This is a genomic window from Aeromonas sp. 603757 (assembly GCF_049171255.1).
GTDB classification, from domain to species: domain Bacteria; phylum Pseudomonadota; class Gammaproteobacteria; order Enterobacterales; family Aeromonadaceae; genus Aeromonas; species Aeromonas veronii_A.
In genome coordinates, this window is sequence record NZ_JAAKOE010000015.1 from 1 (window position 1) to 114992 (window position 114992).

Here is a 114992-nt window from a genome sequence, read left to right on the forward strand (position 1 = left end):
TCTTGTACCACCATCACCGGGATGTAATCTGGCCCGGTTCCACGAGTTCGACCTTTACCACCGCGATGACGTGGTGGACGCGGCAGTCCCCGCTGCCCCTTGAACGATTCAAGGAAGAAGGTCTCATCAACCTCAACGATGCCCTCTTCCCGGGTGGCCTGATGGGTTGCCATCGCGCGCAAGAAGCGGTGACGCCAGAGGAACGCGGTGTTCTTGCTGACCCCACAGCGCCGCGCAGCCTGGCGGACAGTCAGTCCTTCGATGAGGGCTTGCGCGTAGTCTTCCCAGCACTGTGCTTTACGCAATCTGGCCAAGGGCGTCTTGGTCAGACCGGTGCTGGTGCGCAGACACAGTTTGCAACGGTAGCGGCGCAGTCCCCGACTCCATCCCCAAGGCGCCAGCTGGGTAACATCGGCCTGACAATGGGGGCAGCCACTGCATGCCGGTAACTGAGTATTGAGCGAGGTAATGGTGTGGGGTGCAGTGAGCTCCTGCTGAGCAACACGGCGCTGGCGCAGGGTTAACTGGGGAAAAAGGGACAACAGGTGTTGAAAGGCTGGGGTATCCATGATGGTAGACCTCAAGGTGATGGCCTACTTCAAGATTAGCCTTTCAACACGTAATTGGGACAGAGCCAAAGAAAAGGCCTTGTCGTTTGACAAGGCCTTTACCGGGGAATTTGGTCGGTGTGAGAGGATTCGAACCTCCGACCCTCTACACCCCATGCAGATGCGCTACCTGGCTGCGCTACACACCGACGGAGTCAGCTCGGCTGACGGGGGCAGAGTTTATGGAGATGACCCCGCCCTGTCAACAGGGAAACGCCGCCAATTCCTAAGCAACGGTGCGTTCGCCTGCTTTGCGAACAATCAGCGGTTAAAGGTCAGCCGCTTGCCCAGGAGCTGGTCAGTAACCTGCCCGTTTTGCCAGGCGATCTGGCCATTCACCAACGTCATCTCGACCGTGCTGTGGAAGCGGTAGCCGTTGAAGGGCGACCAACCACAGTGGTAGAGGATGTTGTCATCGTTGACCACATAGGGCTTGCCCAGATCCAGCAACACCAGATCGGCGAAATACCCCTCGCGGATATAACCGCGATCCTGCACCTGGAAGCGCTCGGCTACCGCGTGGGAGGTCTTCTTGACGATAGTCTCCAGGGTAAACACGCCGTTGTGGTAGAGCTCCAGCAGCGCCTGCAAAGAGTGCTGCACCAGCGGTACGCCGGACGGTGCCTTGAAGTAGCTGTTCTGCTTCTCTTCCCAGGTGTGGGGCGCGTGGTCGGTGGCGATGATGTCGAGCACGTCGTTGCGTACCGCATCCAGCAGTGCCTGCTGGTCGGCGGCACTCTTCACCGCAGGGTTGCACTTGATCAGGCTGCCCTGGGTCTCGTAATCGGCTTCATTGAAGAAGAGGTGGTGAACGCACACCTCGGCGGTGATGTTCTTGTCCTTCAGCTCGCTCAGGTCGTGGCTGGCGGTAAACAGCGACAGCTCCTTGGCCGAGGTCAGATGCAGCACATGCAGCTTGGCACCGTACTGCTTGGCCAACGCCACCGCCATGCTGGAGGATTTGTAGCACGCCTCGTCACTGCGAATGCGGCCGTGCTCGCCCATCGGCACATTCTCGCCCCACTTGGCTCGCGCCGCCTCTTCGGCCTTGGCGATGGTCGGGGTGTCTTCGCAGTGGGTGACGATCATCACCGGACTTTCGCGGAAGATGGCCGCCAGGGTCTCCTGATTGTCCACCAGCATGTTGCCGGTCGAAGAGCCCATAAACACCTTGACCCCGCAGGACTGCTTGGGGTCGAGACGCTTGATCTCTTCGAGGTTGTCGTTGGTGGCGCCGAGATAGAAGCTGTAGTTGGCGACGGAGGAGTTGGCGGCGATCTGGTATTTGGCTTCGAGGGCGTCGAGGGTGGTGGTCTGGGGATTGACGTTGGGCATTTCCATGAAACTGGTGGTGCCACCGGCGACGGCGGCACGGGATTCGCTGGCAATAGTCCCCTTGTGGGTCAATCCCGGCTCCCGGAAGTGGACCTGATCATCGATCATTCCGGGGATGAGATGACGACCTGCGGCATCGATAACCAGCGCATCGGGCGCCTCGATATCCGGGGCAATGCGGGCAATCCGTTCCCCCTCGATCAACACATCGGAGGCATAGATGCGGCCTTCGTTGACCAGGGTGGCATTTTTGATAAGCAGTTTGTTCATGGGGGGTTCCAGTTCCTTTGCCGATAATCGCGGGTCATAATAGCGCAAAACTGCCCTTTCTCTGTAGCAAGGCCTGACTGATGAAGTTATTTGTAAGAGATTTGACCGTGATCGACTCCAGCTACCTGTGCGAACGCCGCGGCATGGTGGGCGAGAGCTGGCTGGTAGATATCGAAATGAGCGGTGAGCTGAACGAAATGAGCATGCTGCTGGACTTTGGCCGGGTAAAGAAGCTGATCAAGTCGATCATCGATGAAGAGGTGGACCACAAGCTGCTGGTGCCGACAGAGTGCCCGCTGATCCACGTCGAGACACTGGATGGCGACGAAAGCACAGTGGATCTGCTGCGCCAGGGGCGCTCCATCCATCTGCGCTGCCCATCCCAGGGCTTCGCCTTTATCCCGGCACCGCAAGTTGATAAAGAGTCGGTGACCCGCTACCTGCTGGCGGTACTGGCCAAACGGCTGCCGGGCAATATCAAGGATCTCTCCCTGACCCTGCGTCAGGAGGCGATCACCGGTGCCTTCTACCACTACAGCCACGGCCTGAAAAAGCACGATGGCAACTGCCAGCGCATCGCCCACGGCCACCGCTCCCCCATCGAGATCCACGTCGATGGTGAGCGCGACCAGGAGCTTGAGTTCAACTGGGCCGAACGCTGGGGCGATATCTACCTCGGCACCGAAGAGGACAAGGTGGCACTGACCGAGCTCACCTTGAGCCCCCGCGCCAATGCCCAGCTTGGCGAGCATCACACCGGCTTCAAATATATGGCGCCCCAGGGGCTGTTCCAGCTGGCCATCCCCACCGCCGAGGTAGAGATGATCGACACCGACACCACGGTCGAGCTGCTGGCCTGCTACATCGCCCGCGAAGTGAAGAAGATGGTGGGCGACAAGTTCGTCAAGATTGTCGCTTATGAAGGGGTCGGCAAGGGCGCCATCGCCTACGCGTAATTCCTGCGTTGACTACCGCAATAACAAGGCCCCGCATCTGCGGGGCCTTGTTGTTTCAACTCTCGACCATCAGGCGCTGAGGCGGAAGCGCTTGACCAGGCTCTCCTGCTGCTCGGCAAGGGAGTCCAGCTGCTGGCTGGTCTCGGCTACCCGCTCAATCCCCTGATAGTTGAGATCCGAGATATCGGAGATGCGGTTGAGGTTGGTGGCAATGTCGGCGCTGGTGGCCTGCTGCTGCTCAGCGGCAGAGGCGATCTGGCTCGACATGTCGCTGATCAGCACCACAATCCCCTGCACCTCCTCCATGGCGTTGTTGGCGTGGGAGCTCTGTTCGACGCAACTGTCCATCTCGCGGGAGCACTCCTGCATCACGGTTACCGCCTTGGCGACCCCCTGCTGCAGGTTCTCGATCATGGTCTGGATCTCGCTTGTGGACTGGGCGGTGCGGCCCGCCAGACTGCGCACCTCATCCGCCACCACCGCAAATCCGCGCCCCTGCTCGCCGGCCCGCGCCGCCTCAATGGCCGCGTTGAGAGCCAACAGGTTGGTCTGCTCGGCAATGCCGCGAATGACATCGAGGATGTTGCCTATCTGGCTGCTCATGGCGCTCACATCACCAATCACCTTGCCGGTCTGTTGCAGCTTGCCCGCCAGCTGATGGGTGGTGGTGATATTGCCCGCCATCACCTTGCGTCCCATCTCGGAGGCCTTCTCCACATCCATCACTCGCTCCAGAGTCTGGTTGGCGGCCTGCGCCACTTCCCGCACCGATGCCTCCATCTGGGTCATGGCGGCGGCGACCGAGGCGGTCTCCTGCCGCTGTTTCTCCAGATCCGCCCGCACCGATTCGGTGGTGCGACGGTTGCCGTGGGCGGCATCGTTAAGCTGGGCAGACGCTTGTGAAAGCTGTGCCAGCACCTCCCCCATCTGGGCAATCAGCAGGTTGATCTGGCTGCCCAGCTGACCAAATTCATTCTTGCTCTGAAAACCGATGCGCTGGGTCATGTCGCCCTGGGTTACTTCGGTCAGCACCCGCAGCAACTCCCTGAGCGGACGGCGAATGGCCTTGCCCAGGGTATAAGCCACCAGCATGGCAATCAGGATGGCGACCGCTATGCTGGCTCCCTGAGTCAGGGTGCTCTGGCTCTGTGCGGCTTTGGCATGCTGAATGCTCTGGTTCATCAGTTGCTGGCTCTGATCGGTGATCCGCTCAAGCCGATCCTGAATTGCCACGATGAGCGCACTCGCCTGCTTGCTCTTCTCCCGCATCTGCTCCTGCTGTTGCATCAGCGCCAGATACTGGGCCAGGACACCTTCATTACCGGTCGTATCGCGCACGAAACCGTGGACGTAGTGACCCATGTTGTTGTCGAAATCCTTGAGCTCACCCTGCAGATCCTTGATGGTGCTGTTGAACCCCTCGATCTGCATCCTGTTGCGCTTGAGCGCAGCTTCAATGGGGGCCGGAATGCTCTGGTTGAGGGCATCCATGGTGGAGAGTTCGATAGCGGAAAGCTTGGTGGTCAGGGTCTCGGAGAGCATCTTGATGAAGCTGTCGTCGATGGTGATCATCATGTCCCCCAGACTCTTCTTGAACTGGGGCAAGCTGACCTGAAACTGCCCCTTGGCCAGATTGACCTTGTGCAATCGGGTGAGCAGCGCCTCGTGTTCGCCCGGCAGGGTATCGGTCAGTTGCAGGTAGCTGTCGACCTGCTGGCTCAGAGTGCCCATCTCCCCTTGCAGTTCGGGGTGGTGGGCGACCTGCTGGCGCAAGGCATCGAGGCTCTTGCCCACCGCGGCCTTGGCCTGTTTCAGTTCGGCCACTTCGGCAGGCAGCAGTTTGGGGTCCTGCTCGGTGAGCACATCCCCCAGCCACTTGTTGGCACTAAGCAGGGTGATCTGGGTCTGGCTGCTGGCAATCACCAGCGGCATAGACTGCCGGGTCACCTGTTCCAGCGCTCCCCCCAGGGTATTCTGACTACGAAATGTGAGTAGTGAACTGGCCACCATCACGGCCACCAGGATCGCGAAGCCAAGGTAGACTCGCTGCAAGATGGAGAGATCCGACATTGTTTGTTTCATTATTGTCCCGCTGTATATGCAAAAGTCCCTTGCCTGAGTACCCCGTCCTTTTGATACCCTGCAGACCCCTGAACAGGCGCTGCAGATGACGTCCCTCTGGCTATCGGTATTCTTAACAATAACTGAAGGGAATGGGACATCAGCTGTGTCAAATCTCGGCTTGTGTCACACTTGACGCGCTGCTCGCCTTCTTTCGGGAGCCGCTTGGGATGCAAGTTCAATTTTCTTTTTCATATAAGGGAGTTAGCCATGGCGCAAGAAACCATTTTCAGCAAAATCATCCGTAAAGAGATCCCTGCCGACATCCTTTATCAAGACGATCTGGTCACCGCATTCCGGGATATCCAGCCCAAGGCCAAGACCCATATCCTGATCATCCCGAATGTGCTGATCCCCACTGTCAATGACGTGGAAGCCGAACATGAACTGGCCCTTGGCCGGATGTTCACCGTGGCCCGCAAGCTGGCAAGCGATGCGGGCATCGCCGAAGATGGCTACCGCCTCATCATGAACTGCAACCGCCACGGTGGGCAGGAGGTCTACCACATCCACCTGCATCTGGTCGGCGGCGAGCCGTTGGGCCCCCTGCTCAGCCTGTGATACTCCCGAGCATTCGACTGGCCGGCCTGATGCTGGCCAGTTTCCTGCTGGGAGGCTGCGCCTCCCACTGGCAGGATATGTTTGTCTCCTACTCCGACCAGATGGTGCCCTTGCGCAACCAGCTGCTGCTGGGCCATGCCGCCGAGGCGCTGCCCGAAGTGCGCGACTCCACCCTCGGCGATGACACCTTTGTCCTCGATCGCCTTGAACAGGGGCGTATCGCCTGGCTGGCGGGGCAAGATGCGGACAGCAAGCAGGCGTTCACCGCCGCCGACAGCCGCCTTCAGTGGGAAGACAATCAGGCCGAATACCGGCTCAGTCACGGGCTCGATCAGGTGGGCAGCCTGCTTACCAACGACCAGTCGATGGCCTATCTCACCCCCGATTACGAACGCACCATGCTGCACCACTATCTGGCCCTCAACTACCTGCAACGGGGAGATGCCGATGGCGCCTTGGTGGAGGTACGCCGGGCCAATCAGGTGCAGGAGCAGGCCCTGAAACGGCGAGCCGATGAGGTGCGCAAAGCGAAGGATGAGAGCGAAGAGGCCGAAGCAGAAGGCGAGATACGCCAGCTGATGTCGCGCGGCGCACCGGATCTCGACCGGTTGATCGGCAAGGTCAAGAACGGTTTTCAGAACGCCTACACCTTCTACTTTTCCGCCGTGCTCTATGAGGCGGCCGGGGATCTCAACGATGCCTGGGTCGACTATCAGCGCGGCTACCAGATAGCGCCAGACAACCGCAGCCTGCAAGATGCCTTGTTGCGTCTGGCGCGGCTGCGTGGCTCACCGGACGAGATCCGCGAGACCGAGAAAAAGATAGGCCGCAAAGCGCCGCCGCTTGCAAAAGATCAAGGCCAACTGGTGGTGCTGTTTGAAGATGGTTTGATCCCGGCACGGCGAGAACTGTTCCTGCCGCTCCCCATTTCCACCTCCCGCGGCGATTTTCGCACCTTTACCGTCGCCATCCCCTATTACGATAATCGGGCCAGCGACACCGGCCCGCTGACGGTGGAAGTCGGCAAGCGGGCCTGGCAGACCAGCGAGCTGGTCAGGCTGGAAGCGCTGGCCGCCAAAGATCTGCAAGAGCGGCTGCCCGGCATGCTGACCCGCCAGGCGCTGCGACTGGTGGCCAAGGAGCAGATGCGCCGCACCGCCGCCAAAGAGGGAGGGGATGTGGGCAATATTCTGGTGGGGATCTTCAACACCCTCTCCGAGCGGGCCGATACCCGCAGCTGGCTGACGCTGCCAGCTCAGGCATCGAGCTGGCAGGGAATGGTGCCAGCAAGTGACATCAACCTCACCCTGAGCGCGGGGGCGGCGCAGCGGCAATTGCCGCTCACCATCCACAAGGGACGCACCACCCTGGTCTGGGTACAGCGCCTCGGCGCCGGCCTGACCACCCGGGTGATGCCGCTCTGAGCAAGCGGCAAAGAGAGATGAGCAAGACGATTAACCGGGCAGCCCCAGTGCTACCCCACTCACTCCAATTAAGGAGAGCAAGATGAAAGCATACGGGTTGGCCCTCGGGCTCGCGCTGCTGCTGACCGGCTGCGCCACCAACACCTCCGGCGTGGCGCTCTATGGCCCGGCGGGCGGTGCACCCACGCTGGAGCAGCATCAAAACGTCAACGTTACCCTGACCGAGCTGAGCCGCCGCCAGCAAAATGGCCTGCTGCAGGTCAATGTGGCCGCCGCCAGCACCCAGCGCGGCGATAACAAGCTGCAATATATCTTCTATTGGTATGATGAGGCTGGTCAGGAGGTCGCCAGCGATGGCCGCGGCTGGACCCCCATCAAGCTGCATGGCTATCAGACCCGCACCCTCTCGGCCCTGGCGCCCAGCCCGGCGGCGCAGGGTTACCGGATTTACGTACGCGAAGTGATTGAGGAATCCTACTGATGAAAATGAATCATGCCCTGCTGATCCTGACCGGCGCGCTGCTGCTGGGCGGCTGCTCCAGCACCACCGTCAGCTATGGCGATCCCACTGAAACCGAAACCGTCACCGTCGATTACGGCTCAAGCGATCTGCAGGCCATCGCCGACAAGATGGCGGACTCCATGCTCGCCTCCCCTGCCACCAGCGAGATCACCGCAGGCGGTCGTCCGGTGATGTTTATGGACTCCATCCGCAACAAGACCTCCGAGCACATCGATACCGAAGCCATCACCGATACCATCCGCACCAAGCTGCTGCGGGCCGGCAAGTTCCGCTTCGTCGACATGAGCAAGGTGGCCGCCGTCAAGCAGCAGCTCGAATACCAGCAGAGCAGCGGCATGGTGGATCCTGCCTCCATGGTGCGGCTTGGCAAACAGACCGGTGCCCGCTACATGGTCTATGGCAACCTCGCCAGCATCGTCAAGGACAATGGCAAGGTGAAGGATGTCTACTACCAGATGACCATGAACCTGATGGATCTGCAAAACGGCGAACTGCTGTGGGCCGATCAGAAAGAGATCCGCAAACAGGCGAAGAAATCCACCTTTGGCTGGTAACAGGCTCCCGGTGACAGGCAACTGTGATCCGCTACTGGCCAGCCTGCCCGCCCCCTGGCGGGAGGGGCAGCTGGAACCACTCGGGTTAGGCCTGACCAACTGCAACTATCGACTGCGCCTCCCCTCGGGGCGCAGTTACTTTTTGCGTCAGGGCCACTCCGACCCGGTGCGCCTTGGTATCGACCGTCCCACCGAGTGGCAGCTTTATCAGGGGGCGATAGCCGAAGGACTAGCGCTGCCTTGCCACTATGGCGATCCCGCCAGCGGTCTGATGCTGCTCGAATGGTGCGATGAGCCAAACTGGGTGCACGCGGCGCCACCGGCAGTCGATCAGCCCCGTCTGCTAGCTGAGGTGCTGCGCAAGCTCCATCGCCTGCCGCTACCTGCGGTGGTGATGGCGGTGCGAGCCCACGCGGCGGGCTATCGCGCCCGACTGGCACACATCCCCTCCTGGCTGCCCGCCCTGGAGCGGAGCTTGCTCGTCAGCAGTGAGCCAAATGATTGCTGGCGCCCTTGCCACCATGATCTCAATCCGGCTAACTTGTTGGGAAGCAAACCCTGGGTCATCGACTGGGAGTATGGCGCGGCAGGTCACCCCGGCTTTGAGCTCGCCAGCATCCAGCGCACCCATGAGTGGCCCGCCGAGCGGCGCGACGAGCTGGAAGCGCACTATCTGCAGGCCGTGCCGCGCCACCAGTGGCCCGATTTTCAGAGCGAGGCATTTTTACCCTGGGTCGACTATATCGGCCTGCTCTGGGCCCTGCTGATGGCAGAGCAACAGCCCTCACTCGACTATGACACCCTGATCGCCATCAACCGGCAACGACTGGAGTAACAGATGATAAACAAGGTGCGCTGGCACAAGCCGAAAACCTGGGGTCTGCTGCTGATCGGCCTGCTGCTGACCGGCTGCTCCACCCGAGTGATCTACTACTGGCTCGATACCGCCATCATCTGGCAGCTGGATGACTACTTTGCCCTCTCCTATTCGCAGAAGGATCTGCTCAGCCGTGAAGTGAAGGGGCTGATGGCCTGGCATCGCCAGCACGAGCTGCCGCGCTACGCCAAGGATCTCGACGCGCTGGCCAAGGCAGTGGCCAGCCCCATGACGCCGGAGCAGATCTCGACCAATCTCGATGCGGTGCAGCAGAGCCTGACCCGCACGCTGGAAAACACTATCCCCCGCGCGGTCAGGCTGGCGCGCACCCTGACCGACGAGCAGGTGGCCCGCTTCATGACCGATCGGGTCAAGCGGCAACAGGAGCGGCAAAAGGACTTTGCCACTGAGCCCAGAGAGCAGATGCTGGCAGAGTTTCGCGACAAGATGAACAAGCGGCTCGAGTTCTGGATTGGCGAGGTGAAACCGGCACAGGCGCCACTGGTGGCCCAGTGGGCCGAATGGCAATACGAGCTGATGCCCCCCTGGCTCGAGTTTCAGGAGTCCTGGACCCAGGAGCTGGACAGGCTGATGAAGCAGCGCCAGAGTCCCGACTTTACCCGCGAGCTGACCAACCTGCTGGCCGAGGGGGATGGGCTGATGGATGGCCGCTTTACCGGCTATACCGAACAGTCGCGCCAGCGTACCGTCAACTGGCTGAGCGCCATGAGCCAGTCGCTGGATATCTCTCAGCGGGCCCATCTCTACTCCCTGCTTAAGGGTTATGCCCGCGACTTCAAGCAGATGAGCGGCAGCTGACAGCCAGCACCGAATGGTGCCATGTGCCCGGGGCAACCTTGTTCAAACCGGGCGCTTATGGTAGTTTGCCCTTCCTATTTATCGGGAATTAACTTTTTGCGCCTTATCGACAAAGTAAAACTGGTGCTGGTAACTCTGGTTATCGCCCTCACCCTGCTTTGTTCCATCGCCCGAATGGAAGGCCCGCTGCTACCCGCATCTCCCCAGAGTGAACAGCAGCAGACTCAGGTGTTCAATCAGCTTAGCGACAGCGATGATGGCATCATCAAGTTTGTCGGCAGCCATCAGAATCACCTGCTGCGTCTCGAACAATCCCTGCGCAGTGACAACCAGCCCAAGAGTGTGGTCTACGAGCTGATCCAGAGCTGGTCGGCCCAGGCCATCCTGCTGTTACTGCTCGGCTGGCTGATGCTGGCCCCCGAGCTCTATCACAAACAGAGTTTTCGCGATCGCTTCGGTGCGATCCATCGGCGCCATCTACAGCGCCAACATCTGCAATACCGCTTCACCCAGAGCTATCTGAACGCCTGACCCCGGAGGGGCTGGCACATCCACTGTTTGCTCATCTCCTCTTCCTGACGGATCCGGCGACTGCCTGATCCGCATCTGATGCATCCCATTTTTTGCGCCTTGCCGAGCCTTGTTGCTATCGGCCCGGGCACCATTCTCCTGACAGAGGCTTGTTTGCCATGAGAAAGAGCAATCGCACCGTTCTCAACCGCATGAGCAAGTGGCAGTACGCACTGCTGCTGTTGATGCTGTTGACCTTTACCTTTTACTCCCTGCCCACCTTTTTTGGTGAGCAGCCCTCCCTCGGCCTGCACGGACAGCAGCGCCTGACCCCCCAGCAACAGATGTTGCTGAGCGACAAGCACCTGACCCCGATCAAGGTCATTGAGCAACCTGAGCGGGTCGAGCTGGTCTTTGCCAGCCAGGGCGAGCAGCAGCGCGCAAAGCAGTTGCTGGAGCAGCAAGGGGTCGACAGTGCCGCCCTGACCCTAGAGTTTCACTCCAACGCGCCGACCTGGATCACCCGCCTCGGCGCCGATCCCATCAAGCTGGGACTGGACCTGCGTGGCGGCTCCCAGCTGCTTATCGGGGTGGACGTGGACTTTGTCATCGACAATCAGACCAAGAATCTGGTGGATACCCTGCGCCCCCGCTTCCGTGAAGCCAATCTGCGCGGCGCCAGCGTCACGCGCAGCGCACAGGGCGCGGTAGCCGTCACCCTGCCGGAGGTCGCCGAACAGGAGAGCTGGCTCGCCATCATCAAGGAGAGTGCCGGTACCCGACAGGATCAGTGGAAGCTGACCCGCTCCGGCAATGATCTGAAACTGGTGCTGAGCGATGCTGAGCGCACCCTGCTGGTCAACAACGCCGTGACCCAGAACCTGTCGATCCTGAAAAAACGGATCAACGAACTCGGCATCGTCGAGGCCTCGGTGGTTCGTCAGGGGCAGGATGGTATCCGTATCGAACTGCCCGGGGTGCACAACCCCAAGCAGGCGAAAGAGGTGATCGGGGCCACCGCCTCGCTGGCCTTCTACGAGGCCAAAGCCGATAGCCATTTCTATATCGCCGATCGCAACGGTCAGGCCGTCGGCATGGCACGCAAGCCGGTGCTGACCGGCGAGCACATCGTCGATGCCCGCGCCAATATGGGCGAGATGGGTCAACCCCAGGTCAACATCGTGCTCGACACCCTGGGTGGCAGCAAGATGAACCAGTTCAGCCGCCAGCATGTGGGCAAGCCGATGGCGACCGTCTTCACCGAGTACAAGACCAACGCCCAGGGCAAACTGCGCGCCCAGAGCGAGGTGATCAACGTCGCCACCATCCAGACCGCCCTTGGCAACCAGTTCCGCATCACCGGTATTGGCAGTCTGCCGGAAGCGCAAGAGCTGGCCATGCTGCTGCGTGCCGGCGCCCTCACCGCCCCTCTCAAGATCCTGGAAGAACGCAGTATTGGCCCGACGCTGGGGATGCAGAATATCGAGGCGGGCTTCACCGCACTGGCCTTCGGTATGGCAGGCATGATGCTGTTTATGATGGCCTGGTACCGCAAATTCGGCTGGGTTGCCATCACGGCGCTGGTCGCCAACCTGTTGATGCAGGTCGGCATGCTGGCAGTGCTGCCGGGCGCCGTGCTGACCCTGCCGGGGATCGCCGGTCTGGTGCTGACGGTGGGCATGGCGGTGGATACCCATGTGCTGATCTTCGAGCGGATCAGGGACCGTCTGCGAGAAGGGGGCTCATTGGCCAACGCCATCGACTTTGGCTATCGCTCGGCCTTCCACACCATTTTCGATGCCAACATCACCACCCTCATCTGCGCCGTGGTGCTCTACTCCATCGGCTCCGGGCCGCTGCAGGGCTTCTCCATCACCCTCATTCTGGGTCTGCTCTCCAGCATGATCACTGGGATCTGGGGAACGCGCGCCATCATCAATCCCCTGTGGGGACGCAGCAACGAGCGCACGCTGAAGGTGTAACGGGACAGCAATCCCTCTGATGAGCGGCTTTGGTTGCGCCATCGGCCATGGATATGGCCGGAGCGGCCAAAGCAGAACACTATTTCCCGGCGTGTCGCGACACGTCGTGATGGGCCAACAGCCTGATGCTGGCTGGCCAAGGAGAGAATTATGTTGAGAATGATCGTTGCCATGGGGCTGACCCGTTGGCGTTATATCGGCCTGTGGGCTTCCATCCTGCTGACCGTGGCCAGCGTCGCCATCTTGCTGGTGAACGGCCTGACACTGGGGCTCGATTTTACCGGCGGGATCCTGCTGGAGTTTCATATCCAGACCCTGAAAGAGGCCCATGAGCTCAATGCCATGCTGGTTTCCCCGCTGGCGGGAGCCGTTGAGCTGAGCTCGGCCGGAATTCCCGGCGAGTGGCTGATCAAGCTGCCCCCCCACGAACTGCCCTGGCCCGCGGCGGATCTCGCCACCATGCTGACCCAGCAGTTGGGGATGCCGGTCGAGTTGCTGCGCACCACCATCGTCGGTCCTCAGGTGGGTGCCGAGCTGTTCCAGCAGGGGATGCTAGCGGTGTTGGTGGCTTCGCTGGCGATGTCGGCCTATCTGGCGTTTCGCTTCGAGTGGCGTCAGGCCATCGGCATCCTGCTCTCGGTGGTCCATGACGCCATCGTAGCGCTGGGGCTGCTGTCACTCTTTCAGATCGAATTCGATCTGAACATCATCGCCGGTTTGATGGCGGTGATCGGCTACTCCCTCAACGACAGCATCGTCATCTCGGACAGGTTGCGGGATCTGCTGAGCTCGCGTACCCAGATGGGGATCCACGAGTGCTCCGATGTGGCCATCAAGGCGACCTTCAGTCGCACCATGATCACTTCGGGCACCACCCTGTTTACCGTGGGCGCTCTGTTGCTGTTTGGCGGTGACGCCCTCTACGGCTTCTCCTTCACCCTGTTTGCCGGGATCCTGGTGGGCACCGTCTCCTCCATCACCGTCGCCTCGACCGTACAGGAGCTGCTGGGCCTCACCCCGCAGGCCTACCAGAAGAAGAGCGAGGAGCCACTGGCCAACGCAGCCTGAACCTTGTTAACCAGGCCCGGCTCACCGGGCCTCAACAAACCGGGCTCCTGCCAACCATTGGCAGGGGCTTTTTCCCATTCCTCCTCTCGGTCTCTCACCGCCCCTTTTGTTGCTCGGCTCGCCTCAATTGACAACTGACCATATTGAAAGCAATGACGGATCAACCCGTCATTTTTAATAACAAAAAGGTCATTTTATTACGTCGGAAACCATAAAATGTGACTGAAAGCACTTTCTTGAGGGCTCAAAGGAGGCAACATTGTAGTGATTTATCTACAAAGGGATATGAGATGTTGTTACAACCTGCCAATACAGCAAAATCCAGACAGTTGCTGAACGAGACCATGGCTTTGGTACTCGCAGGAGGGCGGGGTAGTCGCCTCAAACAGTTAACCGACAACCGTGCAAAACCTGCCGTTCATTTCGGCGGCAAATTCCGCATCATCGATTTCGTGCTCTCCAACTGCATCAACTCCGGCATCCGTCGGGTCGGTGTCGTGACCCAGTACAAATCCCACAGCCTGTTGCGCCATCTCCAATCGGGCTGGTCTTTCCTGCGCTACCAGATGAACGAGTTTATCGATCTGCTCCCTGCCCAGCAGCGGGTGGATGAGGTGAACTGGTATCGGGGTACCGCCGATGCGGTCTACCAGAATCTGGATATCATCCGCGATCACGCCCCCAAATATGTGGTGGTGCTGGCAGGCGATCACATCTACAAGATGGATTACGCCGCCATGCTGCTCGACCACGTCAATATGGGCGCCAAGGTGACCGTTGCCTGCATCGAGGTGCCACGCAGTGAAGCAAGCGCCTTCGGGGTAATGGCGGTGGATGATGATCGCAAGATCAATGCCTTCGTCGAAAAGCCTGCTAACCCGCCCGCCATGCCGGGCAAGGCCGACACCGCGCTGGCCTCAATGGGCGTCTATATCTTCGATGCCGAGTATCTCTATCAGTTGCTGGAAGAGGACATTGCCAACGAGCAGTCCCATCACGATTTCGGCATGGACGTGATCCCCCGCGTGGTGAAAGAGGGCACCGCATTCGCTCACCCGTTTGGCATGTCCTGTGTCGGCTGCTGTCCGGATCGCCGCCCCTACTGGCGCGATGTGGGCACCGTGGACTCCTTCTGGGAGGCCAATATGGATCTCGCTTCCGTCACGCCTGAGCTGGATATCTACGATCAGGACTGGCCCATCTGGACCAGTCAGAACATGACTCCTCCCGCCAAGTTCGTGCAGGACCGAAACGGCCAGCACGGCATGACCATCAACTCCATGTTTGCCGGGGGCACCATCGTCAGTGGCTCTTTCATCCTGAGTTCGGTGCTCTTTACCAATGTGCGGGTCGACTCCTTCTGCACTCTGGATCAGGCCGTTATCTTCCCGGGTGTGGAGATTGGTGCCGGTTGCCGACTGCGCCGGGTGGTGATCGACAAGGGGTGCAAACTGCCGGAAGGCACAGTGATAGGTGAAAACGCCGATGAAGATGCACGTCGCTTCCACCGCTCCGAGCAGGGCATAGTGCTGGTCACCCAGGGGATGCTCACTCGCCTGAACAAAGAGCTGCAGGGAAAACAAAAGCGCTGATCCGCAGCCAGACGGGATCCCCCTTCCTACCGCAAAGGGAGCCATTATGGCTCCCTCTTTCTATGGCTGACCAGATAGCCACCTCACACCATCACTGCCATCGCGTTGCAGTCTCCCAGAGATACCATTTACTGTGGGTTAACAGCTGCGCAACGCAGCCTTCACGCCCTCAAATCGTAAAAATTAAATTACACAAAAACCATTAACCCTCCGAAAAACCCTCTGTATTATTCCTGTTCGCGCTATATAGCAGCTCCTTTATCTGACTTTTTAGTGGTAAACCCACTAGTTTCACTTGATTGTTTGTTTTTCCTTGGTAAGGTGAGGGCGGTTGCGTAACAAAGCAGGTACCAGTGTAAATATATGGGTACAATCGCTTTTGGCTTAATACAGTAGAGAGAATGAAATCATGCAAAGAGACCCCCTGAACAACATCCATATCCAGTCCGAACAAGTGATGATCACGCCTGCCCAGCTCAAGGAGAAGTTACCCATCTCCGACAAGGCGCTGGCATTCGTGCAAGGGGCCCGCAATACCATCGCCGACATCATTCACCGCCGCGATCACCGGCTGTTGGTGATCTGTGGTCCCTGCTCCATCCACGATATGGACGCCGCCAAAGAGTACGCAACCAGACTCAAAGCGCTGCATGATGCCTACCAGGACTCTCTCTACATTGTCATGCGGGTCTACTTTGAGAAACCGCGCACCACGGTCGGCTGGAAAGGCTTTATCAACGACCCCAATCTGGATGGCACCTTCGATGTGGAGCTGGGGCTGCACCGTGCCCGCGAGCTGCTCTGCTGGCTGGCGGAGCTGGAGTTGCCGCTGGCCACCGAAGCGCTCGACCCCATCAGCCCGCAATACCTGGCGGAGCTCTTCTCCTGGTCAGCCATCGGCGCCCGCACCACCGAATCCCAGACCCACAGGGAGATGGCGTCCGGCCTCTCCATGCCGGTCGGCTTCAAGAACGGCACCGACGGCAACCTGGGGACTGCCATCAATGCGCTGCAGGCGGCCTCCTCCCCTCACGCCTTTATGGGGATCAACCAGCAGGGCCAGGTTGCGCTGCTGCAGACCCAGGGCAACCCGGATGGCCACGTGATCCTGCGCGGCGGCAAACATCCCAACTATGACTCGGTCAACGTGTCGCTGGCGGAAGAGGCGCTGGAGAAAGCGGGCCTGCTGCCGAGCCTTGTGGTGGATTGCAGCCACGGCAACTCCAGCAAGGATCACCGTTTGCAGCCCAAGGTGGCCGACAACGTCATCCACCAGATCCAGGAGGGCAACCGCTCCATCATCGGGGTGATGCTCGAATCCAACCTGTTCGAGGGAAACCAGTCCAGCGAGCAGCCCAAGGAGCAGATGCGCTACGGGGTCTCCATCACAGATGCCTGCATCGACTGGGACACCACCGCTACCCTGCTCGCCCGCTGCCACAACCAGCTGGCTGACCCCCTCAAGGGCAGAACTGCACGGTAAGCCGTGGTATCTTGTCGTAACCTATTGAACAATCTGGGTATCACCGCAGGTGGCATCTGGCCGCTCATGCCGTGATACCTTGTTGCATCTTGATTTTCAGGGCGCCGCTCGCGGCGCCAGCAGGGACTGGATATGGCTGAAGAGTTGAATGTACTCAGGGACAAGATAGATGCGGTGGACAAGCAGCTGATCGATCTGCTGGCCGCCCGTCTGGCCCTGGTGGGAGAAGTGGGTGAGGTAAAGAGCCGCCACGGCCTGCCCATCTATGCACCGGATCGGGAAGCGAGCATGCTGGCCCGCCGCCGCGCCGAGGCTGAGCAGTTGGGGGTGCCCGGCGATCTCATCGAAGACGTGCTGCGCCGGGTGATGCGTGAATCTTATGCCAGCGAGAAAGATACCGGCTTCAAATGCATAAAGCCGGATCTTGGCAAGGTGGTCATCATCGGCGGTCAGGGCCAGCTTGGCCGCTTGTTCGGCCATATGTTCAGCCTCTCAGGCTATCGGGTCGAGACGCTGGAACAAGCCGACTGGCCGCGCGCTGACGAAATCCTCGCCGGAGCCGGTCTGGTGATGGTGGCGGTGCCCATCGATATCACCTGCCAGATCATCGACCGCCTCGGCAACCTGCCCGCCCACTGCCTGCTGGTCGATGTCACCAGCGTGAAAGCGGCGCCGCTCGAACATATGCTGGCGGTGCACCAAGGGCCGGTACTGGGACTGCACCCCATGTTCGGGCCGGATGTGGCGAGTCTCGCCAAGCAGGTGATCGTCTGCTGCCAGGGTCGTGACCCCGCCGCCAGCCAATGGCTGCTGGATCAGATGACCATCTGGGGCGCCCGCTTGCAACAGGTAGAAGCCAAGGCCCACGATGAGGCGATGACCCTCATTCAGGCACTGCGTCACTTCGCCACCTTTGCCTATGGCTGGCACCTCTCCCGGGAGCAGGCCAATCTGGATCGCCTGCTGAGTTTGAGCTCCCCCATCTACCGGCTGGAGCTCGCCATGGTGGGGCGGCTGTTCGCTCAGGATCCCCACCTCTATGCCGACATCATTTTGTCGTCACCGCAGAATCTGGCGATGATCCGTCGCTACTACCAAAACTTCGGCGAAGCGCTGGGGCTGCTGGAACGAGGGGACAGAGACGGTTTCATCGATGCCTTCTCGCAAGTCTCCGGTTTCTTCGGCGAGCATGCCGACCAGTTCCTGCGTGAAAGCCGCATGCTACTGGCCCAGGCCAACGACCGCCGCCAACACGGCTGATCCTGCAAAAGCAGCTACCTCATATCGCCAGAATGGGAAGATGCCTGGGCATCTTCCCATTTTATTTGTTACCGATTTAAACACTGACGTCAGTCACGCTCGGCCCTACGTCGAGCCCCCACAGCTGACTGGCCTCAATACCCTCCCCTGGCGCTGCCTCACATCCAGCAAGTATGCCCCCTCAATATCCACGCAATCCGCGCAAATAGCACCGCCCCTTGCAAGGGCTGCCAGACTCTAACGGTCAAACCAAACTGCTGCGAGCAAGGCTGTACGACGCAAAGGAGAACGGTGTACTCCCCATCAAAGAGATAAACAGGAAGCAGGAAGCAGGAAGCAGGAAGCAGGAAGCAGGAAGCAGGAAGCAGGAAGCAGGAGAGATTAACCGAGACAAATGGTTTGCCAAAGATCACTTAACACAGCAATCCGGCGATTTATCATGGCGCCAATCCGCTGTCGCCAAAAAAGAAAATGGCCGAGAAATTATCTCGGCCATTTGTAGCCTGGTCAAAGACTCAAGCCTGGATATTACTCTTGTTCAACTTATTAGAAGTTGTACTGCAGAGCAACAGTCCACTCGTCGTCATGCTTCTCGATACCCTGGATCTTGTACTCGGTGTAAGCTTTCAGCTTCGGAGTGAAAGCGTACTGAACACCCAGCAGGGTCTCGTCAACCAGATCCTTGTAAGTAGAACCGGCAGCTTGAGCGTTGGCCTTGCCTTCTTTGAAGTTGTAACCAGCCAGGAAGGTCCAAGCATCTACGTTGTAAGAAGCAGCCAGCTCGTAACCACGGCCGTCATCTTTCAGACCCAGGCTCTTGTTCTTCACTTCGCCTTCAGTGTAAACACCGGCAAAATAGAAGCCATTGATAGCGTAGTGCGCGCCAATAGCCCACTCGTCTTTCTTACCAGTCTGACCGTTAACTTTGTTTTGCAGGTCGGAGTAGGCATAACCGGCGTTGAAGCCCAGGCCGAAGTCAAAATCGTAACCGGCGGCAACGGCATAAGCTTTCTTACGCTTAACGTCGGAACCAAAGATGGCATCTTCTTTGACCTTCTGACCAACGTCAGTGATCTTGACCGCTACGTCGTCATTGGTTTGGTAGGAAACTTTACCTTTGAAACCACCGAAGGTGTTGGAGTAGATAACCTGGCCTTCCTGACGACCGTCATAGAAGTTACCCGCATCGCCCCACTCGTTGAAAATATCGGTCGGCTCGAGTACGTCGTAGAAAGCAGTGTCGGTCTGACCGAAGATGATTTTACCGTACTGGGTGCCGTCAAAGCCTGCATAGATATGACGAGCATCGAACTTGCTAGACTTACCGTCACTGCCCTTGTCGGAGTTTTCAGCAGCAACTTGCCACTCGGTCTTGGCGATACCGGACCAGGTGTTGTTCAGAGCAACTTTACCGGACCAGCCCAGACGGGAAGAACCAATCAGCTCGCCATCGGTATCATCGTGCTCACCGTAGTAGTTAGCCTGTACACGGCCGTATACGTCGAAAGTGGTACCGTCTTTGTCATAGATCACCGCGGCGTTAGCGGCGGATGCAAACAGAGCCGGAATGGCAATAGCCAGAATTGTCTTTTTCATAGTTTCCAATGCCTACTGTAATTAAACACTAAGTTGTTGTTATTCCCTGTGTTAGCGATGTTCTTTGCATCACTATGCCGCCGAGACTAGCACCGGATTTTTTGAACCGCAATGAAAAAACTTGGAACTTTTTACGGAAACCATAGTCATGGAGGCAAAAATGTGAGCCAAGTCTCACCTGACGGCAAGGTAAAAGGAAAACGTTTACAATGAATCCTGCTGATTATTTGGACTCAAATAGTCTATTTTGCATGCAAATGACGCTAACTACCTGATAAACAACCAAAGTGGTCTGATCAGCGTAAAACTCCGTGATAATGGCTGTTGCCTCGACCTCACCGAGGGGTTGCGGGTATCCTTGTCCTTCGATTAACCCCTAACTGGCCTTCTCTTCATGCTCTCTACTCGCCTCAAAGCAACCATTCGTCAAACCTATCGCCAGATTTCGGATGGATTACCCGGTTTTGTGCCGCGCAAAGAGCAGAACTTTCTGGTGGCCGAGATAGCCAAAACCCTGACCGGCGAGTACGACAAACAACGCCGTATTCTGGTTGCCGAAGCGGGTACCGGTATCGGCAAATCCCTCTCCTATGCGCAGGGCGCCATTCCGGTGGCGCGACTCACCCAGAAGAAGCTGGTGATCTCCACCGCCACAGTGGCCCTGCAAGAGCAGCTGATCCACAAAGACCTTCCTTTTTACCACCGCCACAGCGAGCTTCCGTTTCGCTTTATGCTGGTCAAGGGGCGTCAACGCTACTGTTGCGAGCATCTGCTGGAGCAGGCAGCCAGTGGCGCCGAGATGGCCAACTTCGAGCTCGACTTTGGCAGTTTGAGCAAATCCAAACCATCGGACAGCGACAAGGATCGCTACCAGGCGCTGTGGCAGGCCTACACCAATGGCAAGTGGGACGGGGATCGGGACAACTGGCCGGAGCCCATTCCCGACACTTGCTGGGATCGCATCGCCGCAGACCGCCACACCTGCAACAAGGCGCTGAGCCATCACCAGCACTGCCCCTTTCATCGCGCCCGCAACGACATGGAGAGCGCCGATGTGCTGGTCGTCAACCATGCGCTACTGCTCTCCGATCTCACCATGGGCGGCGGCATCATTCTGCCGCCCCCTGATGAGTGCATCTATGTGCTGGATGAGGCCCATCACCTGCCCACCATCGCCCGGGATCACGGCGCAGCGTCGGCCAGCGTCAAAGGCTCGCGTCGCTGGCTGGAGAAGCTGGTACAAAGTGCAGGCAAGCTGGCGCGGACTCTTAATAAGGAGAGCCTGCTCGACCCCCAACTCAAACTGCAGGATGCACTGGCCACCATCCAGCCTGATCTGAAGGCGGTCGAGCAGTGGCTCAGCGCCAACGATCGGCTGTTTGGCACGGAACCCCACTACCGCTTCGTCGAAGGGGTATTGCCGGATCCCCTGCCCATGCTGGCGGAGAATCTCAAGGAGTCGAGCAAGAAGGCGCTGCGAGCGCTGGATCGGATGCAAGGGGCCATAGGTGAAGCGCTGAAAGATGGCGAGATCCGCCGCAAGGAGGCCGAACCCCTGTTGGCAGAGAGCGGTTTTCATCTGCAGCGGCTGGAGAGTTTCTGCGCCCTCTGGGAGATGCTGGGGCGCCATGTGCCGACCGGCAAAACCCCGCTCGCCCGCTGGATGGCCAAGAGCGATGACGGCGATATCTGGCTGCACGCTTCACCGATAGAGGTGGGCTATCTGCTGGAGGAGTGGCTCTGGTCGAAATGTCTGGGAGCCGTACTGGTCTCCGCGACCCTCACAGCACTCTCTTCCTTTAGTTATTTTCGCCATCAGGTGGGGCTCAAGGAGCACGACGGTACCCGCTATCTGCGCCTGCGCTCCCCCTTTGACTACCAGAAAGCCGAGCTCTATCTGCCCAAGATGGAGCACGAACCCAACTCACCAGCCTTTACCAATGAACTCATCAGCGTGCTGCCACGTATTCTGGCGGGCAAGGAGGCGAGTCTGGTGCTCTTCTCCTCCTACCGCCAGATGAATGAGGTGGCCGTTGGCTTGCGAGCCAAGGGACTGTCACTGCTGGTGCAGGGGGAAGCCTCCCGCAATGCCCTGCTCACCCTGCACAAGCAGAAATGCGATGGCGGTCAAGCCAGCATCCTGTTTGGTACCGGCAGCTTCTCGGAGGGGCTGGATCTGCCGGGTCACTACCTCACCAATCTGGTGATCACCAAACTCCCCTTTGCGGTGCCCAACTCGCCGGTCGAGGAGGCTACCGCCGAGTGGGTGGAGCAGCGAGGAGGCAACCCCTTTCTGCAACTGACGGTGCCGGAGGCATCGCGCAAACTGATCCAGGCCTGTGGCCGCCTCATCCGCAAAGAGGCCGATCGGGGGCGAGTCACCATTCTTGACCGGCGTCTGCTGACCAAACGTTATGGCAAGGGGTTACTTGATGCCCTCCCCCCGTTTACACGGCGGATCGAATAAATAAGCATGCCGTTATTGATAAATGAACTGACAACTGCACGAACATACACCTCCAGAAAGAGCCATTGCCGCAGTAGACCAAACCTGTAAAAATGAGCCCCTGTTTTCAGTGGGCAATCGCCTGACTGTTCAAGGAGATGAAATGAAACTGACTGTTCTGGTACCGGCGCTGGCTGGTCTGTTGTGGGCCGGTAGCGCCTTGGCTGATGCCAAACTGGAAGTATCCACCCCTTACATCGTGCAGTTGATTGATGGCCAATCCATCAACCCCCAGCTGCTCGACAAAACCAGCACCTTCCCCCTCTCTGCCGGCAAGCACCAGTTGGTCGTCGCCTTTGAAGGCAACTACTCCAGCCGTAACGAAATCAAGCTGGTGACCGCCGAGCCGCTGGTGCTGAACTTCACTGCAGCCGACAATCAGCAGCTGGTGCTGGACTATAAAAAGCCCCGCAATGAAGCAGAAGCCAAACAGTTCCTGAAAGATCAGAAAGTGGCGCTGAAAGACAAGGTCACAGGACAGCAAGTGAGCAGTGAACAGTTCGTAATGCCGAAAGTAGAGGGCTTCCAGCTGACCCGTGACTATCAGCAAGAGCTGATCAACATGGGCAAAGCTTTCAACCAGCCCAAAACCGTTGCCGTCTCCTCTGCTGCCGTGATGGCTGCCGCCAGCGCACCGGCCCAAGCCGCGCCCAGCAAGGCGCAAAGCAATCCGGAAGCCCTGACCCAACTGCAAAACTGGTACAACAAGGCCGATGCGGAAACCCGCAAAGCCTTCCAGATCTGGGTTATCCAGCAGCAGTAATCCGGAAACATCATCCTGACCCGTCGGGAATGACAAGGGGAGCTTGGCTCCCCTTTTTCATATCCAGGTTCATCTCTGCATCGATGGAACAATGCCCTGATGTCACTGCATATTTTCTATCACCCCCTCTACTCCTCCCTGGCCCTGCCCGAACGCCATCGCTTCCCGCTGGCCAAGTATCAGGGGCTGTTTGAGCGCTTGCAGGTGCAGGGTTACCCCCTTGGCGAAGCGCCGTCGGCCACCCGGGAGCAAATCTGTCGCATTCACGATGCTGATTATGTCGCGGCGGCCCTGAGCGGCCAGCTGGAAGATCGCGCCATCCGCAAGATCGGTTTTCCCTGGTCACCCATTCTGATAGAGCGCACCTTGCGCTCGGTGGGTGCCACCGTTGCCGCCAGCCGCCATGCTCTTGAGCAGGGATGCGGCTTGCAGATCTCCGGCGGCTATCACCACGCCCATCGCGATCACGGCAGCGGTTTTTGCCTGTTCAACGATCTGGTGATTGCGGCGCAGGCTTGCCTCGACGAGGGGCGCTGCGAACAGGTGCTGATCGTCGATCTCGATGTGCATCAAGGAGATGGCAGTGCAGCCCTGTGCGCCGGACGGCGCGATATCATCACCCTATCCCTTCATGGGGAGCACAACTTTCCCCATCACAAAGCCGCCTCTCACCTCGACTTTCCGCTGCCAAGCGGCATGACGGACGATGCCTATCTCACCACACTGCAACAGGCACTCTCGCTGGCACTGCGGCTCTATTCGCCGGATCTCATCCTCTATCAGGCGGGCGTCGATGTGCATCATGCCGACGAGCTTGGTTATCTCTCCTTGAGCGATGCAGGGGTTCGCCTGCGCGATGCCATGGTATTTGGCTGTGCAATCAAGCATGGGTTGCCCATCGCGGCGGTGCCCGGTGGCGGCTATCGCCGCGACTGGCGACAGCTGATCCCGCTTCATATGTCGCTGTTTGAGACGGCGCGCCATCGTTTTGGCTGATGGCATGGCTTTATATGGCGCGGACACGCCATCAGAGTGGGAGGAGATTTCTCTAGATAAAACAGAAGAGGCGACCCCTGGGGTCGCCTCTTCGTGTTCCGTCATCTCGGTCACACAAGCTCGCTCGTTGTCAGGCAAGCTCGGGACGCCTGAGGATAACTATTTCTGACGCTTGCGGGCGTACTTGCGGCGGGCGCGGGCCTGACGCTCCTCTTCCCGCTCGGCCTTCTCTTTGGCTTTTTGCTCGGCTTCTGCGGCGGCTTCGACAATCTCGACGCTCACCATCTCCGGCGTCTCCAACGAGATGCGGCCAAGCAAGCCGGAGCGGAACTCGTTGATCAGGATCTCGGACGCCTTGTGCAGGTCGGCCAGCCCCCCTTTGCGCATAAACGCCCGCTGGCGGGCGATCATCTCCAGCAGCTCGATCTCGGTCTCGGGCAACTCGTCAATCTGGTAGCGCGCCTTGATCCGCTCCGGATAGGCCTTGATGAAGTAATCGGCGGCAAACATGGCGATATCGGCATAGTCGAAAACCGTGTCCTTGATGGCCGCAGTGATGGCCAGACGATAACCGCAGGAGGGCGGGTTGAGCTTGGGCCAGAGGAAACCCGGGGTATCGGTCAGGATAACGTTGTTATCCAGCTTGATCCGCTGCTGGGACTTGGTCACCCCCGCCTCGTTGCCGGTACGGGCGATGATGCGCCCCGCCAGGGTATTGATCAGAGTGGACTTGCCCACGTTGGGGATCCCCATGATCATCGCCCGCACGCCGCGCAGCTCAAAATTGCGCTCCGGCAGCATCTCGTGGCAGAGAGTCAGCAGTTGCTTGATCTTCTCCGGCTCTTGTTGCGTCAGCGGCAGCGCCTTGATCCCCTTCTCTTTTTCCATGTGCGCCACCCACAGATCGGTGATCGCCGGATCGGCCAGGTCCGCCTTGTTCAGCACCTTGATCACAGGGGTATCACCACGCAGCTCGGGCACCAGCGGGTTTTCGCTGGAGAAGGGGATGCGGGCATCGAGCATCTCGATGATCACATCGACCTGGGGCATGACCTCGGCAATCTCTTTGCGGGCCTTGTGCATGTGACCGGGGAACCAGTTGATGGACATATCCGTTACTCTCTGTGGGGGCTGCGGGCGGGCGCATGGAACAACAGGCGCTCTGCCGCGGGCATCGAACGAAGGGGGCGCATTTTACCTGCTGCGGGCCTCTTTTGACAGGTCATTCTAACCATCACCTCATCAAATCAGCAAACCGCCGAGGCGGAGCGACCTTGCCGGAAGCGACCGGACCAACTGGCTCAATTGACAGATAACACATTGATATAATGTAACATTCTTATCATTTGTTCACACAACCGTCACCGATAGTCAGTAAAAGTGTCATCTGCCCCCTCTAGGCTGCGCTCAGGTTTTACAAGGAGCGAACCCCAATGAGAAAAATGGCAGGACTTGCAGTGATGATCGGCGCCGCCCTGGCTGCCGGCTGCAAATCAGACAATGACACGGTGGCGACCAAGCCCGCAGCCCAACCCACCAACGTCATCTTCTTCCTCGGTGACGGCATGGGCCTCAACACCCTGACGGCGGCCCGCATCTACGGTGTCGGCGAAGAGGGTGATCTCACCATCGATACCCTGCCAGAGACGGCCTTTATCAAGACCTTCTCCCACGATGCCCAGGTCACTGACTCGGCCCCCTCCATGGCGGCCTACATGACCGGGGTCAAGAGCAACAACGGCGTCATCAGCATGGACGGCGACGCCACCTATGAGAGCGACTGCAGCAAGAGCGCCGGCAAGCCGGTGACTACCCTGCTGGAGCTGGCCAAAGCCGATGGCCGCGGTACCGGCGTGGTAACCAGCACCCGGGTGACCCACGCCACCCCGGCAGCTACCTATGCCCATATCTGCAACCGGGATCTGGAAGCGGATATCGCCGTCCAGCTGGTACCGGGCGGCAAAGGCTACAACAGCGCCCTCAAGGAGGGGCTGGATGTGGTGCTCGGTGGCGGCAGCAGTTTCTTCCTGCCCAAAGCTGACAAGGGCAAGCGGGAGGATGGCCGCAACCTCATCAGCGAAATGCAGGCCAAGGGCTACCAGTTTGCCAGCAATCTGGATGAGCTGAACAAGGCCGATGCGGGTAAGCCGCTGCTGGGCCTGTTTGGTTCGAGCCACATGAAATATGACCTAGACCGCCCCGCCAGCGAGCCGTCACTGGCCCAGATGACCCTGGCCGCTATCAAGCAGCTCAAGGGTAAGGAGAAGGGTTACTTCCTGATGGTGGAAGGGGGTCGCATCGACCACGCCCTGCACGACACCAACGCCAAGCGGGCGCTGCAGGACACCATCGCCTTCGACAACGCCATCAAGGCCGCCATCGACGAGGTGAAAAAGAGCGACCCCGAGCTGAAAAACACCCTGATCGTGGTTACCGCCGACCACGACCATACGCTCGTGCTCAACGGCTATGCCAAGCGCACCGGCAAGACCACCGCCGACAACCCCGGCGTACTCGGGCTGGTGAAGAACTACGAGACTGGCGAGCCAAGCAAGGATAGCGAGGGCATGCCCTACACCATCATAGGTTTTGGCAACGGCTACAACCGGGTGGATGGCCCGCGCAGCAGCGTCGCCCCGCTCGACGATGCCACCGTCTCCGCCAATGACTACCACCAGGAAGTGGTGGTCAAGGTGGGCGAGATCGGCAACGAGACCCACGGCGGCACAGATGTCTTCCTCGGCGCCATCGGCAAGGGGGCTGACAGCTTCCATGGCTCACTCGACAACACCGCCGTGTTCGGCAAGATCAAGGCTGCGGCCAAGCTGTAAGGAGCACTTTCATGAGCAAACAGATGAACACATCCATCAAGCACACGCTGGTCTGCGCCGCCCTGTTCAGTGCACTGGGCGCAACCTCCCAGGCACAGGCCGGTGATGCCAAAAACGTCATTCTCTTTATCGGTGATGGCATGGGGCCTACCGTGCTCACCGCCACCCGCCTGTTCAAGGTGGGAGAAGAGGGCAATCTGGAGATGATGAAACTGCCGCGCAGTGCCCGCATCAAGACCTTCTCCAACGATGCCCAGACCACCGACTCGGCCCCCTCCATGGCGGCCTACACCACCGGGGTCAAGATGAACAACGAGGTGATCGCCATGAGCAGCGACACCAAAGCCGTCGCCCCCGGCAAAGACGTCAATGGCAACAAAACCGTCAACAATTGCAGCAGCGATAATGGCAAGCCGGTGCCCACCATCCTGGAGCTGGCCAAGGCGGCAGGCAAATCGGTCGGGGCCGTCACCACTACTGAGCTGACCCACGCGACCCCGGCGGCTACCTACGCCCACATCTGCCATCGGGATGCCGCTTATGACATCGCCGCACAGGCCGTCCCGGGGGGCGCTGGTTTCAACCAGGCGCTGGGGGATGGGGTCGATGTGCTGATGGGCGGTGGTGCCAACCACTGGACCCCCTACAGCGCCAGCAACAAGGGCGGTCGCAATGACAACCGCGACCTGACCGCCGAGATGAAGGCGCAGGGATACAGCTATGTCACCACCCAAAGTGAACTGGCCAAGGTCACCAGCGGCAAGGTGCTCGGTCTGTTCAGCAGCAAATCCCACCTCGACTACGAGCTGGATCGGGTCGCCAAGGGGGCTGCCAATACCCAGCCGTCCCTCTCCGAAATGACCGCCAAGGCGATCGACCTGCTGAGCAAGAACAGTCATGGTTACTTCCTGATGGTAGAGGGTGGCCGTATCGATCACGCCCTGCACGGCACCAATGCCAAGCGCTCGCTCACCGACGCAGTGGCACTGGATGAGGCGGTCAAGACGGCGCTGGGTAAAGTGGATCTCAGCAATACCCTGATCGTGGTCACCGCCGACCATGACCACACCATGACCATTAACGGCTACTCCGCCAAGGGCAATCCGGTGCTGGATCTGGTGAAAAATGGCGATGGCTCGACCCAGAACGACGTAGATGGCAAACCCTTCACCACTCTGGTGTTCGGTAACGGCCCCAACCGTCCCGATGTACGCCCCGTCCTCACCAGCGATCAGGTGATGGCCAATGATTACCTGCAGGAGACCGGCGTCAAACTGACATCGGAAACCCATGGCGGCGGCGATGTGATGCTGTTTGCCGATGGCGCCGGCAGCAACCGCTTCAAAGGCACACTGGATAACACCAAGGTGTTTGGCAAACTGCGGGAGGCGCTCGGCCTGTAAGCAGCAGGGGCCCGGGTGCATCTGAGCAATTGACTCAGCGGCCCGGGCCCCGGCTCTTTCGAGCGACAGATGATGATGCGACTTTTGCTTTCGTTATGGCTGCTTGGCAGCACCCTCGCCTTCCCCCTGCATGCTGACGACACGCCCCCGGATCTCGCCGCCCGGATCAGCTATCACGACCGGAACACCGGCAGCGATGGCATCGCCAGAGAGAGTGTCTGGCAAGAGAAGTGGCTGCGGGTGGGCAATCAGGTGTGGAGCCAGCGGCTCATTCCCCTCCCCCTTGCCCGAGCCTATCACGCCACTCACGACGCCACCCCCGGCCACAAGCACTTTACCCACCAGATGGCGGCCCGCTGGGTCAGCCGCAGTGATGAGGGTGAGCTGCAGCTACGCTATGCCGACAGCTGGCACAACCAGCTGGTTGAGGTGCCGGTGGAAGAGTATGGCCAGGTGGCCTTCAAGCCCGACTGGCTGCGGATCCGCCATCTCGTCAACCCCGCGCTGATCGAGGGGATGACACCGCTGGATGAGGCCGCCCCCGAGCAGGCCCGCTGGTATGAAAAGCGAGAAGGGCAGCAACGAACCCGCATTCTCTGGTCGAGTCAGTGGCAGATCCCGCTGGTGGTCGAATCGGCCAGTCTCGATGGCTATCGCAGCTACCGGATGGAGGTGACCCTGCGCAAGCTGCCTGCTCAGCTCCCCTGGCAGCAACTCGCTGATTACGAAGTGCGCGATCTGCGGGATTTCTTCGACTGAGATCCCAACCCCTCAGCGGGCACAACGACAACGCAGGCAGGAATGTTACACTCTGCATATTCGACTCTGGCTCACGACCTTGATGCGCGCTCTCTGCCTGCCCTTTTTAACCCTGCTGTTGTTGCTGGTGAACACCGGTGCCCAGGCTATTGTGCTGGTGGCGGCCGAGCTGCCCCCTTACGTCATTCGCTCCTCTCACGGCAAACCAAGCGGTGTCGCCATCGAGATCATGGAGGAGGCCGCCCGGCGCCTCAAAGAGCCGCTCACCATCGAGCTGATGCCGCTGGCCCGAGCCCTCACCCAAACCGCCCATCGCAAGGATGTACTGCTGATACCGCCAGTACGCAGCTCTCAACGGGAGCATCTCTACTACTGGGTTTCCCCCATCCTTGATGAAGAGTTCCTCATTGTCAGCAATCGCCACAAGCATCCTACCCCGCTCATGATAAACGCGCTTCCTTCACTCAAGGTGGGCACCTTGCGTCACTCCTTCGGCCAGTATCTGCTCAAGCAGAGGCTGAATCTCGCCAGCCAAACCGTCGCCACCGAAGACCTCAATGCTCTCAAACTGCAACGAGGACGCATCGATGCCTGGGTCGCAGCCTGGAACGTCATCCTCTACAACCAGCAGACGGGCGGATTTTCCATCGATGAGATAGTAAAAGGCGAATCCTTGATGCGTACCCAGTTATTTATCGCGGCCAGCAAGGATTTTCCCTTCACCGAAGGGCGTCGCTGGCAAGCCGTGATTGACGAGATGCGCCGTGATGGCTCGCTCACGCGGATCATCCGTCAGTACAACTATCACTCTCCTGAGTAGTCACTCAATCACGGTTGCCAAGGCCGGCCAGAATGGTTATGGTAGCCCCATGAAAATACTCGCTATTTCCTCGCATTTGCTCACACCCTGCTGAGCCCCCGCCTCGCTCCTTCGGCCGCGAGTCGCTTGGGGGCATGGCATTTTCAATCGATTGAACCTGTTGAATCCATTTTTGTAACACTTTGCGTGATGGCCAACCTGCACCCGCCGGTATGGGCCTATCCGCTATTGATAAGGAATATCTTATGAAACAACCTCATCTGGTTATCTCCAGCCTTGATCTGGACCGTATCGAACAACTGCTCGGCAACCACCCGCAGCATCTCGCCCTGCAAGAGGAGCTGGACCGCGCCGAGATCCGCGAACCGGCCGACATGCCGCCGGACGTGGTCACCATGAACAGCAAGGTACGCTTCAAGATGCAGAGCAGCGGCAACGAGTTCTGCCTCACCCTGGTCTACCCGCGCGATGCCAAGGGCGACGAGAGCAATATCTCGGTACTGGCGCCGGTGGGCAGCGCCCTGCTCGGTCTGAAAGTGGGCGACAGCATCGCCTGGCCGGGCCCGGCCGGTCGCACCATCGAGGTCGAAATTCTGGAAGTGGTCTATCAGCCGGAGCGCGCCGGCGAGCTGCACCGCTGAGTCCCACGGGCTGGTCATCCCCTGTTGATCAGCCCGCTTGCTCGCCCTTGCCAGCTGATCCCGATCAAGCTTTGTTCACCTTGCTCCCCGGTTTTTAGCCCCTTTTCCTGCTGCTGCTTGAGCCTGACTCGAGGGGCAGGTATCTTGTTGGCCGCGTCATGGTCATGACGCACCGAATTTCAGGCTGACATCATGATAAAAATTGCCCTTATCGACGATCACCAGATCGTCCGATCCGGTTTTGCCCAACTGCTCAATCTGGAGCCCGACCTGCAGGTGGTCGCCGAATTCGGCTCCGCCAGCGATGCCCTTGCCGGCCTGCCCGGCAGCGGGGCGCGCGTCTGCGTCTGCGACATCTCGATGCCCGACCAATCGGGGCTGGATCTGCTCAAGCAGCTCCCCTCCGGCCTTGCGGTGGTGATGCTCTCGGTGCACGACAGCCCCGCCCTCATCGAGCAGGCGCTGCAAACCGGTGCCAAGGGATTTCTCTCCAAGCGCTGCAGTCCGGACGAGCTGATCGCCGCTGTGCGTACCGCCGCCCAGGGGGGGTGTTATCTGACGCCGGACATCGCCCAGAAACTGGCCAGCAGCAGCCGGGATCCCCTCACCAATCGGGAGCGGGAGATTGCCCAGTTGCTGGCACAGGGGCTAGAGGTGAAGGCCATCGCCGAGCAGCTTGGCCTCTCCCCCAAGACGGTTCACGTCCATCGCGCCAACCTGATGGACAAGCTCAAGGTCAGCAACAACGTCGAGCTGGCCCACCGCATGCTGGATAGCTGGTGATCTCCCGTTTTGCCAGCTATGTCGCCATCGCGCTGGCGGCCTGCTTCATCTTTGCCGCCGGCTGGTTTTGCCTGTGGAGCATCAGCCTGCATCTGGCGGGCGGCCCGGCACTGGCGGTGCTGCTGTTCCCCTTCGGCCTGCGTCTCGGCCTGCTGTTGCAAAGTCCCGGTCGCTACTGGCTGCCGCTGCTGCTCTGTGAAGGGGGGCTGCTCTACTGGATCAATCTGGAGGTTGGGCTGCCCCACTGGCAGTGGTTGCTGACCGGCAGCCTGCTCACCCTGCTCCCCCTGCTGATTGCCCGCCGCCAGCCGGTGCGCAACGACTGGCAGCAACTGCTGTTGCTGCTCGCCACCGTCTCGGTGGCAGCCCTGCTGCAATCCCTGCTCTGGCATCTGGCGGGAGAAGATGGCCTCTCGGCCCTGCTGCTCACCCTCACCGGCGGGCTCACCCTCACCTCCACCTGCATGCTGATCTGGCACTACCTTACCCGCGCCACCTGGGTGCCGCTCGGTCCTGCACTGGTGGATCAGCCGGTAGACTGGCGCTTTCGCCATCTGGTCTGGTATCTGCTGTTATTCGTGCTGAGCCTCTGGCTTCAGCTGGGACTGCCCAACTCGCTGGTGCGATTTACCCCGTTTTGTCTGGCCATCCCTATCATCGCCATGGCGTGGCGCTACGGCTGGCAGGGGGCGCTGCTCGCAACCCTGATGAACACCATCGCCCTGCTGGCGAGCCAGGCCTGGCACGATCACCCCCTCGATCTGCTGCTCTCCCTGCTGGCCCAGAGTCTCACCGGCCTGCTGCTGGGCGCCGGGATCCAGCGCCAGCGCGAGCTCAATCAGGCGCTGACCCGCCAGCTTGCCCACAATCGCCAACTCACCGAGCGGCTGCTGGAGACCGAGGAGAGCATCCGCAAGGAGGTGGCGCGCGAGCTGCACGACGACATCGGCCAGACCATCACAGCCATTCGTACCCAGGCCGGTATTGTTCGCCGCCTCGCCCCCGACAATGCGGGTGTGGGCCAGAGCAGCGCCCTGATCGATACCCTCTCCCTTGGCATCTACGACGCGGTGCGCGGTCTGCTCGGTCGCCTGCGCCCGCGCCAGCTCGACGACATGACCCTGGAGCAAGCGGTACGGGCACTGCTCAGAGAGCTGGAGCTGGAGCGCCACGGCATCGTCACCCGGCTGGAGTGGCAGCTGGCGGACAGCGATCTCTCTGATGCCCAGCGGGTCACCCTGTTTCGGGTCTGTCAGGAGGGGCTCAACAACGTGGTCAAGCATGCCAACGCCCACTCGGTGACAATCCGGACGCGGCACGGTGAAGAACAGCTGCAGCTGGTGCTGGAGGATGATGGTCGCGGCTTGCCGCAAAGCCGCGCGGCGCAGGGCTATGGTCTGCTCGGTATTCGCGAGCGGGTGCAGGCGCTGGGAGGCACCTTGCAGCTCTCCTGCGTCCACGGCACCCAGTTGACGGTCAATCTCCCCTGCCGCAAGCGGGAGGAGAGCCATGAGTAACCTCGCCCTTCATCAGGGAGGAGCCCCATGCTGAGCTTTATGAGAAGCGCACCGGCGCAACCGCCGATCCGCGAGCAGGCCGAGATCGACGCCACCTATCGTCACTGGCGGCTGCATCTGCTGCTGACCATGTATCTGGGCTATGCGGTCTTCTACTTCACCCGCAAGAGTTTCAACTTCGCCATGCCGGACATGCTGGCGAGCGACATGCTGGACAAGTCAGACATCGGCATGCTCTGGACCCTGTTCTACATCACCTACGGCTGCTCCAAGTTCTTCTCCGGCATCATCAGCGACCGCGCCAACCCGCGCTACTTCATGGGGATCGGGCTGATGGCCACCGGCGTCATCAATATCCTGTTCGGCCTCTCGTCCGCTCTCTGGATGTTTGCCGCCCTCTGGGTGGCCAACGCCTTCTTTCAGGGCTGGGGTTGGCCACCCTGCTCCAAACTGCTCACCAGCTGGTATTCGCGCAGCGAGCGGGGCGTCTGGTGGTCGGCCTGGAACACAGCCCACAACGCCGGCGGGGCGCTCATCCCCCTTATCGTCAGCACCCTGGCCCTGCAGCATGGCTGGCGCTACGGCATGATAGTGCCCGGCCTTATCGCCATTGCAGCCGGTCTGCTGCTCTGCTGGCGGCTGCGGGATACCCCGGCGGCCATGGGACTGCCGTCGGTGGGCGAGTGGCGCAAGGATGCCATGGAGCTGGCCCAGCAGACTCAGGATGCGGGGCTCTCCCATCGCCAGATCCTGCGCAAATATGTGCTCGGCAACCCCTATATCTGGCTGCTGGCCTGCTGTTACGTGCTGGTCTATGTGGTGCGCACCGCCATCAACGACTGGGGCAACCTCTACATGACCGAGCAGCGCGGCTTCAATCTGATGAGCGCCAACTCGGCCATCTCCATGTTCGAGGTAGGGGGTTTTATCGGCGCCCTGGTGGCGGGCTGGGGATCGGACAAGCTGTTCAACGGCAACCGTGGCCCGATGAACCTCATCTTTGCGGTGGGGATCCTGCTGGCGGTGGGATCGCTCTGGCTAATGCCCTTCTTCAGCTACGTGATGCAGGCGGCCTGCTTCTTCACCATCGGCTTTTTCGTGTTCGGCCCCCAGATGCTGATCGGCATGGCGGCAGCGGAGTGCTCCCACAAAAACTCGGCGGGGGCCGCCACCGGCTTTGTCGGCCTGTTTGCCTACATGGGGGCGGCGCTGTCAGGCTATCCGCTGGCCAAGGTGATGGAGATCTGGCACTGGAACGGCTTCTTCGTGGTGATCTCGGTGGCAGCGGGCGTCTCGGCCCTGTTGCTGCTCCCCTTCCTCAAGGCGCAGGCACCGAGAACAGCTCAAGCTGCGTCAGAGTAATGGACGGCATCTGACGAGCTATATCCGGCAAACAGAAACAATCAGGGCGCGGATCACCGCGCCCTGATTTTATTCCTGAACCTATTCCTGCATCAGGCAGCCTGACAGACCCGGTTCTTTCCTTCCCGCTTGGCCCGATAGAGAGCGTCATCCGCACGGCTGAACAGGCTGTCAAAGTGCCACTCCCCCTGCCAGTAAGCAATACCCATGCTGACGGTGATATGAATCCCCTCCACCTCGCTGGCCGCAAGCTGAACCAGCAGTGACTGGCAACGGGCGATGGCCTCGTCTGCGGCGACATGGCGAAACAGCAGCACAAACTCCTCACCCCCAAAGCGGCCCGCCAATACCCCCTCCAGCTCGCGCAGTGCCAACCCGACCCGCTCCAGCACCCGATCACCCACCTCATGACCATGCCGATCGTTGATCTGCTTGAAGTCATCCAGATCGAGCACCACCAACGCCCCCTGTTGTGCAGGGCGTCCCCGGGCCAGACGCTCCATAAAACCACGGCGATTGAACAAGCCGGTCAGCGGGTCATGACTGGCCTGATAGCGCAGCTCCAGCGCCCGGTGCTGGTTGCAGAGCAGCAGCACCCCGAAGGTAAGCATGGAGCTACCCACCAGCATGGAGACATAGGGCAACACGTTGAACAACTGACGCTGGAACGGGCTTTCGATCACCTCGCCCCACACGGTAAACATCCGCATTAATGTCATGGCAATCAGCACCAGATTGAGGCCAATCAGCACCCAGACCGCCACCTGATAATCGGGTCGGCCGTGACGCCAGAGCTGCCAGATGATGAGCGTACTGAGCATGAGGAAGGTGGCGCTGCTGATCATCACCCGCACAGCAATCCGGCCATCGATGGCGACCGACCAGGTCATGATGGCGGCAAACAGCAGGATGAATCCCCAGCAGGCAGGCCAGCCTGGCGATTGCCGGAAGAAACAGCGCTGGGCAACCAGCAGCAGCGACACATGAAAAATCAGGAAGACATTGCCAACCCAGGAGCCATAAGGGGTGGGGGTCAGCAGCAAGCTGGCAAATCCAGCCTGACCCAGCATGGCAAACAGACTGGACCACCACCAGACCCCGACACCGGGAATATCGTTGTGGGTAACACGAATGATGGTAAGAGTCAGGAAACCGAGACAATAGCCACACAAGGCCATGATCATCAAGGTAAAAATATCCAGCTTAAGCAGTAGTGAGGCGTCCATACCAAAGCCATGCAGAGAGGGTAACTGAGTATATGAGAAGCGTTTGCCAAGACCCAGTGGGACTTGATGGTTTTCATAATAAAGCCCGTTCGTTTGCTGACAAACAGCGCAATGAGCGTGATATCCCACCAATGCGTATTCGTATCAGCCCCATAAAAAGCCTCTTACGGAGCCCGATAGCACAATAAGAGCCGCAAGCGGCGCCCTGGCTTTGTAACAAAATGTCTTGGGGATAATTTGGGCTTGAACCCACTCAATTAGATAGATATGTTGTTTTCGTGTGATTTTATGAATGAAGCCATGAGCAATAAATGTCTCTAACCTGTTGAGTCTTCTGACACAATCTGTTTTTGGTACATTTTTCACTCAACCACTATTCATAGCATCTCATATGGGGCTTTTGTCCCGCTCAAGACATTCATCCTGTCTTGCCTGTTGCCGGATGCAGCAGTCTCTTGTGCCACGGAGTCGCACGGGATCAGGTTCAAGGCCGAACACACCACCGACAGAGACGTCACTTATGATCAAAAAACTGATTCTTTCTACCCTGCTGTTTTGCGGGATCGCCACGGCGGCCCCGACACCTGCCCCCACGTCCACCCTGGATGCCGTGCTCGAACGCGGCGTGCTGCGAGTCGGCTTCGACGCCGGCTATCAACCCTTCGAGATGACCAACAAGCAGGGCCAATACATCGGCTTTGATGTGGATCTCGCCAAGATGGTCGCCAAAGAGATGGGCGTGAAGGTCGAGTTCGTCAACACCGCCTGGGATGGCATCATTCCGGCACTCCTGACCAACAAGTTCGACGTCATCATGGGCGGCATGACCGTCACTCCCCAGCGCAACCTGCGGGTCAACTTTGCCGATCCTTACATCGTGGTCGGCCAGACCATCGTCCTGCGCAAAGAGAAGGCGGGCGAAATCAAATCCTTCACCGACCTCAACGACCCGAAATACAAGATCGCGGTCAAGCTCGGCACCACCGGCGAGCAGGCAGTCAAGCGCCTGATCCCCAAAGCCACCCTGCTGCAGTTTGAAACCCAGGATGACGCCAAGCTGGAAGTGATCAACGGCAAGGTCGATGCGTTCGTCTATGACCTGCCCTACAACGCTATTTTCGCCTCCCAGAATCAGGGCGCCGTGGTGCACCTCGACAAGCCGTTCACCTTCGAGCCGCTGGCTTGGGCCATCCGCAAAGGGGATCAGGACACCCTCAACTGGTTCAACAACTACCTGCGCCAGATCAAGGGCGATGGCAGCTACGACCGTCTCTACAAGAAGTGGTTCGAATCCAACGCCTGGCTGAATCAGCTCAAATAACCTCCGGGGGGCGGCACATGCCGCCCCTGCACCACGCAGCTCCCCACACAATAACGAGAAGAGGTTGTGACTGTGCACACACCCAAACCGACAAGACAGATGGAAAAACAACCCAATCAGCTGCTCTGGCATGGGGTTTTCCTGCTGATGCTGCTGGTTGCCGTATTCGGCATCTACAAGGCTGTCCAGTCAGTGGATTACACCTGGCGCTGGGAACGCATTCCCCAATACATCGCCTATCAGGCGGAGCAGAAGAATCTCGCCGAATTTGACGGCACCGTGATGGCGGGCACCAGCGAGGCCGAGAAGGGCAAGCTGTTCCTGCAAGACGATCTCGACCCCAATGTGCGGCAAGCCATTGCCAGTACCGGCGTACAAGTCGCCGAAGGGGATACCGTCTTTCGTGGCGATACCCTCGACACCCAACTGAGCTGGACTGCAGGCCCCATTGCCTGGGGCGTCTGGGTCACCGTCAAACTCTCGCTGGTGGCGGGCATCTTCGCCATCCTGCTCGGCACCCTGGCCGGGCTGGCGCGTCTCTCCCCCAATCCGGCCCTGCGCAATCTGGCGGTCACCTACGTTGAGCTCATCCGCGGCACGCCGCTGCTGGTGCAGATCTTCATCGTCTACTTCTTTATCGGCACCGTGCTGAACCTCGACCGCTTCACCGCCGGGGTCGCCGCGCTGGCGGTCTTTACCGGTGCCTATGTGGCGGAGATCGTCCGCGCCGGTATCAGCTCCATCCACAAGGGGCAGATGGAGGCGGGTCGCAGCCTGGGTATGACCTCGGCCCAGACCATGCGCTATGTCATCCTGCCGCAGGCGTTCAAGCGGGTACTGCCACCGCTGGCAGGCCAATTCATCAACCTGATCAAGGACTCCTCGCTGGTCTCGGTCATCTCCATCACCGATCTGACCAAGGCCGGTCGCGAGGTAGTCAGCTCCACCTTCAGTCCGTTCGAGGTATGGTTTACCGTCGCCTTGCTCTATCTGGTGCTGACCGGCACCCTCTCTTTCTTGGTACGCCGTCTCGAGGTGAAATATGCACGCAGCAACTGATCCCATCATCAAGGTGCCACAGGCATCGAGAAGTGCAGCCATCACCGCCCCCCTCTTCGCCTTCCCGATTCGTTTTCTGGAGGTGAAATATGCACGCAGTAACTGATCCCATCATCAAGGTGCAACGGGCGTCGAGAAGTGCAGCCATCACCGGCACCCCCTTCGCCTTCCCGGTTCGTTTTCTGGAGGCGAAATATGCGCGCAGCAACTGATCCCATCATCAAAGCGACCGGTGTCGAGAAGTTTTACGGCAGCGAAGTGCATGCCCTGAAAAATGTCAGCACCCAGGTCGCCGAAGGGGAAGTGGTGGTGATCGTCGGCCCCAGTGGCTCGGGCAAGTCCACCTTCCTGCGCACCCTCAACCAGCTGGAGACCATCAACGACGGCAACATAGTAGTCGACGGCATCAGCCTGACCGAGCCGGGCGATGTCAACAAGCTGCGGGAAGAGGTGGGCATGGTGTTCCAGTCCTTCAACCTCTTTCCCCACCTGACGGTGCTGGACAACATCTGCCTCGCCCCTCAGAAGGTGCGGGGGCTATCGCGCAAAGAGGCCGAAGATCGCGCCAAAGCCCTGCTGTTGAAAGTAGGGCTATCCAACAAGGCCAAGAGCTACCCCTCCCAGCTCTCCGGCGGCCAGCAACAGCGGGTGGCCATTGCCCGGGCGCTCGCCATGCAGCCACGCATCATGCTGTTTGACGAGCCCACCAGTGCGCTGGACCCCGAAATGGTGGGGGAAGTGCTGGATGTGATGAAGGGGCTGGCTCGCGAGGGGATGACCATGGTGGTGGTGACCCACGAGATGGGCTTTGCCCGCGAAGTAGCGGATCGGGTGCTCTTTATGGAAAGTGGCGAACTGCTGGTGGATGAAAAACCGGCCGATTTCTTCGACAATCCTCCCTCCCCGCGTCTGCGCCAGTTCCTGAGTCAGGTGCTGTAGCCAACACGCTCTGCTGGATAAACGAAGAGGGACCGCAGGGTCCCTCTTTTTGTACTTGACGCTGGAGCAGACTCAAACCAGCTGAACCCGAGTGCCCCTCTCATCGGCTCAGCGCGGGGACTTTCCCAGATAGCGCTCCACGATCACTTTCACCCCGTCACGTTTCTTGAGCTGATAGAGCTCCTTGTCAAACTGTTCGATAAAGGCCTGTTTGTAGGGATACTCCCCCTTGCGGCTATAGCCGAGGAACCCCTGCTCCTTGCTGAGCACCGGCCCCTGTATGAGCAAGGACATATCGGCCACCGCCAGCTGATCGGCCTTTATCATGTTGAGCAACTCATAGAGCAGGGAGAGGCGATCATTGATGGTGCAATCGACCCGGCCGCGGACAATCTTGAGCAAGTTCTCCCGATTGCTTTTCACCTCCTCCACGTCGATCTGCTTCTCTTTTACCGCCTGCCAAAAGGCATCACCGCCGACGGCAAAACCGGCGTTCATGCCAAAGCGCAAACCATGATAGTCGAGCGGAAACCTGGCCTGCGGAGTATTGGCCGCCACACTGGCGCCGCACATCACCACCAGCTCTTCATCCAGCATCGGCTGGGAGTAGGGCCACATCCAGGGGCGACTGTCGGGCTGGTAGTAAGGCGGAAAGATGGCGAAGGCGCTGCCCTGCTCCACCATGCTCAGACCGCGCCGCCACGGCATCGGCTTGAGCACCACCTCATAGTCAGGCATGGCAGAGGTCACCTCGCGGATAATATCGGCATAGATCCCCCTGACCTCCTCCCCCTCCTGCCAGGAGTAGGGGGGATAGTTGGCATCGGCCAAAATTTCAACACGGGTTTTGGCCTGGGCCATCATGCACAACCCCAGCAACAAGCAACACCAGACGCGCATAAGCCAGCACCTCCTGAAAAAGCCTGCATCAAGCATAGCCATCCGCCGCACCTTCCTCTGCTGCCGCGCCATATTTCATGCCATCTCTTCGTTGGCAGAAAAATGTTAATGAAATATTAAAGCCATCCTTTATGCTGGAGAGCAATTGCTCTGAATGGATGGCCGCATATGGATGTGCAACTGCTTCTGCTCTACCTCTCCCCGGTTTTTCTGGCCTTTATCGGCTGGGAGATGCTCTACCTGCGCAAACATGGCGCGGCCTTTCCCACCGCCACCTACCAGTGGCGGGATCTGTTCGCCAACGCCGCCCTGGCCCTGATGCATCAGGGTGGCGATGCGCTGGCGGCCATCGCCATTGCTTATCTGTATGACACCCTCTGGGGCTGGCGACTGTTCGATATCGAGCTGAATCTCTGGAGTGTGCTACTGCTGTTCCTGTTGCAGGATCTCTGTTACTGGCTGTTCCACTTCACCAGCCACCATGTTCGCTGGCTGTGGGCCTCCCACGTGGTGCACCACAGCTCGGAGCGGCTCAACCTCTCCACCGCTTTTCGCCAGAGCCTGATGTACCCGATCTCCGGCATGTGGCTGTTCTGGATCCCGATGATTGTCATCGGCTTCCCGCCTGAGGCGGTGGTCGCCACCGTGCTGCTGAGTCTGGGCTTCCAGTTCTTCGTCCACACCCAGGTGGTGGGCAAACTCGGCTGGCTTGAGTGGGTCTTCAACACCCCCTCCCACCACAGGGTGCATCACGCCAGCAACGCCAAGTACATAGACCGCAACTTCGCCGGGATGCTGATCATCTGGGATAGGCTGTTCGGCACCTTTGTCGAGGAGGATCCTGCCGAGCCATGCCGCTTCGGCATCACCAAGCCGATCCACAGCTTTAACCCCCTCACCCTCACCTTCCACGAGTGGCGCGACATGCTGCGCGACGCCCGTGGCCTACCCTGGCGACAAAAACTCGCGGTGCTGTTTGGCAAACCGGCCGGACCTGCCAGCCGCTGAGCCTTCGTCCCGGATAGCAAGTCCCTGATAACAAGAGAGCGCCACGGTGGCGATCTCTTTTATGGTCAGTCACATCTTCGATATCAGAGATGGGCGAACGACCAGACGGCGGGGATCAGGCTCAGCAAGGTCACTCCGGCCAATAGCCGCTCGCGGCCACTCAGGCAAAGATCTGTGCCCAGCTGACGGCGGCTGTAGAGAAACAGCAGCAGACCCGGCCCGTAGAGCAACAACGACAGCAGCAGATACTCCACCCCGGCGGCATAGAGCAGCCAGAAGCCGTAACCGCTCGCCACCAGCGCCACCGCCCGCATCAGACCGCGGCCCTGCCCGCTCTCCCCCTTCCTGCTGAACGAGAGCTTGAGCAGAAACAGGCCGATCAGCAGGTAGGGCACCAAAATCATCGAGGTAGAGATAAGCAGCAGGCTGGTGTAGCCCTTGCCGAGCAACCACACCAGCAGCAGGCAAGTCTGCACCGTCAGGCTGGTGAGCCAGAGCGAGGCGATAGGCGTCCCATTGCGGTTCTGGCGCCGGAAGATGGCGGGAAACGCACCGTGGCGGGCTGCGCTGAACGGCACCTCGGCCGAGAAGAGGGTCCAGCTCACGTAGGAGGCAAGCACCGAGACGATCAGGCCGACGCTGATGAGCAGCTTGCCCCAGGAGCCGGTCATCTGGGCCATCAGCCCTGCCATGGAGGGGTTGGGCAGCGCTGCGAGCTCGGGCCGACTCAATATTCCGAGCGCCAGCACCGAGATAAGCACATAGAGCAGCAGCGCCAATAGCACCCCAAGCACGGTGGCCGTGCCCACATCCCGCCGGTTTCTGGCGCGGGCCGACAACACCGCCGCCCCCTCGATGCCGGTAAAGACCCAGAGAGTGATGAGCATGGTGTTGCGTACCTGCTCGGAGACCGGCACAGCCAGGGTGCTGCCCTGCTGATCCGCCGCGAAGGTAACAGGGTCGAACCAGTAGCAAGCAAACAGAATAAACAGCAGCAGTGGCAGGCTCTTGGCCAGGGTCGCCACCAGATTGAACAGCGCCGCCTGCTGCACACCACGGGCCACCAGCAGATGCACCGCCCAGAGGATGCAGGACTCGCCGACAAACGCCGCCAGAGTGTTGCCGTCACCAAACCAGATCTGCTCCGGGGTATCGACGAAGCTGCCCAGCGCCGCAAAGGCGATCACCAGATAACCCACCACGCCGATGGTGGCGCAGAGCCAGTAGCCCCAGGCGGAGAAAAAGCCCACCAGATCGCCAAAACCGGCGCGGGCGTAGCTGTAGATGCCGCCGTCGAGATCCGGCCTTAACCGCGACAGATAGAGAAAACTCATGGCGAGCGCAAGGATGCCCACCCCCGTCACACCCCAGCCGATCAGTACAGCGCGCGCTCCCGCCACCTCGGCCATGTTCTGGGGCAGGCTAAAAATTCCCGCCCCCACCATGGAGCTGAACACCAGCGCGGTGAGTGACCAGAGCCCAATCTTGCTCTCTTTCATGGAAGTTCCTTAGCGCAACCGGCGGCTCAGCGCCTGAATATGCTCGGGGCCGATACCGCAGCAACCGCCGATCAAGTTCGCCCCGGCTGCGCGCCAGCGCTCAGCCCAGCCAAGGTAATCCAGCGGCCCCAGATCGGCACGGATCTCGTCCAGTCCGTCGTTGGCGGTGGCCTCTTTGGGCTGCGGCGGGAAGGCGTTGGCATAGGCACCGAGCCGGATGTCGATGCGACCCAGCGCCTGCAATCGGGCGCGAGCAACCTCGAGGGCCCCCTCGATCACCTCGGGCTGACAGCAGTTGAACAGGATGGCATCGACTCCAGCCGCCACCAGCGAGGTCACCGCATCGGCCACCCGTTCGCCGGAACGTAGTCGCGGCTCGTTGCTCGGCGCCTCATCTTCCAGCGTGAAGGAGACCCAGAACGGCTTGCCATCGTCAGGCAACAGCGCTTTCAGGGCCAGTGGCTCGGCAATCAGGCTCATGGTCTCGGCCAGCCAGATATCCACATGAGGGGATAGCGCCCGGATAAGCGGCGTGGCCAGCTCGTTCACCCGGTCCGCCTTGAACAGGTCGGCACGATAGGAGCCAAAGAGCGGCGGCAGAGAGCCCGCCACCTGCACGGCACCCTTCTGCTCGTCAGCCACTTCGCGGGCCAGTTGACCAGCAAGCGCTGCCAGCCCCTCCCCTTCGGCAAAGAAACGCTCATCGCCGATATGAAACGGCACCAGCGCATAGCTGTTGGTGGTTATGACCCTGGCCCCGCTCGCCACATAGGCCTGATGCACGTCGCGCACCGTCTCTGGCGCCTCCATCAAGGCCAGCGCCGACCACTCTGGTTGACGAAACGGTGCCCCCCGCCGTGCCAACTCGCGCCCCATGCCCCCATCCAGCACCCACAATTCCCTGGTTTCCATCTGTCGTGTCTCTTTGTTATGTGCGTTGTTTATTTGCGTATTTATCTGTTTGTTTTGTTGATCTGCGGTTTCGCATCGAATCGCTGCAGATCGTCCTGCTTCATCCTGGGAAGCCCTTTTATTATGCAGCCATAAAAACATATAGATGTTTAGATGGCCAAAATAAGATAAAACAAAGTGCCACGGGCGGCAATCAGTATCAGCAGAAATCAGCGTGCAAACGGCGAGGCAAACGCAGAAATGCAAGAGGCCACCCGAAGGTGGCCTCATCACAATCTTGATCCGCTGGCGACTTAACGCCCGGCCAGCACTCGCTTAATCTGTTTGACCCAGTCGGAGACCCGACCCTGCTGCGGCAAACCGCGCCAGATCTGCTCCCACTGGGCAGGGCTGAGCGGACGACCGAGGCGACGCTGTACGCCTGCATAGAGGTAGTCATGGGCCGTGGTGGCCGCATGCTCGGAGGTGAGGAATTTGGAGACCGGATCGGTCAACCGCACATCCCGCATGCCGAGCAGCGGATAGTCGTTGTGCACCGCCGCCAGCATGGTCTCGCGCATAGCCGACTCGATGTAGCCACGGGCAAACAGGGCGGTCACCGACTCCAGCGACCCCTGATCCGGGCCATGGTACTGCTCATCAAAGACCGGGCTCGGCTCGGCCATGCCGCTTTGCACCACCGCATCGGGATCCGGCTGCGGCACGACCACCGCGGGCTTGGGGGCAACCGGCTTGGCTGCCACTGTGGCTTTGCGCGGCGCGCTCTGGCTACAGGCACCCAGTGCCAGGGCGAGCGCGACACAGGCCAGCGCACGGGAATGAGACTGCATCTTCATGACTTTTATGTCGCTCCTTTTACGATTCCTGAGCTGGCTTCTCGGCCACCACCGGCTCGACCCGGGTAACCAGCAGCTGATCGATCTTGTAACTGTCGATATCCACCACTTCGAACTTGTAACCGGCGTATTTGACCGAGTCAGTGCGCTTGGGGATCTTGCGCAGCATATACATGATGAAACCGGCGATGGTCTCGTAGTTCTGATCGTCCGGAAACTCTTCTATATCGAAGGCGCGCATCACGTCGGAGATGGGGGTGACCCCGTCCACCAGCCAGGAGTTCTCGTCGCGCTGGACGATCTGCTCTTCCACCACGTGGGTCGCCCACTCGCCCATGACGGTGCTCATCAGGTCGTTCATGGTGACGATCCCCACCACCAGCGCGTACTCGTTCATCACCACGGCAAAGTCGCCACGATGATTTTTGAAGTACTCCATCGCCTCATAGAGGTTCAGGGTATCGGGAATGATGATGACGTTTTGTACCAGCGAGCCGCTGTTGAGATCGATGCTCTGGCCGCTGATGACGCGGATCAGCAGCTCCTTGGCATCGACAAAGCCCTTGATGCTGTCGAGGTTGTGGTCACAGACCAGAAACTTGTTGTGGGGGTGTTCGGCGATCTTCGCCTTGATGTCCTCTTCATCCTCTTGCAGGGTGAAGTAGATGAGGCTCTCGCGAGCCGTCATGGCGGAGGTGACGCAGAGTGACTGCAGTTCGAACACGTTCTCGATGAGTTGATGCTCCTCGCGCTGGATAACTCCAGCCTCGGCACCGGCATCCATTACCGCATAGATATCATCGGAGGTGATCTCGTCGTTGCGCTCTGTAGAAATGCGCATCAGGCGAAACAGGGTATTGGCCAGACCATTGAAAATCCATACCAGCGGCATCAGCAGGGTGACGAAGAAGAGCATGGGGCGCACCACCACCACGGCAATCTGCTCGGGCATGATCATGGCCAGACGCTTGGGCATCAGATCGGCGATCAGGATAAACATACCGGTGACGAACACGAAGGAGGCACCGGAGCTGATCTCGCCAAGCCAGGGTCCCTGGTAGAACTGGGAGACAATCCCCTTGATGGCGGGGTTGAGGGCAGACTCACCCAGGATACCGCCCAGAATGGCGACGGTATTGAGGCCAATCTGCACCACGGTGAAAAAGTTGCCCGGCTGGGCCTGCAGGGCCAGCACCTTTTCGGCCTGGCGATTACCTTCATCCGCCATCACCTGCAATTTGATTTTGCGAGACGCGGCGAGAGAGATCTCGGAGAGGGAGAAGAACACACTGCCGCCAACCAGCAGCATTAAAAAGAACAAACTATCGGCAAAACTCATGATTAACCTATTGCTACACCCGCCTTAGCACAAGACGGCAAACTGGGCCCGGGAGACCGGACCGTGAGCCCATCCGGGACTCACACAGGGGGAGTATTCTATCAGAAAACAGCCAGTTGGGGGCTTTATCTTACTCCGACCAGTTATGCAACAAAAAAGGCGCTTCACGCGCCTTTTTATTCACTTCCGGTTAGCCCTTGCCCAGCAAGGTGCCCAGATCGTCCGCCTTGGTGTGGCGTACATCCTTGCCTTTCACGTAGTAGACGATGTACTCGCAGATGTGCTGGCAGCGATCGCCGACCCGCTCGATGGCCCGCGCCGCCCACAGGACATTGAGCACCTGGGGGATGGTGCGGGGATCTTCCATCATATAGGTCATCAGCTCGCGGATGATGGACTCGTACTCGCGGTCTACCTTGTCATCTTCCTTGTAGACCGCCAGCGCCGCATCCAGATCCATGCGGGCGAAAGCGTCGAGCACATCGTGCAGCATCTTGATGGTACGACGGCCCATGTTCTCCAGCGACACCAGCGGCGGCTGCGGCTTGTTGGCGTTGTCGGTCAGCATGCGGGCGATCTTGTCGGCCACGTCGCCAATGCGCTCCAGATCGGTGATGGTCTTGATGATGGCCATCACCAGTCGCAGGTCGGAGGCGGTCGGCTGACGCTTGGCGATGATGCGGGTGCACTCCTCGTCGATCGCCACTTCCATCGCGTTGACCTTGTGGTCGTTGGCCACGATCTTGCGCGCCGCATCGAGATCCTGATCGTGGATCGCCGCAATGGCGTCGGTGAGCTGCTGCTCTACCAGACCGCCCATCACCAGCACCTGATTGCGCACGCTCTCTAGCTCGGCATTGAATTGACCGGAGATGTGTTTATTGAGGTTCATATTGTCCATACAAATAATCCTTGATGCTCCGAGTATGCCTTAGCCGTTGAACTGACCGGTAATCTGTTTATTGATGCTCATCATGTTCATATCCATAACCCTTGTTCAACCACGCCTTAGCCATAGCGACCTGTGATGTAATCCTCGGTCTTCTTCTTGGCCGGTGTAGTGAAGATGGTGTTGGTATCCGAGTACTCGATAAGCTCGCCCATGTACATGAAGGCGGTCTGATCCGACACCCGCGCGGCCTGTTGCATGTTGTGGGTCACAATCACCACGGTGAACTGGCTCTTGAGCTCGTTGATCAACTCCTCGATGGTGAGGGTGGAGATGGGGTCGAGCGCCGAGGTCGGTTCATCGAGCAGCAACACTTCCGGCTCGATGGCGATGGCGCGGGCGATCACCAGACGCTGCTGCTGACCCCCGGAGAGACCGAAGGCGTTGTCGTGCAGACGATCCTTCACCTCGTCCCACAGGGCCGCACCGCGCAGGGAGCGCTCGGCGGCCTCATCCAGGGTGCGGCGATCGTTGATCCCCTGCAGGCGCAGACCATAGACCACGTTCTCGTAAATAGACTTGGGGAACGGGTTCGGGCGCTGGAACACCATGCCCACCTGACGGCGCAGGGCGGATACATCCACGCTCTTGTCATAGATGTTGTGGCCGTGCAGCAGGATCTCCCCGTCGATGCGGCAGATCTCCACCAGATCGTTCATCCGGTTGATGCAGCGCAGCAGGGTCGATTTGCCACAGCCTGACGGGCCGATGAAGGCGGTCACCTGCCCTTTGGGGATCTTCATGTTGACGTTGAACAACGCCTGCTTGCTGCCGTAGTACAGGTTGAGATCCTTCACCTCCAGCGCGGTCTGCTCCGGGCTCAGGTTAAGCAGGTCCAGCGCGGTGTGCTGGGTAGACGTAGTCGTTACGTTGATCATCTGTTACCTCAAAATCTGTCGGTGGCGGCGGGCAATCTCATCGCCCGCGGCCGGAACGCTTGGCTGGCAGGGAACCCTGTCCCCTGCCCGTCTCTGTGGTGGCTGGCCTATCAATGTTCCAGCGACCGGAATTTCTCGCGCAAGTGGTTACGAATACCGATAGCGGTCAGGTTCAGACCCACGATCACCGTCACCAGCAGGAAGGAGGTGGCATAGACCAGCGGGCGGGCCGCCTCGACGTTGGGGCTCTGGAAGCCGACGTCATAGATGTGGAAGCCCAGGTGCATGAACTTGCGCTCCACATGCAGATACGGGAAGTTGCCATCCATCGGCAGGGTCGGAGCCAGTTTCACCACCCCCACCAGCATCAGTGGCGCCACTTCACCGGCTGCACGGGCAATCGCCAGAATAAGGCCGGTCATGATGGCCGGGCTCGCCATCGGCAGCACGATGCGCCACAGGGTCTCGGCCTGGGTGGCGCCCAGTGCCAACGAGCCCTGACGGATGGTGCTCGGGATCCGCGCCAGCCCCTCTTCGGTGGAGACGATCACCACCGGCAGGGTCAGGATGGCCAGGGTCAGCGCCGACCAGATCACGCCAGGTGAACCAAAGGTCGGGCTCGGCAGCGCTTCCGGGTAGAACAGCTGATCCAGCGAGCCACCGAGCGTGTAGACGAAGAAGCCCAGACCAAACACGCCGTAGACGATGGAGGGCACGCCCGCCAGATTGATCACCGCGATGCGGATGATCTTGGTCAGGCTGTTCTTGCCTGCGTACTCGTGCAGGTAGACCGCCGCCACCACGCCGAGCGGGGTCACGATGATCGCCATCAGGAACACCATGAAGACGGTGCCGAAGATGGCCGGGAAGACGCCGCCCTCGGTGTTCGCCTCACGGGGATCGTCGGATACAAACTTGCCGATCTGGTGGAACCAGTGACCCACCTTGGCCAGCAGGCTCATGTCGTTGGGCCATACCACATCCAGTACCCTGGACATGGGCATGGTCACCAGCTCGCCACGCATATCCTTGACGGTGATGCTGTCCCGGTCAGCCTGACTGCGCAGTGAGAAGAGCTCTTTTTCCAGCACCTGATAACGATCGTTAAGGGCCTGACGTTCACGCTCCAGCTGAGCTTTCAGCTGATCGGTCAGCTTCTCTTCCAGCTCGGCCTTGCGCTCTTTCAGGCGCAGCCGCTCCAGCTGATAGTTGATGCTGCCGATGTCCCCTTTTTGCAGATCGTTGGCCTGTTCGGAGAGGGCATTGGCTCTCGCCAGCACCCGCTGCAGGGCAGGATGCAGATCCGAAGTCAGCTCGCGGCCATCCTCTTTTACCCCGACGATATAACCGTAGAAGTTACCGTTGGTGGCACGCTCAACCATGGCCAGCTCGGCTGGCTGGCTCTGGGACTTGATGTCCGTCTCCAATACCCAGCGAAAATCGAGGTCGACGAACTCGCGGTTGCCGGTCTTGACCAGATAGCGGGTCAGCAGCTCGCGCTCTTCCCCCTCCAGCGGCAGACCTGCGGCGCGCAGTCGCTCCACCGGCACCAGCTCGCGATCGTTGATCTCGCCGATCAGCACGCTCTTGTTGCCGCTGGCGTCCTCCAGCTGCCACTCATAGATGGGGTGCGGCCAGAAGTAGACCAGACCACGCCATCCGATCAGCAGCAGCAGACCCAGTACCGCCACCAGACTCAGGCTGACGGCTCCGCCGGTCATCCAGATCCAGGGGGCCCCTGATTTAAACCACTTACCCATTGTCGATTCCTTGTCCATTACAGAGCCGCCCCTTACATCGAGCTGTATTTTTCACGCAACCGCTGACGGACAAACTCGGCCAGGGTGTTGAACATAAAGGTGAACACAAACAGGACGAAGGCCGCGAGGAACAATACCCGATAGTGGGAGCTGCCCACTTCCGACTCCGGCATCTCCACCGCAATGTTGGCGGCCAGAGTACGCAGCCCCTGGAACATGGAGAAGTCCATGATGGGGGTGTTGCCGGTAGCCATCAGTACGATCATGGTTTCGCCCACGGCACGGCCAAGGCCCATCATCACCGCCGAGAAGATGCCCGGGCTGGCAGTGAGGATCACCACTCGGCTCAGGGTCTGCCACGGGGTAGCCCCCAACGCCAGCGAGCCCTGGGTCAGGTGCTTGGGCACCGAGAAGACCGCATCTTCGGCGATGGAGAAGATGGTGGGGATGACCGCAAAGCCCATGGCGATACCGACCACCAGCGAATTGCGCTGGTCAAACTTGATACCCATTTCGTGGGTCAGCCAGATGCGCGAATCACCGTGCATAAAGGCATTCTCGATGAGCGGGCTCAGGGCGAAGGCCCCCCAGCCAATCAGCAGCAGCACTGGAATAAGCAGGATGGCGTGCCATCCCTCCGGCAGCCAGGACTTGCCACGCTCCGGCAGGTAGTTCCAGACCAGTGCGGTCAACAGCATCCCCATCGGCAGCAGGATCAACAGCAGGATCACCCCGGGCAGCGCCCCCTCTATGATGGGCGCCAGCCACAGACCCGCCAGGAAGCCCAGGATAACGGTCGGCAACGCCGCCATGATCTCCACCGTCGGTTTGACGTATTTGCGCAGCCCCGCCGACATGAAGTAGGCGGTATAGATAGCACCGGCGACACCGAGCGGCACCGCAAACACCATGGCGTAGAAAGAGGCTTTCAGCGTACCGAATACCAGTGGCACCAGGCTCAGCTTGGCTTCAAAGTCGTTGCTGGCGGAGGTGGATTGCCACACATACTGGGGCTCCGGATACCCTTCATACCATACCTTTTGCCACAGGGCCGACCAGGTCACCTCGGGGTGATCGTTCTCCACCGAGAAAAGCTTGAAGGTCTCCCCTTGCTGCATCAGCAACAGGTTGTGACGGGGGGAGATGGCCAGAGCAGAGAGTTCACCCCCTTCCACCGTCTCGGTCAGCAGCTTGGTCTCGCCAGTGGCGTGGAAGAAGCTGATGATGCCGTCCTTGTCGGCACTGATGAAGGCTTTGCGATAGTGCTCGGGGGTCAGAAGATCCACCGCGCCATCGCCCTTGAAGTCACGGATCTGAGTGAACTGGCGTTTGCCATCTTTTGCCACTTCAAACCACTGGGAGATGATGCCGTTGTCGTTGCCCACCAGCAGGGAGGAGGCACCGGAGAGCAGCTCGACCCGGGTCACGTTGGCATCTGGCGCATTGATCTCCAGCACGTTGCGCACGGATATATTGCTCAGGTCATGAATGTCATAGACAGAGAGACGATTGCCTTCCCGCACAAAGAGGATCCGCAGATTGGGGGTCAAAAGCATCTGATCCACATGGCGCGGCAGGGACGGAATGGTGTAGTTCTCACTGCTCCACTCAATCTCGCCGGAGAGGAAGTTCTCCTCACCGCTCATCACCACCAGTACGCCACGACCATCTTCGGTCACGGCGGCGGTCGCCATCTTGTCCTTGGTGGCCTCAAACACCATGGCACTGAGCGCTTTGCCCTGCGGATCGACCACTACCGGCTCCTCGCCAAAGGGATATTGCAGACTGGGTTCGATCACCCGCACATCGTTGGGATAGGAGACCTTGAACGCAGGCTGGACGACCTGCGCCTTGCCATCGGCGAAACCGTAGGCGATCAGCTTCTGACCAGGGGACGGTGGCGCCACCGCAGTGACATCACCGGTGACCTCAGCATGACCAAGGGATTGCCCGACCTTGATCTTGTCATCTCCCTGCACCGCGAAGAAGTTGACCAGTCCTTTATCGCTGAAGCGATAGCCGATCTCGTTCTGCTCTTCCACGCCGAGCCAGGCGGTCTTCCCTGCTGCAGGCAGAGTAAATGAGGCAGTTGGCTCCATGGAGGCGCCATTGAAGATGGGTTTCACCACATAGAGCAGATAAAAGAAGATAAGCAGCAGCGCCACCAGTACCAGGGCTCCGCCTGTGGTGACGCCATATTTGGCCAATTTATCCTTGATCCGGCGTTTTCTACTGCCCGCCATGACCAGGTTTAACGATTCCGATGACATGCAAGACCTCAATGTAAGCTAGGCTTGGCGGCATTATATGGCGGTTGCATGACAGTTTTGTTACATCGAGAGCGCTTTAACCGAGGTTGCTAGTGGAAAAATGGGCGGGGGTCCTTTCGAGGGAAAGTGAACACAATATATTGTTTATAAAGAGATATTTGTGAGAATAATCAGCAAGGGCAGCCTGTGCTGCCCCCAAATGATTCAGGAAAGGGCATCGTTTGATTGTTGCAGCGCCAGTTTGGCCGCCTTTTTCTCGGCGCGGCGACGCTTGAAGAAGGCCGACAACTGGGCCGAGCAGGCATCGGCCAGCACACCGCCGGTCAGCTCGACACTGTGGTTGTGGCGCGGGTCCTGCAAGATCTCGAACACAGACCCCGCAGCACCGGTCTTGAGATCACGTGCGCCGTAAACCACCCGCTTGACCCGGCTATGGATCAGCGCACCGGCACACATGCAGCAGGGTTCCAGCGTCACATAAAGTGTGGTGTCGAGCAGGCGGTAGTTCGCCAGCTGCTGGCCCGCCGCCCGAATTGCCATCACCTCGGCATGGGCACAGGCATCGTGTTCGCTGATGGAGCGGTTCCACCCCTCTCCCACCACCTGACCATCCAGCACCAGTACGGCACCGACCGGGATCTCGCCAATCCCTTCGGCCCGAGCGGCCAATGCCATGGCATGGCGCATCCACTGTTCGTCCTGCTCGATCTGACTCTGTGCCTGACTCGGTATTTCTGGGACCTCTGATGGTTTCACGCCCATCCCCTCTTTATATTGTTCAATTGTGCCGTTTGCATTCCCGCGACCCACACCTGTCAGATAATTCCATAGATAGCAGGCATGATTAGCATCGCTGACAGGGCGGCGATTATGCCAAATCTGCACGTCAGACCCAAGCCGCATCCCGACTGAGCAATAAAGAAGCAATCGGCATCTCTATGATAAAAAAGGAGTTGCACCCGTTTGGCCATGCTATTAGACTTCCTCCCCGTCAGCCGAGTCTGACTCCGTCGGTGTGTAGCGCAGCCAGGTAGCGCATCTGCATGGGGTGTAGAGGGTCGGAGGTTCGAATCCTCTCACACCGACCATTTTCCCCGAGAATAGCCCAGTCAAACGACTGGGCTATTTTTTTGCCTCCGATTTATCTTCCTGACGATGCCAGTCTACCAAGAACAAAAAACACTCAGAACCACTTGAATCTTTTTGCCGAACTCATTAAGATGCGCAACTTTCCGCCGGTAGACAACACAGGGAGGTGGAAACACGAGTGAAGGGATCACTGTCCGGCTTGCGTGCAACACAGGACCAGGCATGAACCAGAACACCGATTTCGCACCCGCCATTACGCTTTATTCCGTTCCTCACGACACCCCTTGCCACACCGAAAGCGAAAATGAACAGGTCATCCAGCTGGATGTGATCGATCTGGCCGAACCGGATGATGACTATTGAGCACGGTCAGATGGCTGTTCAATCACCGGCACATCGCCTGTTCAACGCTCTCCGTTTCAGGCCCTTGGCGAGAAATCTGCAAAAAACGACAAACTGCTAATTCTATCAAGGATGGCAGTATTATTGACTGATGTGTCTCCCCCTTCTCTCTCCGGCATTGCCCCCGACAACTGATACAAACCTACGTTATTGCGCTTCACTTTCCATCGCTGCAACCGCTGGTGCCAACAGAGCCTGCATCACCACACCAAGTTTAAAACGAACGTTCACCAATCAGGTCTAGCATTAGCAAAACATTCATTGCCACATTCAAACGCGCTTTATACGGCTGTTTTGGCAAAGCCTGGAGTTAGGTCGGGATTTGTTTTTGCATTTGTAATTTTATTACGTAATAAGTTACAAAATGAGGGTCAGGGTAACGGCCCAAATTAGCCGTTGTCCGAAGGGAAAAAGCAGGAGCATAACCATCTGTGTAGAGCTTTTACACCAACCCAATAAAACAATAAAAAACATCAACTTAACCATATCCAAAAAACAGGTGTTTAAAAAAAACTGTTGACGCACTCAACAATATTTCGCACCTTATCAATCGTGTTACCCCGTTGTTGCGGGAACGTTTCAGGAACAGGGATTCGACTTTAGTCGTAGTTAGTAAGTTCAAAATGTAATTCTCAAAGGAGTGAAACTTATGTCGGCACCGGCTCAGACCCACTGCAGCGCCCGCCTTCGCATCCAAGGCGAGATGCTGCCCGAATACGCGCAAATTCTGACGCCGGACGCGGTGGCTCTGGTCTCCGAACTGGTGGAACGTTTTGCCCCCCAAAGAGGGGAATTGCTGAAACAACGTGTGGCACGCCAGGCCCGTATCGATGGCGGCGAGCTGCCGGACTTCCTGCCGGAAACCGCCCACATCCGTGAAGGTGACTGGATCATTCGCGGCATTCCCGCCGACCTGCAAGACCGCCGTGTGGAGATCACCGGCCCGGTCGAGCGCAAGATGGTGATCAACGCCCTCAACGCCAACGTCAAGGTGTTCATGGCGGATTTCGAGGATTCACTAGCACCCGCCTGGAATAAGGTGATCGAGGGCCAAATCAACCTGCGCGATGCGGTCAACGGCACCATCTCTTACACCAGTCCGGAAGGAAAGGCCTACACCCTGACCCCCAATCCAGCGGTGCTCATCTGCCGGGTGCGTGGTCTACACCTGCCGGAAAAACATGTCACTTTCGATGGCGAGCCCATCCCAGGCGGCCTGTTCGATTTTGCCCTCTATTTCCTGCACAACTATCAGGCGCTGCTGGCCAAAGGCTCGGGCCCCTATTTCTACGTGCCCAAGCTGCAGAGCCATCTGGAAGGGCGCTGGTGGAGCGAGGTATTCGCCTGGACCGAGGACAAGTTTGGTCTGCCCCGTGGCACCATCAAGGCCACAGTGCTGATTGAAACCCTGCCAGCCGTATTCGAGATGGATGAGCTGCTCTATCAGATGAAGGATCACATCGTTGCCCTCAACTGTGGCCGCTGGGACTATATCTTCAGCTATATCAAAACCTTGAAGAACCATCCGGATCGCGTCCTGCCTGATCGTCAGGTTGTGACCATGGACAAGCCGTTCCTCTCCGCCTACTCGCGGCTGCTGATCAAGACCTGCCACAAGCGCGGAGCGCTGGCGATGGGCGGTATGGCTGCCTTTATTCCGGCCAAGGATGTGGCCGTCAACGAGCAGGTCTTCGCCAAGGTCAAGGCCGACAAGGAGCGCGAAGCCAACAACGGTCACGACGGTACCTGGGTCGCCCACCCTGGCCTGGCTGATACCGCCATGGCGGTGTTCAACGCCACCATTGCGGTTGGTGCCAAGAACCAGATAGGCGTGCTGCGCGAGCAGGATGCCCCCATCACTGCCGCCGACCTGCTGGCCCCCTGTGAGGGCGAGCGCACCGAGACGGGGATGCGCACCAATATCCGGGTTGCCCTGCAATATCTGGAAGCCTGGATCAACGGCAACGGCTGCGTGCCCATCTACGGTCTGATGGAAGATGCCGCCACCGCCGAGATCTCCCGCACCTCCATCTGGCAGTGGATCCGCCACGGCAAGAGCCTGTCGAACGGCAAGGTGGTGACCAAAGAGCTGTTCCGCCAGATGCTGGCCGAGGAGCTGGAGGTGGTCAAAGCCGAGGTGGGCGCCGCGCGCTGGCAGGCAGGACGCTTTGCCGAGGCAAGCGAACTGATGGAAGAGATCACCTGCGCCGACACCCTGATCGATTTTCTGACGCTGCCCGGTTACGAGCGGCTCTGAATCACGGGCCCCGGGCGGGGCTCGCCAATAACAAGTCAATGGAAACGTGAAATCAATGAAAGAGGGAACTGATATGGCACTGACCCGTGAGCAACAGATCCAGGCTATCGAGAAAGACTGGGCGGAAAACCCCCGCTGGAAAGGGATCAAGCGCGGCTACAGCGCCGAAGACGTGGTGAACCTGCGCGGCAGCTTGCAGCCGGTGCACACCCTGGCCCAGCGTGGTGCCGACAAGCTGTGGGGCCTGATCCACGGCGACGCCAAGAAAGGCTATGTCAACTGCCTCGGCGCCCTGACCGGTGGTCAGGCAGTACAGCAAGCCAAGGCGGGGATCGAGGCGATCTACCTCTCCGGCTGGCAGGTGGCGGCGGACAACAACTTGTCCTCCACCATGTATCCGGATCAGTCCCTCTACCCGGCCAACTCCGTACCATCCGTGGTGGAGCGCATCAACAACTCCTTCGCCCGTGCCGACCAGATCCAGTGGGCCAACAAGGTAGGGCCGCAGGATGAGGGCTTTATCGACTACTTCCTGCCGATCGTGGCGGATGCGGAGGCCGGTTTCGGCGGTGTGCTTAACGCCTTCGAACTGATGAAAGGAATGATTGAAGCGGGCGCCGCTGGCGTGCACTTTGAAGATCAGCTGGCATCAGTGAAAAAATGCGGCCACATGGGCGGCAAGGTGCTGGTACCGACTCAGGAAGCGGTGCAGAAGCTGGTTGCCGCTCGTCTGGCAGCCGATGTATGCGGCACCACCACCCTGGTGATCGCCCGTACCGATGCCAACGCCGCTGACCTGCTGACCACCGACGCCGACCCGTACGATGCAGACTTCCTGACTGGCGAGCGCACAGCCGAAGGGTTCTACAAGGTTCGTGCCGGTATCGATCAGGCCATCGCTCGCGGTCTGGCTTACGCCCCCTACGCTGACATGGTGTGGTGTGAAACCGCCAAGCCGGATCTGGACGAAGCGCGCAAGTTTGCCGAAGCGATCAAGGCCAAGTTCCCGGATCGCATCCTGGCCTACAACTGCTCACCGAGCTTCAACTGGAAGAAAAATCTGGACGATGCCACCATCGCCCGCTTCCAGCAGGAGCTCTCCGACATGGGCTACAAGTATCAGTTCATCACCCTCGCGGGTATCCACAACATGTGGTTCCACATGTACGAACTGGCCTACCAGTACGCCCGTGGCGAAGGGATGAAGCACTACGTTGAGATGGTGCAGGAGCCGGAATTTGCCGCCGCCAGCCGTGGTTACACCTTCGTGGCCCACCAGCAGGAGGTCGGTACCGGTTACTTTGATAAGGTGACAACCGTCATTCAGGGTGGCCAATCCTCGGTCACCGCACTGACCGGCTCCACCGAAGAAGATCAGTTCCACTGATAGGCAAAGCCCTTTGAAATAGCAAAACCCCGGTCTGAAGCCGGGGTTTCTTTTTATCTGCCATTCAAACGAAAGTCAGGCCACAACCGCACACCGCAGAGAGGATCAGAGCTCGAGGATCTCTTTGACAAAGGGAATGGTCAGCTTGCGCTTGGCGCGAAATGAGGCGTTGTCGAGCTGATTGAGGGTGGTGAGCAGGGTGCGCATATCGCGGGAGAGTCGGTTGAGCAGGAAGCGGCCCACATCGATGGGCAATTTGAAGCCCCGCAGCTCGGCACGCAGCTGCAGGGCACTGAGCTTGCCTTCATCATCCAGCTCTTCGAGATGGAAACTCACCCCCCAATCCAAGCGCGAGGCGAGATCCGGCAGTTGCAGCCCCAGTTTGCGCGGTGCGCTGCAACCTGTGACAACCAACGTCCCCTCGCCCTTCTCCTGCCAGCGATTGTAGAAGTCGAACAGCGCCCGCTCCCACACGGCATTGCCGGCGATCGCCTCGAGACTGTCGAGACAGACCAGCGGCAGGCTTTCGAGGGCATCGAGCATGCTGGGATCGAGCTGTTCAAATTGATCGAGGGAGAGATAGGCCGCCGCCGCATCGCGGGCGTTGACCTCGGCACAGGTGGCGTGGAGCAGATGAGAGCGTCCGGATCCCTTGGCTCCCCAGAAATAGAGGAAAGGTGATCCCTGACCGATGGCCGCGTTTTTGAGGGCGGTGATCAGATGAGCATTGTTGCCGGGATAAAAACTGACGAAGGTTTCATCATCCGGTAGTTGTACGGCTAAAGACAGTTGGGCCGGTTGCTTCACTCGTTGGGCTTTGACTGTGACATTTGTGGCTAAGTGTACCATCGCAATGGCAGATAGAGAACCGCCCGGACAAGCCGGGCGGTCTACAAAAGCCTTATAAAATCAGGGCTGCGACCATTGGTAACGCAAACCGCTGCCATTATCGTCAACCTTGCGCAAACGACTCTCAAGCTGCAGTGCCCGCACCAGTTCGGCCTGATCCCCTTGCAGGGTAAAGTTGAAGGTGACCTGGTCCCCCTCCAGCTTGCCGATCGCCACCTTGCTGACGTTGGCCATCCCCTGCAGCATCTTCTGCACGGCGATCATACTGTCCACTTCGGAGAGGCCATCCACCACCAGGGTCTGGCTGGTTGCCGGACCCGAAATGCGGGCACCATAGTTTTTCACCAGCCAGGCCGCCAGGGTATCGGCAAACCCTTGCGCCACTTCGGCCTGAGAGCCGGTGCTATTGCCACGGGTCAGCTCGGTCACTTCACCGGCCGCTTTGGGGCCGTAGAGTCCCCAATCGATGCTCCACTTGTCACCTTCAGGAGTCAGTTTGCCCAGCACCACCATCTCGGCGCCATAGCGCTGGCTTGCCTGCAAAATCGGGTCGGCAAAGCGTCCCCAGACGTCGGTGGCACTGACAGCCATGTTGTCATCGAGATCCATCAGCGGAATGCTGATGGGTAGCCCCAGCGTCTGGGCCTGCTCGCGCAAGGCTTGCGCCCAACCATCGCTGGATTGATCCGCCAGCAAGCGACGCTCACCCTGATCCACCACCAGCCAGATGGCCATTTGGGGACGCGCCGGGCCAAGCAGGGCAAACAGGCTCTCGGAGACCAGGCTGTTGACCTTGTCACTCTTGAACTCGGCTTTCAGATACTTGACGGAGTCCTGATCCTGATAGCCATAGCTTTTGACATAGTCGCCCGGCGCCGCCAGCGCCTTGACCACCACCGGCTGGGTGAGGATGTCGCGCTTGCCGGTCACCTTGATCAGCACCTGACCCAGTGCCTGCCCCTGAGCGGCCACCATGTCACCACTGGTCGGGGCCTTGCCCTGATAGAGGTCGGTCACCTGAGCGGCCGAGGCCATGAATGACAAGCCGCAGCAGAGGGCGGTCACAACACGTTTGAACATGAACAGAGTCTCGAAATGGGAGAGTGTGCTTATGGTAGCGGCAAGGCGCGTCCTGCGGCAAGGCTGGCACAAGCGGCCACAAACAGCAGAGCCGGCGATGCGCCGGCTCCGATCACCCCTTCCACATGGGAAGCAGGTCAAGGCATAAACTTATTTGGTACCGAAGATCTTGTCGCCTGCATCGCCCAGACCCGGCACGATGTAGCCTTTCTCGTTCAGCCCCTGGTCGACAGAAGCGCAGTAGAGCTCTACGTCAGGGTGAGCGGCTTCCAGCGCCTTGATCCCTTCCGGCGCGGCAACCAGTACCAGCACCTTGATGGATTGGCAGCCTTTCTTCTTCAGCAGATCGATGGTGGCGATCATGGAGCCGCCGGTGGCCAGCATCGGATCGATGACCAGCGCCAGACGCTCTTCGATGTTGCTGACGATCTTCTCGAAATAGGGAACCGGTTGCAGGGTCTCTTCATCGCGGTAGATACCGACCACGCTGACTCGGGCGCTCGGCATGTGCTCCAGCACGCCATCCATCATGCCAAGGCCGGCACGCAGGATGGGTACGACGGTTACCTTCTTGCCTTTGATCTGGTCAACTTCTACTGGCCCATTCCAGCCATCGATGATAACCTTCTCGGTTTCGAAGTCAGAGGTCGCTTCATAGGTCAACAAACTGCCCACTTCTTTGGCCAGTTCACGGAAACGCTTGGTGCTGATATCGCCTTCACGCATCAGACCGATCTTGTGTTTGACCAGGGGGTGTTTGACTTCAACGACTTTCATTATTATCTCCTCTAACCTGCCGCAAAAAAATCGCGGAATCATACAACAAAAGCCACCGCTTGTAGAGCATTTCCGCGCAAAAACGCGCAAACGATTTCCTTTCTGGTTTTTCACCGCCACTGTTAGAATACGCCCCGAATTTTACCCTCCACTTCTTTACATGACGGGGAATACTCGTGACTGACAAAACCTCACTGAGCTACAAGGATGCTGGCGTAGATATCGATGCCGGCAATGCACTGGTTGAACGTATCAAGGGCGTGTCAAAGCGCACTCGTCGTCCTGAAGTCCTTGGTGGTCTTGGCGGCTTTGGGGCCTTGTGTCAAATCCCTGCGGGCTACAAGGAGCCGGTACTGGTCTCCGGTACCGATGGTGTGGGCACCAAGCTGCGGCTGGCCATCGACCTGAAGAAGCACGACACCGTGGGCATCGATTTGGTGGCCATGTGCGTCAATGACCTGATCGTACAGGGCGCCGAGCCGCTGTTCTTCCTCGACTACTATGCAACCGGCAAGCTGGACGTGGACACCGCGGCCGCGGTGGTCACCGGGATCGGTGCCGGTTGCGAGCAGTCAGGCTGTGCCCTGGTGGGCGGCGAGACCGCCGAGATGCCGGGTATGTATGAAGGGGAAGACTACGACATCGCCGGTTTCTGCGTCGGTGTGGTGGAGAAGAGCGAAATCATCGACGGCAGCAAGGTCGGTGAAGGGGATGCCCTGATCGCGCTGGCCGCCAGTGGCCCTCACTCCAACGGCTTCTCCCTGATCCGTAAAATTCTGGAAGTCTCCAAAGCCGACGTGCATCAGCCGCTGGGTGACCGCACCCTCGCAGATGCCTTGCTGGAGCCGACCCGTATCTATGTGAAGCCTGTGCTCAAGCTCATCAAGGAGTGCGAGATCCATGCCCTCTCCCACATCACCGGCGGTGGCTTCTGGGAGAACATCCCCCGCGTATTGCCTGCAAATACTCAAGCGGTAATCGACGAGCAGAGCTGGCAGTGGCCGGCGGTGTTCAGCTGGCTGCAGCAGGCTGGCAACGTCACCCGTCACGAGATGTATCGCACCTTCAACTGCGGCGTCGGCATGATCATCGCCCTGCCCGCCAACCAGCTGGAGAAGGCGCTGACCCTGCTCAAGGCGGAAGGTGAAAATGCATGGCACATCGGTCATATCGCCAAGGCAGCAGACGGTGAGGAGCAGGTCGTCATCAAATGATGCGGATCCTCGTCCTAATCTCTGGCAGCGGCAGCAACCTGCAGGCGATCCTCGACCACTGCGCCAGCGGCAAGATTGCCGGTGAAGTGGTCGGCGTTATCAGCAACAAGGCCGATGCCTATGGTCTGGTTCGCGCCAAAGAAGCTGGCGTGGCGACCTCCATTCTGGCCCAGCAGCAGTTTGCCAGCCGGGAGGAGTATGACGCCGCCCTGCTGGCGCTGATGGCAGACTATCAGCCGGACTTGGTGGTGCTGGCGGGGTTTATGCGGATATTGAGCGGCGATCTGGTGCGCCATTTCGCCGGGCGGATGATCAATATCCACCCCTCCCTGCTGCCCAAGTATCAGGGCCTGTACACCCACCAGCGCGCCATAGATGCCGGTGACAGTGAACACGGCGCCAGCGTCCACTTCGTGACCGAAGAGCTGGACGGGGGCCCGGTGATCCTGCAGGCCCGCGTGCCCATCTTTGAAAGGGACACGGCGGAGGAGGTAGCGGCACGGGTACAGGCGCAGGAACACAGCATCTATCCGCTGGTGGTACGCTGGTTCTGCGAAGGCAGGCTGCAGATGGTGGACGGCGCTGTGCAACTGGATGGCGCCCTGCTGGGCCCCGCTGGCTACGCCTGCGAGTAACAGCCAACAACTGCATGTCAGATACAACAAGGGAGGCTTAAGCCTCCCTTGTCATTTCTACCTACCACACGATGGCTTAGGTCCGGTCCGATTACGCCGCTACGCGGCCAAGCGACCCTACACCGGATTGTCGATATCGATAAAGGTCACATCCAGCCCGTGCACGGTCGCCAGCCACTCCCCCAGCGCCTTGACGCCGTAACGCTCAGTAGCGTGATGGCCCGCGGCGTAGAAGTGCATCCCCATCTCGCGGGCGGTGTGAATGGTCTGCTCTGAGGCTTCACCGGAGATAAAGGCATCGATGCCCTGCTCCGCCGCCAGATTGATGTAGCTCTGACCGCCGCCGGTGCACCAGGCCACGGAACGGATAAGCTCGGGGCCGGTATCGCCACAATAGAGTGGTTCACGGCCAAGGCGCTCGGCAATCAGCTTGGCAAAATCGCGGCCGCTCATCGGCTCTTCCAGCTTGCCCACCATGGCGATGCTCTTGCTGTTCCACGGCTCCAGACCACGACGCACCTTGATGTCGAGCAGCTTGGCGAGCTGGGCGTTGTTACCCACCTCGGGATGGACATCCAGCGGTAAATGGTAGGCAAACAGGTTGATATCGTGGGTCAGCAGGGTCTTGAGCCGACGCTGCTTCATGCCGGTGATCTGGGCCGGTTCACCGCTCCAGAAGTAGCCATGATGGACCAGAATGGCATCGGCCTCGGCAGCCACCGCCGCGTCGATGAGCGCCTGACTGGCGGTGACACCGGTAACTATCTTGCGAATACGTTCGCGCCCCTCCACTTGCAAGCCGTTGGGGCAGTAATCCTTGATGGCGTGCGGTTCGAGCAGATGGTTCAGTACGGTTTCGAGTTTTCGATGAGAGATCATAGGGGTCCCTTATTAAGGCTCGGCCCCCTGCTTTACCAATAAAAACAGGGCCCAGGCTCAAAGCGCCAAGGGCCCCATGATAATCGAGCCGGGCCGTCAAGACCATGACAGCCCCCACACAGTACGATTTCCCACATGCCTCAGGCTGGCAGGTCGATCCCCGCCTCCCGCATCTGGGCCAGCTTGTAGCGCAGGGTGCGCGGGCTGATGCCGAGTCGGTCGGCCACCGCCTTGCGGCTGCCGTTACAATCTTGCAGGGTGTCGAGGATGATCTGGTGCTCCTGCTGCTTGAGCTCGCTGCCGAGGCGATCGCCACCATAGCTGCGCTCCACGCTGACAAACTCCATCTCCTGCTCATCCAGCTCCTCCAGAATGAGGTGGTCACAATCAATGACCCCGTCCGGGGTGAGGATCAGGGCGCGCTGTACCACGTTGTCCAGCTCCCGCACATTGCCGGGCCAGGGGTGGGCCAGCAGCCGTTCCCGCGAGGCGTCCGTCAGCTGTGGTGTCGGCAGTCCCTGCTGACTGGCATGAAGCGCCAGCAGATGCTCCGCCAGTGGCAGAATGTCGCCGGGCCGCTCGCAGAGGGCAGACCAGCGCAGCGGGAAGACGTTGAGGCGATAGTAGAGATCTTCGCGGAACAGGCCATCCTGCACCGCTTTTTTCAAATCCCGGTTGCTGGTGGCGATGACCCGCACATCCAGCGGGATCATCTTGCGACTGCCGAGCCGCTCCACCTCTTTCTCCTGCAACACCCGCAGCAATTTGGCTTGCAGCCCCTGATCCATCTCGGTGATCTCGTCGAGCAGCAGGGTGCCCCCCTGCGCTTGTTCGAACTTGCCTGGGCACCCCTGTACCGCACCGGTGAAGGCGCCCTTCTCGTAGCCAAACAGGGTCGCCTCCAGCATGTTTTCCGGAATGGCGGCACAGTTGATGGCGACGAAGGGCAGCTCGGCGCGGCTGGAGTTGTCATGAATGTAACGGGCCAGCACCTCTTTACCCGTCCCGCTCGGGCCGGTCACCATCACGGTCGCTTCGCTTCTGGCCACCCGGGTCGCCAGCTGGAACAGCTCGGCAGTTTTGGGATCCCCGTAGACCACGGCACGTTTTTCCACCTTCTGAGCGGGCACATACCGGCTGACCTGATTGAGCAGCACCTCCGGCGAAAAGGGCTTGGCCAGATAGTCGATGGCCCCTTCGCGCATGGCGCGCACCGCGCCGTCGATATTGGCGTAGGCGGTCATCAGCAGCACAGGTATCTGCGGATATTGCTGGCGAATGGTCGCCAGCAGGGTGAGGCCGTCCATTCCCCCCATCTGGATATCGGAGATCACCATGTCAAACGGCTGACGGGAGAGAGCCAGCAGAGCCCGCTCGCCACTGTCCGCTTCACGGCACTCATAACCGCCGAGCAAAAGGGTATCCACCAGCGCTTCGCGCAGGCCATTGTCATCTTCTACAACCAGGATCCGGGCCTGAGTCATGCTACACCTCCCACGACAGCCAACCTGGCCGCATTGATATGGCTCCCTCTCGGCAGGCACAGCTCCTTAACAAGGCTCATGCTGCACCTCCAAGTTGCACCTGCTGCTGATGCAGGGGGAACGACAGAGTAAAACAGGTGCCTTCACCGGGAACCGAGGCCACACCGACCTCCCCCTGATGGGCACGCACGACGGATTGCACCACAGCCAGCCCGAGGCCTGTGCCTTGGGAGCGGGTGGTAAAGAAGGGTTCGAATACCTGACCAAGCAGGTGAGAAGGGATCCCCTTGCCATTGTCGATGACACGCATCTCCACCCGGACACCACTGCGCACCGCGCTGACCAAGAGTGACGTGGCCCCCGCCTGCTGGGCATTGGCGATCAGGTTGTTGATGGCGCCCGCCAGTGCGCTGCTGTTGGCCAGCAGGCAGAGATCGGGCTCCGGCGCCTCCATGTGCAGTTCGCAGCCCTGTTGCTGACAGAAAGCCTCGGCACCAGCCTGCACTTCAGCCAGCAAGCCCTGTACCGAGATGGGGGTGACCACCTGATTGTCGCCATTGCGGGCAAACAGCAGGATGTCGTTGATCTGCTTCTCCAGATCCTGGAGGCGGGCCATCAGCTTTTGCTGAAACTGGCTGCGGGACTCCGGCTTGAGGGTACGGTTGGCCAGGTTGGCGGCATAGAGCATGGCGGCGGAGAGCGGAGTGCGGATCTGGTGGGCGAGCGAAGCCGCCATATTGCCCAGCGCCGACAGCCGCTTCATGTGGTTGATGCGATCCTGAAGCTTGCGGGTTTCAGTGAGGTCATTGATAAAGACCAGCTGGCCGCTCTGATCCGGCAGCGGCTGGGTAGAAAGCTGGACCCGTCGTCCGTCGCGCAGGGAGATCTCGTGGCCATCATCCTCACGTGGTTCAAAACAGCGGGCAATGATGCGGCGCCAGAGCTCTCCTTCCAGCGGCTCCCCCAGCAGGGAGATGGCTGCCGGATTCGCGCGGGTGACCACCCCAGCCCCGTCAAGCAGCAACACCCCGGTGGGGAGCGCCTTGAAGATGGCATAGAGCTGGCTCACTTCGTGGGACTGGAGTGGCATGTCCTGCTGCTGGATCGTCATAAACCTGACCTCAAACTGGCTATTGGGTCAGGTTATTCAATTTCCATGCCACTAAATTATTTCAATTAAAGCAATAGATTGCATGTTAACGTCAAGGCTTTGACCCTTAAACGTCCTTGCTCATCCCGTACTTTTTCATCTTCTCTACCAGGGTGGTACGGCGCATGCCGAGCAGATCGGCGGCGCGGGCCACCACCCCGTCCTGCGACTCCAGCGCCTGGCGGATCAGCTCCACTTCAAGGTCGGCCAGCATCTCCTTGAGATTGACCCCCTCCTCCGGCAGTTGCATGGTGCGGGCAGAGGCGAGGGGGTGATCCAGCTCCGGCGGCTCCTGGAACACCGCCGCCAGCGCATCCCGCTCATCCATCTCGGTCAGCCGCTCATCCCGCGGCTCGCTCGGCAACAGACGATAACGACTCGGCAGATCCGCCACATCGACGATCTGTTGCGGGTAGAGGATAAGCAGCCGCTCCAGCAGGTTGGAAAGCTCGCGCACATTGCCCGGCCAGGGGTACTGCATCAGCGACTCCAGCGCCCGCTGGGTCAGACGGATCACACTGTGGTGCTGCTCCGCGTGACGGTTGAGCAACTCCTGCAGCAGCAGCGGAATGTCATCGATGCGATCCCGCAGTGGCGGGGTCTCAATGGGGAAGACGTTGAGGCGGTAGTAGAGATCTTCACGAAAACCCTGACTGCGGATCAATGCCTCCAGATCCCGATGGGTCGCCGCAATGATGCGCACATCGGCCTGAATGGGCTTGCCACCACCGACCCTGTCGAACAGCCGCTCCTGCAATACCCGCAGCAGTTTGACCTGCATCGGCATCGGCATGTCGCCAATCTCGTCGAGGAACAGGGTGCCCCCCTGCGCCAGCTCGAAACGACCGCGACGAGCTGCGATGGCGCCGGTAAAGGCTCCCTTCTCGTGACCGAACAGTTCGCTCTCCAGCAACTCGGCAGGAATGGCACCACAGTTGATAGGCACAAAGGGGCCACTACTGCGGGCCGAGAGTTCGTGAATGGCACGGGCCACCACTTCTTTGCCGGTTCCCGATTCACCAAGGATCAGCACGTTGGCATCGGTCTCGGCCACCTGGCTGATGAGGCGGCGAACCTCCTGGATCCCCTTCCCTTTGCCCACCAGCAAACGCAGCAACGTCTGCCCCTTGTCGTGGGTCTGTTGACGGGGATGGAGAGAGACAAAAGCCTGACAGAAGTGCAGATGACGGGTGAGGGATTCATAGGTAAAAGGCGAGAGCGCGACCCCGATAAAGTTGCTGTTGGGCAGTTCCGCCTCAACCAGCGAGATAAAGGGGGTACGAGGGAAAGCGGCAAGTAACTCGGGCAAGGTGCGACCTGCCAGTTCACCCACCAGCACCCCTTGCAGTGGGCCAGAAGATTCGATGGCGACATCCAGGTCCCCTTCTGCGACATCCTGCCACAGGATCCCCATAAACGAGAGCACGGTTCCCAACTGCTGGCGCCGCTGCGCATCGGCATCAACAATCAACACGCCCATCTCCACCATATCCATCCCTCGCGATATCCTGAACTAACTTATTGTTTTATTTAGTAATAAAACAGCTACTGACTGTCTTTTTGCAGGCACACAAAGTGCCAAAAAACCGACACATTGTCAAAAATTGTCGTATTCAGGCTAAGTGTATCGATAGAAACGGGAGATTAGATAAATTTTGCCGAGGAATTTTCTGCATTGGCGCCGCTAGCAAACGCCGCCAATGGCGGAAAGAAAACTGCCCTCGTCAGAGGGCAGCATGCAGCACGGTCAGATGAACTCAGTGGCTGTGGTGGTGATGCGGCGCCGCATAACGACACTCGGGAAAACGACTACAGGCCAGGAAGAGTCGACCGGCGTGGGGGCCTTTTTTCGCCTCCCGCTCCACCAGCGGCGCATCGCAACGGGGGCAATGCTGCACCTCGAGCTCCTCGTCCTCCTCTACATCGGCGAACAGTCCATCGACCAGCTCACCCTCACTCTGTGGTGTCTCCACCATCCCCTTGGCCCAGATGGCAGGTTCGTGGAGCGACGAGGACGAGACAGCCTCGGCATGGGCAGTGCGGCCACGCATCCCGGCACCAACATCCACACCATCCAGCAGCAGAGGGTTGAACGTCGGCTCGCGGCGCGCCCCGTGCGGCAGATCGTCAATCAAGGGTTCGCTGGTTTTGACCAGCAGCGGCAGGATCTGTTCGCGCAGCTCTTCCACCAGATAGCTGGCACTTGCCGGGATCTGTAGCAAGGGCAGACCGGCGCTGTCGCAGGCGGTTTTCAGAAAGAGATCCCGCGCCTTGCGCTTCTGATGGCGGTGGGAGCTGTCATCGAGTTCGATGGCACAGATAAAGGAGAGATCAGAAGGGTGGCAAAGCAGATAGTCGAAATGCTTGGCGCTGATCTTGTTGAAGTGCTGCTGCCATTTGCTCTTGCCGATCCCGGCCTGCGGCGTCAGCACATCGGCCACTCTTACCTTGGCAAAGACCCGGGCCTTGTCACCCACCGCCAGATCCAGCACCGCGAGGAACGATCGTTCGGCGGGACTGAACAGGGTCTCCTGCACATCATAGGGCAGGCGCTTTTGCTGTCTGCCTCTGCTCCAGAAGATCGCCAGCACAAGCAGCGCCAGCAACAGCAATCCCGATAGGACAAGGGTATTCATGAGAGCACGATCCAGTTCACGACACGAAAGGGGAATTACTTTACCACAGCCGCCACGGAGCAAGGCAGCAGACCCGTGTATAGAAAGTGAAAAGTCCCGTCTTTTTATCTATTTGTCAGCAGGCGGGGGTTCATATGACCAGCCCCAGCAGGCACAATAGGGATAGAGCAAGAAATCCCATTTCAAGGAGAGCAGGATGCAAAAGCAATTGGTGGTCACCGTGATCGGTGCAGACAAACCCGGGATCGTCGAGAGTCTGGCTGCAGTCATCAGCAGCGAGCAGGGCAACTGGCTGGGCAGCGCCATGAGCGAACTGGCGGGACAGTTTGCCGGTATCCTCCATGTCTCTGTCCCCGATGAGCACTATCGCAGCCTGTGCGAAGCACTGGCCCTGCTACCGGGTCTGACCATCAGCTTTGCCGAAGGGACACCTACCGCCGAGCCAGCCCATCAAGTCATGATGACAGTGACCGGCAACGACCGCCCCGGCATCGTCCATGAAGTAGCCAGCATCCTGCGCCAGCTCGAGATCAACGTGGCCGATCTCACCACCGGCTGTGAACCGGCTCCCCACTCCGGCGCCCCGCTCTTCTATGCCCATGCGCTGGTTGCCCTGCCCGACGGGCTCGCGATGGATAAGCTGATCACCGCGCTGGAATCCCTCTCCGACGATCTGGTGGTCGACATCGACGAAGCGTTCAGCGAGCAGTAACAATACTGTCATTTATTTGTCATATATTAACGCCATAACTGCCGCGCAGACGCGACCTGAAACAGAGGCACAAGATGAGCACCGACAAGCAGTATGAAGAGAAAGAGCTAAGCTGGCTCTCATTCAATGAACGGGTGTTGCAAGAGGCAATGGACAAGACGGTGCCCCTCATCGAGCGGGTTCGTTTTCTGGGGATCTTCTCCTCCAACCAGGATGAGTTCTTCAAGGTACGGGTATCGGACGTCAAGCGTCGCATCCTCATCAATGAAGTACATGGTGGCGACGATGAAGCGAAAGTGCTGCTGCGCGCCATCCAGCAAAAAGTGATGGCGCTCGGTGAAGCGTTCGACAACACCTATAAGGAGCTGTTGATTGCGCTGGCCCGCCACAACATCTTTCTGGTCAACGAGAACCAGCTCTCCGATGCCATTCAGAAATGGCTGCGGGTCTTCTTCAAGGAGAAGGTGCTGCGCCACATCATCCCGATCCTGCTCAACAAAGAGGTTAATCCGGTCAAATTCCTCAAGGATGAGTACACCTATCTGGCCATCGAGATGAAGAAGAACGGTCAGGTGATCCAGTACGCTCTGGTGGAAGTGCCGACCGACGACCTGCCCCGCTTCTTCCAGCTGCCGCCGGAAGGGACCCGCCGCAAGAAGCAGATCATCATTCTTGATAACGTCATCCGCTTCTGCCTCGACGAGATCTTCAAAGGCTTCTTCGACTACGACGAGATTGCCGCTTATGCGGTGAAGCTGACCCGGGATGCCGAATATGATCTCTCCGACCAGCTGGACTTGAGCCTGGTGGACAAGATGAGTGACGGCTTGAAGCAGCGCCTCACCGCCATGCCGGTGCGCTTCGTCTACGAGCGGGAGATGCCCGCCGCCATGATAAGCTTCCTGAAACTCAAGCTGCAGATCAGCTCCTACGACGCCATCATGCCGGGTGGGCGCTATCACAACTTCAAGGATTTCATCGGCTTCCCCAACGTGGGTCGTGACTATCTGGAAAACCCCAAACTGCCGGCCCTCGATTGCCGCGATTTTGACGGCTTCGTCAACGCCTTCGATGCCATCACCAAGCAGGATATTCTGCTCTACTACCCGTATCACAAGTTCCACCACTTCACCGAGCTAGTGCGCCAGGCGGCGTTCGATCCGGCGGTCAGCGCCATTCGCATCAACATTTATCGGGTGGCCAAGAAGTCGCGGATCATCCACTCCCTTATCGATGCCGCCAACAACGGCAAGAAGGTGACCGTGGTGGTCGAGCTGCGCGCCCGTTTCGACGAGGCGGCCAACATCGACTGGGCCAACATCCTTACCGATGCCGGAGTCAAGGTGGTGTTCGGGGTACCGAGCCTCAAGATCCACTCCAAGCTCTGCCTCATCACCCGTCACGAAAATGGCGAGGCGGTGCGCTATGCCCATATCGGCACCGGAAACTTCAACGAGAAGACCGCCAAGATCTACACCGACTTCTCGCTGCTCACCCGCAACCCGGATATCACCGCCGAAGTGGAAGGGGTGTTTGAATACATCGAGTACCCCTATCGGCGCTACAAGTTCAACCACCTGCTGGTCTCCCCCATCAACAGCCGCCGTCAGCTCTATCGCCTCATCGACAACGAGCTCTCCAACGCCAAGGCGGGCCAGCCGAGCGGCATCATCCTCAAGATCAACAATCTGGTGGACAAGGATCTCATCAACCGCCTCTATGCCGCCGGTCAGGCGGGAGTACCGATCCAGATGATCATCCGTGGCATGTGCGCCCTGCGTCCGGGCGTACCGGGCCTCAGTGACAACATCAAGGTGATCAGCATCATCGACCGCTTCCTCGAGCACCCGCGGGTGATGGTGTTCCACAACAAGGGCAACCCCCAGCTCTATATCTCCAGCGCCGACTGGATGAGCCGCAATATCGACGGCCGGATCGAGGTGGGCACCCCCATTTATGACGAGCGGCTCAAGCAGCGCATCATGGACATTCTCGAGCTACAACTGAGTGATACCTGCAAGGCGCGGGTCATCGATGCCGACCAGCAGAACGAATATGTGAAGCGGGGCAACCGCCGCAAGATCCGCTCTCAGGTGGCTATTTACGACTATCTCAAACGTATCGAGTCAAACAATGGACAATAGTCTCTATGCCGCCGTGGATCTCGGCTCCAACAGTTTTCATATGGTGATCGCCCATCTGAGCGAAGGGCGTTTTCGCATCGTCGATCGCATTAAGGAGCGGGTGCGGCTGGCGGAAGGGATGGATGAGCAAAAGCGGATGAGCCCGGAGGCGATGGAACGCGGCCTCGCCTGCCTGTCGCTGTTTGCCGAGCGGCTCACCAACATCAAACCGGATCAGATCCGCATCGCCGGTACCTACACATTGCGCCGTGCCAGCAACGCGCGCGAATTTGTGAGTGAAGCAGCCAAGGTGCTCAACCACCCCATCGAGATCATCAGCGGGCAGGAAGAAGCACGGCTCATCTATCAGGGGGTTGCCCATACCCAGCATATCGAGGGCCAGGTACTGGTGATCGATATCGGCGGCGGCAGCACCGAACTCATCATCGGTGAAGGGTTTGAACACAAGGCCCTCACCAGTCGCAAGATGGGCTGCGTCAGCTTTACCCAAAGCTTCTTCGCCAGCGGCAAGCTGAGCGACAAGCACTTCACCAATGCCGTGCTGGAGGCGCAGCACCAGCTCGCCCCCATCGTCAACCAGTACCGCAAGCTGGGCTGGCAGAGCTGCCTTGGCAGCTCAGGCTCCATTCGTACGGTACGGGATGTACTGCAAGGCGAAGGGCTGACTGACGGCAGCATTACGCTGGAGGGGCTGGAGCGGCTCAAGGCGCTGATGATTGAGCGCAAGCGAGTCGATAACCTCAAACTGGTCGGGCTTACCGAGGAGCGTCAGGAGGTGTTTGCCGCTGCGGTCGCCATCCTGCTCGGGCTGTTTACCTCGCTGCCCATCGAGCGGCTCGACTACTCCGACGGTGCGCTGCGTGAAGGGTTGCTTTATGAATTCGAGGAGCGCTTGCAGCACCACGATATTCGCGAGCGTACCGCACAGGCGCTCGGTACCCACTACCGGATGGACAAAAAACAGGCAGCCCGGGTGGAGCAGAGCGTACTGACCCTGTTTGATGCCTTGCAAGAGCCCTGGCAGATGGAAGTAGAGCCCTATCGAGCCATCCTCGGCTGGGCGGCCCGGCTTCACGAAATTGGCCTTGCCATCAACTACAGCGGCATTCATCGCCACTCCGCCTATATCCTGCAACACACCGACCTGCCTGGCTTCAACCAGGACGATCAGGCGCTGCTGGCTGCGCTGGTACGCTTTCAGCGCAAGGGGCTCAAGCTCTCCGAGCTGCCGCCCCTACCCAACCACGACATGCAGACGGTGCTGCGCTGCATCCGCATCCTGCGCCTCGCAGTCGCCGCTCACCACAAGCGTCAGGACAACCTGCTGCCTGAGTGGAAAGTCGCAGTGCAAGGGGATCAGCTGGTCGTGACCCTGCCGATCGACTGGTGCGAGGAGAACCGTCTCCTGATGCAGAATCTGGAGAAGGAGCATCGTTATTGCCAGGAGCAGGGCTGGCCACTGTTGTTCCAGCTCGGCTAAACCGGAAAAAGATAAATGCAAAAGGCAGCCCAATGGCTGCCTTTTGCATCTCAATCTCCCGGTTACTGCAACTCGGGCAGCAACAGCTTGGCCATCTCGAAGTAGATGATAAGGCCGGTACCATCCACCAGCGTCGCGATGAAGGGTGCAGAGACCACCGCCGGATCGATGCGGAAACGACGCAGCACCATGGGAATAATGGATGCGACCGTGGCACTCCAGAGCACGATGGCGATGATAGTAAAGGTCACCACCATGCCAATCTGGGGACCGACGCCGAGACTCCATGCCCGTACCCAGGCCGCCATGGCAATGGCCCCCGAGATGAGCAGACCGGTGGAGAGCTCCTTTTTCAGCACGGTGCCGAGATTGCGCAGACTCACCTCCCCGACCGCCATGGCACGTACTATGGTGGTGGTGATCTGGGTGCCGCTGTTACCGCCAGTACCGATCAGGAGCGGAATGAAGAAGGCCAGCGCGATGGCGGCTTCCAGCTGCTCCTCGAATGCCCGCAGCACGGTGCCGGTGTAAGCTTCCGCCACGAACAGGATAAGCAGCCAGCCCACCCGTTTGCGCCACAACTGCCAGGGGGTCGCCTGCAAGTAAGGGGTATCGAGCGGTGATGAGCCACCCTGCATCTCGGCATCCTCGGTAGATTCAAGCTCCAGGATGTCGGCGGCATCATCGACGTGGAAAATACCGACCAGTCGCCCCTGATCCTCGACCGGCAATACCGACAGGTCGCGGTCGATCAGCAGGCGCGCCGCCAGCTCCTGATCAGCCCGAGCGTTGATCCGCACCGTCTCTCGGTCCATCAGGTTAGCGACACTGGCCTCGGGGTCAGCAATCAGCAAGCTCTTGAGCGAGATACTCCCCTGTAGACGGCCATCCACGTTGACCACATAGATGTGGCGGAACAGCTGGGCATTGTCCCAGGCATCGTGGATCAGCTGCTTGGCCTTGCCGACGGAATCCTGTTCGCTCACTGCCAGATACTCGTGGCGCATATTGGCCCCGACGGACTCAGGCGGCCAATCCAGCAGTGAGTAGTAGATGGCCTGCGCCTGGGTCGGGAAGCGAGCCAGCAACATGGTGCGATCCTGACGACTCAGTTTGCGCAGGATAGCCACCATTTCGCGACGGGGAATAGCCTCCTGCAACACGCTGACGATGCTGCCATGGAGCCGCAGCAAAAGGCGACCGGCACTCTCTGCGGAGAGAGAAGCGATCAGTTCTGCCCCTTCTGACGCAGGCAAGGTGTCAAAGATGCAGTTGAGCTCTTCCGGACGCAGGGTCAGCAGCTGATCGGCGCGCTGAACCGGATCCAGATTGTGTTCCAGCCAGCCTTGCAGGCTGGCGAGATCGAGCAGTTGATGACGGTTGAGAATGGTGTGTGTTTTCTTCATCACAAAGAACCTCATGTGATTTCAGGCAAGCCTGAGCGCGAGCGGAGACCGTTCGCTGTCTGAAAGAAAACAGCAATTTGATTGACGAGTAATAGGCAGGAAATGACGCCGTTCGGCGTGTCATCATCCCCACGTACCAGCTTTAGCACTGCATAACGTATCCGGCATGCCGGAAGCCACTTGGGTTTACACCTTAATCCGATGAAAACTGTCCTGATCTTGGGCGTCTCTGGACGTCGTGAGATCAGTGGCCTGTGTTTATACAGGAGCCTCGCCTAACGAGATGCTGCAAATAATATGCACAACCCTCTGTTGTGCGGGCGGCATGATTATCCAATCCCACAGGGAGGTCAACCCCGCCTCAACCAGGAAACAGGGTATGGCAACAGCTTGTTACAATTGTCGGAACATATCAGGGGAACTCTGCCGGGGATGCATAGCAAAAAGGCCCCATAGGGGCCTTTTCTTAGCGAATATAGTCAAATAGCGTCAGACGACTTATTTTGCTGAACGAGAGCTGCGAGGCACTCAATGCCGCATCCTCTTTTGACAGTGCTGAAATTACCTCATAGAGATCGGCTTCCGACACCTTGGCTCTCGCCTCGGCATTGAGGGTGCTCAACCCCTCGTTGGAACCCATCACCTGCTCCAGACTGTTCATCCGGCCACCCAGTTCACCCAGCCCATGATCAATGTTCAAACGGGCATTTTTCATATGAACGGTGGCATCGGCCACTTTTTGCTCAAAACTCTCGGCTGAAATATTGGGATCACGCAGAGCCGTAATGAAGTCTGACATCCCGTTCAACACGTTGTCATTCTTGGGAGGATTGAGAGCAAACTGCTGTGCTGCACCACCTGCAGGCTGATCCAGTGTCAGTTCGAGACCATTGAACGGTATTTTGGTACCGGGAGTGTAATTACCTGTCTGCAGGGTATTGCCACCCGCATCCTTGATATCATAGGTATCGGGCGGGCCAATTGTGGTGGAGACTGTGTAGGTGTTGCTGGGCAGTGCCGGGTCGTGACTGGATTTATAGAAATTATCAAAATCCCCCTGATCCCCGACCCCTACCTTGATATTCGCACTGGTGGCACTGGCGGTTCTTCTGGTTGCTACGATTTCAAACAGATCCTGTCCGGAGTCATTGGCAGCAATTTGCACTGTGGGCGATACCTGAATATTTCGCTGGCCAGGATCTCCCTGATAAATGTATTTACCGTTGGCATCTTTCACATAGGGCTGGGTCTTGCTCTGATTGCCCCCGAAAATAAATTCACCCGATGAGTTCTTGCTGTTCATCAGGTCAAACATTTGCTGCTGCAACCCTTCCAGTTCACTGGCAATGGCCTTTCGGTCATCCAGGCTAATGGCACCATTATTGGATTTCTGGATCAGGGTCTGGGCACTGAGCATCGCAGTATTGAGAGAGTCCAATACCGTCTCTTCATGCCCCAGACTGTTCTGCAGCAAACTGCCATTCACCCCGTACTGTTTAAACAGTTCAATCTCTTTGGTCAGCGCCATCTTCTGGCTCATGCCTGCCGGATCCTCACCGGCGCTCTGAAACTTGTTGCCGGTTTGCAGCTGCTGATAGGCCTTGTCCAGTCGCTCGTTGGTATTGGTGAGGGAGTAAAGATTCCGATCGTAGATCATGTTTGTAGTGATGCGCATGACGTTACCTCACGGACGAAAGCAGTGTATCGAAGATGGTTTTGGCCGTACTAACCACCTGCGCGGATGCCGCGTAAGATTGCTGGAAACGGATCAGATTGGCCGCTTCCTCCTCCAGATTGACCCCGGAGACGCTCTCGTAGATCCCGGTACTCTGGATCAGCTTGGATTCATTAGCCTTGAGCAGGGTTTTTGCCTGACTGGTATTGTTACCCACTTCCATCACCAACCCGGAGTAAGCCTGGTTAAAGGTCATCTTGTCGTTGGTCGTCCCACCATTGGTGCTTTTGCGTACCAGATCCTTGTTCTGCAACTCAGCCATTGCCAGACCATTGCTGTTATCAGCAAAACCATTGGTGTTGTAACTAAGCTGGAAGCTGTCGGTTTGTTCTACCGTGCCGGTAATGCTGAACTCGTAGCCCGGGCTCTGTTTCGGGTTGCTGTAGACCGCAGGCCCACCCGGAAAGGGGTTTACTATCGAGGCCATCAAATTCTGCCCTTTGCTGGCTGCCGGCGCGACACCGATCAAGGTAGTGCCATCACCGGCATACACCTCATAATTGCCGTTATTGCCGATCTTGACGATCTGGGGAGCGGCGGGATCCAGGCTGTTGGTACCAAAACCGGAACCCGTTCCGGTATTGAAGATGCCATCGAGCTTGATGTCTGCACTGCCGATGTTGTTGGTAGTCTTCTGTACTTTAAGAGGTGCAGCCAAGGCCAGGTCTTCCGGCCGGTTGATCTGCTGAGCCAGCCCGGCAGCAGCCCCCTTGGTTGGTTGCAGCAGCAGCTTGTCTCCTGCCGCTGGCGTACCGGTGAGATCGATCGAGATCCCGTGGCCAGCCAGTTCAAACGTTGCTGGCGGCGTGGTGCCCGTCGCCACAGAGGTGCGATTACCAGATTTGTCCAGCGAGAACACTTCATATCCGGTCGCACTGCTAAAGCGCACTTCATAGTCGAAGGGGGTTACAGAGCTTCCTTTGCCGGGTACAAAGCTGACATTCGCTCCGACCGACCCTGTGTTGTCGCCATAAGGCAATCCCTTGCTGGTTGGCAGGGTGAAAATATCGCTGCCCAACTCGTTGTCCAGATCCATCCCGAGACGGTTTTGCTGGTTCATGGCATCCGCCATCGCAACGGCCAGCTGGCCCAGTTCACGCTTGGTCGGCTCCAGGTCGGTACGCGCCTTGAACAGCCCTCCCATGGCCCCCCCGAAGGTATCGTGATCGATGAGAGCCTGATTGTCGCCAAGAGTCAGCTGCAACTCCTGATCACGGGAATCGGGATCGCCCGCCACCACCTTGAACTGGGCAACGCCCCCATCCAGGATCAGCGAATGACCAGTGCTCATATTGACCAATACGCTGCCGTTAGCCTGGGTTACGGTACGGATATCCATCTTCTCGGAGAGCTGCCTGATCGCCTCGTCACGCTGATCAAACAGCATCAGGTTCTCTTCGGGAGACCCCTGAGTACGGATGATCGCCTGGTTGAGATCATTGATGCTGGTGAGCAGACTGTTGACCTGCTTGGTCTCATCTTCAATACGGGTGTTGAGGGTATCGCTCTGCTTGTCGAGCTGGGCCGAGAGTGTGTGAAAGCGGTTCACCATACCGCTCAGCTCCGTCATCACTACCTTGCGGCCACCGATCTCGGCGGGTGATTCATTTGCCGAATGAAAGGACTTGAAATAAGAGGTGATGGTCTCCCCTACGCTATTGCTGGTGTCTCCCAGCAGGCGATCCACGCCGGCCAGCTGCTCGTAATGAGTCAGGGATGCGTAAAAGGCAGAGGTATCGCGACGCACTTCTCCCTGCATATAGCTGTTGATTACCCGCTCGGTCCTGATGTCACCTGTGCCAAGACCGATGGCATTGGTATACACCAGCGTACGCTCACGCACATAGCCCTGGCTATTGACGTTTACGATATTGTTACTGGTGCTCTGCAGCAGGCGCTGCTGTGCCAGCACGCCCGATGTACCAATTCCAAGCAGATCGCTTGCCATATGTTACAGCTCCATCTCGTTGTATCGGGCAATGGCATCACTGCGCAATACCTGTTTCAGTTTTCTGGCATAGTGCGGGTCGGTGGCATAACCCGCCTGTTGCAGCGCCTCGAAGTAGCGATCCGGACTGTCCACTCTGGCCAGGGCCCCCTTGTAGCGGGAACCGGAGGTGAGAAAGTCCACATAGTCGTTGAAGCTCTCTTCAAACGAGCCATAGGAACGAAACGCCGCTTTCTGGCGGGACGCCACTCCCTCTTCATATTCCAGGGTGCTGACTACCGCCTTGGGCCCTTCCCAGCGAGGATCGGCCTTGATGCCAAACAGGTTATGGGTCATCTGCCCTTCACCATCCTTGATCACCCGTTTGCCCCAGCCGCTCTCCAATGCCGCCTGAGCGACCAGTACCGCCGGGCTTAACCCCAACTTGTCGGCCGCTTTCTTGGCCAGCGGCATCAGGCGATTAACGAACTCTTCCGGCGTATCGAACTCTTTGCCCCCACTACTGGCGGCACTGCCCTCTTCGCTGGCCATGCGTCCCATGGGCGGAATGCTGCGGTGCGGTCGACGGGGCATAGTGAGTGCGTGGCTCTCCTTGACCCCCTCGGTCATCTCTTTTTCAGCAAAATCTTTGCCAACTTTTGATGCCGAGATCAAATCAGTGGCAGCCGTCTTGGGTGGCTCGTAGGGTTTATAGACCCGTTCCGTCCGTTGCGGCATCTTGAGCACCCGGCCATCCTGATGGACAAATGTCGCCGGTGAGAGCTGCCTAGCCACCATATCAGCCAATCCAAGCCCCCCCTTGCTGGACATGTCTGCCACTCGCTGTTCATCCAGCATCCCTTCATAGAACTGGGTATAGCTGCTGTTCATCGGGTTGTCCTGAGTCAACACCCCGTTGGCCTGACGCATGCTCTGAAACAACATCTGGGTAAAGATTGACTCGAACTGGCGCGCAGCCCCCTGCAGTGCCCCGGCCTGTCCCTCTTTGCTGTGGCTCATCTGGCGCAGACGGTCCAGGTTCTTGATATCCTGCACCACCCCGAGATTCATGCCGCTGTTGGTGTCAAACTCCGCCATTTTGCTTACCTCATTGCCACCCGTGGCAATCACTTGCCGCCAGTTACAATATGACCAGTTGCCCCTCGATGGCACCTGCCTGCTGCAGCGCCTCAAGGATAGCCATCAAATCACCGGGGGCGACCCCGACCTGATTGACCGCTCGGACCAGATCGTCCAGAGTCGCACCGGTATCAAACTTGAACATCCGCCCGGGCTCCTGCTGGACATTGATGGTCGAGTTGTTGGTGACCGTGGTCTCGCCCCCTGCCAGCGGGTTGGGTTGAGAGACCTGCTGGTTTTCGGCTATGGTCACCGTCAGGCCTCCGTGGCTGATGGCCGCCGGTTTGAGCTTCACCTGACTGCCGATAACGATGGTGCCGGTGCGGGAGTTGACGATGATCTTGGCCGCCTCGTTGGCCGGGTCCACCTCCAGGTTCTCGATAGTCGCCAGATAGGAGACTCGCTGGCCCGGATCCCGCGGGGCATAGACCTTGACCGAGGTGGCATCCAGAGCCTGAGCGGTATTGGGCCCCACCAGATCGTTGACTACGTCAGCCAGCCGACGCGCAGTAGTAAAGTCGGGGCGGTTGAGGTTGAAGGTAATCGTATCTCCCTGACTAAATGAGTTGGGCACCTCTCGCTCTACGGTTGCACCATTGGCAATCCGGCCGACGGTCGGAGTATTGACCACTACCTTGGAGCCATCAGCCCCCTCGGCACCCAGCCCGCCTACCACCAGGCTGCCCTGTGCGACTGCATAGACCCGCCCATCCAGCCCTTTCAGGAAACTCTGCAGCAGCGTACCACCGCGCAGGCTCTTGGCCTCACCGATGGCAGAGACAGTGACGTCGATAGTCTGGCCCGGCTTGGCAAACGGCGGCAAATCCGCATGGATCGCCACCGGCGCCACATCCTTGATCTTGGGTTTGATGTTGTCCGGGACCTTGATGCCGAAGTTGTTGAGCATGGTGCGGAAGGTCTGCTCGGTAAAGGCGTTGTTCTTCTCGCCGGTACCTGGCAGACCCACGACCAGACCGTAACCGATCAACTGGTTGCTACGCACCCCCTCTACCGAGCTGATGTCCTTTATCCGGGCGGCATTAGCCATCCCCAAAGGCAGCAGACAGCAGAGCAGAGTAACCAAACGGAGTGACTTCATAACATCTCCTAGAGCGGCCACCAGGGACCATTGAAAAAGCTGGTAAGCCATCCCTGTTCCTGGGTATTGGCAAGATCGCCGGTACCACCATAGTAGATACGGGCATTCGCCACTTTCTGGGATGACACGCTGTTATCCGAGGTGACATCCTCCGGTCTAATCAGACCTGTGATACGGATATACTCATTGCCATTGTTGAGCATGATCCACTTCTCGCCCCGTACCAGCAGATTGCCATTGGGCAGTACCTTGGCCACACTGACCGAAATATTGCCTTGCAGGCTGTTGCTCTGATCCGCCTTGGCCTGCCCCTTGAAGGCACTGCTTTGAGCGATGGATGCGGAGAGATCATAGGGGCTGGCAGTGACAGGCACGCCCCCCAGCGTCACCGGATCCAGATTGAACTTGTTATCCTTGCCACTCTGGGTATTTGCCTTCTTCGAGGCGGAAGTGGACTCGGCCAGCTCGATGGTGATGATGTCACCCACCTTGTGCGCCTTGATATCCGAATAGATGCCATTAACCTGATCCGGCTGAAAAATAGCACCTGTCGGTCTCACCGAGACTGGCTCCGACTCCCCGTATACGGGGGAAAACTCGGGGTCATCAGGCCTGGGTGTATTGGGTGTACTGCTACACCCCCCCAACACCAGCAACCCCAGCATCCATACGCTTTTCATCATGGCTCTCCCCATTAGGTCCGCTGGATCAGGAAGGACATCATGCCATCCACCGCAGAGAGGACTTTAGAGTTCATCTCGTAGACCCGCTGAGCCTGGATCAGATTCACCAGCTCTTCGGTGACGTTAACGTTGGAGCTTTCCAGCATCCCTTGCTTCAAGACCCCCATGCCATCCGCCCCTGCAGTTCCCTGAATGGCTGCACCGCTGGACTGGGTTTCCAGAAACATGTTCTCACCCATCGGCTGCAGACCACTGGCATTGACAAAATCTGACAGGGTGATCTGTCCGACCACTTGAGAAGCACCATCCCCCTTCAGCTGTACCGAGACCTGACCATCAGTGCCGACAGTGACACTCTGGGCATTTTCCGGGATCTGGATTTCTGGCTGCAGGGGATAACCGTTACCCGGCGTCACTATGGTGCCTTCGCTGTTAAGGGTGAATTGCCCATTACGGGTATAGGCCAGGCTGCCGTCGGGCAATTGAATTTCAAAGTAGCCACGGCCACTGATCATCAGATCCAGCGAATTATCCGTAGTCTGTACGTTGCCCTGACTGTGGTTTTTCTGGGTAGCCACCACCTTGGCGCCCGCGCCAAGCATCAAGCCGGAGGGCAACTCGGTATCCGCCGACGAACGGCCGCCGGGCTGATTGATGTTTTGATAGAGCAGATCCTCGAAAATGGCCCGCGATTTCTTGAAACCAACGGTGCTGGCGTTCGCCAGGTTGTTCGAGGTGACCGAAATATTGGTCTGCTGAGCATCCAACCCGGTCTTGCTGATCCAGAGTGCAGGATTCATAGGTAACTCCTTGATTAGCTGATACGCAGCAACTGGGTTTGGGCCTCGTCATTCTCTTCGGCCGTTTTCATCATCTTGACCTGGGTTTCAAACTGTCGTTGTAACCGGATCAGGTTGGTCATCTCATCCACCACATTGACATTGCTCCCCTCCAGGGAGCCGGCGATCAGGCCAACGTTGGCAGAGGCAGGCTCATTCTGGCCATCTTTGCGCCGAAAAAGCCCATCCTGGCCCTTCTCTACCGCATCGGCGGCCGGGTTAACCAGTTTGATCCGCTGAAAATCTTCCGACAAATTCGCGGCGGCCCCTTCAGGACGGCCACTGATGGTGCCATCCCGGTTAATCTCCAGCTTCTCCATCGGCATTGGCAGCACGATGGGTTGACCACCGTCATCCACGACGTTCAAGCCGGTAGAGGTCTGCAGGTTGCCAGTCGCATTGACCTGCAGATTTCCCATACGGGTATAGGCCTCCCCCCCCTTCGGATCTTGCACCGCAATCCAGCCGGGACCATCCACCGCCACGTCAAGATCCCTCCCCGTGGTCATCAACATGCCATGCTGCAGGTTCTGGCCGGGACGTTCCGTCATGGCAAATACCCGACTGGGCAGCCCCTCACCAAAGGCCTGCATGCTGCGGGCCTGCTCGAAATCGGATTTAAAGCCGGTGGTATTGGCATTGGCGAGGTTATTACCGCGAACAGCCAGGCTGTTCATGTTCTCTTTGGCCCCGGACATGGCGATATAAAGCAGGTGATCCATGGGATTCTCCGTCAAACAGATGACTCTGACAGCAGAACTGCAATTTGGATGCCAACAGAAGGGGAATGCCACGCCATTCGACAGTAGAGAACGATAAAAAAACGGGGCACCCAAGGTGCCCCGTCGCCTGAGAGGAATTAACGGATCTGCAAGATGGTCTGCTGCAGCGAACTGTTGACCTCCAGAGAGCGGGAGTTCGCCTGGAAGTTACGCTGGGCAGTGATCAGATCAACCAGTTCGGAGGTCAAATCTACGTTGGATTGCTCCAGCGCCGACGATTTGATGGTACCGAAGGTGCCTGAATTGGGCGTTCCCGGCAAAGCATCGCCGGAGAGCAGGGATTGCCGCCAGGAAGTATCACCCACCTGGGTCAGCCCTTGCGAGTTGGCAAATTTGGCCATGGCCACCATGGCTACCTTGATGGTGGTGGCATTGCTGTAGGTTGCAGAGACAATCCCATCCGGCGTGATCTCGACCTTGGTCAAACGGCCGACAGTGGAACCATCCTGTGACAACTTGTTGACTTCAAACGGTGAGGCATATTGGGTCACAGTGCCGAAAGTGATATCTACCTGCTGGGTAGGATCCGCACCATTGGTAATAATTCCCGCTCCTGCTGCCCCCAACTGCTCCGTTTGGATGTTTGCCGGTGTGGTCGGAGTAATCATTTTACCATCGGCACCAAAGGTAATTCGGGCACCGGCAGGTGCAGGATTCAACCCTGTGGCCATTGTTGGCGTCACCCCTCCGACGATATCGACCGGCTTATCACCTTGATAAAGATACATGCGCCAAGCTGTCGGGCTAGCTGGCTTGGTCAGGTCTGCTGGATCTGCTTCTTTGACAAAATACTGGGTGATAGTGTGAGGTTCACCGAGCGAGTCATAAATCACCACTGAGGTGGATGAGGAGTAGGTTTTGGAATCCTTAGGGTCAAAGGTGGAGGCATCCCCCGCACCATTACCTGCAGGCAGGGGCGATGCGGTGGAAGGCAAGTTGAAACTTGCATCAATCTTGCTGGTTTTGATCGGCTCACCCGCCCGATCAGGGATCTGGATCGGCTTGGTCGCATTGATACTGACCGCCTTGGGTGTGCCATCGGCGTTGATCTCGTAGCCTTGCAGATAGTGGCCCTGATTGTTGACCATATAGCTGTTTTCATTGAGCTTGAATGCACCGGCACGGGTGTAGGTGCGATCCAGGTTGGTCAAACCATCAGAGGTGACAAAGAAGCCGTTCCCCTGAATGGCCAAATCCAGTGCGTTATTGGTAAATTGCAGCGCACCCTGATGGAACTGCTGGGCAACAGCACCGGTCGCCACACCGTTACCGACCTGAGTCTTGGCATTGACAAAGATGGAGTTGGCGTAGACATCCGCAAACTCGGCACGGGACTCTTTAAAGCCCATTGTATTGACGTTCGCAATGTTGTTAGCGGTGACGTTCAAGTCTTTTTGTGCCGCGTTGACACCGCTCAAGGCATTGTTAAATGACATATCCAGCTCCTTAGATCGATGCTGTCGACGTGGTTTTTGACGGAGTAGCCGTCTGGTTTGGATTGGTGCCTGATATTTGCAGGACGGAACTCAGCAGGGTGCTCCCCAGTCCCTTCAAATTAAGCATTGTGGGATTTGTTGCATTCCCCAGGGCAACGCTGTCGACCTTGCCATAAGCGTATGTGGGAATAGTTTCTGCCTTGCCATCCACACTGCCACTGGCCTTGATCACGTATTTGCCTGGCTTGACCCGGTTGCCCGCCTTGTCAGTGCCATCCCAGGCGATCTCCACATTGCCCTTCTGTTCTCCTTCCAGGCTAAATTCCTTGATGACCTGACCCGCCTCGTCTTCAACGATAATCTTGACACCCGCGTATTGATTGGTCGTGCCAACCTGAACGACACCGGAAACAGGGCCCTCCTTGTCCAGATAGCCCACATTGCTGGGCAAGAGTACATTCTGGCCAACCAGAGAAGATGCTTGCAGAGCCTGGCTGGAGATCATCTGCTCATTGAGCTTGCCCATCTGGGTAGACAGACTGCTGATCCCCTCCGAGGTAGACATGGAAGCCATCTGGGAGAGCATCTGGGCATTGTCCACCGGCTTGAAGGGATCCTGATATGATAGTTGCATGGTCAGCAGTTTCATAAACGAAGCCTGATCCAGCTCTTTCTTCGGCGTCGTTGTGGTGCCTGTGGTCTGGGTCGTGGTACGGCCAATGCCGTTCACACTGTTTGTGGTGTCGACCATGTTGCATCCCTCCTATCAGGATTTGCCAAGCTGGAGCGTCTGCTGCAGCATCTTCTTGGCCGAATCTGCAACCTGTACATTGGTCTGGTAGCTGCGCGAGGCATTGATCATGTCAGCCATCTCTTCAACCATGTTGACGTTCGGTTTGAAGATAAAGCCATCCTTGTCCGCCATCGGGTGGTTAGGGTTGTACTCCTTGAGCAGTGGAGCCTTGCTCTCGACAATGCCCTTCACCTCAACGCCGACCGATCCCTGCTTATCTGACATGGCCTGATCGAGCTGAGCGGCAAAAATTGGCCGCCTTGCGTGGTAAGTGTTTTCCACGCTGGAGCTTACGCTGTCCGCGTTGGCCATATTGCTGGCAACCGTATTGAGACGCACGGACTGCGCACTCATGGCCGAGCCGGCAATATCAAAGACCTTGAACAAACTCATCACTGCTCTCCTTTCAGGGCTTTAAGCAGGCCACTGATCTTGCGATTCATAAATTCCAGGGAGGTTTGGTACTCCAGACTGTTGCGCAAGAACTCGCTCCGCTCCTGCTGCACATCCACCGTGTTGCCATCACCCGTATCAGGCTGCAACGGATTGCGGTATTGAACAGTACCGGGGGCATCCATATTCAAGGCAAAGTGCTTTTCACTGGTTGTTACCAGGCCAAAACCCTGTTTATGCTGGGCATCCTGCAATGCCTGTGCAAAGTTGATATCCCTTGCTTTAAAACCTGGCGTGTCCGCATTGGCAATATTGCTGGACAACACCTCGGCACGCTTGGCGCGAACACCCAGCGTGTATTGATGGATACCAAATGCCTTGTCGAATGAAAAAGCCATAGCACACCTCCTGCTTGGTATATTTTGCCTGCAAGAGATGTGCCAGACGATTTTCAAAATGCTGCGGGCCGTCGAGCCTAGCTATAAAAGCCTTTAAACGGAGTGCAAGGATCTGCTGCGCGATAGATAGGAACATGGTGCAATGCCATCACGAATGGAGCTATAAGAATGGAGCCATAAAGAGAGAAGGAGGCACTGTGCCTCCTTCTCTTATAACAATGTCACCAATCACAACTCATTGAATACCATGGGCTGCAACGTTATTTGACCTTGTAAACAATTCCGGGATTGCACCGAATCATCTCGAATCGGTCAGTCAAACCCGCCAGCGATTCCGACGCTCCCAGCATCAGGTATCCACCAGGATTGAGGCTGGATGCAAACTGGTTGAGGATTTTTGACTTCACTTCCGGTGCAAAGTAGATAAGCACGTTACGGCAAAAAATGATGTCAAATTTACCGAGCAGACTATAACTCTCCAGCAGATTGAGCGGCCGAAAGGTGGTCAATTTTCTGACTCGCTCTACCACCCGCATTTTGTTGTCACCATAGGGCTCAAAAAACATCTTCTTGCGCTCTGGCGACAATCCGCGTGCCAAAGCCAGACTGTCATATACCCCTTCCTTGCACTGATTCAGCATGGTAGTCGATATGTCTGTCCCGACAATCTGCACTCCACCGGGCAAGGTACCCGGCTTCTTCATCTGCTGCTCCAGCGCCGTCATGGCGATAGAATATGGCTCCTGTCCCGAAGATGAGGCAGCAGACCAAATCTTGACAGGGCGACCACTTTTGCCCAATTCAGGAAAAATCTTGTCGGTCAGCAGCTGGAACGGATATGTATCACGAAACCAGAGGGTCTCGTTAGTGGTCATCGCATCAACAACCGCCATTTTCAGGTCACGCTCTCGTACACTCATTGCACGGGTGACCAGTTCAGACAGACTCTCGATGCCAAACTGTGCCATCAAAGGTGAAAGACGGCTCTTCACCAGATACTGTTTGTTATCACCCAGCACGATCCCGCTCTGAACCGCAAGAAAGTTGCTGAACTGTTTGTATAAGTCATCCGAAAGTGTCTTCATGCAGCTGTTCTTCTTTAAATTAGAGTGCGTTTTGTACGGCTTTGGCCAATTCATCAGGCTGGAACTTGGCAATAAAGTTGTTTGCACCAACTTTTTGCACCATAGCCTGGTTAAATACACCACTGAGCGAGGTATGCAGAATAACATGCAAATCTTTGAGATTGGGATTATTCCGGATCTCGGCAGTGAATGTATAGCCATCCATCTCGGGCATTTCGATATCGGAAATCACCAGCGCAATCTGATCCTTGATAGGGCCATTTTTGGTCATCTCCAGCAGCATGTTCAATGCTTCGCGGCCATCTTTTGCCAGCACGCATTCAACTCCGATCGCCTCCAGCGCACGCTGTACCTGTTTGCGCGCAACCGAAGAGTCGTCAGCAACCAATACGGGACGTCCCAAGGTCGGATGCTCGACACTGGCCTCCACCAGCTCCTGGCTGACCTCAGTAGAAACCGGAGATATTTCGTTGAGAATACGTTCAACGTCGAGGATCTCGACCAACTCGCCATCAACCTCGGTAACCGCCGTCATATAGTTGATGCGACCAGCCCCCTTGGGGGGAGGAAGGATAGATTCCCAGTTCATATTGATGATGCGCTCGACCGAGTGCACCAAAAAACCCTGAATGGAGCGGTTGTACTCGGAGATGATAATGAAGCACTTGCTCAAATCTTCAATGGGGCGCTTGCCCATTGCCATGCTGAGATCGATGACCGAGATAGTCTGGCCACGAATATGAGCCACTCCGCGAATACAGGAGTTCAACTTGGGCATCACGGTCAAGGGGGGGCACTGCAACACTTCACGCACTTTGAATACGTTGATGCCAAATCTTTGACGTCCATTGAGACGAAACAACAACAATTCCAGCCGGTTTTGCCCCACTAGCTGGGTACGTTGGTTGACCGAGTCCAGGATACTGGCCATAAACACTCCCTAAAAACGCTTGGCATTAATCATGCATGCGTGATGGATTGCGTCAGACTATCGATGTGACAACAAACAGATTCTGAAGCAATCATAGTTAAATATGGTGATATGCGTGAACAACTTATCGACCGACGAGCGAAAATGATTAACCGACTTTTACTCATCAGCCTCTTTTTTGGCAGCATATCCTCGAGCCATGCCTCGGATGTCACAACCTATCTGAGAGAGCAGGCACAAGAGTTCGTTTATGGTCAACTCGATCTGCCGCTGGATGCCAGAGCAGAGGTCACTGCCGCGACCCTTGATGAGAGACTCCCGCTAACCCGTTGCGATGATCTGTTGACCATCAGCTTGCCAGCAAAAATGGAAATTCGTCGTAATACAACTGTTTACATGAAGTGTGAGGAAGAAAAACCCTGGGATGTCTACTTACCGGTAAGGGTCAGTATTCAAAAACCCTTTGTTACTGTCACCGACCCCATTGCCAAAGGGGATCTGCTGAATGAAAGCAAGCTGGTAGTGGCGTTTCAGGATCAAACCCTGATCCGTGGTGACTATCTGACCAACCCGGCCCCTTTGATTGGGGTACGCAGCAAGCGGGAGATCAAACCGGGACAGCCCATCCGCTTGAGCCAGGTTTGCGTGATATGTAAAGGGGATCAGGTCACCCTGACAGCCGAAAACAGCAACTTCCAGATCAAAACCATGGCCCGAGCCTTGCAAGATGGCAGTTTCGGAGAGATCATCAAACTCGTCAATATTCGCTCCGGCAAAACGGTGGAAGGTAAAGTCACAGCAGTCGGTGCCGCATCAGTCACTTTTTGATATCTGGAGCCTGACAATTTTTTTTCTAAAGTTTTGACCTGCCGCACCGATAAACAGGTAAGCAAATCTTAAAGCAGACGAAGGTAACTAAAATGGCCATCAACAATATCAACAACTTGGCGAATAATCGGTTGCAAAATACCGCTAATAGCCAAGGGACAGGCAGCAAGTCAGTCACCTCATCGCCCGAAAACAAAGCGACCACTGTCAAGCTGGACTCCGTCTCCTTGACCAGTGAGGCGCAACAATTGCAAAAAATGCAACAGAACCTCAATACCGCCTCAACCGGCAACGAGAGCAAGGTTGAACGACTGAAAAAAGCCGTCGCGAGTGGCGAATATCAGGTTAACAGCGACGCTGTAGCCAAGAAGATGTTCAGTTTCGAGGCCAATCTGGACAAAGTTCTGGGATGATGGACTTACCTTCGTTACTGCACACCCAAGATGATTACCTTAGCCAGATGCAAGGCATTCTGGAAGAGGAGTTCAGCTTGCTCGAGCAGCATCAGGCACTGGCCCTGCCTGCACTGACCGAGCGCAAACAGCAATTGCTTGCTGCGATAGAAACTCTGGACAAGACACTGGCAGAGATGCCGGAACTGGCACTGCAGCTAGCAGCCTATCCCGACGAGATGGCGCAGCTTCGTGCAAAACTGGATGCCTGCCAGGCACAAAATGATATCAACGGTCGCTTGCTTGAATTGAGCATCGTCTCCAACCGTCGTCTGGCAACCTTTCTGAGTCAGTTGCGTGATCGCAACAGCCTGACCTATGACGCCAAGGGTAACACTCGCTCTGGCACCCGCTCTTACGGTATCAAGGCCTGACATCTCTTATCAGGCCTTGCATTTTTGCACTCCGTTTTAAAGCACCAGTCGCAACAACTCTCGCCCGTCCTCACACGCATTGACGCGCAGTACCCCGTCCTCATAGCTCCCGTAACTGGCAGGCAACTCGCCGCGCGGGAAACAGATCGACCCCGGGTTCATCAATACCCGCTCCCCCTGCCACTCCAGCACAGGTACATGGGTGTGGCCGCTCATGAACAGACTACCCGCCGGTAGCTGTACCTCGTCCGGGCGATAAAGATGACCGTGGCTGACAAACCAGCGCCGCTCATCGATCAGCAACTGGTTGTAGGGGGCGGTGATGGGAAAGCGCAACAGCATCTGATCCACTTCGGAATCGCAATTGCCCCGCACCGCGATGATCTGTGGCGCAAGCTCGTTGAGCCTGTCAGCCACTGCCGCCGGGTTATACCCTTCCGGCAGAGGATTACGCGGGCCATGGTTGAGCAGATCGCCGAGCAGCAGATAGTGATCCGGCTGCCAGGAGTCAAGTTGGGTCAGCACCCGCTCCAACGCAATGATGCTGCCGTGGATGTCGGAAATGATGGCAAGTTTCATGAAATGCTCCTCACTGCGGGCTGAAATAGAGATCCTTGGTGGCAATCGTCCCTTTCAAATTCTGGCTGGGCAGCCCTCGCAGCGCGGGATCGACCAGTCTCATCTGATTGTAATGATACACGGGGAGGATCGGCGCCTCCTCAAGCAGCAACTGTTCGGCATGCCGGTAGAGTTCAACCCGGCTCGCGCTGTCCAGCGTATTGGCTGCCTGCTCCAGCATCAGATCAAAGTCGGGATTGCAGTAGCCGCTCTCGTTGCGCAGATCCTGACAACGGAAGCTGCCCAGCATGGCTGATGGCTCCACGTAATCGCCAAACAGGAAGCTTCTGGCCACCTGGAAATCACCGCTATCCTTGGCCACCTGATAGGCGCCCCACTCCAGACTGCTGAGGGTGACCTGTACCCCCAGCTTCTGCCACATGGCGGCAATGGCCATCGCCATCTGCTTGTGGGTTTCTGCGCTGTTGTAGGTAATGCTCAGCTTGAGTGGATTCGCACTGTTATACCCGGCCGCTGACAGCAGCGCTGCCGCTTTGGCCTGGCGGGTTGGCATATCTTCAAGCGCCACAGGCAATATCACCCGGGGGTAACCCGGCATCTCCGGCAACAGCGACCATGCCGCCTGTTCATCCTGCCCGCTCACTGATTCAATGAGCTGCTGTCGATCAACCGCCATGGAGAGCGCCTGACGCACCCGCACATCCTGCAGTTCGGGGCGCTTCAAATTGAACGCATAGAGATAGGTGCCAAACAGCGGCAAGCCCCAGAGCCGCTCCGGATATTCGCGCTTCATCTTCTGGTAATAGCCGAGGGAGACCTTGTTGGTAAGCTGGATTTCACCAGCCTCATAGCGCAGCCGTTCGGCATGTTGCGAGGTGATCGGCAGGTAGGTGACACGCCCGATACGGGTGTGAAAGTCATCCCAGTAGTGGATATTGCGCTCGGCTTCGATCCGCTCGTTTGGCGTCCAGCTTGCCAGCCGGTAGGCACCATTGCTCACCAGCTTGCCGGGCTCGGTCCACTGTTTGCCGAATTTGGCAATCGCCTTCTGATTGACCGGCACAAAGGGGCGCTGACTGATGAGCTGCAGGAAATAGGGAGCCGGCCGCTCCAGGGTGATTTTCAGGATCTGATCGCTTTGCGCTTCAATGCCCAGATTGCCGAGCTCCAGCGCGCCGGCATAGATGGATTGCGCATTGTTGATCCCCGTGGCCAGCAGCAATCCGGCAGAGGGAGAGTTGATGGCCGGATCGAGCAGACGGCGCCAGGCATAGACAAAATCAGCGGCCACCAGCGGCTCGCCATTGGACCACTTCAGTTGGGGGCGCAGGAAGAATCGCCACTCCAGCCCATCTTCACTCACCTCCCAGCGCTGGGCCTGAGCGGGGACGATATGCCCCTGCTCATCTTCGCTGACCAGCCCTTCAAACAGATCGACCAGTACCGCCTCACCCGGAAAACCGGAGCGCACCAGCGCAGGATCCAGCGACTCCGGCTCGGCACCGTTGCCCTTGACCAGGGTTTGCCGATCGGCAAGCAAAGGCTGCTGCTCAACGGTGGTGGCATGGGCCAGGGGCCCTGCCAGCACGGCAAGCAATAGCGGGGAGAGCCAGCGTTGCGCCAGCTTGGGGAAGAAACCATACCTCATGACAAAACCTCGAATAAAACCACTGCAGGAGGGGAAGGCCGACGGCGCGCCTGATGAATGCCTGATACCGCTCTTGTTATCCCCGAAAACGCCCCGTATTGTATCGGGCTTGCCCGGGAGATGGAGTCTTTCGGGTTAATTTTTTCAGGAGTTTTTATGGGTTATGAGTGGCTGGCCCTCGCGTCGGCCAGTTTATGGGCAATTGCAGCGCTAATTTCGGTCAAACCGGCCCGTCATCTCGGCGCATTTGCCTACAGCCGCTGGCGCATGTTTCTGGTCAGCCTGATGCTCGGCACCATGAGTCTGCTCACCGGTGGCTGGCAAACCCTCACCGCAAGCGCCCTGCCCCTGCTCGCCATCTCGGGGCTGGTCGGCATCTTCGTGGGCGATACGGCGCTGTTTGCCTGCATGAACCGGCTGGGGCCAAGACGCAGTGCCCTGCTCTTCTCCTGCCATGCGCTGTTTTCCGCCCTGCTTGGGCTGTGGCTCTTTAATGAACAGCTGACAGGCTGGCGACTGCTGGGGGCCATGCTGGTCTTTGCTGGCGTGATGCTGGCGATCCTGTTTGGCAGACGCAGTAGCAGCAACGAGTGGGAGCAGATCCGTGGCAATCTGGCGCTGGGGATTGGCCTTGGCCTGACGGCGGCACTGTGTCAGAGCGTGGGGGCCATCATCGCCAAGCCGGTGATGATGAGTGGTGAGGTGGATGCGGTGAGTGCATCGGGTATCCGAATGGGCAGTGCCCTGCTGGCCCACTGCGTCCTGCGGCTTGGGCGCTTGCCGCTGGCCATGCCGCTCAAACCGGTCAATCGCCAGATCCTCGCCATGATTGCCACCAACGGTTTTCTGGCGATGGGGCTGGGGATGACGCTGATCCTGATGGCGCTGCGGCAGGGCGAGGTGGGCATGGTGGCCATTCTCTCCTCTACCACACCGGTACTGCTGCTGCCGCTGTTGTGGTGGCACTCGGGGGAGCGGCCATCCATTGCCGCCTGGGCGGGGGCACTGATTGCCACCCTGGGCACCGCGCTGGTGCTGGGTTTCAGCACTCACTGACACCCGGCCCCCCCTGATCAGAACAGGGCAATCTCCTCAGCGGTCAGCTCGCGGTATTCACCGGGTGCCAGATCTTCATCCAGCGTCAAACCGCCCACCCGCTCGCGATGCAAGCCAACGACCTTGTTGCCGATGGAGGCAAACATCCGCTTGACCTGATGGTACTTGCCTTCGTGGATGGTCAGGCGGGCCTCGCACTCGCCGAGAATTTCCAGCTGGGCAGGACGGGTTTTATCGGTCTCGTTACGCAGGTAGACCCCTTCGGCGAACAGCTCGATTGCATCCGGGCTCACCGGATCGGCCAGCCAGACGTGATAGGTCTTGGCACACTCGTGGCGCGGCGAGGTGATGCGGTGGGACCATTGACCGTCATCGGTCACCAGCACCAGACCCGTGGTATCGAGGTCGAGGCGACCCACTACGTGCAGCTTGCCCATCGCCGGTTCATCCATCAGGAAGAAGACGGTCGGGTGATCCGGATCCTCGTTGGAGCAGACATACCCTTCCGGCTTGTGCAGCATGAAATAGCGGTTGCGCTGCTCCAGCGTCAGCAGCACGCCGTCAAACTCGATCTGGCTCTGCTCATTGATATGGAAGGCGGGCTGCTTGACCACAATACCATCCACCATGACCTCGCCCTGACGGATCAGTTTGCCTGCCAGCGAGCGGGTCAAATCGGAACAATCGCACAGAAATTTATCAAGCCGCATTCACAACCTCGGAGTCCAACAAGTAAAGGGGCGTCATTATATCGGGCGGGGGCGACAACGCCACTGTTAAGGGGTTGCCAATTATGACGAACTGGTCATCCGATGTTACACTTCTCCGGTGTGATCCATCCGCACGATACTCATAATAATAAGAGTCAGGAAGCCCTCATGAAGTCTCAAGCATCCTATCCCGTCATTCCCGTCAACCAGCTGAAACCCGGCATGTATGTCATTGCTATCGCCAGCCAGACAGGTGGGATGGAGATCGCCCAGATGGGCTTGGTGACCAGCGTGGCGCAAATTGCCAATCTGGTGCGTCAGGGGGTGCTCACGGTACGCATCGATCTGGCCCGCAGCAAGCTGGGCAGTACCGAGAGTGACGCCGTTACCTCCCCCGATCTCAATGCCAACAGCGCCCAGGTAGGGCGCCGGGCCAGTGCCAACGGCGAAGGACGGGAGCTTAAAATCCGCCGCCTCTATCAGGAAGCGCGCGAGCTGCAAGGCAAGTTCATTCGCCACCTCAAAGCGGGTGAGCCCATCGACATCACTCCGCTCGCCGAAGTCGCCGAGGAGATGGTGGACACCATGTTCACCCATGGCGATGCCATGCTCTGCCTGGCCCGTATTCGTGCCAAGGATGCCTATCTGATGGAGCACTCCATGAACGTGGCCATCCTGCTGGCCAACTTCGGCCGTTATCTGGGGCTGGAGCGCAGCGTGCTCAAGGAGTTGACTCTGGGAGGGCTGTTGCACGACGTGGGCAAGATCATGACGCCGGACGAGGTGCTCAACAAACCGGGCAAGCTGACCGACGAGGAGTTTGCCATCATGCGCCAGCATGTGGTGCATAGCTACGACATTCTCCGCAATACCCCCGGCATCACCCCAACCATGCTGGAAGTAGCCGCCAACCACCACGAGCGGCTCGATGGTACTGGCTACCCGCAGCGGCTGAAGGGGGATGAACTCTCCCTCTATACCCGCATGAGCGGTGTTGTCGATGTCTATGACGCAGTAACTGCCGACAGAGTCTACAAGGCTGGCATGCAACCCACCCAGGCCTTTCGCATTCTGCTAAAGGGAGTCAACCAGCACTTCGATGCCGAACTGGTCACCAAGTTCATCAAGTGCATGGGGGTCTATCCGGTGGGAACGCTGGTACAGCTTTCAAACCAGCGGTTGGCCATCGTGATGCAGCGCAACGAGCAGCAGCCGCTCAAGCCGGTGGTCAAGGTGATCTATCACGCTTCCCAGCGCCACTACCTCGAGGTACAGTGGCTGGATCTGGCCAGATCGAGTGTGAAGGAGAGCATCGAGTGCACGGTCGACCCCAAAGAGTTTGGCATCAACCTCACCAACTTCTTCTAACTCTGTCCTCACGACTGGCGCTGGCTATCGAGCCAGTGCCGGATCAGAAACTCCTCATCCAACGGCGAGAGATCGAAACGCAGGCTGGCCTCTTCGATGGCGGCGATATCGTACTGGTGGTGCTCACTGAGCCAGCGCACCGCACGTCGCAGATCTTCACCATGGGGGAGCAGCAGATGGTCGCTCATGGGATACCTCCGGTAGATCGCAAGGCAGCCAGCGCATCTGACTGCCTATTACAAGTCTAGTCGGTCAATCCCAATCCCCTCCTGCGTCTCCTCACCCTCCCCCATCTGTCACTGCAATCAGGCAATCAGCGACCGAAAGCGCGCTGCCAATCCTGATCGAACTTCACCAGCGCCGCATCCACCGCTGGCACGTTCATCAGCTGCTCCGCCACATCGAGCGGCAGAGTGATGGACTGGCAACCCACCAGCAGGCAGTCGAGCGCCTGGCGCGGGGTACGGAACGATGCCGCCAGCACCTTGCTGTTCGGCGCGTGCAGCGCAAGCAGCTGTTGCAGCTCCTGCACGGTGGCGATGCCGTCACCCCCCTGGGCATCCAGCCGGTTGACGTAGGGCGCCACGTACTCTGCCCCCGCCACCGCCGCCAGCCAACCCTGCAGCGGGGTATAGACAGCGGTGCCCAAAGTCGGCACACCGTTGGCGGTCAGGCTCTTGATGGCCGCCAGCCCCTCTGCGCATACCGGGATTTTGATCACCAGATCCGGGTCCAGCTCACGCAGAGCGAACGCCTCGCGCACCATCTCGGTTTCGGTTTTGGCCATCACCTGGGCAAACAGGCGCGCCTTGGGCCCCAGCACATCGCGCAAGGCGGGCAGCAGCTCACAGAGCGGCAATCCCCCGGCGGCGGTAATGGAAGGATTGGTGGTGACACCGGCCAACGGCAGGATCCGTGACCAGCGACGCACTGCCGCCACATCGGCGGTATCGAGATACAGCTCCATCTCTAACTCCTTAACGGGATGTTCAATATGTCGCCATTCTAGCGAGAAAACATCTGCAAACAGCTTGATCGAAATCAAATCAACTTTCGAATGAAAGCAAATAGAATGCAAATACAAAAGGAGGCGGTATGATTTTCGACCTGCAACGATATTCAACTCACGATGGCCCCGGCATTCGCACCCTGGTGTTTCTCAAGGGGTGCTCGCTGGCCTGTCGCTGGTGTCAAAACCCGGAAAGCCGCTCTCCCAAGCCGGACATACTACTCGACCGGCGCCAGTGCATCGAGGGATGCCAGCTCTGCAGCCAGGCTTGTCCGGCAATCTTGCGTGACAGCGAGGGCATCCAGCTCAGCCGTTCTGCCCTCAAGGCCGATGATATGGAACGGCTGCGCGGCCTCTGCCCAAGCGAAGCGCTGCAGGTGTGCGGCCGCGATGAAACCCTGGATACCCTGATGGACACCATCTTGCGGGATCGCCCCTTCTTCGAGCGCAGCGGCGGTGGCGTCACCCTCTCAGGTGGCGAACCGTTTATGCAGCCCGAATTTGCTGCCAACCTGCTGGCCCGCTGCAAGGCCGAAGGGCTGCACACCGCGGTCGAAAGCTGCCTGCATGTGCCCTGGCACCAGATTGAGCAAAGCCTTCCCTCACTGGATCTGCTGCTGGCGGACCTCAAACACGTGGATAAAGAACGTTTCTTCCACTGGACCCGCGGCAAGGTGGAGTTGCCCATCGCGAACCTCAAGCGCCTCGCCGAGCGCGGCGTGCCGATGCAGATCCGGGTGCCACTCATTCCCGGCTTCAATGCCGACCACGCATCGATCGAAGCCATCACCGACACCGCTGCCAGCCTCGGCACGGTGCAGGAGATCCACTTCCTCCCCTACCACACGCTGGGGATGGGCAAATATGCCCTGCTGGATCTGCCCTATCAGGCGCCTGAGACACCGTTTGACGACCCCGATTTACTCCACTTTGCCCACGCATACGCCCAACGTCAGGGGCTGACCCCTGTGACCAGAGGATAAGATCATGACCCAGCTCGACCTCAATACCCTGAGCCCGCGGATCCGCGCCCACAAAGAGAGCCTGATCCACATCGTTCAGCCGCCGGTCTGTACCGAGCGGGCCCGCCACTATACCGAGGCCTATCAGACTCATCTCGCCCGGCCGCTGCCGGTGCGCCGCGCCCTGGCTCTGGCCCATCACCTCAAGGAACGCACCATCTGGATCAAGCACGACGAGCTGATCGTCGGCAATCAGGCCAGTCAGGTACGGGCGGCGCCGCTCTTTCCCGAATACACGGTGAGCTGGATTGAGAAGGAGGTCGACGAGCTGGCAGATCGCCCCGGCGCCGGTTTTGCAGTCAGCGAAACCGACAAGGCGATCATCCACGCCCTCACCCCCTTCTGGCGCGGCCAGACGGTGCAGGATCGCTGCTTCGGCCTCTTTACCGACGAGCAGAAAGCGCTGCTGGAGAGCGGCATCATCAAGGCCGAGGGCAACATGACCTCGGGGGATGCCCACCTCGCGGTCAACTATGAGGAGCTGCTCACGCTGGGGCTCGATGGCTTCAAGGCCAAGGTGGCCGAGCGCCGCAGTCGGCTGGATTTGGCGGATTGGGCCGATCTGCAGCGCGAGCAGTTCCTGCACGCCGTCGCCATCACTCTGGATGCGGTCAGCGCTCACATCTCGCGCTACGCCGCACTTGCCCATGATATGGCAGCACAAGAATCTCGCCCCGAGCGCCGAAACGAGCTTGAGACCATCGCGCTCAACTGCGCCCACATCGCCCACCAGCCCCCCGAGACCTTCTGGCAGGCGCTGCAGCTCTGCTACTTTATCCAGCTCATCCTGCAGATCGAATCCAACGGTCACTCGGTGTCGTTTGGCCGGATGGATCAGTACCTCTACCCCTGGTATCGCCGCGAGGTGGAATTGTCGGAATCCCTGCCTCGGACGCGCGCCATCGAGCTGCTGCAAGGGTGCTGGCTCAAGTTGCTGGAGGTGAACAAGATCCGCTCCGGCACCCACTCCAAGGCATCCGCCGGCAGCCCGCTCTATCAGAACGTCACCATCGGCGGCCAGAACTGGCGGGATGGTGCAGCCCATGACGCGGTCAATGGCCTCTCCTACGCGATTCTGGAGTCCTGTGGCCAGCTGCGCTCCACCCAGCCCAACCTCTCGGTGCGCTACCACGCCGGGATGAGCGAGGATTTCCTCGACGCCTGCATTCAAGTGATCCGCTGCGGCTTTGGCATGCCCGCCTTCAACAACGACGAGGTGGTGATCCCCGAGTTCATCAAGCTCGGGGTGAGCGTGGAGGATGCCCACCACTACGCCGCCATCGGCTGCATCGAGACCGCCGTGCCCGGCAAGTGGGGCTACCGCTGCACCGGCATGAGCTTTATCAACTTCGCCCGCATCCTGCTGGCCTCCCTTGATGGTGGCCGCGATGCCACCACCGGCAAGGTCTTCCTGCCCCAATCCCAGTCGCTGCGGGAAGGGACCTTTGGCAACTTTGACGAGGTGATGGCCCGTTGGGATGAGCAGGTGCGCTACTTCACCCGCAAATCCATCGAGATCGACTGCGTGGTCGACAGCGTGCTGGAGGCTCAAGCCCATGACATCCTCTGCAGCACGTTGGTGGATGACTGCATCGAACGCGGCAAGACCATCAAGGAGGGGGGCGCCGTCTATGACTGGGTCTCAGGTCTGCAGGTGGGGATCGCCAACCTTGGTAACAGCCTGGCTGCCCTAAAGAAACTGGTGTTCGAACAGGGGATAGTGGATCAGCAAGAGCTGGCCGAAGCACTCGAGCAAGATTTTTCAGGACTGGCGGGGGAGCAGCTGCGCCAGCGCCTCACCAATGCCGCCCCCAAATATGGCAACGATCTGGATGAGGTAGACATGCTGCTGGTAAAGGCTTACCAGAGCTACATCGACGAGCTCAAGGGGCTGCACAACACCCGCTTCGGCCGCGGCCCCATCGGCGGTACCTACTATGCGGGCACCTCCTCCATCTCCGCCAACGTGCCGTTCGGTGCCGCCACCATGGCCACCCCGGATGGCCGCCACGCCCGCACGCCGCTGGCGGAAGGGGCCAGCCCCTCGTCGGGTTCGGATCGCCTCGGCCCGACGGCGGTGTTCAACTCCATCGGCAAGCTGCCCACGGCGGCCATCCTCGGCGGGGTGCTGCTCAACCAGAAGCTGAGTCCGGCGAGCCTTGAGAACGAGCGGGACAAGGCCAAGCTGATGAGCCTGCTGCGCACCTTCTTCGAGGTGCACAAGGGGTGGCACGTGCAGTACAACATCGTCTCGCGGGAAACCCTGCTGGCAGCCAAGGCCAATCCGGATCAATACCGGGATCTGGTGGTACGGGTGGCGGGCTATTCAGCCTTCTTCACCGCCTTATCCCCGGATGCGCAAGATGATATCATCGCCCGCACCGAGCACAGTCTCTGACGGGGCGCTCCCCATGGCGCCTGTGACGTCATATGATTGGCAAGCCACCCTCGGGTGGCTTGCCGCTATCCACCACCTTGCATGCGAGCGCACCATGAATCCACGCCACCAACTGATCCTCACTCTGGTCCATCAGGCTCGCAAGATGAGCGTGAGTGAACTCTCCCGACACACAGGTGTGTCTGAGGTGACGGTGCGCAACGACCTCACCGCGCTGGAGAAACAGGGACTGCTCAGACGGGTACACGGCTCGGCCATGGCGCTGGAGACCGATGACCCCGATGCCCGGATGAACATCAACTACCTGCTCAAGGAGCGCCTCGCCGAGCGGGCCGCCCAGCTGGTGGAAGATGGCGAAACGGTCTTTATCGAAGGGGGCAGTGCCAACGCCATGCTGGCGCGCCATCTGGCCCTGCACAAACGGGTCACCATCATCACCATCAGCAGCTATATCGCCCATCTGCTCAAAGATACCCCGGCTCAGGTGGTGCTGCTCGGCGGGCTGTTCCAGCATCAGAGCGAGAGCGTGGTGGGGCCGCTCACGCGCCTCTGCATCGAGCAGGTGCACTTCTCCAAGGCCTTTATCGGGGTCGACGGTTTTCATCCCGAGATGGGCTTTACCGGCCGCGACATGATGCGGGCCGACGTGGTCAACAGCGTGCTGGCCAAGGGGATGACCAATGTGGTGATCACCGACAGCAGCAAATTTGGCGCCATCCACCCGAGCCAGCTTGGCGCGCCGGGCCAGATCAAGGTGCTGGTTACCGACGATGCCCTGCCCGCCCCCATGCGGGCCACCCTGGCCGCACGCGGCATCACAGTGCACTGCGTCTCTGCCTGAATCGCACCTGGCCCCCGTTGCCGGGTTGCTCCCCCGCCGGTCGGCTTGACGGCGCCCACCCTGGCGGGGGTATGCTCGTCCTCTTTTGGCCTCTCATGGCAGAGGCCACAGACCGAAGGACACCGCATGCACACCAAAGACAAGTTTCTGGCCGCTCTGGTCATCCTCTGCTGGGGGCTTAACTTCGTGGCCATCAAGTGGGGGCTGGAGGGGATCCCCCCACTGCTGCTGGGTGCGCTGCGCTTTATCGGCGTGGTCTTCCCCGCCATCTTGCTGGTACCCAAACCCGCCATGCCCTGGCGCTGGCTGCTGGCCTATGGCGGCGCCATCAGCCTCGGTCAATTCGCATTTTTGTTCAGTGCCATGAAATTCGGCATGCCCGCAGGTATGGCCTCGCTGGTGCTGCAATCCCAGGTGGTGTTCACCCTGCTTTTTGCAATGATCTGGCTGGGGGAGCGCTGGCAATCCCACCACTGGGTGGCGCTGCCCTTGGCGGGATTCGGCCTCTATCTCATCGCCACTCACGGTGAAGGCAACCTGACCTTGCTCGGGTTTATCCTGACGCTGTGTGCCGCCGCCTGTTGGGGCCTTGGCAACGTCATCAATCGCCAGATTGGTCTGCGCTACCAGACCACGCTGCCGAGCCTGATCGCCTGGGGCGGTCTGGTGCCCATCCTGCCATTTTTCGCCCTCTCCTGGCTGTTCGAAGGGCCGGAGCTGATGGCCAGCAGCCTGCGCGACTTCAGCTGGCAGGGATTGCTGTGCGTGCTCTATCTCTCGTATGTCGCGACCTGGCTGGGTTACGGCCTGTGGGGACGACTGCTGATGCGCTATCCGGTGGCGCAGGTGGCACCGCTCTCCCTGCTGATCCCCTGTGTCGGCATGGTCACGGCAGCGCTGCTGCTCGATGAACATCCAACACCCTTGCAGTGGCTGGGCTCAGCTCTGGTGCTGCTCGGCTTTGTGGTCCATCTGCTGGGTAGCCGACTGCGCTGGTTCAAACCACAGAGAGCGACATGATGAGCGCCTGCCCATTTACGCTATTTCATTGACCTGACAGGATAAAATTTTCATGATGAGCCAGTCCCCATCGGGACTGACATCACCAGTGTGTGATCTGCAGGAAGCAGACTTCAGGAGAGCAAGGACATGCCATCGACCATCACCGCCGGGGGGCGCCGCCTCCCCCCTATCATTCGCGCCACCGCCATCACCCTGACCCTGTGCTGGAGCCCGTTTGGCTGGAGTGCCACACTGCCCGCTGACTTGAAGTGGGAGAGCAACAACCAGGACCCTCTCTATGCCGATCCGGCCGCCAAACGCGGCGGCACCTTTCGCACCTTTATGACCAGCTTCCCCCTGACCCTGCGCAAATATGGCCCCGACTCCAACGGCGGCTTTGCCGGTTACGTGCGGGAAACCAACCTGCCACTGCTGAGCACTCATCCCGTCACCGGCAACCCCATGCCGATGCTGGCAAACGAGTGGGCCTTCGGCGCCGACAACAAGACCCTCTATTTTCGCATCAATCCCAAGGCACGCTGGTCAGATGGCCAACCGGTCACCGCCGATGACTGGCTCTTTACCCTCAAGATGATGCGCAGCAAGGAGATCAACGACCCCTGGTACAACAACTACTACAGCACCCAGATAGCAGACATAACCAAGTTTGATGATCACACCCTGGCCATCACCAGCGGCACCGAAAAGAGCCGCCAGGATCTGCTCGAATCGCTGCCCATCAGCCCGGAGCCGAGCCACGCCATCAAGCTCACCGCCAACTGGGTCAAGGAGTACAACTGGAAGGTGTTGCCGGTCACCGGTCCCTATCAGATCGATCAGGTGAAAAAGGGCAAATCGGTCACCTTCAAGCGGATTGAAAACTGGTGGGGGGATGACGAGCGCTACTTCCAGCATCGCTTCAATCCTGCGCGGATCGAGATCAAGGTGCTCAGGGATCTGAACATCGCCTGGCAGCACTTCCTGCGCGGCGATCTCGACAGCTTCCCGCTGGTGATCCCCAACTGGTGGCACGACAAGACCAACACCGCCGAGTTCGAGAAGGGGTATATCGAGCGGCGCTGGTTCTACAACCAGACCCCGCAACCGCCGATGGGGCTCTATCTCAACACCGCCGATCCGCTGCTGCGCAATCTCGATGTTCGCCTCGGCATCCAGCATGCCCTCAATTTCGACAGAATGCTCGCTACCCTACTGCGGGGGGATTACCAACGCCTCAACAGCTATGGCTCAGGTCAGGGTGAATTTACCAACAGCGAGATCAAGGCCCGTCCGTTCGATCCCCAACTGGCACGGGAATACTTTGCCAAGGCAGGCTTTAACAAAGTGGGGCCGCAGGGGATTTTGCAAAACGACAAGGGGCAGTCACTGACCCTCGCCATCACCTACACCACCGCAGAGCACGCCCAGCGGCTCACACTGCTGCGGGAAGAGGCCAAAAAGGCGGGGCTTAATCTGGAGCTCAACCTGATGGATGCATCGGCCGGTTTCAAATCGATGCTGGAGAAAAAGCACCAGAGCGCCTTGATGGCCTGGGCGGGTAGCCGCTATCCCGCCTATTGGGAGTTCTTCCACAAGGTCAACGCCAACAAGCCCCAGACCAACAACATCATGAACATCGATGACGACGCCATCACAGCCTTGGTGGAGCAGTATGACAAGGAGTTCGACTTTGCCAAAAAAGCGGCCCTGTCACGGCAGATCCAGCAGCGGCTCTATGAGCTGGCCAGCTTCGTGCCTGCGTATCAGGTGCCCTACACCCGGGAAGGGGCATGGCGCTGGATCAAACTGCCAAAAGTACCAGCAACGCCCAAGAGCGAGCAGCTCTATTGGCCACTCGGTGGCGACAACAGCGGTTACAGCTATGGCGGTCTGCTGTGGATTGATGAAGAGCTAAAATCCGAGACCAGGGCAGCCATCAAGAGTGGCAAGACTTTCCCGGCCGAGCCCATCATCGACACCACCTATCGCCAGCCCTGATAGCCACAACTCGTTTGGCAAACAGACCTAAAACAAAGACCCCGCCAGATAGCGGGGTCTTTGTTGGCAACCGGTGTTGCGAATAGCTCGGTGATCAGCCGCGTTTGGCCTGCTTCTCGGCAATGGCGTCAGCCACGTCAGCCGGCTCCAGTACGATGCCTTCCTGATCCGGGGTCGGGAACACGGCAACACACAGCTCGTCCTGCTCCATGCCGTCAATCCACCGCTCCAGCCACACCTTGAGGGTGATGGACTGTGGTTTGCAATCGGCCCACTCGCCTTCGGCCCACGCCTTGGCGTACTCCGGGTGCGGCCATACCGGGATGCAATCTTCATCATCGGTGGTCAGCATCATGACGCCATGCTCGTCAGTGAGGACGAACAGCTCTTCATGCTCGACCAGCTTGCTGATGAAGTGATCGTAACGGTAGTCAGCGTTCAGTTGCAGCGCGGCATTGCGCTCGGTGTCGCTCAGTTCATAGCTCATTGGCCAAGTCTCTCTCTCGATAAAGGGCGCCATGTTCACATCTTGTGGTCAGCTTGTCCAGCTTGCCGCCTCCTGACTCCCGTCGGGGAAACAGCAACGCTCATAAGGATAGAGCAGGGCGGCGAATAAAACGTCTCACCCACCTTCCAGACCTGATTAAAAGGTCGGGGTGATCAGCTCTACATCAGGTTGCTCGCTCAACTTCTGTCGCAGCCAGTAGGCAGACTCTACTTCGACGAAACAGAGTTGATCCCGACCGTCAGCCGCACTTTTCATCAACTGCTCAAATCGCTGCTGTTGTTGTTGCTCCCAGAGAGCGGCAAGCTTTTCGCCATGGGCCTCATCCACCACTTCGCGACGAAGTTCGAACAAATTATCTGTGATCGGGCTGTTGATCTTGCCCGCGCTATGCCAGTACATCTGCAAGTTGTCCATCATCTCGGTGTCGTAGTTGGCCAGCGCATCCAGCTCCGCAGTCGCCCCTTCCTGACCAGATATAAAATCGCACCAACCGGCATCGAGATTTGCCAGCTCGCGGGCGCGAGCCCCTTTAGCATGTTTGCGAAGATGGGTAATGTCGCCCCCCTTGCGGGCAGGTAGCCACACCTCTCCCTCATGGCCCTCCAACAAGGAGGTCAGCAAGGAGACTGGGTAAACAGGGAAAGTGGCGGTGTGTGAATGCAGCAGGGATACCAGCGTGATCTTGACCATGAGCAATACCTTGGACTGGGCGAACAGCCGCCAATGGACCGTCCGATATAAAGAATTCCCCTATCCTACCACGTTTGGCCCGGCTCGGCCCTTGGCGAAGCTGTCAGCCAACCATCTGATTACGCCGAAAAAAACAGCATTTGAAACGCAGCATCCAGCCAAAGATCAATAATTTGAGCCAGCCCCCACTAAAGTGGATCCGGGGATGCTAGTTTGCATACATCTTTAGCGTAAGGAGTAAATCCATGATTGGGATCGACCAGGTTTCTAACGAATTCGTGAACGATTTGAAAATACTGGCATGCTTTGATCCGGCCAACATGAGCTTGGGGATTAAATTACGCAGCGATATGTCTGAAGAGTTGTGCCAGGCGGCAGCCCGTCTGCATCAACAGGGGCTCATCAGCGCAGAAGATGGCGGCTATCTCACCCCGTTTGGCATGACCATGGTTGAACACCTGCAACATCTACTGGTCGCACTCAAACCACTTTGATCGGCTGTGGTGCCCAAAGTGAAAAGTTGAGTAGCTCCCAGCGCTCCCCTTGGTGAAGATGACAGGCAAACAGCAAAGGACCTTCGGGTCCTTTTACTTTACCATCCACCAGCCACTCCCCCTCCCTTTCAGGGACCAGTCGCGCATTCACCTCATCAGGTTGCTGTGCGGCACCCATCCGGATCTGGACAAATTGCTGGCAGATCACCTGCGCTTCCATCGCGGATTGAACCGGTACCGGCGTATCTGAAGTCGGAGTCAAGGTGGCAGCAAGCAAGAGCGATAGCAGCATGATTCAGCACATGGGAGTCAGTAGCAGAAGCCAGATAAACAAAAAGCCGTGGCACCAGAGGTACCACGGCTTTCTTAAATTCTGTAAGAATTACAGAGCGGTTACGTTCTCAGCCTGCGGGCCTTTCTGACCTTGGGTCACAGAGAACTGTACGCGCTGACCTTCAGCCAGGGTACGGAAACCGTTACCTTGAATGGCGCTGAAGTGAACGAAAACGTCCGGGCCGTTTTCTTGCTGGATGAAGCCAAAACCTTTGGTTTCGTTGAAAAACTTAACGGTACCGGTGATCATGTTAGACATATCTTTTAAACCTGTATTCAAAATAATTACTTATGCTTTTCAGCGGGTAAAGCTCAAAAAACGGGATTAACTTATGAACAACAGGACAAGATGTGAAACATCGTATTCATTGACATAACTATCGCCCTTTCAAGCTGGTTTGGATTATACGTGGCTTTGTAGATTACGCAAACAAATTTGTGCCCTGCCAACGGCAGAGCACAAACCGTTATAAGGTGGCTGCTTCCAACGCTTCGACCAGCGCTCTGAGAAAACGAGCCGCCTCCCCGCCAGTACAGGCTCTGTGGTCAAATGTCATCGACAGCGGCAATGCCCTGACGGGACGCGCTTCACCATGGATGAACACCACTTTTTCGAACAGTTTGCCTGCCCCTATGATGGCCACCTGCGGCGGCGTGACGATGGGGCTGGCATAACGGCCTGCGATGGCGCCGAAGTTGGTGAGCGTAATGGTCGCCCCCTGCAACATCTCGCGCGGCACGGCGCGCGCCTTAACATCAGCGATCATCCGATCCAGCCCTTGCCGGATATCTGCCCCCTCCCGCTCGGCCACGTTCTCCATCACCGGCACATAGAGGCCATGCTTTGAATCCACCGCGATGGCCACATTGACCTCTTTGAACAGCCGCCGTGACAGGGTGTCGCCATCAAACCAGGCATTCATCGAGGGCTCGGCGCGGCACGCCACGCCAATGGCCTTGATAAGGCGCACCGTCACATCCTCATCAGGCCGCCAGTGACGCAAATCCACCTCATCGGTGATGCTGACCGGCACCACAGTCTGATGAGAGAGCTCCATCGCCTTGGCCATGGCACGCCGTGACCCTTTGAGGAATTCGTTGCCACTGCTCTGCTGTGACTCGAATGCCTGCTGCACATCCAGCTCGGTCACCATGCCGCCGCTGCCACTTCCCTTGAGCCGGTCGATATCCAGACCCAGTTTTTGTGCCAGCAGTCGCACCGCTGGCATGGCTTGCACCAGCGCTCCCCCCGGGGCAATGGCCCCCACCACGAAGTGATCCTCGATATGCTGCTGATGGGCGCTCACCTTGCCCACCACAGTGCCATCATCTTCGCCCCCCTCGAACTCCACCAGCGGCGCACCGATATGGAGGATATCCCCCTCGGCGCCGCAGAGACGGGCAATCACCCCGGCTACCGGAGAGGGTACATCCACCAGCGCCTTGGCCGTTTCCACCGACAAGAGCACCTGATCGACCGCAACGGTATCACCGGCACTCACCTTCCATTCGACGATCTCGGCTTCGGCCAACCCTTCACCCAGATCCGGTAATTTGAAAAATTTCATAGCCACTGGTTCTCCATCAGCTGGTGAGCCGCATCGGCGATATCCTGCTCGGTGATGAGGTAATACGCTTCGTTGCGATAGTAGGGAACAGCTGCATCCACCCCGGTCAACCGTTTGGGTGGCGCCTTGAGGCTGGGAAGTGTCTGCTCGGTCACCCGCGCCACGATTTCGGCCCCGACCCCGAAGCTGCCGCACGCCTCGTGTACCACCAGTAAACGGCCGGTCTTGCGTACCGAGGTGAGGATGGTCTCCATATCCAGCGGCTTGATGGTGGCCAGATCCAGCACCTCGCACTGGATATCCTGCTCGGCCAGCAGGTTCGCCGCCCGCATCACCTCCTGAATGCAGGCCCCCCAGGCCACTACCGTGATATCCCGGCCCGGGCGCAGGGTGAAACAGACATCCAGCGGCAAGCCGACACCGTCATCCACCACCTCGGATTTCATCGAGCGATAGATGCGGTCAGGTTCAAAAAACATCACGGGATCCGGATCGCGGATGGCGGAGAGCAGCAGGCCATAAGCACGTCTCGGGCTGGAGGGGATCACCACCCGTAGCCCCGGAATATGGGCAAACAGCGCCTCGACACTCTCGCTGTGGTGTTCTGGCGAGTGAATGCCCGCGCCATACGGGGAGCGATAGACAAGGGGACAGGAGAGGCGGCCACGGGTGCGGTTTCGCATCCGCGCCGCCTGACAGATGATCTGCTCCATCCCAGGGAAGATGAAACCCTGAAACTGGAACTCAGCCACCGGCTTGAGCCCCTGAGTGGCCATGCCGACCGCCACCCCGGCGATCAATCCCTCGGCCAGCGGCGTGTCGATCACCCGCTTGAAACCGAACTTGTCGCGCAGCCCTACGGTGGCGCGAAACACCCCGCCGTTGACCCCGACATCCTCGCCCAGTACCACCACATCCGGGTCGTGCTCCATCTCGTAGTGAAGAGCCATGTTGACCGCTTCCAGCAAACTGATCTCACTCATGGCCAACCTCCAGCTTCATCCCCTTGGCAATCACTCGCTCACGCTGGGGCACGAGTTCGGCGGGCAGGCTGGCATAGTGATAATCGAGCATCGCCTCCGGCGGCTGGGGCGCCATCGCCTCATAGCGGGAGACCGCCTGCTCTACCTCCCGGGTGGCTTCCGCCAGCAGGCTCTGCTCCTGCTCTTCATCCCACCAGCCCTGGCTGTGCATAAACTGGCGCAGCCGCTTGACCGGCTCTTTCGCCCAGGCGGCCTCGACCTCGGCCCCATCGCGATAGCGAGTGGCATCGTCGGCCGTGGTGTGATCGCCGAGGCGATAACTGACCGCTTCTATCAGGGTCGGCCCCTTGCCGCTGCGGGCCCGTTCGACGGCATTGCGCGCGGCATCGTAGACCGCCACCACATCGTTGCCATCCACCTGCAGGCTGCGCACCCCTGCACCAATCCCCTTTTGGGCCAGCGTAGGAGCGCTCGATTGCAGCTTGCGCGGCACCGAGATGGCCCACTGGTTGTTGTTGACGATGATGACCATCGGCAGATGCCAGACCCCGGCGCAGTTGAGCCCCTCCAGAAAATCACCCTTGGAGGTACCGCCGTCGCCGATAGTGACTACGGCGACGCGCGGTTGATTACGCAGTTTGAAGGCAGACGCAATACCGCAAGCGTGGGTGATCTGGGTGGCGATGGGGACGCAGATGGGGAGATCTTCAGAGGGGGTCCCATCGGGTTTGAGAAAATAACTGCCCCGCTCGTCACCACCCCAATATTGCAGGTTCTTCTCCATCGGCACGCCCCGCACATAGAGGGTGGGCATGTCCCGATAGTAGGGAACGTAGACATCCTGCGGCTGCATGGCCAGACCAATGCCAATCCCCACGGCTTCTGCGCCGAGATGGGAGGGAAAAGTACCGAGTTTGCCGGTTCGTTGCAGCGCAATCGCTTTTTTGTCATAGCTGCGCACCATCACCATATTGCGGTAGAAGGTGTGCAGTATCGCCTTGTCCAGCCAGGTCGGTAAGGTGGCGACCGGGCACCCTTCCGCATCGAGGTAACGAAGGAAAGGGATGTCGACATGGGTCATAACTGGCTCCTTGCCGTTGTGAGCGTCACCGATGCTGGTGACCCCTAGATGTAAATACCTTGTTAAATAAAAAGCAAAGAGATTTGCTCAGGTAAGACCAGTCGAAACTTCTTTAAAGTAGCGAAGGAGCTGAATTTTCGGCGATGAGTGGGAAGGTATGCCGTAAATGGTGCAACTTTGCAGCGCTGAATGCAGGATGCAAAATGTGAAAAAGGGGAGCCTTGCTCCCCCATTGAGTTACTTCAGTCAGCCGTTACGCCAACCAGCAGTTACGCCAACCACTGTTGCAGTTGGCGGGCCATGCCAACTGGCAGCAAGTGAGCACGGCTTAGCAAGTGGCTGCACCAGGGCTCGGCCAGCAAGGTGGGGCAAATTCGCATCTCCCGTCCCCCATCAGCCACGCGCACCAACCTGTCGATAAGAGTCTCCAGCGGCGGATGCACCGGCCAGTGGGGATAGAGGTCGGCAGTCGCGATCCCGGCCAGCTCGCACACTCGCTCCTCTTCCTCATCTCCCTTTCCATCAGCCATTGGCCAGGGGTGAAGCACCTGCAGCCAACCCGGCCGTGCGGCCTCCAGCAACTGGCCCAGCGTCGGCTGAGCAAAGTGGGGATCCCCTGCAGCTTTGAGCAGATGGCGCGCCCCTGCCAGCACCACCACGCCGCGCGGGGGAAGTGTTAGAAGATAGTCGGCCAGCGCCTGATCCCGCTCCCTGTTGTGCTGCTGCCAGCGCTCCGAGCTCATCTCCTGCCACTCGAATAAGGGCTCGCAGAGATGCACCCGCAGCCGCATATGTGCAGGGCGCGCCAGATTGCTCTGGCGCAGAGCGGAAAAGAGAGCCGGAAACTCGGGGGCCATCCAAGCGGGAAAGGCACAGGAGTCGAGCCAGACCGGATAGAGCCGCGCCAGCGTCAGCGGCTCCCCTTGCCAGCGCACCTCACCCGCCAGCCAGGCATCGAGCAAGCCTTGATGGCGGCGGTTGCCGCACTCCAGCACCAGATCGGTCATGATTCCCCAGAGCGCCGGATCACACAGCCAGGCGTGCTGGCGCCGGATAAAATCCGGGTGCCAGTGCGGCTCCCCCAGCCCCACCAGCTTGCCCGCCTGCAAGGCTTCCCGGATGGCGGCAACCGGGGTCATGCATCCCCTTCCTGCCGGATGTGCGGTTGTTGCCCGACCCCATCGACCCGCTCACAAATAAAAGCGCCGATCTTCGCCAACCAGTCGGGATGCACCATCTCCTGATGCAGACAGGGGAAGCGCTCATAGCGGATTTCGCCTTTTGTCAGCGGCTCCCAGCCACGTCCATCCAGCCAGGGCTGGCGGGAAGCTGACGCCTCGATAAAGATCACCTCCCCGTGGTAGCAGTAGTCGACCGGCTGACGGATCAGCCGGTTGTTGTGGCCCACCAGCTCAATCATGGCGCTCACCACCTGCTCGTCGAGCATGGCCAGCGCACTCCCCTCCGCTCCCAGCCTAGCCACCACGTCGCCCCGAGTAAGGGAGTCGAGCGCCTCGTCCGCAACCGCAATCCCCCCCATCCGCAGCAGCGCATCGAGCATCCGCTGCTCGTCGGGCAACGGCTGGGTCTGCCACTGCTGACAGGGGTAGGCATCGAGCAGCAGCACCATGGCCACCTCCTGTCCCTGCTCTTGCAACATGGCGGCCATCCGGTGCACCAGCATGCCCCCGAGCGACCAGCCGAGCAGCCAGTAGGGCCCCTCGCTCTGCTGACGACGCAGCTCAGTCACATAGTCGAGGGCCAGCTCGTCAAAGCTGGCGGGCAGCGGTGCATCCGGCTGGCAGAGCGCCCGTGCCTGCAGGGCATAGACGGCCATGTCGGTCGGCAGATGGGGCACCAATGGCGCATAACACCAGCCGAGCCCGCCGGCGGGATGGACGCAAAAGAGGGTGGGGCCCGATGTACCCGCCTGCGCACCGGACGCTCGCAGGGGCAACAGCATGGGCATTGCCTCCCGTTCGCCGCCAAGACGGCGCGCCAGCTGGGCAGGGCTCGGCGCTTCGAACAGGCTGGCCAGAGTGAGCGCCTGTCCGGTCGACTCTTCAATGCGCACCACCAGCTGCGCCGCCAGCAGGGAGTGACCACCGAGGGCAAAGAAGTTATCGTCGGCGCCGACCCGCGCCAGCCCCAGTATCTCGGCGAAGAGGCGACAGAGCCGCTCCTCCAGCAGGGTTTTCGGCAGCGCCTGACCCACCGCCAACGCCATATCGGGCAGCGGCAACCCCTTGCGATCCAGCTTGCCATTGGGGGTAAGCGGCAGCTCGGCCAAGTTTACCAAGAGCCCCGGCACCATGTAGTCAGGCAAGGAAGCGCCAAGGGTGGGTACCAGCTCGGCCAGCGTCAGATCTCTGCTATCTGCGGCTACCACATAGGCCACCAGACGGCGATCGCCGGGGGCAAATTCGGGGGCCAGCACCACCGCCTGCACCACCCGGGGGTGGCGCAGCAGCACCTGCTCGATCTCCTCCAGCTCGATGCGCTGGCCACGGATCTTCACCTGAAAATCGAGGCGCCCCAGATACTCGATGGCGCCATCCTCGCGCCAGGCAGCCAGATCGCCGCTGCGATAGAGCCGTCCCGTCCCGAAGGGATTGGCAATAAAGCGCTCGGCAGTGAGCTCGGGCTGACCAAAGTAGCCATCCGCCACCTGTACGCCGCCAATCCAGAGCTCCCCCGCTACACCGGGCGGCACAGGCTGCAACCAGGGGTCGAGAATGTGGATGCAGGTATTCCAGACCGGATAGCCGATGGGCACGCTGGTCACCGCCTCGTCTGCCCGGCAGGGATACCAGGTGACATCCACCGCCGCCTCGGTCGGGCCATAGAGGTTGTGCAGGGGGGCTGAGAATGTCCCATACCAGCGCTGCACCAGATCCGCGGGCAGCGCCTCGCCGGAGCAGAATACCTGGCGCAGGGCGCGGCAACGCGCAGGCTCGGCCTGAGTGACAAAGATCTGCAGCATGGAGGGGACAAAGTGCAAGGTGGTGATCCCGGCCTGCTCAATCAGCTCGGCAAGGTAGGCGGGATCCTTGTGGCCACCCGGTTTGGCGAGCACAAGCCGCGCACCTGTCATAAAGGGCCAGAAGAACTCCCAGATGGAGACATCGAAACCGGCTGGGGTCTTTTGCAGCACCCGATCCGCCGGGCCGATGGGATACATGTGCTGCATCCAGAGCAGCCGGTTGACGATGGCACCATGGCTCACCACTACCCCTTTGGGCCGACCGGTCGAACCGGAGGTGTAGATGATATAGGCCGCATCTTCCGGCCCGGGAGCTGGCAGCTCACAAGGTGCTGTCGTTGCCAACTCTACCGCCGCCAGCTGCTCTGCCACACCGGGGGCATCGAGGCAGACAAGTGGCGCGACCACGTCGAGCGGCATCTGAAGCGTATGGCTGGTCAGCACAAGCGCAGGCTCGCTGCTGGCGAGAATGTAGCCGATCCGCTCCGCCGGATAGTCCGGGTCAACGGGCACGTAGACGGCACCTACCGCCATGATGGCCTGCTGGGCGAGAATAAGCTCGGGAGAGCGCGGGATCACCACCGCCACCCGGCAACCTGGGCCCACGCCCCTCCCCGCCAGATAGCAGGTTAGCTGGCGGGTACGCTGGCGCAACTCGTCCACACTCCAGCGCTCGGCGCCACACTCCAGCGCGATGGCGCTCTGATCTGCCGCCGCCAGCCCCTCGGCCAGCAGTGCGCTCAGGGTGGTGGTCGGCAACGGATGGTCGGTTTGGTTCCAGCGCGCCAGCTCAGCCTGCTCGCAGGGCAGCAGCAGCGGCAAGCGCACCGCCAGGGTCTCGTCATCCGCCTCACTCCAGGCCGCCAGATAGGCTACCAGCCGGGCCAGATGACGTTCGCTCTCCTGTTGGCTGAAGCGCCCCTGATGTGCTTCGAGGGTCAGGGTCATAGCGCCTGCCTCCTCGGCAAAATAGAAGGCGCACTCCTCCACCGGCCCCGCCGCCAGCACCTGCACCTCGCCACGAACCTGGTTGTGACCTTCACCAACGCTGAGGGTACGGGCAAAGGGCATCAGGTTGACCTGAGGGCCAAACAGCGGCTGACCCGGCTGGCGCTGTTGCAACCACTCCTGACGGCAGCCCTGATGACGGCGCAGGGCGGCAAATTGCCGTTCGACCTGTGCCAGCAACTCCCCTACCCGGCTGGTGCCGCTCAGCTCGATGCGCAGGGGCACCACATTGACCTTCATGCAGGGGGTATCGGCCGCCACTGAGCCCAGCCGCCCCATCAGCGGAATACCCAGCACCACCTCGCCAGCGCCGCTCATCCGCTGCACATAGCTGGCCACCGCCGCCAGCAGCAGGCTGTAGGGGTGACAGGCCGAACGACTCGCCCGTGCCACCAAAGCCTGCCACTGGCGGCCAGCAAGCCGCTGCTCAAGACGATATGTGGGGCCCGGCCCTTGCGCCGGACGGCGGGAGAGCGACGCAGGGCTCTCCACCCCGGCCAGCTGCTGCACGAAGAAATCGCGATCCCGCGCGGCGCGCGGCGAATCCTGATAGGCCACCTCCTCGGCCAGCAACTCCTGCTGGGTCGCATAACGACAGGGGGCTGGCTGCTGGCCAATGCAGAGCGCCTCATACCAGCTCGCCACCCGCTGGCAGAGCAGGCTCAGGCCAAAGCCGTCAATGGCGATATGGTGCACGGCGATAAACCAGGCCCACTGCTCCTCACCAAGGCGATAGAGGGTAGTGGCAAACAGTGGCCCCCCGGCCAGATTGAAGGGGACGGCCAGCTGCGCACGCATCTCGGCCTGCGCGGCGGCAAGCGGATCGGCTTCGCTGCGCAGATCCCGTTCGCTCAGCTGCCAGCACGCGGGGTTGGCCACCATCTGCGGGCCATCGGCAGTAGCCACAAAGGCACAGTGCAGACAGGGGATCTCGTCGATAGTCTGGCGCACCGCGCGGGTGAAGTGATGGGGTGCCAGCGCCCCCTCCAGCAGCCAGTACTCGCCGGTATTGCAGGCGGGGCTCTGCGGATATTTTTGCTGGGCAAACCAGATGCCCGCCTGAGCTGTGGTAAGCGACCAGCGCGGCTGCTCCCCACGCTGATGGGTGGCGCGCATCGCCATTGTCTGTTCCATGGGAATGTCCTTGCGCAAACATCGAGCGGGCAGCGGCTTGCCCCTGCCCGCATGGCTGAAAAGCGAGGAGGCCAGGCCTCCTCCATAAAGTAGAGTGTCACACCTGCCAGATCGGCTGCGCGCGGGCTAGACCCCCAGAGTGGCACCGCCATCAACCACCAGATCCTGCAGGGTGATATGGCTGGCGGCATTAGAGGCGAGAAACAGCACGCAGGCAGCCACCTCGTCGGGGGTCCCAAGTTTGCCAAGGGGGATCCCCAGCTTGAACTGCCCAGGCAGGCCCGCGATGGTGCGCAGCTCCCCTTCGCGCTGTTCCCCCTCCTGCCACATGCCGTACAGCATCGGGGTTCGGGTCGAGCCCGGCGACACCAGATTGCAGCGCACGCCGTAGGGGGCAAGCTCCAACCCAGCAGTTCGGGTCAGGCTGGTCAGCGCCGCCTTGGAGGCGCCATATATGCCCATCCCCACTCGCGGCACCCGACCGGCATTGGAGGAGACATTGACGATGGCGCCCCTGCGCCGTCCCTGAAACCACGGGGTCAGGGCTCGCATCAGGTAGAAGGGGGCGAAGGTGTTGATGGCAAAGGTGCGCTGCAAGAGGGCTTCATCCACCTCATCGATCCTGCCGGTCGCCAGTACGCCCGCGACATTGACCAGCACATCGGGCCCCAGCCCCTCGTCCAGCAGCTGTTCGCTGCAGCGGGTCACGGCCTCGCTGTCGCTGACATCGATTACCACTCCCTTCACGTTGCCGGGCAGCGCCTCGACCAGTTGCAAATCGAACGCCACCACGCTGGCTCCCACCTCGGCAAAGGTACGTGCCACCGCATGGCCAATTCCCTGTGCCGCACCGGTTACCCAGACGGTTCTGCCTTGCCACTCGCTCATGGGGTGCACTCCGGTTCGCTGACGTGATCTTCGTTGACCTGATAAGCCGTGGCCTGACTGACATTAAGCTGACGGGAGAGGAGCCCCCACCAGTGAGCCAGGGTCGGCGTGCGGGCCAGCTCGGCCAGCTCCACCACCAGCCCCTGCTGACGCCACTCTTCCACCAGCCCCATCACCGCCAGCGAGTCGAGACCGTAGTCGAGCAAGTTGTCATCCTCGGTGGGCTGCTCCTGCTGCATCTCGGCGGGCAGCCGCACCAACACCTGAGCACGTAGCGACTCCCGAGTCAGGGGGCGTTTGCTGGCCGCCATCACCTCGGCCACGGTAATCACCCGACCCGCATTGCGGCTGACGTAGGAGAGCGCCAACAGATGATCCTCGCGGGAGAAGTCGGCGATGGCATCTGCCACCAGGAAGGGGCGGATATCGCGCATAAAAGCATCGACCGCCGTCTGCATCACCCCGATATGGCCGTAGATGCCGCAGATCACCAGCTGATCTCGCCCCCATTCGGCCATCAGCTCTGCCAGCGGCGAGCGGCAAAAAGCGCTGTAGCGCCACTTGGTCAGCACCGTATCCTGCGGCTCGGGTGCCAGCGCCGGAACGATGGGTTGACGCTCCGGCGCCCGGGTCAGCCCCGGCCCCCACATGTCATTGAGCAGCGCCCGATCTGCCTGACTCTGTTCGGCGGGCTGGGCGGTATAGACCACTGGCATGCCGAGAGCACGCGCCTGACGGATCAGGGTGGCGATATGGTCGATGACCTGATTGATCAGCGGATTGTCTGGCCCGTAGAAATCGACGAAATAGTACTGCATATCGTGGACCAGCAAGGCGGCCCGGCCCGGTTCGAAGGGCCAGTTCACCCGCCCGGTGGGCAGCTCCTCTGCGATAGGCAGCGGATAGGCGGCGAGGGATTGAATGGTCATGCACACTCCTTGGCGAGCTGCTCGCGCAGCGTCTGTTTGTCTATCTTGCCGACCGGGGTGTGGGGCAGTTGCTCCACCAGCACCAGGCGATCGGGCAGTTTGTAATCGGCCACCCCCTGCTCGCGCAGGAAACGGCGCAAACGGGGCAGATTGAGGGGCTCGCGGCACATCAAAAAGGCGCAGCTGCGCTCCCCGAGCATGGGATCCGGCATGGCGACCAGTGCCGCCTGCCGCACCTCCGGGTGGGTCAGCAACAGCTCTTCAATCTCGAGGGCGTCGATCTTCTCCCCACCCCGGTTGATCTGATCCTTGTTGCGCCCCACCACCATCAGATGACCGCTGGGCAAGCGGCAGACCAAATCGCCGGTGCAGTAGAAACCGTCCCGATCAAAAGCCCGCTGATTGTGGGCATCAGCCTTGAAGTAGCCGCGAAAGGTGTAGGGTCCACGCGTCCAGATCTCGCCGCACTCGCCATCTGGCAAGGGGCGTCCGTCGCCGCCCCGCACCTCGACCTCGTCGCCCGGGCTCATCGGGCGGCCCTGGGTATTGACGATGTGCCACTGGTCATCCTCGATGCGGGTGTAGTTGACCAGCCCCTCGGCCATGCCGAACACCTGCTGCAGGCGGCAACCAAGGCGGCTCGCTACCGCATCGGCATGAGCCGGGCTGAGGCGCGCACCGCCCACCTGCACACACTCTAGGGAGGTCTGCGGATAGTGGCTGGCCGCCTCCAGCCAGAGCGCCAGAGCCGGTGGCACAAGTGCCGCCCAGTTGACCTGATGGCGCTGCACCAGCGGCAGACAGGTTGCAGCAGAGGGATCCTTTGCCAGCACCACGCAGCCACCGGCATAAAACACCCCGAGTGCCCCGGGGGAGCTCAGGGGAAAGTTGTGAGGTGCCGGCAGAGCGCAGAGATAGATCACCCGCGTATCCCAACCGCACACCGCTACGCTCTGGCGCACACTGTAGCCATAGTCATCGTGGGTACGGGGGATCAGTTTGGGGGTGCCGGTGCTGCCGCCGGAGAGCTGGAAAAAAGCGACTTGATCGGCCGGGGTAGGAGTTGGCGCGATGGCCGTCAGCGGCGAACCATCAGCACGGGCTATGGGGTCAGGCTGACACCATGCAAATCCCGACTGAAGATCGGAGCCTTCTACCTGCTCGAACAGCAGTATCTGGCAAGAAGGCGATACCAACTCATCAAGGGCCGCGAGGCTCCCCGCTTCACCGGCAAAGCCGGGATGGGAGGGGCTGAGTACCAGCAAGGCGGGCTCAATCTGGCGGGCAAAGGCCACCAGCTCGCGCCGCTGATGGCTGTAGAGGGCATGCACCGCCACTACTCCGCAGCGGATCAGGGCAAACCAGCAGATATAGAACTCGGCGCAGTTGGGCAACTGCACCAGCGCTGTATCGCCGTGGCCCAGCCCGCGCGCCGCCAGCCGCGCCGCCAGCGCATCAACCTCACGCTTT

The 114992-nt window shown here is 59.1% G+C and carries 105 protein-coding genes, 2 tRNA genes and 1 riboswitch (1 of these 108 running past the window's edge); of the genes, 51 read left to right on the forward strand and 56 right to left on the reverse strand.

Going from position 1 to position 114992, the window contains the following annotated elements:
* From G5332_RS14415 to G5332_RS14425, 3 genes are all read right to left on the reverse strand, one after another.
* The coding region (locus tag G5332_RS14415) for an IS1595 family transposase (protein WP_421311305.1) at positions 1-569 on the reverse strand (569 nt) is incomplete at its 3' end.
* Positions 570-680: 111 nt separating this feature from the next.
* A tRNA-Pro gene (locus tag G5332_RS14420) sits at positions 681-757 on the reverse strand.
* A 112-nt stretch (positions 758-869) separates the two neighbouring features.
* On the reverse strand, positions 870-2213 hold the full coding sequence (locus tag G5332_RS14425) for a dihydroorotase (protein ID WP_421173164.1): 1344 nt from the start codon (positions 2211-2213) through the stop codon (positions 870-872).
* 80 nt (positions 2214-2293) lie between these two features.
* On the opposite strand from G5332_RS14425, the gene G5332_RS14430 reads away from it, so the two are divergent.
* Entirely contained in the window at positions 2294-3169 is an 876-nt protein-coding gene (locus G5332_RS14430) for a 6-pyruvoyl trahydropterin synthase family protein (RefSeq protein ID WP_167558073.1), read from the forward strand.
* A 69-nt stretch (positions 3170-3238) separates the two neighbouring features.
* On the opposite strand, the gene G5332_RS14435 is transcribed toward G5332_RS14430, so the two are convergent.
* Positions 3239-5251: a methyl-accepting chemotaxis protein gene (locus tag G5332_RS14435; protein ID WP_216979043.1), complete on the reverse strand. Its 2013-nt coding sequence runs from the start codon at positions 5249-5251 to the stop codon at positions 3239-3241.
* A gap of 249 nt (positions 5252-5500) precedes the next feature.
* Here G5332_RS14435 and hinT point away from each other — a divergent pair, with 249 nt between their 5' ends.
* The 12 genes from hinT (at position 5501) to tyrA (ending at position 17943) form a co-directional block, all read left to right on the forward strand.
* Positions 5501-5851, forward strand: coding sequence for a purine nucleoside phosphoramidase (hinT, locus tag G5332_RS14440; protein WP_266133813.1), 351 nt, complete (start codon positions 5501-5503; stop codon positions 5849-5851).
* 29 nt (positions 5852-5880) lie between these two features.
* Entirely contained in the window at positions 5881-7275 is a 1395-nt protein-coding gene (locus G5332_RS14445; protein ID WP_421173163.1) for a COG3014 family protein, read from the forward strand.
* A gap of 82 nt (positions 7276-7357) precedes the next feature.
* Positions 7358-7756 carry a YcfL family protein gene (locus G5332_RS14450; protein ID WP_005334038.1) on the forward strand — a complete coding sequence of 133 codons (399 nt, stop codon included), beginning with the start codon at positions 7358-7360 and terminating at the stop codon, positions 7754-7756.
* On the forward strand, positions 7756-8352 hold the full coding sequence (gene lpoB / locus G5332_RS14455; RefSeq protein ID WP_005302153.1) for a penicillin-binding protein activator LpoB: 597 nt from the start codon (positions 7756-7758) through the stop codon (positions 8350-8352). The genes G5332_RS14450 and lpoB overlap by 1 nt, the downstream gene beginning before the upstream one ends.
* A 10-nt stretch (positions 8353-8362) precedes the next feature.
* Positions 8363-9187: a phosphotransferase gene (locus G5332_RS14460; protein ID WP_254204278.1), complete on the forward strand. Its 825-nt coding sequence runs from the start codon at positions 8363-8365 to the stop codon at positions 9185-9187.
* 3 nt (positions 9188-9190) lie between these two features.
* Complete coding sequence (locus tag G5332_RS14465) at positions 9191-10048, forward strand: DUF6279 family lipoprotein (RefSeq protein ID WP_236354174.1); 858 nt, start codon at positions 9191-9193, stop codon at positions 10046-10048.
* Positions 10049-10144: 96 nt separating this feature from the next.
* Entirely contained in the window at positions 10145-10579 is a 435-nt protein-coding gene (locus G5332_RS14470) for a hypothetical protein (RefSeq protein WP_043819384.1), read from the forward strand.
* A gap of 158 nt (positions 10580-10737) precedes the next feature.
* A complete protein-coding gene (gene secD, locus G5332_RS14475) occupies positions 10738-12540 on the forward strand; it encodes a protein translocase subunit SecD (RefSeq protein WP_421311306.1) in 1803 nt (600 codons plus the stop codon).
* Positions 12541-12690: 150 nt separating this feature from the next.
* Positions 12691-13608 carry a protein translocase subunit SecF gene (gene secF / locus G5332_RS14480; RefSeq protein WP_005334046.1) on the forward strand — a complete coding sequence of 306 codons (918 nt, stop codon included), beginning with the start codon at positions 12691-12693 and terminating at the stop codon, positions 13606-13608.
* A gap of 290 nt (positions 13609-13898) precedes the next feature.
* Positions 13899-15200 carry a glucose-1-phosphate adenylyltransferase gene (gene glgC, locus G5332_RS14485; RefSeq protein WP_005334047.1) on the forward strand — a complete coding sequence of 434 codons (1302 nt, stop codon included), beginning with the start codon at positions 13899-13901 and terminating at the stop codon, positions 15198-15200.
* A gap of 409 nt (positions 15201-15609) precedes the next feature.
* Positions 15610-16683, forward strand: coding sequence for a 3-deoxy-7-phosphoheptulonate synthase (locus G5332_RS14490; protein WP_021231016.1), 1074 nt, complete (start codon positions 15610-15612; stop codon positions 16681-16683).
* 132 nt (positions 16684-16815) lie between these two features.
* Positions 16816-17943 (forward strand): bifunctional chorismate mutase/prephenate dehydrogenase, encoded by a 1128-nt coding sequence (gene tyrA / locus G5332_RS14495; RefSeq protein WP_005334049.1) that lies wholly within the window; start codon positions 16816-16818, stop codon positions 17941-17943.
* Between the two features lie 546 nt (positions 17944-18489).
* Here the strand turns inward: tyrA and G5332_RS14500 are convergent.
* Positions 18490-19539, reverse strand: a complete 1050-nt coding sequence (locus tag G5332_RS14500; RefSeq protein WP_088869706.1) for a porin — start codon at positions 19537-19539, stop codon at positions 18490-18492.
* 394 nt (positions 19540-19933) lie between these two features.
* Here G5332_RS14500 and dinG point away from each other — a divergent pair, with 394 nt between their 5' ends.
* From dinG to G5332_RS14515, 3 genes are all read left to right on the forward strand, one after another.
* Positions 19934-22006 (forward strand): ATP-dependent DNA helicase DinG, encoded by a 2073-nt coding sequence (gene dinG / locus G5332_RS14505; RefSeq protein WP_421173160.1) that lies wholly within the window; start codon positions 19934-19936, stop codon positions 22004-22006.
* Positions 22007-22148: 142 nt separating this feature from the next.
* The gene (locus G5332_RS14510; protein WP_216954052.1) at positions 22149-22808 is read left to right on the forward strand and encodes a DUF2057 domain-containing protein; all 660 of its coding nucleotides are present in this window, start codon (positions 22149-22151) and stop codon (positions 22806-22808) included.
* A gap of 99 nt (positions 22809-22907) precedes the next feature.
* On the forward strand, positions 22908-23804 hold the full coding sequence (locus G5332_RS14515) for a histone deacetylase (protein ID WP_227340820.1): 897 nt from the start codon (positions 22908-22910) through the stop codon (positions 23802-23804).
* 159 nt (positions 23805-23963) lie between these two features.
* On the opposite strand, the gene ylqF is transcribed toward G5332_RS14515, so the two are convergent.
* Positions 23964-24914 (reverse strand): ribosome biogenesis GTPase YlqF, encoded by a 951-nt coding sequence (ylqF, locus tag G5332_RS14520; RefSeq protein WP_005334061.1) that lies wholly within the window; start codon positions 24912-24914, stop codon positions 23964-23966.
* Positions 24915-25237: 323 nt separating this feature from the next.
* Here ylqF and G5332_RS14525 point away from each other — a divergent pair, with 323 nt between their 5' ends.
* From G5332_RS14525 to G5332_RS14560, 8 genes are all read left to right on the forward strand, one after another.
* Positions 25238-26635: an alkaline phosphatase gene (locus G5332_RS14525; RefSeq protein ID WP_005334065.1), complete on the forward strand. Its 1398-nt coding sequence runs from the start codon at positions 25238-25240 to the stop codon at positions 26633-26635.
* Positions 26636-26646: 11 nt separating this feature from the next.
* Positions 26647-28038, forward strand: coding sequence for an alkaline phosphatase (locus G5332_RS14530; protein ID WP_421311307.1), 1392 nt, complete (start codon positions 26647-26649; stop codon positions 28036-28038).
* 72 nt (positions 28039-28110) lie between these two features.
* A complete protein-coding gene (locus tag G5332_RS14535; RefSeq protein WP_201906334.1) occupies positions 28111-28797 on the forward strand; it encodes a hypothetical protein in 687 nt (228 codons plus the stop codon).
* 82 nt (positions 28798-28879) lie between these two features.
* Positions 28880-29617, forward strand: coding sequence for a substrate-binding periplasmic protein (locus tag G5332_RS14540; protein WP_421249177.1), 738 nt, complete (start codon positions 28880-28882; stop codon positions 29615-29617).
* A 245-nt stretch (positions 29618-29862) separates the two neighbouring features.
* On the forward strand, positions 29863-30258 hold the full coding sequence (gene rnk / locus G5332_RS14545; RefSeq protein WP_005334070.1) for a nucleoside diphosphate kinase regulator: 396 nt from the start codon (positions 29863-29865) through the stop codon (positions 30256-30258).
* A 192-nt stretch (positions 30259-30450) separates the two neighbouring features.
* Entirely contained in the window at positions 30451-31041 is a 591-nt protein-coding gene (gene uhpA, locus G5332_RS14550) for a transcriptional regulator UhpA (protein ID WP_005334071.1), read from the forward strand.
* Positions 31038-32558 carry a signal transduction histidine-protein kinase/phosphatase UhpB gene (gene uhpB, locus G5332_RS14555; RefSeq protein ID WP_227340821.1) on the forward strand — a complete coding sequence of 507 codons (1521 nt, stop codon included), beginning with the start codon at positions 31038-31040 and terminating at the stop codon, positions 32556-32558. Before uhpA ends, uhpB begins: the two co-directional genes overlap by 4 nt.
* Before the next feature lie 27 nt (positions 32559-32585).
* A complete protein-coding gene (locus tag G5332_RS14560) occupies positions 32586-33920 on the forward strand; it encodes an MFS transporter (RefSeq protein WP_421204673.1) in 1335 nt (444 codons plus the stop codon).
* 92 nt (positions 33921-34012) lie between these two features.
* Here G5332_RS14560 and G5332_RS14565 read toward each other — a convergent pair whose 3' ends face one another.
* Positions 34013-35146, reverse strand: a complete 1134-nt coding sequence (locus tag G5332_RS14565; RefSeq protein WP_227340823.1) for a GGDEF domain-containing protein — start codon at positions 35144-35146, stop codon at positions 34013-34015.
* Between the two features lie 520 nt (positions 35147-35666).
* Here G5332_RS14565 and G5332_RS14570 point away from each other — a divergent pair.
* The 5 genes from G5332_RS14570 (at position 35667) to G5332_RS14590 (ending at position 38465) form a co-directional block, all read left to right on the forward strand.
* On the forward strand, positions 35667-36467 hold the full coding sequence (locus G5332_RS14570; RefSeq protein WP_005334079.1) for a transporter substrate-binding domain-containing protein: 801 nt from the start codon (positions 35667-35669) through the stop codon (positions 36465-36467).
* A 99-nt stretch (positions 36468-36566) separates the two neighbouring features.
* The gene (locus tag G5332_RS14575) at positions 36567-37526 is read left to right on the forward strand and encodes an amino acid ABC transporter permease (RefSeq protein WP_019445267.1); all 960 of its coding nucleotides are present in this window, start codon (positions 36567-36569) and stop codon (positions 37524-37526) included.
* Positions 37510-37632, forward strand: a complete 123-nt coding sequence (locus tag G5332_RS14580; RefSeq protein WP_421249176.1) for a hypothetical protein — start codon at positions 37510-37512, stop codon at positions 37630-37632. Before G5332_RS14575 ends, G5332_RS14580 begins: the two co-directional genes overlap by 17 nt.
* The gene (locus tag G5332_RS14585; RefSeq protein WP_265177235.1) at positions 37616-37738 is read left to right on the forward strand and encodes a hypothetical protein; all 123 of its coding nucleotides are present in this window, start codon (positions 37616-37618) and stop codon (positions 37736-37738) included. The genes G5332_RS14580 and G5332_RS14585 overlap by 17 nt, the downstream gene beginning before the upstream one ends.
* A complete protein-coding gene (locus G5332_RS14590) occupies positions 37722-38465 on the forward strand; it encodes an amino acid ABC transporter ATP-binding protein (protein WP_368170690.1) in 744 nt (247 codons plus the stop codon). Before G5332_RS14585 ends, G5332_RS14590 begins: the two co-directional genes overlap by 17 nt.
* Before the next feature lie 108 nt (positions 38466-38573).
* On the opposite strand, the gene G5332_RS14595 is transcribed toward G5332_RS14590, so the two are convergent.
* Positions 38574-39365 carry a substrate-binding periplasmic protein gene (locus G5332_RS14595; RefSeq protein WP_421249175.1) on the reverse strand — a complete coding sequence of 264 codons (792 nt, stop codon included), beginning with the start codon at positions 39363-39365 and terminating at the stop codon, positions 38574-38576.
* Between the two features lie 168 nt (positions 39366-39533).
* Here G5332_RS14595 and G5332_RS14600 point away from each other — a divergent pair, with 168 nt between their 5' ends.
* Entirely contained in the window at positions 39534-40373 is an 840-nt protein-coding gene (locus G5332_RS14600) for a sterol desaturase family protein (RefSeq protein ID WP_216954072.1), read from the forward strand.
* Positions 40374-40456: 83 nt separating this feature from the next.
* Here the strand turns inward: G5332_RS14600 and G5332_RS14605 are convergent, their stop codons facing one another.
* The 9 genes from G5332_RS14605 to tadA all read right to left on the reverse strand — a co-directional run bounded on the left by G5332_RS14605 (position 40457) and on the right by tadA (position 51578).
* Positions 40457-41872 carry a basic amino acid/polyamine antiporter gene (locus G5332_RS14605; protein WP_216954074.1) on the reverse strand — a complete coding sequence of 472 codons (1416 nt, stop codon included), beginning with the start codon at positions 41870-41872 and terminating at the stop codon, positions 40457-40459.
* A gap of 9 nt (positions 41873-41881) precedes the next feature.
* On the reverse strand, positions 41882-42784 hold the full coding sequence (locus G5332_RS14610; protein WP_216954076.1) for a homocysteine S-methyltransferase family protein: 903 nt from the start codon (positions 42782-42784) through the stop codon (positions 41882-41884).
* A 293-nt stretch (positions 42785-43077) separates the two neighbouring features.
* Positions 43078-43620: a hypothetical protein gene (locus G5332_RS14615; protein ID WP_069555291.1), complete on the reverse strand. Its 543-nt coding sequence runs from the start codon at positions 43618-43620 to the stop codon at positions 43078-43080.
* A 19-nt stretch (positions 43621-43639) separates the two neighbouring features.
* Positions 43640-44959, reverse strand: coding sequence for a hemolysin family protein (locus G5332_RS14620; RefSeq protein ID WP_216954078.1), 1320 nt, complete (start codon positions 44957-44959; stop codon positions 43640-43642).
* Between the two features lie 190 nt (positions 44960-45149).
* Positions 45150-45860: a phosphate signaling complex protein PhoU gene (gene phoU / locus G5332_RS14625; protein ID WP_005334097.1), complete on the reverse strand. Its 711-nt coding sequence runs from the start codon at positions 45858-45860 to the stop codon at positions 45150-45152.
* 107 nt (positions 45861-45967) lie between these two features.
* Complete coding sequence (gene pstB, locus G5332_RS14630; RefSeq protein WP_216954080.1) at positions 45968-46786, reverse strand: phosphate ABC transporter ATP-binding protein PstB; 819 nt, start codon at positions 46784-46786, stop codon at positions 45968-45970.
* A gap of 110 nt (positions 46787-46896) precedes the next feature.
* Entirely contained in the window at positions 46897-48546 is a 1650-nt protein-coding gene (pstA, locus tag G5332_RS14635; RefSeq protein WP_042012620.1) for a phosphate ABC transporter permease PstA, read from the reverse strand.
* Positions 48547-48578: 32 nt separating this feature from the next.
* Positions 48579-50816, reverse strand: coding sequence for a phosphate ABC transporter permease (locus G5332_RS14640; RefSeq protein ID WP_421249174.1), 2238 nt, complete (start codon positions 50814-50816; stop codon positions 48579-48581).
* 204 nt (positions 50817-51020) lie between these two features.
* On the reverse strand, positions 51021-51578 hold the full coding sequence (tadA, locus tag G5332_RS14645) for a tRNA adenosine(34) deaminase TadA (protein ID WP_408082950.1): 558 nt from the start codon (positions 51576-51578) through the stop codon (positions 51021-51023).
* Between the two features lie 249 nt (positions 51579-51827).
* On the opposite strand from tadA, the gene G5332_RS14650 reads away from it, so the two are divergent.
* The 4 genes from G5332_RS14650 (at position 51828) to aceA (ending at position 55951) form a co-directional block, all read left to right on the forward strand.
* Positions 51828-51904 (forward strand) — tRNA-Pro (locus tag G5332_RS14650).
* A gap of 223 nt (positions 51905-52127) precedes the next feature.
* Positions 52128-52268: a hypothetical protein gene (locus G5332_RS14655; RefSeq protein ID WP_005334106.1), complete on the forward strand. Its 141-nt coding sequence runs from the start codon at positions 52128-52130 to the stop codon at positions 52266-52268.
* Between the two features lie 688 nt (positions 52269-52956).
* Positions 52957-54564, forward strand: coding sequence for a malate synthase A (aceB, locus tag G5332_RS14660; RefSeq protein ID WP_421173078.1), 1608 nt, complete (start codon positions 52957-52959; stop codon positions 54562-54564).
* A gap of 73 nt (positions 54565-54637) precedes the next feature.
* On the forward strand, positions 54638-55951 hold the full coding sequence (aceA, locus tag G5332_RS14665) for an isocitrate lyase (protein WP_005344572.1): 1314 nt from the start codon (positions 54638-54640) through the stop codon (positions 55949-55951).
* Between the two features lie 105 nt (positions 55952-56056).
* Here the strand turns inward: aceA and hda are convergent, their stop codons facing one another.
* From hda to upp, 3 genes are all read right to left on the reverse strand, one after another.
* Positions 56057-56758 carry a DnaA inactivator Hda gene (hda, locus tag G5332_RS14670; protein WP_013723920.1) on the reverse strand — a complete coding sequence of 234 codons (702 nt, stop codon included), beginning with the start codon at positions 56756-56758 and terminating at the stop codon, positions 56057-56059.
* 102 nt (positions 56759-56860) lie between these two features.
* Entirely contained in the window at positions 56861-57880 is a 1020-nt protein-coding gene (locus G5332_RS14675; RefSeq protein WP_421249173.1) for a DUF2066 domain-containing protein, read from the reverse strand.
* A gap of 150 nt (positions 57881-58030) precedes the next feature.
* Positions 58031-58657 (reverse strand): uracil phosphoribosyltransferase, encoded by a 627-nt coding sequence (gene upp / locus G5332_RS14680; RefSeq protein ID WP_005334115.1) that lies wholly within the window; start codon positions 58655-58657, stop codon positions 58031-58033.
* A 176-nt stretch (positions 58658-58833) separates the two neighbouring features.
* Between upp and purM the strand changes: the two genes are divergently transcribed.
* Both purM and purN read left to right on the forward strand, forming a co-directional pair.
* On the forward strand, positions 58834-59871 hold the full coding sequence (gene purM, locus G5332_RS14685) for a phosphoribosylformylglycinamidine cyclo-ligase (protein WP_042080181.1): 1038 nt from the start codon (positions 58834-58836) through the stop codon (positions 59869-59871).
* On the forward strand, positions 59868-60506 hold the full coding sequence (gene purN, locus G5332_RS14690) for a phosphoribosylglycinamide formyltransferase (RefSeq protein WP_279464688.1): 639 nt from the start codon (positions 59868-59870) through the stop codon (positions 60504-60506). The genes purM and purN overlap by 4 nt, the downstream gene beginning before the upstream one ends.
* 117 nt (positions 60507-60623) lie before the next feature.
* Here the strand turns inward: purN and G5332_RS14695 are convergent, their stop codons facing one another.
* The 5 genes from G5332_RS14695 to G5332_RS14715 form a co-directional block, all read right to left on the reverse strand.
* Positions 60624-61385, reverse strand: a complete 762-nt coding sequence (locus G5332_RS14695) for a Nif3-like dinuclear metal center hexameric protein (protein ID WP_088869420.1) — start codon at positions 61383-61385, stop codon at positions 60624-60626.
* 140 nt (positions 61386-61525) lie between these two features.
* Complete coding sequence (locus G5332_RS14700) at positions 61526-62869, reverse strand: sigma-54-dependent transcriptional regulator (protein ID WP_421173080.1); 1344 nt, start codon at positions 62867-62869, stop codon at positions 61526-61528.
* Between the two features lie 76 nt (positions 62870-62945).
* Positions 62946-63980, reverse strand: coding sequence for a sensor histidine kinase (locus tag G5332_RS14705; protein WP_421173081.1), 1035 nt, complete (start codon positions 63978-63980; stop codon positions 62946-62948).
* A gap of 106 nt (positions 63981-64086) precedes the next feature.
* Positions 64087-65508, reverse strand: a complete 1422-nt coding sequence (locus G5332_RS14710) for a sigma-54 dependent transcriptional regulator (RefSeq protein ID WP_421173101.1) — start codon at positions 65506-65508, stop codon at positions 64087-64089.
* A 268-nt stretch (positions 65509-65776) separates the two neighbouring features.
* A complete protein-coding gene (locus G5332_RS14715; protein ID WP_421173082.1) occupies positions 65777-66655 on the reverse strand; it encodes a DUF2726 domain-containing protein in 879 nt (292 codons plus the stop codon).
* A gap of 196 nt (positions 66656-66851) precedes the next feature.
* Between G5332_RS14715 and G5332_RS14720 the strand changes: the two genes are divergently transcribed.
* The 3 genes from G5332_RS14720 (at position 66852) to ppx (ending at position 70991) form a co-directional block, all read left to right on the forward strand.
* Positions 66852-67367: a glycine cleavage system protein R gene (locus tag G5332_RS14720; RefSeq protein WP_421173083.1), complete on the forward strand. Its 516-nt coding sequence runs from the start codon at positions 66852-66854 to the stop codon at positions 67365-67367.
* A 74-nt stretch (positions 67368-67441) separates the two neighbouring features.
* Positions 67442-69511 (forward strand): polyphosphate kinase 1, encoded by a 2070-nt coding sequence (ppk1, locus tag G5332_RS14725; RefSeq protein ID WP_139734028.1) that lies wholly within the window; start codon positions 67442-67444, stop codon positions 69509-69511.
* Positions 69501-70991 carry an exopolyphosphatase gene (ppx, locus tag G5332_RS14730; RefSeq protein WP_184232281.1) on the forward strand — a complete coding sequence of 497 codons (1491 nt, stop codon included), beginning with the start codon at positions 69501-69503 and terminating at the stop codon, positions 70989-70991. The genes ppk1 and ppx overlap by 11 nt, the downstream gene beginning before the upstream one ends.
* Positions 70992-71053: 62 nt before the next feature.
* Here the strand turns inward: ppx and mgtE are convergent, their stop codons facing one another.
* From mgtE to G5332_RS14800, 14 genes are all read right to left on the reverse strand, one after another.
* On the reverse strand, positions 71054-72397 hold the full coding sequence (gene mgtE / locus G5332_RS14735; RefSeq protein WP_216954102.1) for a magnesium transporter: 1344 nt from the start codon (positions 72395-72397) through the stop codon (positions 71054-71056).
* Positions 72398-72517: 120 nt separating this feature from the next.
* Positions 72518-72687, reverse strand: a riboswitch (M-box (ykoK) riboswitch).
* A 176-nt stretch (positions 72688-72863) separates the two neighbouring features.
* On the reverse strand, positions 72864-74072 hold the full coding sequence (gene flgL / locus G5332_RS14740) for a flagellar hook-associated protein FlgL (protein WP_421311309.1): 1209 nt from the start codon (positions 74070-74072) through the stop codon (positions 72864-72866).
* 4 nt (positions 74073-74076) lie between these two features.
* Entirely contained in the window at positions 74077-76080 is a 2004-nt protein-coding gene (locus G5332_RS14745; protein ID WP_337072996.1) for a FlgK family flagellar hook-associated protein, read from the reverse strand.
* Positions 76081-76083: 3 nt separating this feature from the next.
* Positions 76084-77157 (reverse strand): flagellar assembly peptidoglycan hydrolase FlgJ, encoded by a 1074-nt coding sequence (gene flgJ, locus G5332_RS14750; RefSeq protein WP_227340837.1) that lies wholly within the window; start codon positions 77155-77157, stop codon positions 76084-76086.
* A 43-nt stretch (positions 77158-77200) separates the two neighbouring features.
* Positions 77201-78298, reverse strand: coding sequence for a flagellar basal body P-ring protein FlgI (locus G5332_RS14755; protein ID WP_227340838.1), 1098 nt, complete (start codon positions 78296-78298; stop codon positions 77201-77203).
* 8 nt (positions 78299-78306) lie between these two features.
* Positions 78307-78978: a flagellar basal body L-ring protein FlgH gene (gene flgH, locus G5332_RS14760; RefSeq protein ID WP_421173102.1), complete on the reverse strand. Its 672-nt coding sequence runs from the start codon at positions 78976-78978 to the stop codon at positions 78307-78309.
* Positions 78979-78992: 14 nt separating this feature from the next.
* Positions 78993-79781 carry a flagellar basal-body rod protein FlgG gene (gene flgG / locus G5332_RS14765; protein ID WP_216954109.1) on the reverse strand — a complete coding sequence of 263 codons (789 nt, stop codon included), beginning with the start codon at positions 79779-79781 and terminating at the stop codon, positions 78993-78995.
* A 14-nt stretch (positions 79782-79795) separates the two neighbouring features.
* Entirely contained in the window at positions 79796-80542 is a 747-nt protein-coding gene (gene flgF, locus G5332_RS14770) for a flagellar basal-body rod protein FlgF (RefSeq protein ID WP_005344530.1), read from the reverse strand.
* Between the two features lie 137 nt (positions 80543-80679).
* Positions 80680-82038: a flagellar hook protein FlgE gene (gene flgE, locus G5332_RS14775; RefSeq protein WP_421173084.1), complete on the reverse strand. Its 1359-nt coding sequence runs from the start codon at positions 82036-82038 to the stop codon at positions 80680-80682.
* 10 nt (positions 82039-82048) lie between these two features.
* Positions 82049-82789: a flagellar hook assembly protein FlgD gene (locus tag G5332_RS14780; protein ID WP_216954111.1), complete on the reverse strand. Its 741-nt coding sequence runs from the start codon at positions 82787-82789 to the stop codon at positions 82049-82051.
* Positions 82790-82804: 15 nt separating this feature from the next.
* Positions 82805-83224 carry a flagellar basal body rod protein FlgC gene (gene flgC / locus G5332_RS14785; RefSeq protein ID WP_005344527.1) on the reverse strand — a complete coding sequence of 140 codons (420 nt, stop codon included), beginning with the start codon at positions 83222-83224 and terminating at the stop codon, positions 82805-82807.
* The gene (flgB, locus tag G5332_RS14790) at positions 83224-83622 is read right to left on the reverse strand and encodes a flagellar basal body rod protein FlgB (protein WP_005344526.1); all 399 of its coding nucleotides are present in this window, start codon (positions 83620-83622) and stop codon (positions 83224-83226) included. The genes flgC and flgB overlap by 1 nt, the downstream gene beginning before the upstream one ends.
* Before the next feature lie 260 nt (positions 83623-83882).
* Positions 83883-84707 carry a CheR family methyltransferase gene (locus G5332_RS14795; RefSeq protein ID WP_005344525.1) on the reverse strand — a complete coding sequence of 275 codons (825 nt, stop codon included), beginning with the start codon at positions 84705-84707 and terminating at the stop codon, positions 83883-83885.
* 19 nt (positions 84708-84726) lie between these two features.
* Positions 84727-85638 (reverse strand): chemotaxis protein CheV, encoded by a 912-nt coding sequence (locus tag G5332_RS14800; protein ID WP_005344523.1) that lies wholly within the window; start codon positions 85636-85638, stop codon positions 84727-84729.
* A 144-nt stretch (positions 85639-85782) separates the two neighbouring features.
* Between G5332_RS14800 and flgA the strand changes: the two genes are divergently transcribed.
* From flgA to G5332_RS14815, 3 genes are all read left to right on the forward strand, one after another.
* Positions 85783-86466 (forward strand): flagellar basal body P-ring formation chaperone FlgA, encoded by a 684-nt coding sequence (gene flgA, locus G5332_RS14805; RefSeq protein ID WP_216954405.1) that lies wholly within the window; start codon positions 85783-85785, stop codon positions 86464-86466.
* Positions 86467-86558: 92 nt separating this feature from the next.
* Positions 86559-86879, forward strand: coding sequence for a flagellar biosynthesis anti-sigma factor FlgM (flgM, locus tag G5332_RS14810; RefSeq protein ID WP_005344518.1), 321 nt, complete (start codon positions 86559-86561; stop codon positions 86877-86879).
* Positions 86876-87292 (forward strand): flagella synthesis protein FlgN, encoded by a 417-nt coding sequence (locus G5332_RS14815; RefSeq protein ID WP_040066163.1) that lies wholly within the window; start codon positions 86876-86878, stop codon positions 87290-87292. The genes flgM and G5332_RS14815 overlap by 4 nt, the downstream gene beginning before the upstream one ends.
* Before the next feature lie 36 nt (positions 87293-87328).
* On the opposite strand, the gene yfcE is transcribed toward G5332_RS14815, so the two are convergent.
* Together yfcE and G5332_RS14825 are read right to left on the reverse strand one after the other, a co-directional pair.
* The gene (gene yfcE, locus G5332_RS14820) at positions 87329-87871 is read right to left on the reverse strand and encodes a phosphodiesterase (RefSeq protein ID WP_421173085.1); all 543 of its coding nucleotides are present in this window, start codon (positions 87869-87871) and stop codon (positions 87329-87331) included.
* Positions 87872-87881: 10 nt separating this feature from the next.
* Positions 87882-89519 carry a peptide ABC transporter substrate-binding protein gene (locus G5332_RS14825; protein WP_421173086.1) on the reverse strand — a complete coding sequence of 546 codons (1638 nt, stop codon included), beginning with the start codon at positions 89517-89519 and terminating at the stop codon, positions 87882-87884.
* A 156-nt stretch (positions 89520-89675) separates the two neighbouring features.
* Here G5332_RS14825 and G5332_RS14830 point away from each other — a divergent pair, with 156 nt between their 5' ends.
* Positions 89676-90575, forward strand: coding sequence for a DMT family transporter (locus tag G5332_RS14830; protein WP_108542279.1), 900 nt, complete (start codon positions 89676-89678; stop codon positions 90573-90575).
* A 17-nt stretch (positions 90576-90592) separates the two neighbouring features.
* On the opposite strand, the gene rsuA is transcribed toward G5332_RS14830, so the two are convergent.
* On the reverse strand, positions 90593-91285 hold the full coding sequence (rsuA, locus tag G5332_RS14835; protein ID WP_108542280.1) for a 16S rRNA pseudouridine(516) synthase RsuA: 693 nt from the start codon (positions 91283-91285) through the stop codon (positions 90593-90595).
* A 168-nt stretch (positions 91286-91453) separates the two neighbouring features.
* Here rsuA and G5332_RS14840 point away from each other — a divergent pair, with 168 nt between their 5' ends.
* On the forward strand, positions 91454-92653 hold the full coding sequence (locus tag G5332_RS14840) for an HD-GYP domain-containing protein (protein WP_421173087.1): 1200 nt from the start codon (positions 91454-91456) through the stop codon (positions 92651-92653).
* 8 nt (positions 92654-92661) lie between these two features.
* Here the strand turns inward: G5332_RS14840 and G5332_RS14845 are convergent, their stop codons facing one another.
* Together G5332_RS14845 and fsa are read right to left on the reverse strand one after the other, a co-directional pair.
* Positions 92662-92841, reverse strand: coding sequence for a hypothetical protein (locus G5332_RS14845; protein WP_216954119.1), 180 nt, complete (start codon positions 92839-92841; stop codon positions 92662-92664).
* A gap of 125 nt (positions 92842-92966) precedes the next feature.
* On the reverse strand, positions 92967-93620 hold the full coding sequence (gene fsa / locus G5332_RS14850) for a fructose-6-phosphate aldolase (RefSeq protein ID WP_421173088.1): 654 nt from the start codon (positions 93618-93620) through the stop codon (positions 92967-92969).
* 128 nt (positions 93621-93748) lie between these two features.
* On the opposite strand from fsa, the gene G5332_RS14855 reads away from it, so the two are divergent.
* The 5 genes from G5332_RS14855 (at position 93749) to G5332_RS14875 (ending at position 100923) form a co-directional block, all read left to right on the forward strand.
* Positions 93749-94645, forward strand: a complete 897-nt coding sequence (locus tag G5332_RS14855) for a glycyl-radical enzyme activating protein (RefSeq protein WP_216954122.1) — start codon at positions 93749-93751, stop codon at positions 94643-94645.
* A 4-nt stretch (positions 94646-94649) separates the two neighbouring features.
* On the forward strand, positions 94650-97082 hold the full coding sequence (locus G5332_RS14860) for a formate C-acetyltransferase/glycerol dehydratase family glycyl radical enzyme (RefSeq protein WP_227340847.1): 2433 nt from the start codon (positions 94650-94652) through the stop codon (positions 97080-97082).
* Between the two features lie 94 nt (positions 97083-97176).
* Positions 97177-97923: a DNA-binding transcriptional regulator YciT gene (locus G5332_RS14865; RefSeq protein ID WP_005344496.1), complete on the forward strand. Its 747-nt coding sequence runs from the start codon at positions 97177-97179 to the stop codon at positions 97921-97923.
* Between the two features lie 126 nt (positions 97924-98049).
* On the forward strand, positions 98050-98943 hold the full coding sequence (locus tag G5332_RS14870) for an EamA family transporter (RefSeq protein WP_216954125.1): 894 nt from the start codon (positions 98050-98052) through the stop codon (positions 98941-98943).
* 129 nt (positions 98944-99072) lie between these two features.
* Positions 99073-100923: an extracellular solute-binding protein gene (locus tag G5332_RS14875; RefSeq protein ID WP_227340848.1), complete on the forward strand. Its 1851-nt coding sequence runs from the start codon at positions 99073-99075 to the stop codon at positions 100921-100923.
* Positions 100924-101017: 94 nt separating this feature from the next.
* Here the strand turns inward: G5332_RS14875 and G5332_RS14880 are convergent, their stop codons facing one another.
* A complete protein-coding gene (locus G5332_RS14880; RefSeq protein ID WP_227340849.1) occupies positions 101018-101410 on the reverse strand; it encodes a DUF2750 domain-containing protein in 393 nt (130 codons plus the stop codon).
* Positions 101411-101566: 156 nt separating this feature from the next.
* The gene (locus tag G5332_RS14885) at positions 101567-102121 is read right to left on the reverse strand and encodes a hypothetical protein (protein ID WP_227340850.1); all 555 of its coding nucleotides are present in this window, start codon (positions 102119-102121) and stop codon (positions 101567-101569) included.
* Here G5332_RS14885 and G5332_RS14890 point away from each other — a divergent pair.
* Positions 102120-102293, forward strand: coding sequence for a hypothetical protein (locus tag G5332_RS14890; protein WP_227340851.1), 174 nt, complete (start codon positions 102120-102122; stop codon positions 102291-102293). The two genes, G5332_RS14885 and G5332_RS14890, sit on opposite strands and share 2 nt — an antisense overlap.
* A 73-nt stretch (positions 102294-102366) precedes the next feature.
* Positions 102367-102615, forward strand: a complete 249-nt coding sequence (locus G5332_RS14895) for a TIGR02647 family protein (RefSeq protein ID WP_005334209.1) — start codon at positions 102367-102369, stop codon at positions 102613-102615.
* Here the strand turns inward: G5332_RS14895 and G5332_RS14900 are convergent.
* From G5332_RS14900 to G5332_RS14945, 10 genes are all read right to left on the reverse strand, one after another.
* Positions 102602-102907, reverse strand: coding sequence for a hypothetical protein (locus G5332_RS14900; protein WP_227340852.1), 306 nt, complete (start codon positions 102905-102907; stop codon positions 102602-102604). The genes G5332_RS14895 and G5332_RS14900 overlap by 14 nt on opposite strands.
* A 90-nt stretch (positions 102908-102997) precedes the next feature.
* Positions 102998-103207, reverse strand: a complete 210-nt coding sequence (locus G5332_RS14905) for a cold-shock protein (protein ID WP_005302803.1) — start codon at positions 103205-103207, stop codon at positions 102998-103000.
* 208 nt (positions 103208-103415) lie between these two features.
* The gene (locus G5332_RS14910) at positions 103416-104516 is read right to left on the reverse strand and encodes a dihydrolipoamide acetyltransferase family protein (protein ID WP_421173092.1); all 1101 of its coding nucleotides are present in this window, start codon (positions 104514-104516) and stop codon (positions 103416-103418) included.
* Positions 104513-105499, reverse strand: a complete 987-nt coding sequence (locus G5332_RS14915; protein WP_227340854.1) for an alpha-ketoacid dehydrogenase subunit beta — start codon at positions 105497-105499, stop codon at positions 104513-104515. The genes G5332_RS14910 and G5332_RS14915 overlap by 4 nt, the downstream gene beginning before the upstream one ends.
* Complete coding sequence (gene pdhA / locus G5332_RS14920; RefSeq protein WP_421259560.1) at positions 105492-106580, reverse strand: pyruvate dehydrogenase (acetyl-transferring) E1 component subunit alpha; 1089 nt, start codon at positions 106578-106580, stop codon at positions 105492-105494. Before pdhA ends, G5332_RS14915 begins: the two co-directional genes overlap by 8 nt.
* 269 nt (positions 106581-106849) lie before the next feature.
* Positions 106850-107719 carry a hypothetical protein gene (locus tag G5332_RS14925; RefSeq protein ID WP_421259559.1) on the reverse strand — a complete coding sequence of 290 codons (870 nt, stop codon included), beginning with the start codon at positions 107717-107719 and terminating at the stop codon, positions 106850-106852.
* Complete coding sequence (locus tag G5332_RS14930) at positions 107716-111705, reverse strand: amino acid adenylation domain-containing protein (RefSeq protein WP_421259558.1); 3990 nt, start codon at positions 111703-111705, stop codon at positions 107716-107718. The genes G5332_RS14925 and G5332_RS14930 overlap by 4 nt, the downstream gene beginning before the upstream one ends.
* A 126-nt stretch (positions 111706-111831) precedes the next feature.
* Positions 111832-112593, reverse strand: a complete 762-nt coding sequence (gene dhbA / locus G5332_RS14935) for a 2,3-dihydro-2,3-dihydroxybenzoate dehydrogenase (RefSeq protein ID WP_421259557.1) — start codon at positions 112591-112593, stop codon at positions 111832-111834.
* Positions 112590-113522 (reverse strand): isochorismatase family protein, encoded by a 933-nt coding sequence (locus tag G5332_RS14940; RefSeq protein WP_227340858.1) that lies wholly within the window; start codon positions 113520-113522, stop codon positions 112590-112592. The genes dhbA and G5332_RS14940 overlap by 4 nt, the downstream gene beginning before the upstream one ends.
* Positions 113519-114992: the 3' portion of a (2,3-dihydroxybenzoyl)adenylate synthase gene (locus tag G5332_RS14945; protein WP_421311311.1), read on the reverse strand. Its footprint extends 173 nt past the window's final position; 1474 of the gene's 1647 nt are visible here — the last part of the coding sequence; its start codon lies beyond the right edge, outside the window; the stop codon is at positions 113519-113521. The genes G5332_RS14940 and G5332_RS14945 overlap by 4 nt, the downstream gene beginning before the upstream one ends.

What these genes read in the sequence shown, in the direction of transcription:
- ylqF (WP_005334061.1), bottom strand. Translation starts at nt 24,914, where the DNA reads ATGTCCATCAACTGGTTCCCCGGTCACATGCACAAGGCCCGCAAAGAG.
- ppk1 (WP_139734028.1), top strand. Translation starts at nt 67,442, where the DNA reads ATGAGCACCGACAAGCAGTATGAAGAGAAAGAGCTAAGCTGGCTCTCA.
- G5332_RS14845 (WP_216954119.1), bottom strand. Translation starts at nt 92,841, where the DNA reads ATGAGCGACCATCTGCTGCTCCCCCATGGTGAAGATCTGCGACGTGCG.
- flgM (WP_005344518.1), top strand. Translation starts at nt 86,559, where the DNA reads ATGGCCATCAACAATATCAACAACTTGGCGAATAATCGGTTGCAAAAT.
- pdhA (WP_421259560.1), bottom strand. Translation starts at nt 106,580, where the DNA reads ATGACCCATGTCGACATCCCTTTCCTTCGTTACCTCGATGCGGAAGGG.
- G5332_RS14930 (WP_421259558.1), bottom strand. Translation starts at nt 111,705, where the DNA reads ATGGAACAGACAATGGCGATGCGCGCCACCCATCAGCGTGGGGAGCAG.
- G5332_RS14430 (WP_167558073.1), top strand. Translation starts at nt 2,294, where the DNA reads ATGAAGTTATTTGTAAGAGATTTGACCGTGATCGACTCCAGCTACCTG.
- G5332_RS14875 (WP_227340848.1), top strand. Translation starts at nt 99,073, where the DNA reads ATGCCATCGACCATCACCGCCGGGGGGCGCCGCCTCCCCCCTATCATT.
- G5332_RS14780 (WP_216954111.1), bottom strand. Translation starts at nt 82,789, where the DNA reads ATGGTCGACACCACAAACAGTGTGAACGGCATTGGCCGTACCACGACC.
- G5332_RS14610 (WP_216954076.1), bottom strand. Translation starts at nt 42,784, where the DNA reads ATGGAAACCAGGGAATTGTGGGTGCTGGATGGGGGCATGGGGCGCGAG.
- ppx (WP_184232281.1), top strand. Translation starts at nt 69,501, where the DNA reads ATGGACAATAGTCTCTATGCCGCCGTGGATCTCGGCTCCAACAGTTTT.
- G5332_RS14590 (WP_368170690.1), top strand. Translation starts at nt 37,722, where the DNA reads ATGCGCGCAGCAACTGATCCCATCATCAAAGCGACCGGTGTCGAGAAG.
- flgC (WP_005344527.1), bottom strand. Translation starts at nt 83,224, where the DNA reads ATGAGTTTGTTCAAGGTCTTTGATATTGCCGGCTCGGCCATGAGTGCG.
- G5332_RS14910 (WP_421173092.1), bottom strand. Translation starts at nt 104,516, where the DNA reads ATGAAATTTTTCAAATTACCGGATCTGGGTGAAGGGTTGGCCGAAGCC.
- G5332_RS14445 (WP_421173163.1), top strand. Translation starts at nt 5,881, where the DNA reads ATGCTGGCCAGTTTCCTGCTGGGAGGCTGCGCCTCCCACTGGCAGGAT.
- G5332_RS14510 (WP_216954052.1), top strand. Translation starts at nt 22,149, where the DNA reads ATGAAACTGACTGTTCTGGTACCGGCGCTGGCTGGTCTGTTGTGGGCC.
- yfcE (WP_421173085.1), bottom strand. Translation starts at nt 87,871, where the DNA reads ATGAAACTTGCCATCATTTCCGACATCCACGGCAGCATCATTGCGTTG.
- G5332_RS14615 (WP_069555291.1), bottom strand. Translation starts at nt 43,620, where the DNA reads ATGAAGATGCAGTCTCATTCCCGTGCGCTGGCCTGTGTCGCGCTCGCC.
- G5332_RS14925 (WP_421259559.1), bottom strand. Translation starts at nt 107,719, where the DNA reads ATGACCCCGGTTGCCGCCATCCGGGAAGCCTTGCAGGCGGGCAAGCTG.
- pstB (WP_216954080.1), bottom strand. Translation starts at nt 46,786, where the DNA reads ATGATCAACGTAACGACTACGTCTACCCAGCACACCGCGCTGGACCTG.
- flgL (WP_421311309.1), bottom strand. Translation starts at nt 74,072, where the DNA reads ATGCGCATCACTACAAACATGATCTACGATCGGAATCTTTACTCCCTC.
- uhpA (WP_005334071.1), top strand. Translation starts at nt 30,451, where the DNA reads ATGATAAAAATTGCCCTTATCGACGATCACCAGATCGTCCGATCCGGT.
- G5332_RS14895 (WP_005334209.1), top strand. Translation starts at nt 102,367, where the DNA reads ATGATTGGGATCGACCAGGTTTCTAACGAATTCGTGAACGATTTGAAA.
- phoU (WP_005334097.1), bottom strand. Translation starts at nt 45,860, where the DNA reads ATGGACAATATGAACCTCAATAAACACATCTCCGGTCAATTCAATGCC.
- G5332_RS14565 (WP_227340823.1), bottom strand. Translation starts at nt 35,146, where the DNA reads ATGGACGCCTCACTACTGCTTAAGCTGGATATTTTTACCTTGATGATC.
- G5332_RS14580 (WP_421249176.1), top strand. Translation starts at nt 37,510, where the DNA reads ATGCACGCAGCAACTGATCCCATCATCAAGGTGCCACAGGCATCGAGA.
- G5332_RS14450 (WP_005334038.1), top strand. Translation starts at nt 7,358, where the DNA reads ATGAAAGCATACGGGTTGGCCCTCGGGCTCGCGCTGCTGCTGACCGGC.
- G5332_RS14525 (WP_005334065.1), top strand. Translation starts at nt 25,238, where the DNA reads ATGAGAAAAATGGCAGGACTTGCAGTGATGATCGGCGCCGCCCTGGCT.
- G5332_RS14595 (WP_421249175.1), bottom strand. Translation starts at nt 39,365, where the DNA reads ATGCGCGTCTGGTGTTGCTTGTTGCTGGGGTTGTGCATGATGGCCCAG.
- G5332_RS14795 (WP_005344525.1), bottom strand. Translation starts at nt 84,707, where the DNA reads ATGAAGACACTTTCGGATGACTTATACAAACAGTTCAGCAACTTTCTT.
- G5332_RS14640 (WP_421249174.1), bottom strand. Translation starts at nt 50,816, where the DNA reads ATGTCATCGGAATCGTTAAACCTGGTCATGGCGGGCAGTAGAAAACGC.
- tadA (WP_408082950.1), bottom strand. Translation starts at nt 51,578, where the DNA reads ATGGGCGTGAAACCATCAGAGGTCCCAGAAATACCGAGTCAGGCACAG.
- G5332_RS14800 (WP_005344523.1), bottom strand. Translation starts at nt 85,638, where the DNA reads ATGGCCAGTATCCTGGACTCGGTCAACCAACGTACCCAGCTAGTGGGG.
- G5332_RS14435 (WP_216979043.1), bottom strand. Translation starts at nt 5,251, where the DNA reads ATGAAACAAACAATGTCGGATCTCTCCATCTTGCAGCGAGTCTACCTT.
- G5332_RS14425 (WP_421173164.1), bottom strand. Translation starts at nt 2,213, where the DNA reads ATGAACAAACTGCTTATCAAAAATGCCACCCTGGTCAACGAAGGCCGC.
- G5332_RS14570 (WP_005334079.1), top strand. Translation starts at nt 35,667, where the DNA reads ATGATCAAAAAACTGATTCTTTCTACCCTGCTGTTTTGCGGGATCGCC.
- flgE (WP_421173084.1), bottom strand. Translation starts at nt 82,038, where the DNA reads ATGTCATTTAACAATGCCTTGAGCGGTGTCAACGCGGCACAAAAAGAC.
- rnk (WP_005334070.1), top strand. Translation starts at nt 29,863, where the DNA reads ATGAAACAACCTCATCTGGTTATCTCCAGCCTTGATCTGGACCGTATC.
- G5332_RS14560 (WP_421204673.1), top strand. Translation starts at nt 32,586, where the DNA reads ATGCTGAGCTTTATGAGAAGCGCACCGGCGCAACCGCCGATCCGCGAG.
- G5332_RS14885 (WP_227340850.1), bottom strand. Translation starts at nt 102,121, where the DNA reads ATGGTCAAGATCACGCTGGTATCCCTGCTGCATTCACACACCGCCACT.
- G5332_RS14490 (WP_021231016.1), top strand. Translation starts at nt 15,610, where the DNA reads ATGCAAAGAGACCCCCTGAACAACATCCATATCCAGTCCGAACAAGTG.
- G5332_RS14675 (WP_421249173.1), bottom strand. Translation starts at nt 57,880, where the DNA reads ATGTTCAAACGTGTTGTGACCGCCCTCTGCTGCGGCTTGTCATTCATG.
- glgC (WP_005334047.1), top strand. Translation starts at nt 13,899, where the DNA reads ATGTTGTTACAACCTGCCAATACAGCAAAATCCAGACAGTTGCTGAAC.
- G5332_RS14940 (WP_227340858.1), bottom strand. Translation starts at nt 113,522, where the DNA reads ATGACCATTCAATCCCTCGCCGCCTATCCGCTGCCTATCGCAGAGGAG.
- G5332_RS14855 (WP_216954122.1), top strand. Translation starts at nt 93,749, where the DNA reads ATGATTTTCGACCTGCAACGATATTCAACTCACGATGGCCCCGGCATT.
- G5332_RS14705 (WP_421173081.1), bottom strand. Translation starts at nt 63,980, where the DNA reads ATGACGATCCAGCAGCAGGACATGCCACTCCAGTCCCACGAAGTGAGC.
- G5332_RS14515 (WP_227340820.1), top strand. Translation starts at nt 22,908, where the DNA reads ATGTCACTGCATATTTTCTATCACCCCCTCTACTCCTCCCTGGCCCTG.
- G5332_RS14710 (WP_421173101.1), bottom strand. Translation starts at nt 65,508, where the DNA reads ATGGTGGAGATGGGCGTGTTGATTGTTGATGCCGATGCGCAGCGGCGC.
- flgH (WP_421173102.1), bottom strand. Translation starts at nt 78,978, where the DNA reads ATGAAAAGCGTATGGATGCTGGGGTTGCTGGTGTTGGGGGGGTGTAGC.
- G5332_RS14535 (WP_201906334.1), top strand. Translation starts at nt 28,111, where the DNA reads ATGATGCGACTTTTGCTTTCGTTATGGCTGCTTGGCAGCACCCTCGCC.
- flgB (WP_005344526.1), bottom strand. Translation starts at nt 83,622, where the DNA reads ATGGCTTTTTCATTCGACAAGGCATTTGGTATCCATCAATACACGCTG.
- G5332_RS14745 (WP_337072996.1), bottom strand. Translation starts at nt 76,080, where the DNA reads ATGGCAAGCGATCTGCTTGGAATTGGTACATCGGGCGTGCTGGCACAG.
- tyrA (WP_005334049.1), top strand. Translation starts at nt 16,816, where the DNA reads ATGGCTGAAGAGTTGAATGTACTCAGGGACAAGATAGATGCGGTGGAC.
- G5332_RS14840 (WP_421173087.1), top strand. Translation starts at nt 91,454, where the DNA reads ATGAAGTCTCAAGCATCCTATCCCGTCATTCCCGTCAACCAGCTGAAA.
- G5332_RS14870 (WP_216954125.1), top strand. Translation starts at nt 98,050, where the DNA reads ATGCACACCAAAGACAAGTTTCTGGCCGCTCTGGTCATCCTCTGCTGG.
- flgG (WP_216954109.1), bottom strand. Translation starts at nt 79,781, where the DNA reads ATGAATCCTGCACTCTGGATCAGCAAGACCGGGTTGGATGCTCAGCAG.
- G5332_RS14500 (WP_088869706.1), bottom strand. Translation starts at nt 19,539, where the DNA reads ATGAAAAAGACAATTCTGGCTATTGCCATTCCGGCTCTGTTTGCATCC.
- mgtE (WP_216954102.1), bottom strand. Translation starts at nt 72,397, where the DNA reads ATGAAGAAAACACACACCATTCTCAACCGTCATCAACTGCTCGATCTC.
- G5332_RS14860 (WP_227340847.1), top strand. Translation starts at nt 94,650, where the DNA reads ATGACCCAGCTCGACCTCAATACCCTGAGCCCGCGGATCCGCGCCCAC.
- G5332_RS14865 (WP_005344496.1), top strand. Translation starts at nt 97,177, where the DNA reads ATGAATCCACGCCACCAACTGATCCTCACTCTGGTCCATCAGGCTCGC.
- hinT (WP_266133813.1), top strand. Translation starts at nt 5,501, where the DNA reads ATGGCGCAAGAAACCATTTTCAGCAAAATCATCCGTAAAGAGATCCCT.
- fsa (WP_421173088.1), bottom strand. Translation starts at nt 93,620, where the DNA reads ATGGAGCTGTATCTCGATACCGCCGATGTGGCGGCAGTGCGTCGCTGG.
- G5332_RS14715 (WP_421173082.1), bottom strand. Translation starts at nt 66,655, where the DNA reads ATGAATACCCTTGTCCTATCGGGATTGCTGTTGCTGGCGCTGCTTGTG.
- G5332_RS14755 (WP_227340838.1), bottom strand. Translation starts at nt 78,298, where the DNA reads ATGAAGTCACTCCGTTTGGTTACTCTGCTCTGCTGTCTGCTGCCTTTG.
- purN (WP_279464688.1), top strand. Translation starts at nt 59,868, where the DNA reads ATGATGCGGATCCTCGTCCTAATCTCTGGCAGCGGCAGCAACCTGCAG.
- G5332_RS14830 (WP_108542279.1), top strand. Translation starts at nt 89,676, where the DNA reads ATGGGTTATGAGTGGCTGGCCCTCGCGTCGGCCAGTTTATGGGCAATT.
- rsuA (WP_108542280.1), bottom strand. Translation starts at nt 91,285, where the DNA reads ATGCGGCTTGATAAATTTCTGTGCGATTGTTCCGATTTGACCCGCTCG.
- G5332_RS14600 (WP_216954072.1), top strand. Translation starts at nt 39,534, where the DNA reads ATGGATGTGCAACTGCTTCTGCTCTACCTCTCCCCGGTTTTTCTGGCC.
- G5332_RS14720 (WP_421173083.1), top strand. Translation starts at nt 66,852, where the DNA reads ATGCAAAAGCAATTGGTGGTCACCGTGATCGGTGCAGACAAACCCGGG.
- G5332_RS14900 (WP_227340852.1), bottom strand. Translation starts at nt 102,907, where the DNA reads ATGCTGCTATCGCTCTTGCTTGCTGCCACCTTGACTCCGACTTCAGAT.
- aceB (WP_421173078.1), top strand. Translation starts at nt 52,957, where the DNA reads ATGTCGGCACCGGCTCAGACCCACTGCAGCGCCCGCCTTCGCATCCAA.
- G5332_RS14465 (WP_236354174.1), top strand. Translation starts at nt 9,191, where the DNA reads ATGATAAACAAGGTGCGCTGGCACAAGCCGAAAACCTGGGGTCTGCTG.
- G5332_RS14575 (WP_019445267.1), top strand. Translation starts at nt 36,567, where the DNA reads ATGGAAAAACAACCCAATCAGCTGCTCTGGCATGGGGTTTTCCTGCTG.
- flgA (WP_216954405.1), top strand. Translation starts at nt 85,783, where the DNA reads ATGATTAACCGACTTTTACTCATCAGCCTCTTTTTTGGCAGCATATCC.
- G5332_RS14585 (WP_265177235.1), top strand. Translation starts at nt 37,616, where the DNA reads ATGCACGCAGTAACTGATCCCATCATCAAGGTGCAACGGGCGTCGAGA.
- flgJ (WP_227340837.1), bottom strand. Translation starts at nt 77,157, where the DNA reads ATGGCGGAGTTTGACACCAACAGCGGCATGAATCTCGGGGTGGTGCAG.
- G5332_RS14655 (WP_005334106.1), top strand. Translation starts at nt 52,128, where the DNA reads ATGAACCAGAACACCGATTTCGCACCCGCCATTACGCTTTATTCCGTT.
- G5332_RS14905 (WP_005302803.1), bottom strand. Translation starts at nt 103,207, where the DNA reads ATGTCTAACATGATCACCGGTACCGTTAAGTTTTTCAACGAAACCAAA.
- G5332_RS14540 (WP_421249177.1), top strand. Translation starts at nt 28,880, where the DNA reads ATGCGCGCTCTCTGCCTGCCCTTTTTAACCCTGCTGTTGTTGCTGGTG.
- dinG (WP_421173160.1), top strand. Translation starts at nt 19,934, where the DNA reads ATGCTCTCTACTCGCCTCAAAGCAACCATTCGTCAAACCTATCGCCAG.
- aceA (WP_005344572.1), top strand. Translation starts at nt 54,638, where the DNA reads ATGGCACTGACCCGTGAGCAACAGATCCAGGCTATCGAGAAAGACTGG.
- G5332_RS14530 (WP_421311307.1), top strand. Translation starts at nt 26,647, where the DNA reads ATGAGCAAACAGATGAACACATCCATCAAGCACACGCTGGTCTGCGCC.
- G5332_RS14890 (WP_227340851.1), top strand. Translation starts at nt 102,120, where the DNA reads ATGAGCAATACCTTGGACTGGGCGAACAGCCGCCAATGGACCGTCCGA.
- lpoB (WP_005302153.1), top strand. Translation starts at nt 7,756, where the DNA reads ATGAAAATGAATCATGCCCTGCTGATCCTGACCGGCGCGCTGCTGCTG.
- upp (WP_005334115.1), bottom strand. Translation starts at nt 58,657, where the DNA reads ATGAAAGTCGTTGAAGTCAAACACCCCCTGGTCAAACACAAGATCGGT.
- dhbA (WP_421259557.1), bottom strand. Translation starts at nt 112,593, where the DNA reads ATGAGCGAGTGGCAAGGCAGAACCGTCTGGGTAACCGGTGCGGCACAG.
- G5332_RS14700 (WP_421173080.1), bottom strand. Translation starts at nt 62,869, where the DNA reads ATGACTCAGGCCCGGATCCTGGTTGTAGAAGATGACAATGGCCTGCGC.
- G5332_RS14605 (WP_216954074.1), bottom strand. Translation starts at nt 41,872, where the DNA reads ATGAAAGAGAGCAAGATTGGGCTCTGGTCACTCACCGCGCTGGTGTTC.
- flgF (WP_005344530.1), bottom strand. Translation starts at nt 80,542, where the DNA reads ATGGATCACCTGCTTTATATCGCCATGTCCGGGGCCAAAGAGAACATG.
- G5332_RS14815 (WP_040066163.1), top strand. Translation starts at nt 86,876, where the DNA reads ATGATGGACTTACCTTCGTTACTGCACACCCAAGATGATTACCTTAGC.
- G5332_RS14620 (WP_216954078.1), bottom strand. Translation starts at nt 44,959, where the DNA reads ATGAGTTTTGCCGATAGTTTGTTCTTTTTAATGCTGCTGGTTGGCGGC.
- secD (WP_421311306.1), top strand. Translation starts at nt 10,738, where the DNA reads ATGAGAAAGAGCAATCGCACCGTTCTCAACCGCATGAGCAAGTGGCAG.
- pstA (WP_042012620.1), bottom strand. Translation starts at nt 48,546, where the DNA reads ATGGGTAAGTGGTTTAAATCAGGGGCCCCCTGGATCTGGATGACCGGC.
- G5332_RS14695 (WP_088869420.1), bottom strand. Translation starts at nt 61,385, where the DNA reads ATGATCTCTCATCGAAAACTCGAAACCGTACTGAACCATCTGCTCGAA.
- G5332_RS14880 (WP_227340849.1), bottom strand. Translation starts at nt 101,410, where the DNA reads ATGAGCTATGAACTGAGCGACACCGAGCGCAATGCCGCGCTGCAACTG.
- secF (WP_005334046.1), top strand. Translation starts at nt 12,691, where the DNA reads ATGTTGAGAATGATCGTTGCCATGGGGCTGACCCGTTGGCGTTATATC.
- G5332_RS14915 (WP_227340854.1), bottom strand. Translation starts at nt 105,499, where the DNA reads ATGAGTGAGATCAGTTTGCTGGAAGCGGTCAACATGGCTCTTCACTAC.
- G5332_RS14825 (WP_421173086.1), bottom strand. Translation starts at nt 89,519, where the DNA reads ATGAGGTATGGTTTCTTCCCCAAGCTGGCGCAACGCTGGCTCTCCCCG.